This is a genomic window from Prosthecobacter sp. Pr1, assembly GCF_057652315.1.
In genome coordinates, this window is sequence record NZ_JBYFBS010000006.1 from 171,347 (window position 1) to 286,689 (window position 115,343).

Below are 115,343 nucleotides of genomic sequence, written 5' to 3' on the forward strand. Positions count from 1 at the left end.
CCACAAACCGGGGCTGCAGATCAATGGCATCAAAGATCTGGTGAATTTCCATCTGGCTGATGTCTCCGGGCTTGTCGATCTCGAAATAGACCAGGTCATGGCGGGCATCCACCTTGTAGCGGACCTTGGGAAAGTGGTCCATTTGGTTGCGGAGCTGCATCACATTGGACTCAGAACGGAGGCCGGGCGCGTAGATTTCGACTTCGATCATGGGTGGTATGCAGCGGTTCTACCGGAATTGCCCTCCGGAGCCAAGCAAAACCTGCCAGTTGTACACAGACAGGATTCCAGTTTGACAGGCGGGGGGTGTCGTCCTATTCTCGTCGCCCCTTTCCCCCGCTCCTTTTATGGCCAACATCCGCTCCGCAGAAAAAGACATCCGCAAAACGACGGTCCGCACCGCTCACAACCAGACGGTGAAGAGCCGCATCCGCACCCTGCGCAAGAAGGTGGTCGCCGCTATTGAGAAGAAGGACGCAGCCGCAGCCGCAGCCTCCCTCAGCGAATTCGCTTCCGCCGCCGACAAGGCCGCCAAGACCAACGTTCTCAAGAAGAACACCTCCTCCCGTCTGAAGAGCCGCCTCGCCGTCAAGGTCAGCGCCCTGACGAAGTAAGCGGTCCGTTTCAAAACCTGTTTCCAAACGGCATCTCGCAAGAGGTGCCGTTTTTTGTTTGTCCTACGAGGCAAGGCCAGCAAAGATCGCAACCCCATGATCACCCGCCACAAAATCGCCCCCAACGGCCCTGAGTTCTCACGCCTCGTTTACGGCACCTGGCGCATCCTCGATGAGGCCGACCCGGCCAATTGCACCCCGCAGGCGCTTCTTAGCCGCTTCAAGGCATGTGCAGACATGGGCATCACCACACTCGACACGGCAGAAATTTATGGCGTTTATAAGGTCGAGGAAGCCATCGGCGGCGCGCTCAAGCTCGACCCCGCTTTCCGCAGCAAGATCGAGATCGTCACCAAATGTGGCATCTACATCCCCTGCGAGTTTCATCCCGACCGCAAAGTCGCCCACTACAACGTCACGGCCGCCCGCATCATCAAAAGCGCTGAAAAATCGCTGCGCTTCATGGGCATTGATGAAATCGACCTGCTGCTCGTGCACCGCCCAGACTGGCTGACCAGCGCCGACGAAACCGCCGAGGGCCTGAACAAGCTGCTCAAAGACGGCAAAATCCGCAGCGCCGGCGTCTCGAATTACAATGTGCACCAGTTCGATCTGCTGAACTCGCGCATGGATCAGCCGCTGGTGACGAATCAGGTCGAGTTCAGCCTGCTGCACATGGACCCGATCTATGACGGCACTGCGGATCAATGCCAGCGCCACCGCATCCTGCCCATGGCCTGGTCCCCCCTGGCCAAAGGTGCCCTGATGGAGAAAACAGACCCTGCCGCCGTCCGTCTCCATGCCAAAGCCGCCGAGCTCTCCGCCAAATACGGCGGCGCCACGCTCGACCAACTCGCTTACGCCTGGATCATGGCTCATCCTTCCTGCCCGCTGCCGATCATCGGCACCAATAAGCTGGAACGTATCCAGGCCGTGGTGAAAGCGGCGGACATCAAGCTGGAGCGCGAAGACTGGTACGGCCTCTGGGAGGCTGCCAAAGGTCACGGCGTGCCGTGAGGCCCGCTCAGCGCGGTCATTCTTGCACTTGCGGGATTACGAGCTGGTTGTGGTGGATCAGGTTCACCTGCCAGTTCCATGGCCAGCGGCCGGGATTGCTCCAGTGAAAAGTCCACGGCTCAGTAAACTGGTTCACATACCCCACGATCATGTGGCTGTATCCCACGCCATTGCGTTCGAGGCGGATCATCGTGGTCACCATCCCCTGCCCTTTCGTCGCTTTGAGGGTGGTTTGCTCCGTCTTCAAGATCAGCGTGAAGAAGCCGCTCAGATATTTGCGCCCGTCCAGAATCGCCGTGTCGTGATTGTGGCCAAAGGCATCCGTGTAGTTGGGAGCCATCAACCTCTCCAGTTTCTTCCAGTCACGATCTTCAACCGCCTCGATCAAATTCGCCTGCGCGGCACGCACCTGCTCCTCCGGGGAACGCCCAAAAACCCACCATGCCAGCCAGAGGCCCTCGATCAAAAACAGAACCAGCAGGACGCGAAGGATGATCTTTTTCATGTCAAAAAAGGGCCAGTTGTCCGGTGGAATCCGATGAAGCCGCCACGCAAAAGCTCACACCGCTGCTGCGGCGGCGCACGACTTCGATGGTCGGCGTGGGCTTGTGGCGTTCGGCACACACCACCCGCGCCTCAGGGGCTCCGGCGGCATCCAGCGCCTGCCTGATGTACCGGGAGGCCGTGGCGGGGTCATTGCAGTCATCGCTCAAATGCCCCAGCACCACGTGACTCAGCCCCGGATGCGCGATTTCACGGACGAGTTCAGCGGCCTGATCGTTCGAAAGATGGCCATGGCGCGAGCTGATGCGCTGCTTCGTGGACCAAGGACGCTTGGTGTCATTTTCCAGCAGCTGGGTGTCGTAATTGGCCTCAATGAAGAGGCTGTCGGAATTCCTGAGGCGGTCCTTGATCAGATTCGTCACGAATCCCACGTCGCTGAGCACCCCCAGGCGGGATTCCTCATCGGAAATCACAAAACCGACCGGATCCACCGCATCATGCGGCACCGGAAAAGACTCGATCCGCAGGTCCTGAAACTCAAAAGCCGCCCCCGTCGTCATGAGCCGCCAGATGGGAGGTTTGCGAAATCCAAGGCTCCCAGCCAGGGTTTCCTGGGTCAGGGCGGTGCAAAACAGGGGAACCTGGCGCTTGCGGCTCAAAACCTCAATTCCCCCCGTGTGATCCTGGTGCTCATGCGTCAGCAGGATGCCGTCCAGCATGTCGAGGGAGAAGCCGCAGGCGTCCAGCCGCAAGCAGATTTGCTTGGCGCTCAATCCGGCATCGAGAAGCAAAGTGGTGCGTTCTGTCGAAATAACAGCGCAGTTCCCCGAACTGCCGCTGCCAAGAATTGTTAATCTCACCATGCTCTGTTTTTAGCGGCTGGCCTCGTCAGATGCAAGGCGGATGAGCCTCGCATGGAGGTGAAGCCCCCCCGGATTGCTTCGGAGATTTAAAATAGGTGCCATCTTGGCCGATAGAATGCTGGTTGATTTACTCCCTTGCATGGCCTAAATGCCGACCCCCTTTTGACGCAAAAATGAGAAACCACGGACTCCCCCCGAAACAAGGCCTATATGATCCGCAATTCGAGCACGACGCCTGCGGCGTCGGGTTCATTTGTCAGATGAAGGGAAAACGTTCTCACTCCATCGTACAGCAAGGGCTGACCATTCTGATCAACCTGGACCATCGCGGAGCGGTGGGCAGTGAAAAGAACACGGGAGACGGTGCCGGCATCCTGATGCAGGTGCCTGACAAATTCCTGCGCAAGGTGGCTGCCAAGGAGGGTTTCACCCTGCCGGCTGAAGGTCAATACGGCGTCGCCATGGCCTACTGCTCACCCGATGCAGCTGAGCGCGCCGCTGCGGCACGCGCCTTTGAAAAAGTGGCCGAGGAAGAAGGTCAGAAAGTGCTCGGCTGGCGCGATGTGCCGGTGGACAATTCCATGATCGGCCTCTCGGCGAAGGCCAGCGAGCCCTTCATGCGCATGGCCTTCGTGCAGCGCGGAGAAAACTGCCCGGATCAGCAGACCTTTGAGCGCAAGCTCTACATCATCCGCAAGCGCGCGGTGACCGCGATCCGCACCGCAGAGACTGACAGCTTCTGGTACTGCTCCAGCCTGTCCTCCCGCACTCTGGTGTACAAAGGCATGCTCATGCCCGAGCAGGTCGGAAAGTATTTCCTCGACCTGCAGGATCCGGACATGGAGTCCGCTCTGGCGCTGGTGCACTCCCGTTTCTCGACCAACACCTTTCCAAGCTGGGAGCGCTCGCATCCCTATCGCTACATCGCCCACAACGGCGAAATCAACACGCTGCGTGGCAACATCAGCTGGATGAAGGCACGTCAGTCCCTGCTGGCCAGCCCGCTGTTCCCGGACGTCAAAAAGCTCTTCCCCATCGTCAACGAAAGCGGCTCCGACTCCGCCATGTTCGACAACGTGCTCGAACTCCTCGTCATGGGCGGCCGCTCGTTGCCGCATGCCATGATGATGATGATTCCTGAGCCCTGGAGCGGCCATGAGTCCATGGATGACCAGCGCAAGGCCTTCTACGAATATCATTCCTGCTTGATGGAACCTTGGGACGGCCCGGCTTCCGTGGCATTCACGGATGGCACCATGATGGGCGCCACCCTGGACCGCAACGGCCTCCGCCCCTCCCGCTACTACGTCACCAAGGACGACCTCGTCATCATGGCTTCCGAAGCCGGTGTCCTGCCCATCGCTCCTGAAAATGTGAAGCTCAAAGGCCGTCTGCAGCCTGGCAAGATGTTCATCGTGAACATGGAAGAAGGCCGCATCGTCCCCGACGACGAAATCAAGGCAAAGATCGCCGCTGAGAAGCCCTACCGCGAGTGGCTGGACAAGCACCTCGTACACCTCGCTGACATCAAGGACGGTGAGCCAGTGGCCCCGCCTGATCACGAAACCATGCTGCAGCGCCAGCAGGCCTTCGGTTACAGCTTTGAAGACCTTCGCAAGCTCATGGTTCCCATGGGCAGAGAGGGCGTGGAAGCCATCGGCTCCATGGGCACCGACATCCCTCTGGCCGTGCTCTCGAACAAATCGAAGCTGCTCTACGATTACTTCAAACAGCTCTTCGCCCAGGTCACCAACCCGCCGATCGACTGTATCCGCGAGGAAATCGTCACTTCGCCGATCACCACCATCGGTGCGGAAGGCAATCTGCTCGATCCGACGCCTGAGAGCTGCCACCTGATTGAGCTCAAGACACCGATCCTCAGCAATGAAGATCTGGCCAAGCTCAAGAGCGTGGCCCAGGGCCAGTTCAAAGCCGCCACCATCAACATCCTGTTTGATCCCAAAGAGGGTGCTGTCGGTCTGGAGAAGGCCATGGCCAAAATCTGCGCCAAAGCAGATGAACTGGTCACCCAAGGGTGGAACATCCTCATCCTTTCCGATCGTGGCGTCTGTGCTGACAAGGCTGCCATCCCGGCACTCCTCGCCGTCGGCGGCCTGCATCATCACCTCATCCGCAAAGGCACCCGCACCCAGTGCGATCTCGTCTTGGAATCCGGCGAACCCCGCGAAGTTCACCACTTCTGCACGCTCATCGGGTACGGCTGCGGTGCCATCAATCCTTACCTCGCCTTCGAAACTCTCGATGACATGATCCGTCAGGGTCTCCTCGTCAAAGTGGACCACAAGACGGCGGTGTACAATTTCATCAAGGCCGCCACCAAGGGCGTCATCAAGGTCGCCTCGAAGATCGGCATCTCCACGATGCAGAGCTATCGCGGTGCGCAGATCTTTGAAGCCGTTGGTCTCAGCCAGAGCGTGGTCGATAAATACTTCACCTGGACCGCCACCCGCATTGAAGGCAGCGACATCAAGGTCATCGCGGAAGAAGCCGTCCAGCGCCATCTGCGCGGCTTCCCAGAGCGCGATTCCCAGGTCCACGCCCTCGACGTCGGTGGTGATTACCAGTGGCGCAAAGACGGCGAGGCGCATCTCTTCAATCCGCTCACCATCCACACCCTGCAGAAGGCTGTGCGCACCGGCAGCTACGAGACTTTCCAGCAGTACACCGCCCTGGTGAACACGCAGGTGAAGCAGTTCTACACCCTGCGCGGCCTGCTGGACTTCAAGCCACGCAAAGCGGTGCCGATCGAAGAAGTCGAATCCGTCGAGTCCATCATGAAGCGCTTCAAGACGGGCGCGATGAGCTACGGCTCCATCTCCAGCGAAGCGCACGAGGCGCTCGCCATCGCCATGAACCGTGTCGGCGGCAAGTCGAACACCGGCGAGGGCGGCGAAGATGAGGCACGTTACACCTGGACCAACGAGAAGGGTGACTCGAAGAACAGCGCCATCAAGCAGGTGGCTTCCGGTCGTTTCGGCGTCACCAGCCTCTACCTGTCCCAGGCACGCGAAATCCAGATCAAGATGGCCCAGGGCGCCAAGCCCGGTGAAGGCGGCCAGCTTCCTGGCTCGAAAGTCTATCCTTGGATCGCCAAGGTGCGTGGTTCCACTCCGGGTGTCGGCCTCATCTCGCCGCCTCCGCATCACGACATCTACTCCATCGAGGATCTGGCCCAGCTCATCCACGATTTGAAGAATGCGAACCGCGCAGCCCGCGTCAGCGTGAAGCTCGTCTCCGAAGTCGGCGTCGGCACCATCGCCGCCGGCGTGGCCAAGGCTCACTCCGACGTCGTTCTCATCTCCGGTTTCGACGGCGGCACCGGTGCCTCCCCGCAGACCTCCGTGAAACACGCCGGCCTGCCATGGGAACTCGGCCTCGCCGAAACCCATCAGACCCTCGTCCTCAACAATCTGCGCAGCCGCATCGTCGTCGAGGCGGATGGCCAGATGAAAACCGGTCGTGACGTCATCATCGCCGCACTGCTCGGCGCTGAGGAGTTCGGCTTCGCCACCGCTCCGCTCGTCACCCTGGGCTGCATCATGATGCGCGTCTGCCATCTGAACACCTGCCCTGTCGGTGTCGCCACCCAGGATCCGCAACTGCGTGCCAAGTTCAGCGGCGATCCCGAGCATGCCGCCAACTTCATGCGCTTCATCGCCATGGAAGTGCGTGAGCTTATGGCCAAGCTTGGCTTCCGCACGCTGCAGGAAATGGTGGGCCGCACGGAAGTGCTCGAAGCCCGCGACGCCATCGATCACTGGAAAGCTCGCGGCATCGACCTGTCCAACCTGCTTTATCAGCCGGACGTCGGCCCCGAAGTCGGACGCTTCTGCACCGAAGTGCAGGATCACGGCATCGACCGCTCGCTCGACATCACCACGCTTCTCGACCTGTGCAAACCGGCCATCGAGAAGGGTGAAAAAGTCACCGCCACCGTCGCCATCCGCAACGTCAACCGCACCGTCGGCACGATCCTCGGCAACGAGATCACCAAGCGCCACTGGCACGGTCTGCCGGACGACACCGTGCACATCAAGTTCAACGGTACCGCCGGTCAGAGCTTCGGCGCCTTTGTTCCCAAAGGTGTCACCCTCGAACTCGAAGGCGACGGCAACGACTACATCGGCAAGGGCCTCAGCGGCGGTCGCATCATCATCTATCCGCCGGAAGGTTCCGACTTTGCCGCCGAAGACAACATCATCGCCGGCAACACCGCGCTCTATGGCGCGACGAGCGGCGAGCTCTTCCTGCGTGGCAGGGCCGGTGAACGCTTCGCAGTGCGCAACTCGGGTGTCGATACTGTCGTCGAAGGCGTGGGTGACCACGGCTGCGAATACATGACCGGCGGTCGCGTGGTCGTGCTCGGCACCACCGGACGCAACTTCGCCGCAGGCATGAGCGGTGGCGAAGCCTACGTTCTCGATGAAGAGGGCGATTTCGCCACCCGCTGCAACACGCAGATGGCCGGCCTCGAAAAACTCGAGGACAAAGCCGAGATCGACAGCCTCTACGAACTCATCAAAAAGCACGCCGACCTCACCAAGAGCCAGAAAGCCTTCAAGGTTCTCGCACTCTGGGAGCAGATGGTGCCCAAGTTTGTCAAAGTGATGCCCAAGGATTACAAGCGGGTGCTCCAGGCCATCAAGAAGGCCAAGGACGACGGCCTCACTGGCGACGACGCCCTCAACGCCGCCTTTGAAGCCAACGCCCGCGACGTCGCCCGTATCGGCGGCAGCTAGCATCGACATCACGCGCCACAAACCAACAGACATCACCTTTTCACAGACAAGAGACCATGGGAAAACCAACCGGCTTCATCGAATTCGAACGCGAACTCCCCGCAGACCGCGACCCGCTTGAGCGTGTCAAAGATTGGAAGGAGTTCCACCTGCACCTGCCAGAGGAGCGCCTGAAGAATCAGGGCGCCCGCTGCATGGACTGCGGCATTCCGTTCTGCCACAGCGGCACCCTCATCAGCGGCATGGCCAGCGGCTGCCCGATCAACAACATCATCCCTGAATGGAACGATCTCGTTTTCCGCGGCCTGTGGAAAGAGGCGCTCGACCGCCTGCACAAGACGAACAACTTCCCGGAATTCACCGGCCGCGTCTGCCCCGCTCCTTGCGAAGGCTCCTGCGTGCTCGGCATTCACGAACCGCCGGTGACGATCAAGAACATCGAAGTCAGCATCATCGACAAAGGCTGGGAAGAAGGCTGGGTGAAACCCGATGTGCCAGACCAGCGCACCGGCAAGAAAGTCGCCATCATCGGCTCCGGTCCTGCCGGACTCAGCGCTGCTGCCCAGCTCAACCGGGCCGGCCATACCGTCACCGTTCTCGAACGTGCTGACCGCCCCGGCGGCCTGCTCATGTATGGCATCCCCAACATGAAGCTCGACAAGAACGAGGTCGTCCTCCGTCGTGTGAAGCTGCTCGAAGACAGCGGTGTCATCTTCAAGTGCAACGTCAACGTTGGCACCGACATCACCGCCGAGCAGCTCCTCAAGGATTTCGACGCCGTCGTCATCTGCACGGGTGCCACCAAACCACGCGATCTGCCGATCCCCGGCCGCGAACTGAAGGGCATCCACTTCGCCATGGACTTCCTCACGGCGAACACCAAGGCCGTGCTCGATCCCTCCGGCAAATACATCACCGCAGACGGCAAGGACGTCGTCATTATCGGTGGCGGTGACACCGGTACCGATTGCGTGGGCACCAGCGTGCGCCACGGCTGCACCACCGTCACCCAGCTCGAAATCATGGCCAAGCCGCCGCTCACCCGCGCTGCGAACAATCCATGGCCCGAATGGCCCAAGACCTACAAGATGGACTACGGTCAGGAAGAAGCCGCCGCCAAGTTCGGCGACGATCCCCGCGTCTATCTCACCACCGCCACCCACTTTGAAGGCGATGCCGATGGCAATGTCAAAGCCGTCCATGTCGTCAACGTCGAGTGGAAGAAGGACGAAAAGGGCAACTTCGGCCCGCAGAAGATCCCAGGAACCGAAAAAGTCCTCCCTGCGCAGCTCGTCCTGCTCGCCATGGGCTTCCTCGGGCCAGAACAGCCTCTTCTCGACGCCCTCAACATCGAGCGCGACGCCCGCAGCAACGTGAAAGCCGAGCACGAGAAATACACCACCAGCATCCCCGGCGTCTTTGCCGCCGGTGACTGCCGCCGTGGCCAGTCCCTTGTCGTCTGGGCCTTCAACGAAGGCCGTGGCGCCGCCCGCGAGTGCGATCGCTTCCTGATGGGTGAGACGGCTCTCCCGTAATCAGCAACCAAGACTGACTCTTTAAAACCCGGGGTTCCCTGAACTCCGGGTTTTTTTGTACCGTTCGGGATTTTTCGAGGAACCTGGGAAATACTTTCACTTCTGATGCCCAGGCAGCCATGTAGGACACCGGCTGACAACCTGTGGGAGCCATCGAACGCTCATTTTAGGTGGCAATTGAGCCAACTTCTGAGCATCCTTCCGGTTCGAGTGTCTCCCTTCCGATGCGTTTTGCCACCCTTCTGACCTTCCTCCTTTGCAGCAGCTCATTGCTGGGGCAGATCGTCGTGGGCGGAAAGCAGTTTGAGCGGTCCCTGACCGAGTCCGGCCCAAAGGGTGAATGGGTGGTGTATGAAAAAGGGGCGCCTCAAAACGATGGCACGCGGCGCTGGCTCACAAAACGCGTGCTGGTTGAGCTGGCTCCCGGTACGCCCGCTGCCTCGCTGGCCCAGGTGGCGGGTGTCACGCAAACCTCGGCGCGCGGCAAATACGCCGTCGTTGAATTCGCCGGGAATGCGGATGCAGCCATCAAGGGAGCTGCCAGCCTGCTTAAAGCACCCGGAGTGCGCTCAGCCGCACCCCTGCTCGCGCACCAGCTGTTTCACCGTTTCGTCCCCAATGACCCATACGTTGCCTACAACGCTGCGAATCCCGGCTACCAGTGGCATTTGAGCAACACCGGCCAGAACGGTGCCGTCGCCGGTTCCGATTTGAATGTGCTGAGCGTCTGGGACAGCTACAAAGGCACGGGGGTGCGCATCGCCATCGTCGATGATGGTCTGGAGGTCGGACACCCTGATCTCGCGCCGAACGTGGATCTCTCCCACAGCTTCGACTTCAACGACAATGATAGCGATCCCTCCCCAGGCGCGACGAACTTCCACGGCACCTCCTGCGCAGGGGTGGCGGCCGCGCGCGGCAACAACGGCATCGGCGGCTCCGGCGTGGCTCCCGAGGCAACGCTGGTGGGCCTGCGTCTGATCGCCGCTCCCACCAGCGACCAGCAGGAGGCGGATGCCTTCGCCTATCAAAAGGATCTCATCGCGGTGAAGAGCAACAGCTGGGGGCCCTATGACGGTGCATTCGGCTCCGGGGGCCCGGACGTCCTCAGCGCGCAGGCGCTGGAGGATGCGGCCACGACGGGTCGCAACGGCAAAGGCACCGTGTTCCTCTGGGCGGCAGGCAATGGCAACGGCAACGGAGACGATTCAAATTATGACGGCTGGGCCAATTCGATCCATGCCATCGCCGTCTCCGCCATGAACGACAAAGGCAGGTCGTCCTTTTACAGCGAACCCGGTGCCAACATTCTTGTCTGCGCTCCCTCCAATGGTGGCAAGGAAGGCATCACCACCACGGACCGAACCGGGACGCTGGGTTACAATGAAGATGGCGGCACGGTCGAGTACCCCGATTTCACCGACCCCAGCTACACCAACACTTTTGGCGGCACGTCGTCGGCCACGCCTGCCGTCGCAGGCGTCGTGGCGCTCATGCTGCAGGCGAATCCGAACCTTTCCACGCGGGATGTGCAGGAGATTCTCGTCCGCAGCGCCACTCAGAATGACGCATTCGATGGCGACTGGATCACCAATGGCGCGGGTTTCCACTTCAACATCAAATACGGCGCCGGTCTGGTGAACGCGCAGCAGGCCACAGCCCTGGCCTCCACCTGGACCAACGTCGCCCCGCGCCAGTCTCACACCTATGCGGCCGCAGCGCTGAACCTGCCCATACCGGACTACGACAAAAGCGGTGTCTCCAAAACCTTCACCGTTCCCCTCGCCGACAATCTGCGGCTGGAACACATCACCGTGCATGTCAAAGCCGCTCACCCAAATCGCGGCAACCTGGAGTGGCGTCTCGTTTCCCCCAGTGGCATCTCAGTGCGGTTGGCCCGCTCTCGCTTCAATGACAACGGGGCCGATCTCGACTGGACCTTCATGACCACGCATTGCTGGGGCGAGCGCTCTGTGGGCGACTGGAAGCTGCAGGCCATCGACCAGGTGGTGGGGGATGTCGGCACACTGACTGACGCCACCATCACCTTTTACGGCACGCCGACGGACAGCGCGCTGCCCCTGCCCGTCATCACCTCCAACTGGATCGTCGTAGGCCGTGAAGGCTGGGAGATGAATCAGCAGATGACCGCCTCCAATTTCACCACGAGTTTTGGTGCCGGAACCTATGCCACTGGCTCATTGCCTGCGGGTCTCACCCTCAATCCCACCACCGGGCTGATCACCGGCACACCGCAGGTGACCGGTGTGTTCGAAGGCTGGCAAAGCGCCACCAACGCCACTGGAACCACCTCAGACTTCGCCTACTTTTACATTCTTGCGGCCACGCCTGCCCTGTCGGGTGCGGTGGAGCAGCCGACCAGCCTCAAAATCGTGCCGTTTGGATTTGGTGATCCTTTTAGCCAGACCATCACGACCCATGATGGCATGGACGCGGTGCAGACCGCAACGGTCGATGACGAGGAATATTCAGGCATGGAATTTACCGTGAACGGCCCGGCGCGGTTGGAGTTCCAATGGAAGGTTTCATCCGAAAAGAACTACGATTATCTCGTGCTCACAGTGGACGGATATGTCCGGGACTACATCACGGGTGAAACCGATTGGAAATCCTCCATGACCGATGTCGGTCCGGGACCTCATAACATCGATATCTACTACACGAAGGATCAGGCGGTGGCCAAGGGACAGGATGCTGGCTGGGTGGACCAAATCGTCATCACCCCCACGACCTCGGCTCCAGTGATCACCACAACGACCTTGGACGCCTATGAGGGCGTCTATTTCCGGCAGGTCATCATGGCCTCCAACGCTCCATCGACCTACACAGCCGAGGGTCTGCCCCCCGGGCTCACACTGGATGCGACGACGGGTCTGCTCTACGGCAGCGTCACTGCACCCGGTACGTACCAGATCACGCTCCACGTCACCAACGCTTTCGGCACCACGACCCAGGTCATCACGCTTCAGGTGGGCACCATCGCACAAGGTCTGGCGGAGGCCTTGGACGCCCCAGCCCAAGCCATCACGTCTGCGGGCGATCTCACTTGGGTGCCGCAATGGTTGTACGCGCATGACGGCAATGACGCGGCCCGCAGCGGCCCCATTGGAGACCTCCAGCGCAGTGAAATGACCACCCAGGTCACCGGGCCGTGCAAAGTGACCTTCTACTGGGGCATTTCTTCTGAAGCTGACTACGATTTCATGCGCTTCTACATCGACGACGTGGAAAAGGAAGCCATCAGCGGGGAAGTGGGCTGGACACGCAAAGCCTTCCTGATTCCCTCCGGCTCCCACACGCTCAAATGGTCTTACATCAAGGATGACTTCACCGCTTCGGGCCTCGATTCCGGCCTGGTTGACCAGTTCGAAACTCATCTGGACAATGACGGTGACGGAGTGCATTCAGACCTCGAAACCTGGTTCGGCACCAGCGACGCCGATCCCCGCAGCTTCCCACAAACGGTTCTCGCCCGCAGCACGAGCACCACGCTGCAGTTTCCATCCGTGCCGGGCAATGACTACCTCATCGAATACAGCGATGACTTGAAGGAATGGACCCCTAACATTTTCACGGCGACCGGCACATCCACCACATGGACGGACTTGAATGCAGTAACCAAAACCCGCCGTTTCTACCGGGTGGGGATTCCTTGATTACTTCAAGCTGGCGAGGAAACGACGGAAAAAAGTCACCCCCTCCTCCAAGTCACTCACGGCAATGAATTCATCCTTCGTATGCGCCTGAGCAATCGAACCGGGACCGATGGCAATGGCCGGAGTGCCCGCGACTGCCAGAAAGGCAGCATCGCAGAACCACGGCGCGCCGGTCAGACCGGCCCCGGCGGCAATCAACTTCTGCACAAAGGCATTCTCGGGGTCGGTATCGAGGTGAAAAGCCTCGCTGGCGACGGTGACCCGGGCAGTTGAGTCAATACGCTGAACAAAATCTGTCAGAAGCGCCAGAGCCCCGCCTGCACGCTGCAAACCCGGCGTGGTGCGTATATCCAGGCGCAGTTTGCATGAATCTGCCACAATGTTGCTGCGTGTGCCGCCCTGAATCATGCCGAGGTTAATGGAACTGGCCCCGAGCCACTCGTCCTCGCCACTGGCTTCGGCCAAAGTCTTGCGGAAGTCCATATCGAGCGCAGTGACCAGCTTTGCCATTTTCACGATCGCATTTACACCCAGATGCGGCGTGGCGCCATGCACTGCCACACCTGTGGTGTGCACGTCAGCCCAGAGGCAGCCTTTATGTCGAAACACGGTCTTCAGGCTCGTGGGCTCCCCGATGATGGCGAGGTCATAACGCCCATGATGCTTCGTAAAGTGTTGAGAACCAAGCTGTGCGCTCTCCTCGGACATGAAGCCGACGAAGTGTACTTCGACCGGCAGAGAGGGGATTTCGTCGCGCATTTCGTAGAGGGCCCAGAGCATGGAGGCCATGGGGCCCTTGGTGTCAGAGGCTCCGCGCCCCCAGATTTTGCCGTCGCGGAGTTCGCCGCCGAAGGGTTCGATGGTCATGCCGCCGACGCTGACGGTATCGGTATGGGGGGCGAAGATGATGCGCGGTTTGGGGCTGCCATTTGCGCTGGGATGCGTGGGAAAGCGCCCGATGACATTTGGACGCGCAACCTCGACCTCTTCAAGCGTCACCTCAGCTCCGGCAGATCGTAGAAAATCTGCGACATACTGTGCGCATTGTTGCTCGCCGATGCCGTCGGTGCCGGGGTCGCCATCGGGATTGACCGAGGGGATGCGCACGAGTGCCTGGGTAAGTTCGATGACGTTCGATGCAAATGGAGGCATCTGGGAGAAAGGCACAGGCAGGGAGGGGGCGCAAGTGTGGGACAAAATTGTCCTTGGGTGTGTCGGATTTGGCAAAAACCGGGGGCGGGAGGCATTGTTGTAACCCGTGTGCAACTTACGGCGTTTTTTGACCCATGAAGTTCCACCACATCGCACTCATGCTCCTCGGCTGCATCGGAGCGGGACATGCCACCGAACCCGTCATCACAACGAAGGCCACGGATGGGAAAACGATCTTCCAGACTGTGTGCGCACAGTGCCACGGAACCTCTGGAGAGGGCAAGATTGAACTCAAATCTCCTTCCATCGCCGGGATGCCTGCGTGGTATGTGAACACGCAGTTTGCCAATCTGCGTGAAGGCCGGCGCGGACATGATGCGGCTGATCCGCAGTCGTTCATGATGGCGGCGATTGCCAAGGCGCTGCAGCCGGAGCAGATCAAGGCGGTGGTGGCCCATGTTGAGCAGATGCCCATCAAGGTGCCGGTGGGCAAGGACCGGGTGATGGCCAACACGAACCCCGAGGAGGGCATGCGGCTTTTTCAGGAACGATGCATGGAATGCCACCGGTACAATGCCAGCGGAGAGATGACCTTTGGCAGTCCGCCGTTGATTGGGCGTCAGGGCTGGTATCTGGAGGAGCAGCTCAAGAAATTCAAATCTGGCAAACGCGGGGCCATCAAGAATGATGTGAATGGCGCGAAGATGGTGCAGATCACGACCTCATTCATCGAAGACGAGCAGATGCTGCGGGACGTGGTGGCCTACATCATGACATTGAATCCCGACGCGGCAGCCTCCCCGGAGGAACAGAAAAAGCAGATCATCGAAGGCAGCCCGTTTGAGAGCGCGGGGCGGTGATCAAGCGTGGGCCTGCAGTTCTTTGACGGGTTCGCCTTTGCTGAGGGCCATGGGGCGGCCGACGGGGGTCATGACTTCTTTGCTGTAATCGATGCCGAGGAGGTTTTGTACGGTGGCGTGCAGGTCTTCGACGAGCATCGGTTTTTCGGGGGCTTGCTTCTCGCCCTGGGGATCGGTGGCACCGATGACGCGGCCACCGGCGAAGCCGCCGCCGGAGACGAGCATGCTGAAGCCGTGCGGCCAGTGGTCACGACCACCGACGTTGTTGATCTTGGGAGTGCGGCCGAACTCGCCGCCGCAGACGACGATGGTGCTTTCGAGGAGGCCGAGTTTTTTGAGGTCGCGGATGAGGGAGGCGTAGGCGGCGTCGAGGATTTTCACCTGAGAGGCCTGCCCTTCCAGATTGTTGGCGTGGGTGTCCCAGCCGTTGAGCGTGACTTCCACGCAGCGGACGCCTGCTTGAATGAGGCGCACGGCGGCGAAGCAGCCGCGCCCGAAGGGGGTGTCGCCATAAGCGTTGAGTTCTTTGGCCGGGGCATCGCTGACGTTGAAAGCTTTCAACTGCTCGGAGGACATCATGTTCCGCGCACGCTGCATGGAGATCTGGTGGAGCGTTTTGTTTTGATCCATGTCCGGCTCGCGTCCGCGTGCGAAGGCCTGCTCGACCACGGCCAGGCCTTCCATACGACGATCCAAGCGCTTGTCGTCCACGCGTGCTTTGACATCGGGCACGGGAAACTTGGGGTCGTACATTTGGAACGCGTCGTATTTGGCGCCAAAGAAGCCGCCGCGTGCGGGCCATTGATTGGGGAGGATGGAGACGTGTGTCGGGATTTCGATTTTGGATTCTGGTAGTTCGTGGCAGACAATGGCACCGATGCTGGGATGAATGAGCGTGGGATCGGGGCGGTAGCCGGTCTTGATGTTGTAGAAGGCGCGCTCGTGGTCCCCTTCCTTGCTGACCATGGAGCGGATAAGTGAGACGTCCTGCATGACGCTGGCGGTTTGTTCGAGACCGGCGGCAAAGTTGACGCCTTTGATGGCGGTGGGGATGGCTTTGACGCCGCCGCCGATTTTGGTTTCGGGGTGGGGGTCGAAGGTGTCGAGTTGGGAGGCGGCGCCGCCGAGCCAGAGGAGGATGACGGAACGTGCGGGTTTGCCTTTTTCAGCCTCTACGGCGAGAAGGTCGGCGAGTGGTGTGAGCCAGGAGACGCCTGCGACGCCGGTGCCGAGGAGGAGGGAGCGGCGGGTGAGATGGGAGGGGCTGTGGCAGGGGGAGGTGTTCATGGCATGAATCGTGGGCAGTGGGTGCTAAGGCGACGTTTCATCGCAGCGGAGGGACGTGGAGACGCTGCTGGTAAGCGCGGTTTGTGAAGTGAGCGCTGGGTTTGCTTCCCGGAATTTTGGGCCTAACCCAGGGTCGCCTCGCTGAGGCTCGGCTGACCCTGGGCTGAACTCCGCAGCCCCTTTGGGGCTGGGGAGCGAGAGTCTGAAGCCGGGATGGGCATTCCTGACCGAGTGGCATGTGTTCATGAATGCCGCTCGGTTAAAGGAATGTGCCGCAGCAATCGAACGCCGGAAACAGCGGCTCCCTTGGAGCGCAGGCTTCAGTCCGCGGCAGATCGCTTGCGCAGAGGAAGAAGTCATCGCCGCAGTGTGTGGTAAGCAGAATGGTGCGATGGAGATTGAAATGCTGAAGTGACTTGCGGAGTCAAGGATGCACGCGGAGTGCTGCGGACTGGAAGTCCGCGCTCCGAGACGCTTTGACATGCGGCGCTCAATTCCGCGATGGGCGTTCTTGACCGAAGGGCAAGCTTTCATGGCATTCAGTGGTTCCAGGAAAACTCGGTGGCGTTCATGAGGGTCCAGTAGAGGTCGGACATGGCGCTGCTGCGGGAGTTTCTGCTCTTGGAGGTGGCCAGCAGGCCGGTGAAGTGGGTGGCCTCGGCCGGAGTGGGACGACGTGTGAAAATGGAGAGGTAGGCGGCTTCCACCGCCGTGGCATTGTCAGGGGCCAGCATGCTGATGCGGGTGCTGGCGTTGATGAGCGGATTGTTGCCGGTGTTGGTGGTGATCATGTTGCCGTTCATGAGCAGGAGGCGCTGGGGAATGGTGCCGCCGGCATCGTCGAAATTGTCCTCGCCGGAGTCGCCGTAGCGCTTCACGAAATTGGCCACGTCGATGTCGCGTTTGATGCGGAAGAGCACGTGTGCTTCGGAGTCGATGGTGCTGAGGGAGGCGGCCTGGATGACGCTGCCGGCCATCTGCTCGGGGCGGAGGCGGGTGACGGGAAAAGCGGCCCAGGCGTTTTCCGCCGCAGTGGTGACGGGATGCGAAGGATCACTGGACTGACTCGACATCTGAAAGACTTGCGTGCCGACGATCACCCGGATCAGGCGCTGAATGTCGTAGCCGTGCGAGATGAAATCATCCGCCAGCAACTCCATGCCGGCAGGAAAAGGTCCGTCGAGCGGGATCTCATCCACAGGAGCGATCAAGGGGCGGTTGAATAGCAGGGCCCACATGCGGTTCACGAAAGCACGGGCAAATGCCTTGTTGTCTTTGGCCGTCACCCAGGAAGCCAGCTTGGCGCGCGGGGAACCTTTGGCAGGCAGGAGTTCTGGTTTCCAGGGCACCACGGGCTGGACTTTTTCCTCTTCTGTTTTGCCCAGGTAGCGGACTTGGTAGTTCTTTTTGGGATCATCGCGCAGGCCGTTCAAGTTGAAGTCCGCCTGACCAAAGAAGGCGGCGAGCTGATGGAAGTCGGTCTGCTTCCAGGTGCTGCCGAGCTTGCCGTCGTGGCACTGGACGCAGTCGATGCGGCCCCCGAGAAAAGCGCGGCTGACTTTGGCTGCCAGTTTGACCTCGTCCGGCCCCTTTTTGTTTTCGTTCGTCACGGTGACGAAGTTCACCTCGGGATTGGTGGTCCAGACCCCGTTGGAATCGATCAGAGAGCGGGCGATCTGGTCGTAGGGGCGGTTTTGCTGGATGGCATCGCTCAGCCAGTCCACCAGCCGCCGACGACGGTACATGAGGAAGGGGCCGTTTTCGATCCCGACATAGACGCGGGCCAGGCGCTCGGCCAAGTAGTCACTGGTGCGGCGGTCTGAGAGCAGGTGGGACAACCACCATTGTGATGTGTCCATGCCTTTGAGCGACTCCAGCAAGCGGAGCTCCTGCAAGGAGGGAATGCTGCCCGTCAGCGCGAGGGACAGGCGTCGAACGAGGGTGAGATCATCCGTTTTTCCCACGGGATTCAGTGCTTGCTGTGCCCAGGCCTTTTGGAAATCTGCGTCCACCGCCTGCGCTGCGCGTTGGATGTCCTCCAGCTGCGTTTTGGGCAACCGTGGGGCGCTTCCCGTGGCGGCCACCGGAGGGGTCAGCAGTTCCGCCACGCCCCAAAAGGCACCTGCTGACAGTGCAGCCAGGATGAGGGCATTGCGCAGCCAGAGAAGCCAGCTGGAGGAGGAAGGAGCGGAATTCATGACGGGAGGCTGCGTTCGAGCCTGTCTTGTAACACGCGAAGCCAACATTGGTTTCCTGAGGAACTTTGCAACAATTTGCCGGGAGCCGACTTTCATACGGCTTCCTGCATGTCCGAACCTCCGCTGCTGCCCACTGCCCTGCCCCCTCCCCTGCCTGTGGATGTGGAGGAAGCAGGGGTGCCGCCGACGCTGGCTGGCTCAGAGACAAACCGGAGCGGCCCGGACCGCCTCAAGGCGGAACTACAGTACGAACCTGGAGTGGGCGAAGAGGCGAGAGGTGGCGTGAGTCAGGGGGAGCCGGACCGCCTAAAGGCGGGACTACAATACGCGCTTTCAGTGGAGCCGCATTATAGCCCGAATCCCACTGTACTGGTGGTGGAGAAGCGGGGCTTTTTGCAGAAGGTGGGCTCGGGGCTGGACTGGCTTTTTGGGCTGGCTGCGCTGCTTGTTTTGGTGGCCGCTTGCTCGGTGGTTCCGGTGTTGAATTTTCTGAGTTTGGGCTACCTGCTGAATGTGAGCGGGACGATAGCGCGGACCGGGCGCTTTCGTGATGGTTTCATTGGTGTGAGGAAGGCTGCCGTTCTTGGCAGCATCGCGGCTGGGATCTGGCTGGTGGTGTGGCCGGCGCGGCTGCTGTCCACGATGTGGAAGGATGCTGAACTGATCGCTCCCGGAAGCGGGATTGCCAAAGGGTGGCATGCGGGGTTGATCGTCGTGATTGTCCTCACGCTGGCGCACATTGTGTGGGCCTGCGTGCGCGGCGGGAAGCTGCGGCATTTTTTGTGGCCGCAGCCGCTGCGCTTCAAACGCTGGCTGAGCACGCCGGGGAAGTTTGACAATCTTCAGGGCATGATCACCGGCTATATTATCGGGCTGCGGCTGCCGTTTTATTTCTGGCTGGGCCTGCGCGGGTTTGTGGGAGCGCTGGTGTGGCTGATTGTTCCGGTGGGCATCCTGCTGGGTGCCACGCGTCTGCCGGTGGGCGGCTCGGTACTGCTCTCGCTGCTGGGCGGGGTGCTGCTGCTGGTGGTGGCGATTCATCTGCCATTTTTGCAAGCGCATTTCGCGCAGACGGACCGGTTCAGCGCGCTGTTTGAGCTGCGTGAGGTGCGGCGGTTGTTTCTGCGGGCGCCGCTGGCGTTTTGGTTTGCGCTCCTCATCACGCTGCTGTTTGCGGTGCCGTTGTATTTGCTGAAGATTGAGCTGACGCCGCGTGAGCTGGCGTGGCTGCCGAGTCTGCTGTTTGTGATTTTCATCTTTCCGGCGCGGGTGCTGACGGGATGGGCGATGAGCCGGGCGACGAGGCGTGAGCAGCCAAGGCATTGGTTTCCGAGGTGGATGGCGCGGCTGGGGATTGTGCCGGTGGCGCTGGCTTACACGCTGGTGGTGTATTTCACACCGTATCTATCCTGGAACGGGGCGTGGAGTTTGCTGGAGCAGCATGCGTTTCTGGTGCCTGCGCCGTTGATGGCGCTATAGGGAGGGAGTTTGCAGTGGTTTACGGTTGTTGACGGTGGGTTACAATTGTTGGGGAATGGGAGAGATGGAGGTGAAGTGGAGATGCGGGGACGCAGTGACATTGTGGCGGTGCTGCGATGAGTACGCTGCTGGAGAACGCGGTGTGTGAAGGAGGCGCTGGGTTTGCTTCCCGGAGGTGGGGCGCGATAACCCAGGGAAGCACTCGCTAAAGCTCGGCATCCCTGGGCTTAATTACGGAAGGCCGTTGGCCTTCAAGGCGGGAGGTATGTTTCGAGGACTCTGTGCGGCTGATGGACAGTTGTACGCGCTGGGAACCGCACATGGAATGTGTGGACCACGCCACGCTGGGGCTGCAACTGTTTGTCGGAGTCTTGGAAAAGTGCTGAGACGTTGAATCTGGGCTTGTCGGTTATCCGGCATGGGGCATTCGTCCTGCCCCCATGACCTGGCTCACTGACCACACTCTTCTGCCCGCCGATGTGTGGTCGCTCGTGCTCGCGGCGCTGGGGGCGATGTGCATCGGGATGTCGAAGGCGGGGCTGGCGGGGACTTCGACGCTGAACGTGGTTTTGATGGCGCAGATCTTTGGCGCGAAGCAGTCGGTGGGGGTGATTCTGCCGATGCTGATCGCAGCGGATTTCATGGGCTACATCATCAACCGCAAGGGCGGGAGCTGGAGGCGCATTGTGCCGATGGTGCCGCCGGCGATTGCGGGGGTGGTGGTGGGGTGGTTCCTGCTTGGCCGATTTGACAATTCGATGGCCCGCATCGTGATCGGCTGGATCATCATTCTGCTGCTGGTCTTTAACTGGTTGTTGAACAAGAGGAGGCAGGACTTTCTGGCGCTGACCGAGCACAAGGTGTTCACGTGGTCGATGGGGTTTCTGGCCGGTGTAGTGACGATGCTGGCCAATGCGGCGGGGCCGGTGATGACGGTCTATCTTCTGGCGCAGCATTTGGAGAAGAAGGAGCACCTGGGGGTGTTCAGCCGATTCTTCCTGTTTATTAATTTGTTCAAGGTGCCGTTCAGCACGGATCTGGGGATCATCAATCCGAGGTCGCTGATGACAAACCTGACCTTGATGCCGTGTGTGGTGCTGGGGGTGGTGCTGGGGTGGTGGATTTTGAAACGGCTGCCGCAGAAGGTGTTTGAGAATGTTTTATTCTGGCTGACGGCGTTTGCGGCGGTGTGGTTGATCCGGGGGTGAGGTTAGAGAAATATTTGGCATTGATCGTGGGTGTTGGAGATAGCGGCACTCGAATGCTGCTGCGGAGCTCTTTGCAGACGCTGCTGGTAGAAGGTGGGTGAGACGGGGTGCTGGGTTTGCTTCCTGGTCGTTTGATTCTAACCCAGGGTCGCCTCGCCAAGGCTCGGCTGACCCTGGGCTGACTCCTCAGCCCCTTCAGGGCTGGTGAGCGGCGGAGCGGAGTGGTGGAAGATGGTGGCAGTCAGACAAGGCGGTTCAGCAAGGCGCCACGCTGGAGGTCGAGATGCTGGAGAGTCGTGCGGAGACACGGGTGCAAGCGGAGTGCTGCCTTCTAAGCCAAGGCTACGAAGCGCCTGAACTCAAGGCGGCTAGAATGTGGAAAGGTGGGTAACAATAGAGGTTATTCGGGAGGCGTGACGCTGTGGCCGTTCGTCCAGAACCGCCTGAAGGCGGAACTACAAAACTTAAGCTGGGTTTGCGATGTCGTGGTTCGAAGAAGAAGGCAATTTTCGCAGAGCACCTGAACTCAAGTCGGCTTGATGGTGGAAGGGAGGGTCACAGCGGAAGTTATTCGGGAGGCCAGAGACGAACTGGAAGTCCGCGCTCCGGGACGCTTTGGCCTGCGGCGGTCCATTCCGCGATGACGGTTCTTACCCGAGCGGCCCTTCACGCCCTTAATTTATTATTGGAGTATGTTGTCAGATTATCAGTTCGCAATACGCTTCGGTTCCCATGAAGCCTGTCCTGCTCGCCCTCGTTCTCACTTCGTTCGCATCCGCCGCTGATTTTCCGGCGCTTTACAACAGTGATCCGGGGAATCCGCAGCCGACGCCGGCGAAGGAGGCATTGAAGATGCTGAAGCTGCCGAAGGGATTTAAGGCGACGCTGTTTGCGGCGGAGCCGGATGTGCAGAATCCGATCGGACTGTCGTGGGATGCACGCGGGCGCATGTGGGTGGCGGAGAACTACACGTATGCGGAGCGGGTGAAGCGATTTGACCTGGGGCTGAAGGACCGGGTGATCATTCTCGAGGACAAGGACTGGGATGGAGTGGCTGAAACGCGCAAGGTCTTCACCGAGGATGTGCAGATGCTGACAAGCGTGGAGGTGGGCCGTGATGGGGTGTGGCTGATGTGCCCGCCGCAGGTGCTTTTTATTCCTGACCGCAACCATGATGACATCCCGGATGGTGAGCCGGAGGTGGTGATCGATGGCTTCACCGTGGCGAAGGACAACTACCACAATTTTGCCAATGGACTACGCTTTGGTCCTGATGGCTGGCTCTATGGCCGCTGCGGGCACTCGTGCCCCGGCAGGCTGGGCATTCCCGGCACGCCGGATGATCAGCGGGTGCCGATGAAGGGCGGGATCTGGCGCTACCATCCTGAGAAGAAGATTGTGGAAGTGCTGACGCATGGCACGACGAATCCGTGGGGGCATGACTGGGATGCGAACGGGGAGATGTTCTTCATCAACACGGTGACAGGTCATCTGTGGCATCTGATGCATGGGGCGCATCTCGTGGACTCCAGCAAGGAGAATCCCTTTGTGTATGAGAAGCTGGACACCATCGCGGATCATTATCACTACGACCGCAGTGGGAGCTGGACGGCGTCCCGTGATGGCAAGGCGAACAGCCTCGGTGGCGGACACGCGCACATCGGGATGATGATTTACCAGGCGGAGCAGTGGCCGGCGGAATATCGGAACAAGCTCTTCACGCTGAACATGCATGGGCGGCGTGCGAATGTGGAACGGCTGGAGCGCAATGGCAGCGGCTATGTGGGCAAGCATGAGCCGGATGTTTTTCTGAGCGATGATCCGTGGTTTCGTGGGATCGAGATCAGCACGGGCCCAGATGGCAGCGGTTTCATTCTGGACTGGAGTGATACCGGTGAATGTCATGACTCGACGGGTGTGCACCGCACCAGCGGGAGGATTTTCAGAGTCAGCTATGGGGAGGTGAAGAAGCCGGAGAAGCCTTTTGCGTGGCGCAAGGCGTGGCCGAAGGCGGATCTGAATTCGAGTGACGAGCACGCGCGTGCTTTGGCGATCCGTGAGCTGACGCAGTTCTCGCCGCTGGATGCGATCACCGGCCCGATGCCTCATGCGGTTTATCCGGAGCTGGGATTTGATGCGGTGAAACTCGCGAAGGAGGACAAGTCTTCTTTTGTGAGACTGACGCTGGCTTCCACGCTCCAGCGGCTGCCGGTGGCCAAGCGTGCGGCGATGGGTGCGGCGCTGCTGGCGCATGCGGAAGACGCGAATGATCCGTTTCTGCCTTATCTGGTGTGGTATGGCATCAGTCCGCTGGCGAAGGAAGATCCGCAGTCACTTGTGGCACTGGCGAAAGATTGCACGTGGTCGAAGACGCTGCGCTGGATGGCACGGAGTCTGGCGACACAGCCGGAGGCGCTGAATGCGCTGCTGGGGCAGGCGAAAGCCGGGCAGGTGGAAGATATTCTGGGTGGAATGGCGGATGCGTTCAAGGGCATCCGGAAGGCGGCGAAGCCGGAGGCGTGGGATGGGTTTGTAAAGCTGGCGGCAGGCTCACCAGAACCGGCTAAAGCCGGGACTACAATACACACAGCTGATCCGGAACGGGCTAAAGCCCGAACTACGTACATCCAGGAATTGAGCATTCTGTTTGGTGATGGGCGGGCGCTGGATGATGTGAAGAAGATGGCGCTGGATGAGAAGGCTGATCTTTCGGCGCGTGAGTCGGCGCTGAAGACGCTGATTGAAAACCGTCCGGATGATCTGCGGGCGATCTGCACGCAGTTGCTGGAGGTGCGCGGGCTCAACGTGATCGCGGTGCGCGGACTGGCCTTGTTTGATGATCCTGAGATCGGGCAGAAGCTGGCGGCGAGCTATCGCAAATTTGGACCGGCAGAACGGCCAACGGTGATCGACACGCTGGTTTCGCGGCCCAGCTTTGCCAAAGCGCTGCTGAAAGACATGGCGGCGGGAAAGATCCCGCGCGCTGATTTGACGGCCTTCCATGCCCGCCAGATCAACGCCTTCAAAGATGAAGCGCTGTCCAAGCAACTGGTGGAGGTGTGGGGCGAGCTGCGTGAGTCTGCGGCTGATAAAAAGGAGCTGATCGAAAAGGTGAAGAAGCAGCTGACGCCGGCAACGCTGGCGAAGGCGAACCTGAGCCAGGGGCGCATGCTTTTCACTGCCATCTGCGGCGCCTGCCACGCCATGTACGGGCAGGGCGGGAAGATCGGGCCGGATCTGACGGGCTCAGGCCGTGCGAACTTGGACTACCTGCTGGAAAACATCGCGGATCCGAGCGGGGTGGTGAGTGCGGACTTCCGCATGAGCCTGCTGACGCACAAGGATGGCCGGGTGCTGAGCGGTGTGGTGACGGAATCGAACGCACGCACGCTGACGCTGCGCACGATGACGGAAACCCTGACACTGGACCGTGCGGACATCGTGAAACAGGAGACCTCGCCACTCTCCATGATGCCTGAGGGATTGCTGCTGGCCTTCCAGCCGGAACAGGTGCGTGATCTGATTGCGTATTTGATGCATCCGGTGCAGGTTCCACTGCCTAAAGCGCCATGAGCACGCCAACTTCCAGTCGCAAATTCCAATTTGGCCCTGGTTGGCTGCTGTTTCTGGGCATGGTTGCTCTTCTGCTATTCAACAAGAACAGCCGGGACGTTTTGAAGACGCTGAAGGAGCGTGTGAATGGGCAAACGCAGCGGATGCGCACGGAAATGGACGGCTTGAAGGCGGCCATGGAACAGAAGCGGCAGGAGGAAAAGTAGCCTCGGGCCATTGGCTCAGGCTATTTTAAGACAATCTTTGTTTGGCAGCGGGCTCTACGGCTGCTGTATTTCCCGAATGTCACAAGGAACACTTCTCATCACTGGCGGCGCAGGATACATCGGCTCGCATACTGTTCGTCATTTGCTCGAACAAAACGAGCGGGTGGTAGTGCTGGACAACCTTGTCTTCGGGCATCGGGAGGCGCTGCCGATGGACCGGGTGGCTTTTGTGGAAGGGGACATGTCCGACGCGGCGCTGATGGAAAAGCTCTTCACCGAACACAAGCCGGAAGCGGTGCTGCATTTCGCGGCTTTTGCGTATGTCGGGGAGTCGGTGACGGATCCGCTCAAGTATTACCGGAACAATCTCGCCGCGCCGCTGACGCTGCTGGAAACGATGCAGCGCCATGGCTGCAAGCGCTTCATTTTTTCCTCCACCTGCGCGACCTATGGCGACCCGGTGCGCATCCCCATTGATGAATCTCATCCGCAGGCGCCGGTGAATCCCTACGGTGCGAGCAAATGGATGCTGGAGCGTGTGCTGCGAGACTGCGGCCATGCGTGGGGACTGAAGTCTGTCTTTCTGCGCTACTTCAATGCGAGCGGCTGCCACCCGAGTGGTGAAATCGGTGAAGACCACAATCCGGAGACCCACCTGATCCCGCGCATCCTGATGGCTGCCACGGGGGAGATCGAGAACATCACCGTGTTTGGCACGGACTACGCGACGCCGGATGGCACGTGCATCCGCGACTACATCCACGTGTGTGATCTGGCTTCGGCGCATGCGCTGGCATTGAATTATCTGCGCAAGGGTGGTGACACCGTCGCGGTGAATCTCGGCACGGGCCGTGGGTTCAGCGTCAAAGAAATCATCTCCACGGCGGAAGCGGTGACGGGGAAAAAAATTCCGGTCACTTATGGCCCGCGCCGCGCGGGTGACCCCTCAGAGCTCATCGCCGAGCCTAAAATGGCTAAAGAGATTCTTCAGTGGGAGGCTGCTCACAAAGACCCGCGGGAGCATATTGAGTCTGCCTGGAGATGGATGAGTGGCGAGCGGAAGGGGCGGTATTCGGCTTGATTTTCAAGGATTAAAGATTTCAGCCATCGTGGTTGATGAACTATTCTGACTGCCGACAAAAATGGGCGTTGAGCCTACCGCGCCTAAATAAACCCTTTAACTAGAGCGGATCTAATAGATCTGAGGGAGTGTATTGACTCATCAATTAGATGAGCGCATGAAGAATGTCACATGCGATATGTAGTTTGAACGGTCTTCACTTAAGACTGTCGCACTATAGATTCACTTGGTTTCACACTTTAAATGAGAGCAGTTGTTAATGGGTTGGTCGCCATCATCGCGTGCCTTAGCGGCACGCTGCTTCATGCTGTGGAATTGATCGGGGGACCGCAGGCAAGAACCACGGCCAACACCGCCACGATTCAATGGCGCACGGATGTGGAATGCGGCACGCGGCTGCAGTTTGGCCTGAATCCCGCAACGCTGGACCGCAAGGCCGAAGGTGCGGTGACGCGTGATCACACCCTGCAACTGGAATCGCTGACACCGGCCACGACGTATTATTTCAGTGTGGGCAGCGCGCGAGCCAAGCTTGCCTCAGGGAGCTTCACGACGGCCGGCGGAGCGCCTGCGGCGGCACCGCAGCCCTCGCTGATCCGGCGTGTGCTGAATGTCATCACTCCGGACAAGAAGGAGGCTCCTGCTGCAGTTTCTCAGCAGGCCCCGCCGACTCGACAGACCTGGGGGCACCTTGATTCACTGCAGGATCATTTTGAGCGACATGGCGGCGACTTCTCCAGCAAATCGCCCGATGACTACGCGGCAAAGGCCTGGGCCTTCCTGCAGCGCGCCCGCGCTGAAAACCTGCCGATGAAGCTGGACGACACGGACAGAACGCTTCGCGTCTTTGATCCCGCCACGCGCGTATTTGGTGCGTACAACGGCGCTGGCAAGACCAAGACCTTCTTCAAGCCGGACACCCCCAGCTACTGGCAGCGCCAGCCCGGGAGAACCGTGCAAGCGGCTGACCTCCGCTTTTCTCCGCGCTGAGAACGCCCCTTCCAAAAAACCAACCATGAAAAACAACCTCAATTTCTGCCCCGTATGTGGCTATGACAAGCTCGCTGAGCCGCCGAGAAACCGAACCGGAGGCGCATCGATGGAAATCTGCGCCTGCTGCGGCTTCCAGTTTGGCGTGACTGACGATGACAAAGGTGTGAGCTACGATGATTTTCGCCAGCAATGGATCACGGACGGAATGCCGTGGACCAGCACGGGGAAAAAGGCCCCCAAAGGGTGGAACCCGCAGACGCAGCTGGGCTCACTGGCCCTGCGTGCCACGCTGAGCCGGGTGAAGGGCCGCCCGCCGCGGATGGCAGTCATCTTTGCGTGAGCTCACGCCGCGCCTTTGAGCAAACTGAGCGCATGAACGCGCGCGCTGTCGGCGCTGCCGCCGAGCATGCGTGCGAGTTCATCGACGCGTTGTTCATCGCTCACAGCCTGAATCTGTGAGCGCGTGGTGTTGCCGGTGATCTCCTTTGTAACCACGAAGTGGCTCTTCGCCAGGGAGGCCACCTGTGGGAAGTGGGTGATGGCGATGACCTGATGAGTCGTGCCCAGTGCGGCCATTTTGCGGCCGACGGCTTCGGCGATGTTGCCGCCGACGTTGGCGTCGATTTCGTCGAAGACGAGGAGGGGCACGGCGTCCTGCTTTGCGAGGGCGCTTTTCACCGCGAGAAGGACGCGGGACATTTCGCCGCTGGAGGCGGTGAGGCGGAGAGGTTTGGAGGGCTCGCCGGGATTGGGTGCGAAGTGGAAGTCGACTTCTTCGAGGCCGTTGCGTTCGGGTGAAGGGAGGACGGCAAGCTGGGCCTCGAAGACGCTGCGTTTGAAGCCGAGATCGAGGAGGTGGGAGGCGACTTCTTTGGCGAGCTTAGGGGCGGCATCGTTGCGCTTTTTGGAGATTTGTTTGCCGAGTTTCAGCACGTCCGCCTCGCGTTCTTTGACGAGCTTTTGGAGCTTGGCGATTTCTTCGCCGCGGTTTTCCATCCGGGCGAGTTTGCGCTCGGTTTCGGCGAGGAACTCCAGGATTTCGGCGATGGTGCGGCCGTACTTGCGCTTGAGGGTCTGGATGGTGTGAATGCGGCTTTCGAGCTTGTCGAGTTCGGCGGCGTCGATCTCGAGATCATCGGCGTAATCCTGCACGCTGCTTTCGAGCTCGGTGAGTTCGATTTGGGCGGACTTGAAGCCTTCGAACATCGTGGCGGTGGCGGGATCGATCTTTTCCAGTTCGTGGATGCTGCGGCTGATCTCGCGCAGGCCATCGATCACACTGCCTTCACCTTCGCTGAGGCGGCCGGTGATGCTGCCGCAGAGTTCGGCGAGACGTGCGCCGTTGGCAGCGATGCGGTGACGGGATTCGATTTCCTCTTCCTCGCCCGGCTTCAAGTTTGCGGAAGCGATTTCGTTCGCCTGGAACTTGAGCATGTCGATCTGCTGGCTGCTGGCGCGCTCGGAGTTTTCGAGTTCATCGAGTTCGGTGACGGCGGCGCGCCAGAGCTTCCAGGTGTCCTGGTATTTGCCCAGCAACTCCTCAACGCTGGCATACTTGTCGAGCATCTCGAGCTGGCGGTCCTTGGAATTGAGGGACTGATGATCGTGGGGGCCGTGGAGATCGACGAGGAATTCGCCGAGGCTTTTGAGGACCTGAATGGTGACCGGGGAGCAGTTGACGAACTGTTTGTTGGCTCCGCTGGTGCTGATGGCGCGTTTGATGAGGAGTTCGCCGTCCTGGCAGGGCTCCAAGCCGGCTTCTTCCAGCACAGCATCGATGGCGCGGGTGTCTTTGAGGTGGAAACCGGCCTCCACGGTGCAGGCGTCCTGGCCATTGCGAATCAGGCTGCGGTCAGCTCTTTCTCCAAGGATCAGCTTCAAGGCACCGACGATGATGGATTTGCCAGCGCCCGTCTCCCCCGTCACGCCGATGAGACCAGCGGCCAGCTCCCAAGTCACGTCTTCAACGAGGGCCAGATTGCGGATTTTGAGGAAGGAAAGCATGGGTTGAATGAAATGGTGGACAAATGAACATGCATTGTTCTTTTCTCATTTCAACCACCGCGAGGCGATCTTCCACTCCATGCTTTAAAAGCGCGCGAAAAATGTGCGGCGGATTTGTAACCGAGCTCGGCGGCGACGCCTTTGACCAAGGCATCGGGCTGGCGGAGTTTGATGGCGGCCTGGGAGAGCTTGAGGCGGGTGAGGCAGGCGAGCGGGGTCTCGGTGTCGTAGCGCTGGAAGAGGCGGGTGAAGTAGGCGGCGGAGACGAAGCAGGCTTTGGCAGCCTGCTCGATGCTGCTGAGCACGGGATAATTGCGAAGGAGATGACCGCGGCAGCGCAGGTAGGTGGCGTACGCGGGGTCCATTTTGGCGGTGGCGGGCTGGCGGGAGTCCGCGCAGAGCACCAAGGCGTGCTCGAGCGTGGCACAGGCTGCGCGCAGGCCAAAGCGGCCGCCGCGCAGAGCGTGATCGATCACTTCCTCGAACAGTGAGTCAACGCGTGAGACGTCCGTGACGCGGAGGACACTGCCGGGAGAGAGATCAAGATCGTTCATCAGCCTCACCGCTCGTGCGCCGGTGAAATTGAAGAAGTACTTCACCATCGGCTCCTCCGCCGAGCTGCGGATGACCTGCGGGGTGGTGGAATCGAATACAAAGGCGTGTCCGGCTTCTATTTCATGCGTCTGATCCGCCAGCGTGACGCTGCCATGGCCCTTCGACACGAACTCGAAGGCGAGAAACGGGAATTTCTGCCGGTCCATGACGAAATCCGGGGCACACCATTCGCAGCCACCGCCTACAAGGCATAGCGTCGACGCATCGCTCTGCCGATCCTCCCATTCCGGGAGGAAGAAGCGGCGGGTGCGTACGACTTGCTTGGAAAAGTAGTCGGCCTGGTCGGTGGCTGGCATGGTGGGACAGGATGAAAGTTTCCAGCCGTGAGAATCTTGCGACAAAGGGTCAAGAATCGTCATTTCACCGGCAAACATTCGACGCACTGGCGGGTTGCTATTTGGCGGCCTCGGAAGTCACTTGTTAGGATATGTCCCAACCTCTTTCCGGCATCATCCCACCCCTCATCACTCCCTTGCGTGATCGCGACACGCTCGACTGCGCCGGTTTGGAGCGATTGATCGAGCACCTGATCGGTGGTGGAGTGTCCGGATTGTTCATTCTCGGCACCACGGGTGAAGGGCCCAGTCTGAGCTATCGGCTGAGGCGGGAACTGATTGAGCGCACCTGCAAGCAAACGGCGGGCCGTGTGCCGGTGCTGGTGGGAATTACGGATACGTCGTTCACTGAGAGCGTGAACCTGGCGAGGCATAGTGCCGAGGCAGGAGCCACGCATGTGGTCACAGCGCCGCCGTATTACTTCCCTGCCGCGCCGCCGGAACTGCAAGAATACATTCAGGATCTCGTGGCGGAGATGCCGCTGCCGATGTTTCTGTACAACATGCCCGGGCTGACGAAGGTGAGCTTTGAGATCGACCTGGTGCGCCGGGCGCTGGACATGCCCGGCATCTGCGGGGTCAAGGACAGCTCATGCGACATGATCTATTTCCACCGATTGATGGAAGTGGCGAAGCAGCGTGCCGACTGGAGTGTGCTGGTGGGGCCGGAGGAACTGACGGCTGAGGCTGTGCTGCTGGGTGGGCATGGAGGCATCAATGGCGGGGCGAATCTGCATCCGAAGCTTTATGTGGAGATGTATCGGGCCGCAGCGGCCCAGGATTTGAAGCTCACGCGGGAGCTGCATGCCAAGGTGATGCAGCTGGCGGGAAGTATTTATACGGTGGGGCGGCACAAGTCGGCGATCATCAAGGGCATCAAGTGCGGGCTCTCGCTGCTGGGCATCTGCGAAGACCACATGGCGGAGCCGTTTCACCGTTTCCGTGACCCGGAACGTGCGATCATTCGTGAAAGACTCGTGAACCTTGATTTGATCAAGGCATGATTTTAACCACGGAATACACAGAATACACGGAAACCAAACCGTTCTTTTCTTCAGTGTATTCTGTGTATTCCGTGGTTTTTGATTCTTATTTTCTGCCCATTCATGAACCCCAAGCTGATCTATCCTGAGGAAAGCTTTGCCATCCGTGGATGCCTTTTCGAAGTCTATAGGAACAAAGGCGCAGGATTCCTTGAACCCGTGTATCAAGAATGCTTGGAAATTGAGTTTCGGATGTCCAGTCTGCCCGCCACTGCGCAACCCAATTTAAAACTCGACTACAAAGGCATCCCGCTCAAAAGCACCTACATTCCAGATTTTATCTGCTATGACAAAATTGTAGTGGAGCTAAAGGCAGTCAAAGAGCTGACGGATGCTCATCGGGCTCAAGTCCAAAACTATCTCAAAGCGACCGACCTTAAACTCGCCTTTCTTGTCAACTTTTGCCACCACCCACTTATCGAAGTCGAACGCATTGTTCTCTGAAATCACACTCCATCCTATGAAATCCTTTTCGCTGCTTTGCTTTGCCGCCACCCTGCTGCTGACCTGCCATCTCCGCGCCCAAATTGCCGGAGGATTCAGTGCTGTTTCACCCACGGACAAGGAGGCGGTGGCAGCGGCGGAGTTTGCGGTGAAAGCTCATGATCCGAAGCTCAAGCTGCAGGGCATTGAGAGCGGGGAAAGACAGGTCGTGGCGGGGATGAATTATAAGCTGGTGCTCAATGTGACGGACGCAGACGCTGCACGTCAGGCGGCTGTGGTGGTGTGGCACAAGATTGATGACAGCCGTGAGCTGACCTCCTGGGAATGGCTGAAGGCCAAGGAGGCGCAGCCTGGTGTTATGAAATCCGAATTCATCTATGATACCGGGCCTTATCCCTCGGTCCATGCCACGACCATTGTCGAAACACCGACGGGGCTGGTTTCGGCGTGGTTTGGCGGCACGGCGGAAAAGAATCCGGATGTGTGCATCTGGGTGTCCAGACTGGTAGACGGGAAGTGGACGGAGAGCGTGGAGACGGCGAATGGCGTGCAGGCTGATGGCACGCGCCACCCGACATGGAATCCGGTGCTGTTTCAGCCACGCAACGCGCCGCTGATGCTGTTTTACAAGGTGGGGCCTTCGCCCAGCACGTGGTGGGGGGAACTCAAAACTTCCAAGGATGGCGGCAAGACGTGGTCGGCAGCGCAGAAACTGCCCGAGGGCATCTATGGGCCGATCAAAAACAAGCCGGTGCAACTGCCGAACGGGGACATTCTCTGCCCAACGAGCAATGAAACGGACAAGAAGCCGAGCGCGTGGGCCATCTACTTTGAGCGCACTTCGGATCTGGGCAAAACCTGGGAGCGCACGAAGCTGCTGCATGATGGCCTGGTGGTGAGCGCGATTCAGCCGAGCATACTTTTTCTGGGTGGTGACAAACTGCAGGCGGTGGGCCGGACGCGTCAGGGAAAGGTGTTTCAAATTTCCTCTGAGGATGCAGGGCGCACGTGGGGTGAGATTTCAATGACGGAACTTCCGAATCCTAACTCCGGCACGGATGCGGTGACACTGAAGGACGGGCGGCATCTGCTGATCTACAATCACACGGCCAAGGGGCGCAGCCCGCTGAACCTCGCGGTCAGCAAGGATGGCAAGGAATGGGAGGCGGCGCTGGTGCTGGAAGATGAGCCCAAGAGAGAATTCAGCTATCCGGCGATCATTCAGACGAGCGATGGACTCGTCCACATCACCTACACGTGGAAGCGCCAGAAGGCGAAGCACGTGGTCATTGATCCCGCCAAGCTTGTGCTGAAACCCATCGTGAACGGCCAGTGGCCGAAATGATTCACCGCTGACGACATGCAACAGCACCTGTTTCTTTTCTTCATCCTTGCGACGGTCGTTGCGATCCACGCACCCGCACAGGAACTGGCGTCATCGGCTGATGCGAAGGTCGCCAGCCAGATTGGCCAGGCCTGGGATGTGGCATGGAGCCGGTTTTATCTCTCCAAAGTGCAGACCTTTGGGGATTACTTGAGCAGCTACGATCCAGGCAAAGAGCAGGCGCATCTGCCGACTGCGGAAGAGGTCAAACGCCAGTACCCCAATCCCTGTGGCTACAGCACAGGCATGGAGGATGGCGCGATTCTGGGAGGTGCCATGCTCAGCGTGCTGTGTGATCGTTTTGCGGTGACTCACGATGAAACGCTGCGCGAGAAGGCGGCCGGTGTTTTCGCCGGGCTGAAGCGCTGCGCCACGGTGCATGGCGTGCGCGGATTTGTGGCACGCAATGTGTGCCCGGAAGATGGCAAGAGTGTTTACATCAACTCCTCCCGCGATCAGGTGACCCACTTCGCGCATGGCTTGTGGCAGTATTATCGGAGTCCTTTGCCGGATGAGGCGACGAAGAAGCAAGTTCGGGTGGTGCTTGCGGATGTGGCCGAGCGGATGATCAAGTTCGTCACGCCGGAGAACGACTTTGATTTCTGCCGCGCTGACGGTGAGCGCTGCCCGCTGGGCATCTGCCGGATGTGGAATGTGCAGCCGCATGAGGCGGCGCGACTGCCCATGATCTATGCGGCGGCGTGGGATGTGACGCGTGATGAGCGGTACCGCAAAGAGTGGCGGCGCTATGCGGCGGATGCCATCGCGCAATCGGCAAACCCCGGTGAGAACAAGCCGGCCTATGCGCTGCTGCAGATGCAGTGCTCGCTGGAGGTGCTGCATGAGCTGGAACCGGATGCCGAGCTGAAGGCGACGATCCATACGCGCATGACGCATGTGCGCGATCTCGCGGCGAAGCGCTTCACCAGCGTGCTCTCACAGATTGGCAAAAAGAGCCCGGAAGACATGCGCATGCTCGGGCCTGACTGGCGGCATGTCTCTGTGTGGAAGAACCAGAAGGGCTATCCCAATCCGCAATGGGGTCCGTATCGGGAAATATGGCACATTACGCGGGAGGCCGGCGAGTCGGCGTTGATTTTGCTGATGGTCGATCCGACTTCAGTCTCCGATGCCCAACAGACCGCTTTGGCAGGACTGATCCGGGGCTTCGACTACGAGCATAATTCCAGCTGCGGCATCATCTACCATCTGGCGGCCTACTGGAAGGCGCGCCGCAATCATCTGCTGGGGCCTTGATATGATTCCGCTTCGCATCAAAGCCTGCCTTTATGCCACCAGCCTCTCGTTATCAGCCTTGCTGCCGTGTGTTTGCATGGCGGACACCGGCGATGTGCGTGACGTGCGTGTGATCCGCACCGCCGAACAAGAACCCCGGGCCGCCCTGCTGGGGCAGCCGAGCCTGGCACTGTGGAAAGAGAAGCATCTCGTGGCGGCCTACCAGCTGGGCATCCCAGGAAAGATGGACATGGGCAGCATTGATGCCGTGGTCTCCACCGATGACGGTCAGAACTGGAGCATCCCAAGCACGATTTTTGACAGCACGGAGCGGCATGGTGCCATGCAGTTTGGCTACTGCAATGCGGTGCTGTACAAGCCGCCAGGGCAGGACGTGCTGTGGTGCTTTGCCATGCGCTGCCCGCTGAACTATGCGGACAGCGAGGACTCGCACCTGGCCGCGGCTTACAGTGGCGATGGAGGCCGATCCTGGAATCCTGTGGAGCTGGCCATGCACTACACCGGGCCGCTGGTCATTCTGGGCGAGATCCAGCGCATCGAGGAAAATGGTCATGCGGTGTATGTGATGCCTGCGCACCGCAACACGCGGCGGGCGGATCCGCATGGCACCCGCGAGCATTTTGTGCTGCGAAGCACCAGCCTGCTGAACTGGCGCCTGGGAGGCTATGTGCCGCTGCCTCCGGGGAACAGCACGTTCCTGCATGAGGGGCAGATCGTGGTGAGCAATGCGAAGAAGGGCAGGCTGAAGATGGTGATGCGAACCTCCACGGGAACACCGGAAGGAAAGCTGATGGACGGTGGCGCACTGAATCCGCCACGGGCGTGGTCCAGCACCAGTGAAGACGGCGGCATGACCTGGAGCGTGGCGCAGGAAGAGCCGGAGCTGTGGAACTCGGTTTCGGAGGCCTGGTTTGGCCGCAGTGATGACGGGCGGCTGCTGTATGTTTACAATGACGGGCCTGCCTTTGGCCGCATGGCGCTGCGTTACAAGGTATGCAGCGAAGCCGGTCAGTGGGGACCAGAGCAGACTTTCTTTGATGAGGGCGTGCACAACTCCTACCCGACACTCATCCAGGTGGCACCGGGTGAATTCCGTGCGGTGTGGGACAGCGGCGACGAAAAGCGGCACCGACGTGCCATCCGCTTTGGCAAGCTGAGCCTGCCTGCTTTGAAAGCTGCAGCTCCGTGATGCTGCGGCACTGCCGTGAGTTTCATCTTTTACCCCTATGATCAAACCTCGTTCCCTCATCCGTGCCCTGTTTGTGGCACCTCTTCTCACTCTGAACATCTTTGCAGCCGATGATGCCAAGCTGGAGATCACCGACGCCGCGAAGAAAAAGGCAGCAGCAGCCACCATTGCCCTGCCCGCAGATCAAAAGCAGAATGTCATCATTTACAAGGAGGCCGGGCGCTACGGTGGCTGGCCGGCAAATCATGGGCTGTGGCAGTGGGGTGATGAGCTGGTGGCAGGGTTTACCTCAACTTGGTACAAGCAGACGACGACGGACCACCGGATCGACCGGACGAAACCGAGCTATGAAATCCAGGCGCGCAGCATGGATGGTGGGAGGACGTGGAAGACGGAGGAGGATGTGCCCTTCAAAGATCCGAAGAATGAAGCGAAACCTACGCCGCTGACGGTGCCGCTGGATTTCACCTCGCCGGACTTTGCGCTGATGTTTCGCTTTGGAGGGCTGCATGCAGGGCCTTCGTGGTTTTACACGAGCCTGGACCGCTGCAAAACGTGGCAGGGGCCGTACACGTTTGCGGTGGAGGGTGTGGAACGCATCTGCACGCGAACGGATCTGATTGTTTTGGGCAAGCAGGACTGCCTGATGTTTGGGAGTTGTGCGAAGCAGAACGATGGGAAGGAGGGGCGTGTCTTCTGTGCGCGCACTACGGATGGTGGCGTGAGCTGGAAGCTTGTGTCGCTCATAGGCCCGGAGCCGATGGAGGGTGGGTATGCGATCATGCCGTCATCGCTGAGGCTGAAGGATGGGACGCTTTTGACGACGATCCGGCGTTCGGATCCGAAGGTGTCGGGCTTCATCGAAGCGTGGCGGAGCAGTGATCTGGGCAAGACGTGGATATTCACCGGCAAGGCGGCGACAGGCATTGGAGGAAATCCTCCGGCGCTGGTGCAGCTGCATGATGGGCGCGTGGCGGTGACGTATGGCTTTCGGCACAAGCCTTCGGGGATGCGGGCGAGCATCAGCGCGGATGGCGGCATGACGTGGGGGCCGCAGATTGTGCTGCGTGAGGATGGCTATGATGGCGACCTGGGTTATCCCCGCAGTCTGGTGCGGCCGGATGGCCGGGTGCTGACGGTTTACTATTTCAACGGGCCAAAGGAAGATGACCGGGCGATTGAGGGGACGTTTTGGACGGCGCCGCAGCTCTGAGCGCCACCTGCAATATCCGAATCATTTCGTTAGGAAGTCAGGCCGGGAGCGTTGACCAAAGCACATGAAATCCTGCCTTCTTTCCTATCTCTCGTTCCGGATCGTTTTCGCGGCATGCGCGGCTTTGCTTGCCTGTGCCCCTGCGTTTGGACAGGCCAAGTCTCCACAACTGCCGGCAGGCATCAAGATGGAGAAGGACATCGCCTATGTGCCGGATGGGGACGAGGCGCAGAAGCTGGATCTTTATCTTCCTGAGAAGGCGGCGGACAAACCGCTGCCGCTCGTGGTGCACATTCATGGCGGGGGCTGGATCGGAGGGAGCAAGTATCCGTGCGCGGTGGCTCCCATGGTGCTGCGGGGCTATGCGGTGGCAAGTGTGGAGTATCGCTTCAGCCAGAAGGCGAAATTCCCGGCGCAGATTCAGGACTGTCAGGCGGCGATCCGCTGGCTGCGTGCGCATGCCAAGGAGTATAACCTAGACGCCGAACATGTCGGAGTCGTGGGTGGCTCGGCGGGCGGGCATTTGTCCTCGCTCGTTGGCACGTCAGGCGGAAAGAATGTCTTTCCGAAGATTGGCGGCAATGAGGAGCAGTCTGATCGCGTGCAGGCTGTGTGCGACATCTTTGGCCCTTCTGACTTCAGCACTGTGGTGCAGCAAGCTGCGGACGACAAGAATGTGAAGAACATCTTCCAGTTTAACACGCCTGCTGATCCCTACTCTTCGCTCATCGGAACGAAGCTGGACGACAAAACGAAGGCTGATGCTGTGAGCCCGGTGCATTACGTTTCCAAAGACAATCCGCCGTTTGTGATTCTCCATGGGACGCATGACACGCTGGTGCCTTACGCACAGAGCGAGGAGTTTGCGGCGGTGCTGAAAGAGAAGGGTGTGGCAGTCTGGCTGCAGAAGCTCCCAGGCTCCGGCCATGGCGGGCCTGCGTTTAACAAACCCGCTGTGATCCAGCTCATGCAAAACTTTTTCGACAAGTACCTGAAGGGTGCGGACGTGCAAATCACGCTGGTGCCGGAGGCGGAAGTGACGGTGGTGCCGGTGAAGGCTGTGGTGAAGTAGGCAGGCAAAAGCAAGGCCGCCGAAAAAGCTGAAGCCACTGAAGATTGACGATTTTGGAGGGAATGAATGCGGTATGCTCCGCGTTTCATTCCCTCTTTTTCACTCCCCTCCCCCATGATGTCTCTTGCCACACTCCGCCGCTCTTTCCTGGCCGCAGCCATTGGATTTACCACACAACTTTCCGCAGAAGACTGGGGAGCCTATGTCATCGTGCCGGTAAGCGCGCCCGCGATGGTGCTGGAGGCGGTGGACGCGGGGACGGCGGAGGGAACGCGGGTGTCGATTGGCAATCCGGCGGGCAAGCCGAACCAGAAGTGGGTGATCGTGCCGAAGAGCGAGGGCTTTTATGCGATCAAGCCATCTTACAGCAGCACGCTGACACTGGCGGCGGACAAGGGCGGAGTGAAGAATGGGACGGGCATTGTGCTGGAGGCGGACAGTGGCAAGGACTGGCAGCTGTGGCAGATCAAGAAGAACGAGGCGGGATCTTACTCGATCATTCCGAAGCATGCACCGGCGCAGGGGATGGATGATCTGGGTGGAAAGAAGGAGCCGGGGGCGAAGATCGACCTGTGGCAGCACAATTCGAATGATCAGCATTTGCAGTGGCAGATCAAACCGCTGGCGGGGAGTGCGATCGCGGGGAATGGGGCTGCGGTGGCAGCGCCGACGTATGTGCCGCCGGTGATCAAGCCGGAGGAGATTCTGCCGGGGATGATCAAGCAGACGCAGTTTAACCAGAGCAAGGTTTTCCCAGGGACGGTGCGTGATGTGACGGTTTTTATCCCGGCGCAGTATGATGGCAGCAAGCCTGCGTGTGTGTATGTGAAGACGGATGGCTACAATGCGCGGGAGAAGACTTTCATGGAGACGCTGATCGCCACGAAGGAGATGCCGGTGACGATTGGGGTGTTTGTGAAGCCGGGCTCGCTGCCAGCGCCGATGAAGGGCACGATGGACCGGCGGAATCGCGATCTGGAGTATGATGGCGTGGGCGATGAGAATGTGCGCTTCCTCAATGATGAGCTGCTGCCGTTTGTGGCGAAGGAGTTTGATTTGAAGATGTCCACGGATGGCAATGACCGGTGCATCTCGGGTGGGAGCAGCGGGGGCATTGCGGCCTTCACGGCGGCGTGGCACCGGCCTGAGGCGTTCAGCCGTGTGTATGCGGCGAGCGGGAGCTGGGTGGCGTTTCGTGGCGGGCATGAGTTTCCGACGATGGTGCGCAAGTTTGAGGCGAAGCCGATCCGCGCGTATTTGACCACGGCGACGCATGACATGGAGAACTGCGCGGGTGACTGGTATCTGATTGATCTGGAAATGGACAAGGCGCTGAAATTTTCAGGCTATGACTATCAGTTCCGCAGCATTGAGGGCCGCCATGTGGCGGGGTATGCGGAGAACTATCTGGAGGCGATGGCGTTTCTATGGAAGGGCTGGCCGGAGCGCGTGAAGGCGGGGCCGAGTGCGCCGCGTGCGCAGGAGGTGATCATTCCCGGCGAAGGGTGGGAGCTGCTGGCGGAGGGCTTCAAGAGCACGCGCGGGCCGACGTGCAGTGAGAGCGGCGAGGTGTTTTTTGCGGACACGTCGAACAACAAGATTCACCGGATCGGGCTGGATGGGAAGGTGAGCGAATTTGTGAAGGATACGAATGCGCACTGCGTGACGATGGGTGCGGATGGGAAGCTTTACACGATCTCCGAGAAGTCGGGGAAGCTGATGAGCTTTGATGTGAGTGGTGCGGGCAGCGTGGTGATGGAGGGCATTCTGGGGCACTCCATTTTGGCGATGCCGAACGGCAGGCTGTATGTGACGACGAATGGTGACAAGCCGAGGGAGGAGGGCACGGTGTGGCTGATCAAGGACGGCAAGAAGACGCTGGTGGACAAGGGGATCAAGTTTGCCACAGGCATGGCGTATCGGCCGGACCAGTGGCTGCTGACTGTGGCGGAGGGGCACTCGAAGTGGGCCTATAGTTATCAGATTGACGAAGATGGCACGCTCAAAAATAAGGAGCGCTTTTTCCACCTGCATGTGGCGGACTGGGATGATGACGCGGGGCCTGAGTGTGTGTGCTATTCGATTGAGGGACGGCAGTTCATTGCGACGAAGAGCGGGGTGCAGATCAGCGCGGATGACGGGCCGACGCAGATCATTCTGCCGGTGCCGGATCGGAGCCGTGTGACGGCGGTGGTGATCGGAGGGAAGGACAAGGACACGCTGCATGCGTTTTGCATGAACAAGATCTGGAAGCGCAAGATTTTGCAGCATGCGATGGGGGCGTGGAGCCCGTGGACGAAGATGACGGGGTCGAAGCTGTGAAAGTCATGAACCGCCGACATTTTATGGCCGCTGCTTCCAGCCTTGCTCTTGCCACCCATGCCGTGGAACCTGCGCGCAAATGGCGCGTGGTCGTTCTGGGCAACAAGGGGAGCTATGGGCACAGCCTGGATACGATGTGGCTGAAGGTGCCGGGAACGGAGATCGTGGCTGCGGCTGATCCTGATGCGGCGAAGCTGGAGGCGACTTTGCAGGAGCTGAACATCACGCAGGGGTTTGCGGATTATCATGAGATCGCCAAGGCGAAGCCTGATCTGGTGGCGATTGGTCCGGCGATGGGAATGCACCGTGACATGGTGCTGGCAGCGGCGGCTTCCGGTGCACGGGGCATTTATTTGGAGAAGCCGTTTTGCCGCACGCTGGCGGAGGCGGATGAGATTATTGCTGCTTGTGAGAAGCATGGTGTGAAGCTGGCGCTGGCGCATCGGAACCGCTGGCATCCCACTCTGCCGGTGGTGAAGCGATTGGTTCAAGAGGGTGTGATTGGGCGATTGCTGGAACTGCGCGGGCGTGGCAAGGAAGACAGGCGTGGCGGGATGGAGGACCTGTGGGTGCTCGGATCACATGTGCTGAATCTGGGGGTGTTTCTCGCTGGCAAGCCGATGGCCTGCTCTGCTGCGATCATGCAGGACGGGAAGCCGATCACGCAGGCCGATGTGATCCGCACCAAAGTTGATTTTGGCCCGATTGCTGGGAATGAGGTGCATGCGCGATTTGATCTGGAATCGGGCGTGCCGTTTTACTTCGACTCGATCAAGGAGGCGGGAGATCCGAAGGTGGGTTTTGGGCTGCAGCTCATCGGGACGAAGGGCATCATGGACATTCGCGTGGATCAGACGCCGCTGGCGCATCTGTGTGCGGGAAGTCCGTTTCAGCCGATGAAGGAGCCACGCGCGTGGGTTCCGATCAGTGCGGCGGGTGTGGGCGAGGCGGAGCCTGTGGCCGATATTGGAAGGCAGGTGATGAGTCATGCCACGGGTGCGCTGGATCTGATCGCCTGCATTGAAGACAAAAGCCTGCAGCCGCTGTGCAGTGGTACAGACGGGCGCCTGACGGTGGAGATGATCACGGCGGTGATGGCCTCCCATGTACGGCAAGGTGAGCGTGTGAGCTTTCCTCTCGACACTCAGGAGAATCCGCTGGCAAGCTGGTGAGACGGTTCTTCCAATTTATCTCACCATGCACCTCTCATTAAAGACTTTAAGCATCGCACTGCTGCTGGCTTTGCCAGTGGTGTCCGCCGAACCCGAAAGCACGCGGGACAACATCGCTGCGCTGCAGAAGCGGAGCATCCTCAGTGAGCCGGATTACTGGCTGAAGCATGCTGTTCCAGAGGGCAAGTGTGACGGGGCCAAGGTGGCGGTGCTGCTGGTCGAGCTGGCGAAGGTGATGAAACCGGTGAAGACCACGGAGGAAGCCATTGGCGTCTTTATTGAGCGCGGGCTGATCGGGACGCCGGACTTCTGGAGGAAGAATGCGGTGCCGGGAGGTGTGTGCGGCGGCGGCAATGTGGCGATCGTGCTGGCCCGCGCTGCGGGAAGGCTGCCGGTGGAGCCACCGAAATCTGCGAGTGCCACGCCGCTGGAAGCTACGCCGCTGGAGAAGCTGAAGAACAGCTATGATGTGGTGATCGCAGGCGGTGGCACGGGTGGATGCGGAGCGGCGGTGCAGGCGGCGCGCATGGGATGCACGGTGCTGCTGCTGGAAGAGACGGACTGGATCGGCGGGCAGATGAATGCGGCGGCGGTGACCTCCATGGATGAGGGTGGCACGCTGGTGCGCAAGCGGGGGATTTACCGCGAATGGTGCGGGCTGGTGGCAGCGCATTATCAGGCGCTGGGCATCAACCACATGACGGCTTACTGGAACAGCCACACGTGCCTGGAACCGCGCGTGGGCCGGCATCTGCTGCACGTGCTGCTGGGCGATGCACGCGGGCAAGGTGTGCTGGATCTGGTGCTGCGTGCGCGAGTGACGAAGGTGATGAAGGAGAATGGCACCGTCACAGGCGTGGAAGTGGCGGGGGGCTCTGAAAAGAATGGGCAGCCGCGAACGATCCAATGCAGCATGCTGATTGATGCCACGGAGTGGGGGGATGTGATCCCGCTGACCGGCGCACGCTACCGCGTGGGCAACTGCATAAGCGATGGCATCGACCTGAAGCGCCGGGTGCAGGACAACACCTGGACGGCGGTGGTGAAGCAGTATCCGAAGGGAGTGCCTGAAGAGCTGCGCATCCTCCAACCGCCACCGGGGTATACGGAGAGGGTTCATGCGGCCTTCGCGAAGAGTCTGGTGGATGGCGACAAGATTGCCCCCCAGGGCAAGCCGTGGACGTGGGCCACCTTCATTGGCTACCGAGGCATGCCTGACAGCTCGCGCGCCGGTGATTCGCCGCCGATCACGCGCACGCATCTCAACTACAACAATGACTATGGAGCGACAGTGGCCGAGATCGAAGACCCGGCACGCCGCGAGGTGACCAACCGGGCGATGCGGCTGAAGACGCTGCACCTGCTTTATTTCATGCAGCACACGCTGGGAAAAACGGACTGGTCCGTGGCGAATGACGAAGGCTATGACACGCCATATAACCGTGCGGCCATTGATGCGTGGCTGGCCGAGAGACCTGAACTCGTGCCGTATCGCGCGATTTTTTATCATTTTTCCATCATGCCCTATGTGAGGGAAAGCCGGCGCATCGTGGGCCTGCACACGATGACGGCCCGAGAGATCGAACGCAAAAACGGCAGGCCGGTGCAGTTTCCGCACACGGTCGCGCTCGGGGATTATCCGGTGGACATGCACGGCTCGATGTCGAAGCCCTGGCTGGAGCTGGAGCTTGACCGCGAGTCCGACATTCCCGACAAGTTTGGTGGCAAGGGCTCGGGGCCCTTTGCGATCCCGTTTGAAAGCTTCATTCCGGAGAAGGTGGACGGATTTCTGCCAGCTGAGAAAAACATCTCGCAATCGCGCATGGTGAACGGAGCGACACGCCTGCAGCCGCATACGATGCTGATGGGACAGGCCGTCGGGGCCATCGCAGCGCTGGCGATTCAACACCATGTGCAGCCCCGTGCGCTGGATCCCACGCTTGTGCAGCGGGTGCTGCTGGAGGCAGGATGCGTGCTGAGCATCGATCCTGGCGGAAACGTGAGCACAACTTCAAAATCCAAATGAAACGGTTCACCACCCCAGCTGCCCTGCTGCTGACGCTGCTTTCTCTACAAGCGCCACCGATAGCGGCCGCCCCGCCGAACAGTCCGGCGACCTCTTTGGTTCCGGATGATTTCGGCGTGACCACGCGGACGCCGCCCGTGATCAAGGTGAACCCTGGGCCGAAGTACTGGCCGCGCATGCGCATGTGGCAGGGCATTCCCAGCATCGAGCGCACTGCGAAAGGCCGGCTGTGGGCCACGTGGTATGCGGGGCCGCTGAGCGAGGGGAGCAGCGGGAATCATGCGCTGCTGGTGACCAGCGATGATGATGGTGTGACTTGGTCCAATCCCGTGGCGGTTTACGATCCGACGACGTTTTTCGAAGGCAGCACGGGCGATCCGCATGTGTGGATTGATCCTCAAGGGCGACTCTGGTGGTTTGTGTTTCGCATTTTGAAGGTCAAACACGCCGATGGCATCCGCTCGGAGTGGGGGTTCTGCTGTGAGAACCCTGACGACCCGATGCCAAAATGGAATGCGCCGGTGCTGGCGGGCTTCGGGCTGGGGCTCAACAAACCCACCGTTCTTTCCAATGGCGACTGGCTGCGGCCGATCGACAACAATCAGGAGACGAAGCAAGGGACGCGGACGCAGTTTTATGTGTCGCACGATCAGGGGAAGAGTTTTGAGTTTCTATCGAAGTTCAGCATCAAGGATGTCTCGTTTGCGGAGCACATGGCGGTGGAGCGCAAGGACGGCAGCCTCATCATGATGGCACGAACGACGTATGGCATCGCGCAGGCGGAGTCGTTTGATCATGGGGTGACGTGGGTGAATGAAGGGCCGTTTACCAAAGAGCGAGGACTCAACACGCGCTTCTTTTTGCGCAAGCTGAAGTCCGGCGCGCTGCTGCTGGTGCTGAATAATGTGCCGCGAGGACGTGACCGCATGACGGCGATGCTTTCCGAGGACGATGGCAAAACGTGGCCGCACAAGCTGATGGTGGATGAACGGCAGCGTGTGAGCTACCCGGATGGCACCGAAGGAGAGAACGGTTTTATTTACGTGACCTATGACCGGGGGAGGTATGAGAAGGACGAACAGGAGATTCTTTTCGCCAAGTTCACCGAAGCGGACATCAAGGCGGGCAAGATCGTGAGCGAGGGCAGCAAGCTCAAGCAGATGATCAACCGGCTGGCTGACTCTGAGGGCGGGGTGCACAAGACGCGTGAGCCGCAGCTGATGGAGGAAGCTTTTGAAAAGAGCTGTGGCGCGCCGAAGCCGTGAAATGAATCCCCACTCACCCCCTAAAGAGACATGACTTTTCAAACATCCGCCTGCCTCGCTGCCGCCCTGCTGAGCGCCATCGGTGGCTTCGCCACCGAGTCCATCACCAACTCCATCGGCATGAAGTTCGTTCGCATCGAGCCGGGTTCGTTTACGATGGGGCAGGATGGACCGGCGGCGGATTACAAAATCACGAAGCATCCGGCGAAGTTTGATGATGCGGACTGGGATGAGAAACCTGCGCATCGGGTCACGATCACGCGGGCGTTTCATTTGGGTGTGACTGAAGTGACTCTGGGGCAGTATCGACAGTTCAAGCCGGTGTTTCGTCAGGGCAGTGGCAAGGATGACGATGCGCTGAGCGGAGTGAGCTGGGAGCAGGCACAGGAATTCTGTGAATGGCTGACCAAAAAGGAGGGGAAGACCTACCGACTGCCGACTGAAGCGGAATGGGAGTACGCCTGCCGTGCGGGCACGACGACGCTGTTTTACACGGGCGATGCGCTGCCTGAGGGCTTTCAACCATGGCCCGACAAGGCAGGAGTCCGTGCACGGTTCTTTGCCGATGCGCCGCTGCCGAAGGAGTACCGCGATGAGAAGAAACTCAATCTGCAGGTGGCGCAATCAGCACCGAACCCGTGGGGGCTGTACGACATGCACAGCAACGTGGCCGAGTGGTGCCAGGACTGGTATGGGCCGTATGAAGCCGGTGAGCAGGCCGATCCTCTGGGCCGAAGTAAGGGTGATTTCCGAGTGATTCGCGGCGGGCATCATTCGATGTTTGCACGACTGCTGCGCTCGGCGAACCGCACCTCATGGCTGCCGCAGACGAAGACAGACAAGGTGGGGTTTCGGGTGGTGCTGGGCGATCTGCCAGCTGGGAAAATGCTGCCTGCAGCCACTCCTCCTTTGAATGCGCAAAACGTGCAGCAGGGGGTGCTCAAGCATGACATGCCGGGCCCCAATGAGCCGCCGTTCTTTGCCGCACCGAGGCCGTATGTGAAGATTGCCCCGAATTCGTTTGGGCCTTTGTTTTCAGCGCACAACCACAGCCCGGGCATCGCCGAATGCCCCAATGGCGATCTGCTCGCGGTGTGGTATTCCTGCGTGGATGAAGGAGGCAGCGAGCTTTGCAACGTGGCGAGCCGTCTGCGCCGAGGTACGAACGAATGGGAGCCGGCATCGCCTTTTTGGGATGGTGCAGACGTGAATGATCATGGTCCGAAGATCTGGTGGGATGGGAAGTCAACGCTGTTTCACTTTGCTCGTGGCCGGGATGAGAATCTTGTGCGCACCTCCACTGATAATGGTGCGACTTGGAGCAAGGCGTTGATCATGCAGCCGGTGGGCGAGTTTGGGAATCAACCGATTCGTCTCGCGGATGGCACACTGGTCATCACCAATGACTCGCGGCAGTGCAGTCTTGTCTTCAGCCATGATGATGGCAAGACGTGGGCCTTCAATGACGTGAAACAAAGGCCGAGTGACTTTCGGCCAGGTGGCACAGGGTTTCGCCATCCGGGGATTCATGCGCCGATTGTGCAGCTTGGTGATGGCAGGATCATGGCTTTCAGCCGGAACGATCCGCCCGAGGATCAGGCGAAGTTTGATTTCAAAACGCCGATCAGCTACAGCAGCGATCTGGGCAAGACGTGGACTTACGCTGACAGTGAGTTTCCTGCGATCAGCAGTGTGCAGCGTGCTGCGATGATCCGGCTGAAAGAAGGCGGCATCCTGCTGTGCAGCTTCACCGATCAATGGAGAGACTGGAAAAACAGGAAGGGCATGAAATTTAAATCGAAGGCAGGCGACTTCACCGGCTATGGCCTGTTTGCCGCGGTGTCTTTTGATGAGGGCAAGACATGGCCGGTGCGGCGGCTTATCACGCCCGGGGGCAAGGAGCAGTCCATCAACATGATCGACCGCGGCATGTGTGTGCTGAGTGACACGATGGCGGAGCCGTGTGGCTATTTGTCCGCCACTCAAACGCGGGATGGGAAAGTGCAGCTCATCACCAGCAAGAATCATTATGTTTTCAATCTGGCGTGGCTGAAGGCTCTGCCGGATGTGCCGTAAACCGCTATTTGAGAGCAAATCAACTTGAGCGGCATTAGCCCGCGCATGAAAAGTCTGGAAAAGCACCATGCCAGCCTCTGACACACCCGCAGAACTTCTCATCCGCCTCGCGGATGCGCCGCAACATCCGTACCCTGAGAGCATCATCCAGGAGATGATCGACAGAATGGAGGAGATGACTCCCGCCCTGCTGGAAGTGCTGGCTGATGCTGCACGGCGGCCCAAACACTATGTGAAAGAAGGGAACTGGAAACAGGTGGTCTTTGCCTCCTACCTGCTGGCGCAGTTCCGGGTGACGGCAGCCTTTCAGCCTCTTTGCACTCTTCTTGAGGGGCCAGAAGAGGTGATTGATGAGATTTTCTCGGACTTGATCACGGAAGATCTGGGCAATATTCTGGCGAGCGTCTATGATGACGATGACAGACCCCTGCGTGCGCTGGCTGAAAACCGAAGGGCCTCTGATTATGTGCGCGGCAGCACCGTGATCCGATGTTACCTATGTCTGCTGGCGGAGGGTAAAACAACCCGCGAGGCTTTGGAAGCCTACGTCACTGAGTTGCTTGGCGGCAGACTGGAACGTGAGCCCGGCATCTTCTGGGACTGCTGGACCGGACTCTGCGCCGATCTTGGATTTGCCAGCACGCTGCCGCTGATTCAAAAGGCGATTGATGACGACCTGTGCGATCCTTGGTACTATGGTTTTGACAAAATCCTCCAAGCTGCTGGAAGCGGAGGCAATGAAGACTGGAAAAAGTCCACAGGACTGATCCGAGACACCCTCAAAGAGACGTCATGGTGGGCCACATGGGAGAAAGAAGATGAGCAGGCAAAGGAGGAAGATGACCAGGACGAAGAAGAGGATTGGGGATCTTATCTTTTGGATTCTCCCATGCCGGAGCCTGCCACTGTCGTCCGTGCCGCACCCAAGGTGGGGCGCAATGATCCCTGCCCGTGCGGCTCAGGGAAGAAATTCAAGAAGTGCTGCGGTGTGGTGTAGCTTCGACTGGCAAATGAAGCCGGACACTTCAAACTGACGGTGACTATGCCATGAGCCACGCCGACCTTGCCCCACTGCTGAAGCAGACCTTTGGCTACGACACCTTCCGCCCGCTGCAGCGGGAGATCATGGAAGCCACGCTGGCGGGGCGGGATGTGGTGGCGATCCTGCCGACGGGTGCGGGGAAGTCGCTGTGCTTTCAGCTGCCTGCGCTGGCGCGCGAGGGGATCACGCTGGTGATTTCACCGCTGATCGCGCTGATGAAGGACCAGGTGGATGCGCTGGTGGCGAGCGGGGTGGCGGCGACGTTTATCAATTCATCGATTCAGGGCAGCGAAGCGCAGAGGCGGCGCTCGGGACTGGAGGAAGGCCACTACAAGCTGCTGTATGTGGCACCGGAACGCGTGATGATGGCGGACTTCATCACTGATCTGAAGCGCTGGAATGTCACCGCCGTCGCGGTGGATGAAGCGCACTGCATCAGCCAATGGGGGCATGATTTCCGACCGGAGTATCGTGCGCTGGGGCAGCTGCGCGACGCGCTTCCGGGCGTGCCGTTTTTGGCGCTCACGGCCACGGCGACTGAGCAGGTGCGCGAGGACATCATCCGCCAGCTTCATCTGCAAGAGCCGGAGGTTTTTCTGGCGAGCTTCAACCGGCCGAATCTGAGCTACACGGTGCTGCCGAAGGCGAAGGCGACGATACAGATTTATGATTTTGTGCGGCAGCGACCGAATGAGGCGGGCATTGTGTATGTGCAGTCGCGCAAAAGTGCGGAGAGCCTGGCGGCGGCGCTTTCTGCGGAGGGTGTGAAGGCGGTGGCGTACCATGCCGGACTGCAGCCGGAGGAGAGGGCTGCGAATCAAGAGGCCTTCATCCGTGATGAGGCGCATGTGGTGTGTGCCACGATCGCGTTTGGCATGGGCATCAACAAACCGGACGTGCGCTATGTCATCCATGGTGATCTGCCGAAGAACATCGAGGGCTACTATCAGGAGACAGGCCGAGCCGGGCGCGACAGCCTGCCGAGCGAGTGCGTGCTGCTGTACTCGCGCGGTGATCTGGTGAGGAATCTGAAGTTCCTCGATGAAATGACGGATGCGCAGGCGGCGGAGGTTGCGGCGCAGCAGATGCGAATGATGGCTGATTTTGCCGAAGGCACAGAATGCCGACGTGTGGCGCTGCTGGACTACTTCGGTGAGCAGTGGCCGGGCGACAACTGCGGCGGATGCGACATCTGCCTGCAGCCGCGCGAGATATGGGATGCGACCACGCATGTGCAAAAGCTGCTGAGCTGCATCTTTCGCATCCGGCAGAAGAGCGGCTTTGGCACGGGGCTGAATCATGTCGTGGAAGTGCTCACCGGAGCGAACACGGAGAAGGTTCGCAAATGGTATCATGATCAGCTCAGCACGTACGGCATCGGCAAGGACATGCCGCGTGATGAATGGGCGGCGCTGGGACGGCAGCTCATTCGACTGGGCCACATCGAAGCGTCGGCGGATTCATTTCAGACGTTGAGCCTGTCAAAGAAGGGACTGGCCACGCTCATGAACCGCACGCCGGTCATGCTCACACGCGTGCACGGGGCGGTGAAGACTGGCACGAGCGCGGGGAAGGTCGCGAAAGCGGGCAGCATCGCCTGTGACGAGGCGCTGTTTGAGGAACTGCGCGCGCTGCGCAAACGGCTTGCCGATGAGCGCGGGGTGCCGCCGTATGTGGTCTTTGGGGATGCCAGTCTGCGGCACATGTGCCGTCAGTACCCGCAAACGGAACAGAGTTTTCTTGCCATCCCTGGCGTGGGAAGTCAGAAGCTCGCCGACTATGGAGCGGCGTTTATGGGTGCCATCACCCAATGGCTGCGGACGCATGAGGCGCAGATTTTTGCCGAAGAGGCACCGCCTCCGCCGCCGCCCAAGATGAAGAGCGAGGATGGACTCACCGGCACGGTGCTGGAAACCCTGCGGCTGCAACGCCAGGGCCACAGCGCGGAAAAGATCGCCTCGCTGCGCAGCCTTGTGATCAGCACCATCCACAATCATCTGGCCCAGGCGATTCAGCAGGGAGAGCTGAAGGCGGATCCGCGAGACTACTATACCGCCGCGGAAGAAGCTGAACTTCGCGCCGCAGCCGCCGAGCATGGGATGGAAAGCCTGGGCAAGCTGAAGGAAGCCCTCGGCAACCGCTTCGAATATCCCGTGCTGCATTACTTCCGGGCGTTTGAAACAAGGAAATAACAGGGAGCGCGAGCCCGATTCAATCATCCATCTCATGAACACCTGCTGCCTCCTCATTCTCACTGCCGGTCTGTCGGTATCCGCCATCGCTCAAGAAGTTCTGCCGAAAACGGCGGAGGTTTTTGAAGTCGACGGACACAAGGCTTTTCTATATGCGGCGCCCAAGCCTGCGGCAGGCAAGCCGTGGCTGTGGTATGCGCCTACTTTGGGAGGTGTCTCGCTCTTTGGCCGGAAGATGTATTTCGAGGCCTTCATGAAAGCAGGGATCAGCATTGCGGGCTACGATTTGGGGAAGGTGCGTGGAGCTCCAGGGAGCACGGCGAAGTTTACGCTGTTTTATGAGGAGATGCTGAACCGTTGTTATTCCACAAAGCCGATTTTGCTGGGACAGAGCCGTGGCGGCATGATGACGCTGGCGTGGGCGTTTCGGAACCCTGAGAAAGTGCGCGCATGGGTGGGGATCTATCCCGTGTGCAATCTCGCGAGCTGGCCGCTGAAGAATTCCAAGGCGCAGACACTGGCTGATTTTGGCATGCCTGAGAATGAGCTGGTGGCCAAGCTGAATGAGTTTAATCCGGTGGATAATCTGAAGGGTTTGCTGGAGAAGAAGGTGCCGATGTTTGTGGTGCATGGGGACTCCGATGTGGTGGTGCCCTATGAGCTGAACACTGGCCTGCTGAAGGAGCGGTATGAAGAGGGCGGTGGACAGATCAGCGTGAAGGTCATTCCTGGTGAAGGGCACAAGGTGGGGCCGTCTTTCTTTGAGTGTCAGGAACTGGTGGATTTTGTGTTGAAGCAGGCAGCACAATAACAACTGCCTCACCTTGCATCCTGCTCGCTGAAGATCAGCTTGTTGCAGAAGGGATCGGTGAGTGTCATGCAGATGCCGCCCCAGAAGGCGTCTTCAACACCGGGGCGGTTGTAGTTGTAGTGTTTGGCGAGAAGTTCCGCGTTCCATGCGCGCAGATTTTTGCAGCGGATGAAGACGTGGGTGCCGGGCGTGCCGTCGCCATGATGCTCGGAGAGATGCAGGGACATGCCCTGGAGGGTGACGCCCATGTAGAGTGGCGCCGTGGGCTCAAAGCGATGCTCGAAATCCACGGTGCAGCCGAGCCAGCCGCAGTAGAACTCCCTGGCTTTGGCCTCATCGAAAATGCGCAACACGGGAATGGTTTGCAGGGTTTCAATCATGAGTGCAGCTAACGCATGGCGAGCAGATGTTAAAGGGTGAAAAAGACTGACGAAAGAAGCCGGAGCCATTGCAGTTCTCTTCTCCCAACCTCTCTGGCCCCCATGCTCCGACTCATTTTTTTCACCGCTGCCATTTTTCTAGCATCCTTTGTCCCCAGGATTCAGGCGCAGCAGATCATCCTGCTGAAATTGGATGATGTCATCGCGCGGCGTGTGGGGGCGAAGCCGGTGTCGGATCGGTGGCTGAAGGTGCATGACTACCTGAAGGAGAAGAACATCAAAGGCTCCTTTGGCATCATCACGGAGTCGCTGGAGAAGGACAATGGGGTGTATTTTCAGTGGCTGAAGGATGTGCAGGCGGCCGGGTTGATTGAGTTCTGGATGCATGGGTATCACATGAAGACGGCCAGCGAACCGGGAGAGTTTGAGCATGGCACGGCGGAGGAGCAGCGGGCGATTTTGGCGAAGGGTGAAAAGCTGGCGAAGGAGAAGCTGGGCTTCTCGCTGCCAGCCTTTGGTCCGCACTGGAGCGGGACCACGGAGGCCACGGATGAAGCGATGGAAAAGGTGCCCGAGGTGACGATCTGGCTGTATGGCCCGGAGAAGCCGAAGTACTACAGCCGGCTGAGCATCCCGCGGGTGATGGCGCTGGAGAATCCGACGTTTGTGCCCGATCTGGAGAAGTTCAAAACGTTCTATGAAGCCAAGGCTGCGAAGCGTGAGGTGCTGGTGCTGCAGGGGCATCCTGATCAATGGGATGACAAACGCTGGGCGGGATTCACGGGCATCATCGACTTCCTCAAAACGAAGAACGTTGAGTTCATGACTCCCTCGGAGTATTTGAAAAGGACCCAGTCCAAACAGCCATGAGGTTTTTTTCACTGCTTGCCGCGTTTGCGCTGACTTCTGTTCATGGGGATGGGCCGTTTCCGGTGCTGATGTGGTATGGGGGCATTTGGAAAGCGTCCAAGCATGCGGTGGATGTGAACCGCTTCTTTCCGCATGGCATCGCGGTGATCGCCGTGGAGGTGAGGACGATGGAGGATGCGACGGCGGACAAGGTGAAGGAGCCGATCTCCTATGTGCTGGAGAATGCGCTGAGCGCGGTGAAGTTTGTGAGGGAAAACGCTGCCAAGTATAAGCTGGATCCAGCGAGTATCGCGCTGGGTGGAGGTTCACAGGGGGCGCTGCCGGCGCTGTATGTGGGCTGCACGGCGCCTGAGCTGGTGGCCTGCATCGCCGCGGACCGCTGCCAGCCTTCGATTGATCCGAAGCGGATGCAGGAGTGGGTGCCGGGTGTAAAGTGGGGAGCGCCTGCGCTGGGCTGCTCTTTTGAGGATTCTTTGAAGCGGCGTGATGAGCTGCTGCCAGTGATCAAGAAGTGGTCGCCTGACTGGCTGCTGCACAAGAATGCGGCACCGATGTACTTTGAGAACGAGTGGGGGATGATGAAGCCGGATGACATCACGCAGAACAACTACGATGTGCATTCCCCAGCATGGGCGGTGGGTTTTCAGAAGCTTGCGCTTGCAACGGGAGCCACCTGCCATGTGAAGTATCCCGGTCATCCCACCGAGGGCTATGACGACATCTGGAATTTTATTGTGAAACAACTGACCGCTAAAAAATCAAACCCATGAAAAAACTGCTCACCTCGCTGATCTGCCTTGTCACTATCATCTCGTTTGCCGAAGAGGCGCCGCTGGCTGCTGTAAAGACGGCGGATGATGCGCGTGTGACCGCGATGAAAGCGCCCGACCGTGACAAGCTGAGCGCGATCTTCTCCGATGAACTGCGCTATGCGCACTCCTCCGGTGTGGTGGACACCAAGGCCTCGTTTATTGAGGTGCTGCTCAAAGGGACGACGAAGTATCAGGCGGTGGACTATGTGGAGCGCAACTTCACTTTCCCGGCACCGGGCATCGCCCTGATGACCGGGAGCGCGAAGCTGAAGATCGGCACGGAGACAGGGACCATCGAGCCCACGCTGGCATTCCTTGCGGTCTGGCGTCTGGAAAAGGACCAGTGGCGCTTCCTGGCCTGGCAGTCGTGCAAGCTGACGCCGCCACCCGCGAAGTAATCTTTTTTGCATGAAGGCGAAGATCACTCTCGGCATTTTGCTCTTCGCTGCGGGTGGCTTTGCCATTGAGCCTCATCTGCCGCCGGGCACGAAGGCGCTGCCATCGGCGGCGGCGAATGGACGCGGACCGCTGGCGCTGGTGAATTTGAATCATCATGTGCTTGGTCATGCGCGAGTGTTTGGCGGCAAGGAAGACGACTTGTTTGTGGCGGGTTTCGGCGGCCCGCAGGCGGTGCATTTGTTTCGCTGGGTGGATACTGCGGAAACGGGCGTGCCCGTGTTTGCGCAGCCGGTGGAGGTGAAATGTGCCTTCAAGGACAAGGGCAGTGTGTTTCAGCAGAAGGATGGGAAAGTCGTGGGCCTGTGGATCGACAAGGATGAGCTGGTGACCACGGAGTTCACCGTTGAGAAGCTGGAGTTTCGTGAAACGAAGCGTGAGAAACTGCCGAAGGCGGTGAAGTCACCGGGCAGCCTTGGTGTGCTGGTGAATGATGACGGCAGTTACGATGCAGCGTTTGAAATGTCGAACGGTGGCAAGGGGGCGGAGGGGAGCCCGAACACTGAGGAGTGGCGGCCCTTCAACTCCTCCGGCATCGCGGTGGGAGAGATGCGCTACCGCTACCTCATGGGAGTCACGGCCAGAGGCGAGGCGAAGCAGATCACCCAGACGCGGAACGAGGTTTATTTTTCCATGCATGGCATCACGGGGGTGAACCTCGGAGCCGGTCATGAACGCGATCTGGTGACGGGATCGCGGCAGGGAAATCTCGTGTATTATCACAACAAGGCGGCGAGCGGCTTTGATCTTGAAGGGAAGCGTCTCATTGCGAGCGAGGATGGCAATGCGCTGCGGCATCCGAGCATCAACCCGAGCGTGTGTGCTTATGGGGATGGCTTGATCGCGTGCGGTGAGGGATCGCTCTACTTTTACCGTTTCACGGGGAAGTTCACGAAGGCAGGCGCGCCTGTTTGCAAGGAAGCGGTGTCCGTGTTGCAGGAGCATGCGGATCTTTACGCGGGCACGCTGCCAACGCCCACGACGGTGGATTGGGATGGTGATGGGGTGCTGGACATTCTGGCGGGAAATTCAGAGGGCTTTGTGCTGTTTTTCAAAAACAGCGGCAGCAATGACGAGCCGAAGTTTCTGCCAGCCACACGCGTGAAAGCAGGGGGCCGTGAGATTCAGGTGCAGGCGGGCTATGCCGGCAGCCTGCAGGGATTGCAGGAGGCGCGCTGGGGGTATCTCTCGCCGAATGTGATCGACTGGAACGGGGATGAGCTGCCGGATCTCATTACTGGCGACATCACGGGCAATTACCTCATCTATCTCAATCGCGGGACCAAGATGGAGGCGAAGCTGGATGCCGCGCATCCGATCTACTGCGACGGCCTAGACCTGCACGGCATGTGGCGCTGCCGTCCGGCGCTGGCGCAGATCGGCGGACGTGTGGTGCTGGCGATTGTGGATGGTGACGATCAGTTCCATCTCTACTGGCGCATTGATGACTACAATGTGGAGGACGGTGGCAAGCTGCGGCTGGATGATGGCCAACCGATTGGCGCGAGCGGCGGCGTAGGCGGCATGAGCGGGCGCTGCAAGCTGGACTTCTTTGACTGGAACCAGGATGGGAAGCTGGATTTCGTCATTGGCACCGGGCGGGTTTGTTCGATTCCAGATCGCACCACGGGCTACCCGATGGCGGCGCTGGGACAAAATCCGGTGGTGGGAGGATTGATCGGCCGGCTGGTGGATTCTGCGCTGCCGACCAAGCTGAAGAAGACCCTCGGCACCCCTCTGGTGATGATGAACACGGGCACGAATGCGAAGATGAAATTCGCGAGGCCGCTGACGTTTCAGGATGAGGACGGCAACGTTGTGCAACCTGGAGGTGCGCATGAAACGGGTGCGGTGGGAACGATGCTGGGCAGAGACGGGCCGAATTTGCTGATCTGCAATGAGGCCGGGCGCATGTTTCTGCTGCCGGGAAAAAAACTGCAGATTAAGCCGTGAGACACTGGTGAATTGAATTACCCGGGGGTGAGCGCGGCGGGGCGATGTATTCCAATATCTGGCTCTGGGTGACGCGCCCGGAACCTGCTGAAGCAGGTACTACAATACATGCGGGGTGGACTGCGGTGTGTATAACGCGTGCCATGCGCTGAGAGACGGGCGGGCTGTCGCCACACCCATCCACGTTTCACCTGGGGTCATGGGTTATTTTACGAAATCAGTGAAGCCGGCTTCGGTGCGTTTGAGTTCGGCTTTCATGGCGGTGCGGAGCTGGGTGATGTGGTCTGCGTGGGAGGCTTCGCCGATGAGGTTTTTCAATTCTTCGGGGTCGTTTTTTAGATCGTAGAGTTCTTCGCCGGACTTGCCATCGAGATAGTGGATGAGCTTGAACTGATCCTGCACGACGGCGCTGTACAAGGGCACGCCCTGATCATTCTTCTGTTCCGCGCCAGTGAGGATGGTCTGGCTGACTTTGGCGCCGTATTCGTTGCCCATGTGCTCGTAGTAGCAGGCGTGCGGCCATATGGTTTCAGGTTTTTCGAGCAGAGGAGTGAGGTCGCGGCCATGCGTCTGCCACGGCACTTTCACGCCGGTGATGGAAAGGAAGGTGGCGGCGAGGTCGGGGGCATTGACGGATGCGTTGCAGACTTTGCCGGTGGGGAAGCGTGAGGGCATGCTGATGATGAGCGGCGAGCGGTAGTTCGCGTCATAGGGCGCGAGCTTGGTGCGGAAGCCGTGCTCGCCCATGGAGAAGCCTTGATCGGCGGTGTAAATGATGAGGGTGTTTTCGTACTGACCGGACTCCTTGAGTGCGGCGATGAGCTGACCGACGCCTTCATCGATGGCGGGCACGCATTCGTTGACCTGGCGCACCCAGTCATCGAAGCGCTTGCCTTTCTTGCTCTCGCCAAAGGCTTCGCCTCCCTTCCCTGCCATGGGATGTCCGTCGGGGCCTTTCGTCCATGCCTGCTTTTTATTGAGGTAGTCGGGCTTGCCTGCACGGGGTGGGAAGATGTCGGCAGGAACGGGCACGGCGGCGTCTTTGTAGCTGCCTTTGTGGCGTTTGGCCGGGATGGATGGGCCGTGGACGCTGCCGTAGCAGACCCAGAGGTACCATGGCTTTGCTGCATCGCGGTTTTTACCACGGATGTAGTCGCGCGACCACTGGGTGTAGTTGTCGGCAGGGTAACCTTCGATGGTCTGCTCCTTGCCATCGACACTCATGATTTGAGTTTCGTAGTAGGCGCCGGCGTTTTCGGGATGAAGCGGGCGATTCCAGACGATCTGATGATCCCAGTCACGGCCCCAGCCGGTATCGGTGCCGGTGTGCCATTTGCCAATCTGCGCGGTGTGGTAGCCCTGCCTGCGCATTTCTGCGGGGATGAAGGGGCACTGCTTTGGATCATAGGTGCTGCCGGGGTATTTGCCCTCCATGGACATGGACTCGATGCCGTGAGGAAAGCGCCCGGTGAGCATGGTGGCGCGCGAGGGCATGCACCAGGAACCGAGATAGGGGGCATGGAAGCGCACGCCGTTTTTCGCCAGCGCATCAATGTTCGGGGTCTTCACCCAAGGCCAGGAGCCGGGGTAGCAGCCCACGGTTTTTGTGGACTGATCGTCGGCGTAGATGAAGAGGATGTTGGGGCGTTTTGCCTCCGCTGCAAAAAGCTGAAACGCGAAGGTGCCGAGCAGGAGGGTGACAAAGGCTTTCATGGTGCGCGATAAACGTCACGCACCATGGCTTTGTAGCCGCAAAGCTTTCGAATTTGATCAGGCGGCAGTGCCCTGCGAAGGGGGCGGCAGCTTGGCTGCGGGCGGGCGAGCCACTGCGGTGGGCGGCTTCATCATGGGCGGGGCCGGTGGTTTCGCGATGGGTTTCGAAATCGGTGGCGCAGGCGGCTTGGCGAGAGGCTTGGTCGCACCCGTATAGGAGGGTGGCGGTGGCGGCTTGGCACCTGGCATGACCGGTGGCTTGGCAACAGGGGCTGAGGGTGACACTGCAGCCGGTACCGCTGGTGCTGCCGCCACTGGCTGTGCTGGTGGCACTGCGGTGGGAACCGCTGGTGGTTTGACCACGGGCGCGGCCGACGGACGAATGATGGACGAGAGCACGGAAGACTGCGGAGGACCTGGCTGCACCTGCTTCGGCGCATGCCTCTTTTGAATCATGTCCCAGAACCTGAGCTCACGTAGCAACGGATGTGACCGCAAGGCGGCGAGCACGTTTTCCTTCGTTGCAGGCGGTTCGGTGGCGAACTGATCGTAGGAGCCTTCGCGCTGGGCGGCGAGCACGCTTCCGAGCGCGGCCAAGATGGCAGCTTCAGCTGCGGGAATGTGATGGAAGGTGTTTTTCGCCTTGAAGGCGTTGAGCAGTTCCATGGTGAGCTGGCCGGAAACAGGTGCGATGTCATTGCGCAGAAGCAATGTGTCGCCGGCGGCCTCCTTGATCCGCTCAAGCACGGCGATGAAGCTGCCGCGCATGGAATCGCTGGTTACGATGCGTACCCGGCTGCCGCCCCATTCGAACCAGCGATCGGAGCCGTCGAAGTTGTCGTAGGTCTTGCGAATGTCGCCTTCGCTGATCGTGACAGGCGGGGCCACCATGAGTTCAATCAGATCGCGCGTCCGCTCACCAAGATCGATGGCGCTGGGTGAAACGGTTTCCGCCGTGGCCGCCGCCACGGCCTGCTGAAGCAGTGCATCCACTTTTTCTGCGAGGCTTGTCTTGGAGACTGGCTGGACGGCGGCAGGGGGAGGCAAAGCTGCTGGCTGCGCGGCAGCCAGCACTGGTATGGCCGCGACTGCGGGAGACTCTTTGGTCTCCTCCACTACAGCAACGGCGACTGGGACCACTGGAGCAGCGACTGGCAGCGAAGGCACCGGAGGAGGCGCTGGCTGAGCTGCGACTGCCGCGACGATTTCAGGCGGAAGCGCCGACTGCGTGGTGCGCATGGCATAGATCTCGGCAGCAGCGGCCAGGAGATGACGCGGGAAGATAGCGCCACCGGCGGTGAGCCGGGCCACGTCTTCCTCCAGCAGCGGGTGAATGGCCGAGGTGATGCCGTCTTTTTGACGCTGCTCAATGAGCGCGGGAGTTTCGAGCCGGCAGTTGAGCAGGAGGCGCTTTTGCTCATTGGCGATCGGCAGCATGTCGACGACTGGCAGGCGGAAGCCCAATGGCGCATTCGAGTCGGGCACACCGACACGCCCGCGAAGGGCCTGAGAGAGTGCCACATCCCAGGCGGCGAAACGTTCCACCACGAGACCAATGAGCACGACCCAGTTTTCACTTTGATCGATCAGCGCAAAGAGCAGGCGCTGCATCTCATCGAGCTGGGGCTGTGTAACGACGAGGTCGAGCTGATCGAGGACCAAGACCACGGGTGAGCCCGCCTGCGCGGCCAGTTTGCCAAAAAGCTGGATGACGACAGCCATCTCCGAACGCGCCAGCGGCTCTGGAACACCGAGGTATTTGAGCTCGTTTTCTGTGAGGTAGGCAGCACCGGAAAGCCACTGCGCGGCGAGATGCTCCTTGTCATCGCGCAGCACATTGAGCAGGCAGCGCAGCACGCTGCGGGGAACCATCGGATGATCGGCCTCCAGAAGCTGCACGGCCTGATGGATCATCTCCTTGCGGGTATCGAGGCGGATCGTGGCCCAGGCTTCGTGCAATTCAGGAAAGGTGAAATCCTGTTCCACCACTGGTTTGAGCAATGCATAAGCAAGCAGGCGCAGCTGGCTGTAAGGTGCCTCTTTGCCCTCCTTGTTGCGTGCTGCATGACGCAGACTGCCGACGAAGCGAGTGAGGATGAAATTTTCCAATGCCTCCGGCTGCAGCGGCGGATTGGGCGCATAGGCATAAAAAATACTGTCTGCACATTCACGCCGAAGGCGCGCAAAGAGATGTGATTTGCCCGAGCCGCCAGCACCGCGCACAAAACGGACCTGGCTGCGGTGCTGAGCCCGCACCTGATCCACCGCGATGCGCAATGCGCCAAACGGCACGGAGTGAATGTAAGGCACGTCCAGAAAGGAGGCTGCATTCCACAGATCGTTTTCACCCACACTGGTGGACATGAAGGGATTCAGGTCAGCATAGGACGGCATGGTCGGGGGAGTGTGTTCAGGATTCGGGAGAAGAGTGGAACTGGATCAGGAAATCCAGCACCAGGAGTAACCGGGCGGGCCGAGGGACATTGGAACGAGCAGGGCACGTTCATGATCCGGGAGGTCTTGAGGCCTTTCGCAAGGTTCTAGCAGGAGGTGCCCATTGATGTAAAGCGTCTCAATCAAATTTCGTAAAACTTGACTATCAGCCACCCCTCCCCGCTCGGCCGCCCAGGCCTGATAGCGGGCAAAAGTCTGGGGTATTGGGATCATGACTGAGGAAGAGCGGATGCGGTCAAGATCATACCAAGCGCGCAGATCGGCCTCTTCTGGAGCGCTGATGGTTGCGACGGGTGGGACGGACGGCGCCGCATCCAGCCACGCGATCAGATCATCCAGGCCGACAGGTGGCGTGCGGACGGTGTTCACCGCTTGGAGAACTTTTTGCAAGGACCGTCGCAGCGGGGCATCCAACAGTTCCGAAGGCTGCGGTTTGTGCGCATATACCAGCGGTTTGGCCCCCGGGAGCACAAAGGCAGCGCCTGCGGAGACGAGGCTGTCCAAGGCCACCTCAAAAAAGGGCAGCAGCCCGGCCGGGAGTTTGGCTTTCAACTTCACGGCCTGCTGCTCTTTGCTGGCCGCATGCAGCCAGTGTTTCAAGAGCGCTGCGGCGGCCGTTTCAAGGCTGTGGGGCGTAAAGAGAGGCTGTGGCTTGCTGCGAGTGCCTGCGGCAATGCTGTTTAACGCGCCTGATGACGACAATGCTTCCAGGACTGCGGCCACGGCTTTGAGCGTGGCTGCCCGCCCGACCGCTGGCTTCACGAGCTTGACGATCTCCGCTGCTTTCAGCGGGAGTTCGCTGCGGCTCAAGGCCTCCTGGATGGCGTGTTCGAGTGTCATGGCAGTTCAGCGATGGATGGCGTTCACCTGGCGGTTCAACCAGTGTGTCACATCTTTCACCACCTCCTCATGCTGCACATCATGGAGCAGCAGATGGTAGGAACGCGTGTACCAGAGCAGTTTTTTGTCCCGGCTGCGGATCTGGGCAAACAGGGCCTGGATTTGGTCTGCTGATGACAGCACATCATTCGGGGATGCGACGAAGAGCACCGGCATTTTCAAACGATGGGCTGATTCAGTGTTTGCATCGAGCATACCGCCAATGGTTGAGAGGAGGCGCAGCGAGAAGGCGCTGACATGGTGGGGCGTGACCGCCATCTGACCGCCATGGGTGGAGTGTGAAGTGACTTTGATTTTCGATTCATCCACGCCTGCCAGCTCGCCAAGCGTGTATCGTGAGCGTGGAGTGAGCCTGGCTGCCGTGTCGAGCAGGAAGCGTTTGAAACCGCTCAAAGCCGTGCGCAGCCCGGCCACCGGTGATGCGAGGATAATCCCATCGGGATCAGACCAATTTCCGAGCAGATCCGCCGCTGTGTGCAAGGCGATGAGGCTGCCCAGGCTCTCTCCATACCAAAAGACCGGGGTCTTGGGATGCCTGCGCTTCACCAGCGCGTGAAACGTGGCCAGATCACGCTGCCAGGCGCTGGCGTTTGAAATGTCGCCACGCTCGGCCACCACGGGATCATTTCCCTGACCGCGCAAATCGTATGCATAGACCGCATAACCATGCAGTGGCAGTTGTTCGCCCAGATACCAGAAATCTGACTTTGCGCCGCTCAAGCCGTGAATCGTGATCACCACTCCGCGCGGTGTGACACCGGCAGGCACAGGCCATGATTTCCACGGCATGGTTTTGCCATCGTAACTCACCCAGTCTTCAGCGCAGAGCACACCGCGACCTGCGGCAATTTTTTTCACCGAGGCACATCCTGACAAGACGGTAATAACCGTCAGTACAAGCAGGCACTGGAGGAGAGTGGTGTTCATTGTTTAATCAAGAACGGCCAGTGCTGACTCCACGAACTTTACCTGCACCCGCACGCGCGTATCGAAATCAAACTCCGAAGGCGATTCAAACGTCAGCGTGACCGGACAGCCGCGCACATGCAGCTCAATGGCTTCTGGCATTCCGGGGAGGTGAGTCGGCAGCGTGCGGCGCCTGATCACACCCCGGTTGGCCCGCTGACCATCGATGTTCTTTCGCGAATCGGGTGCGATCACACGAGCGCAGCGCTCGATGATTTCATGACCCACCGTTTGTCGTGCGTGGTTGAGTTCATAGAGGTAGATTCCCTGTGCGTCGTAGTCCTCATGCAGGCAGAGCCCAAAACGCATCGCACGCCCAGTGATCCATTGCTGCCATGGGCCGCAGATCTCATCTGCAGCATCGTGAAAGCGACGATTGATGTCGAAACCACGATGATCCGCGCGAGTGTTGAGCGTGAGTCCCACCGGATTGAGACAGGGGGCGATCAAGAAGGATCCGCGTTTCAGTTCGTTCACGTGCTTCTCAGCCCAGGTGAGGAGGCCCCAGGCTGAACCCGCTTCATCGCCATGGACGCCAGTGGAAAGATAGACTGCAGGCTCTCCTGCCTGTGCTGAAGCAGATTCGAGCACGATCACGGGCATATCACCCACCTTGCACAAGGTCTTGACCCGGCAGCCAGCGGTACGTGCGAGCACGCGCCAGCGCTGGATGAGATGCTGTGCGTCATGCGCACGATGGTTAGGGAGCAGCTTCACAGCTTGAGAATGGCTGATCCTGCTCATTCGTCATTCTGAATTCGTCATTCATCCCTTTTTCTTCTTCCCTTTTCCTTGCTTCCCAGGTGGCATCTCTTTCGTACGGCCTTCGTTTCGCGCGACTTCTTCAGGCTCTGGAATCCGACCTTGATCGTGCGTCTGTTCGATCCATGCATTGAGCACCGAACTCAAGCGCTCGCGAGCGGCCAGGTGCTCTGGCTGATTGGACTTCGCGAGGTTGTTGATCTCAAAAGGGTCCGCCTGCAAATCGTAGAGCTCTTCCTCCGGCATAGTCGGGGCGGCCAGCACGGCCTGCGGGGGCGTCAGCTTGTCCTGCGCGGCGAGTTCTTTGATGAGGTTCCACACGGGATACTGTTTCTCCTTGTAGGCGTTGTGCTGGAGGAAGGGGCGATCGGGGGTGAAGTTCCGGATGTAGCGGTAGCGGGCATCGCGCACGGTGCGGAAGCGGAACACCGTCATGTCACAGCGGTCACGGGCGCCGAAGACGTACTCGCGGGGCGGCTCTGCGTTTGCGCCCATGAAAACCTGGCCCTGCATGCCCTGAGGTTTGGGAATGCCAGCCCATGTGAGGGTGGTGGCGGTGAGGTCGATGGACATGAGGAGGCGGTCGCTGACTTTTCCTGCCTCGTAGCCAGTGGGAGCAGTGATGCCCGAAGGCCAGCTCAGGATGAGCGGTGTATTTAGACCTTCCTCATAGCAGAACTGCTTGGCACGGACATGGGCAGCACCGTGATCTCCCAAGAAGCAGATCACGGTGTTCTCCATCAAGCCGTCGCGCTGAAGGAGTTCCATGACTTTGCCGATCTTGCGGTCCAGCTCGGTGGCGGCGTCGAGGTACTGCGCCATGTCTTTGCGCGTGACTTCGTGGTCGGGGTAGTAAGGCGGGATCTCCACCTTGGCGGGGTCGGCATGGGATGGCGCGTGGAAGGTGCGGTGGGTTTCCTGAAAATTGAGCTGCGCGTAGAAGGGCTGATGTTGCTTGAGGTCATCCCAGTTGGAGGAGTCGAAGGGCTTGGTGGGTTCTTGGAAATTCCAGTCGGTCTTACCGCTGCCTTTGAAGCCTGCCTCCGGGGGAAGATCCTTCACATTGGCGGTGAAGTAGCCGGCCTCGCGCATGCGCTCGCTGATGACTTTTACGCCTGCGGGTAGAGTGAAGCCGTCATCGCGGTGAGAGCGGTGATTGTGCGCGCCGATGGTGGTCTGATACATGCCGGTGTTGAAGGCGGAGCGGCTGGCGGAGCAGACGGGGGCGGTGGTGTAGTAGCGGGTGAAGCGCATGCCCTTTGCCGCCAGAGCATCGAGCACTGGTGAGGAGACTTCCTTGGTACCGTAGCAGCCGAGATGCGGGCCGAAATCTTCGGCGATGAGCCAGAGGATGTTGGGGCGCTTTCCCCCGGCATGGAGGGTGGCGACCAAGCAGAGGCTGAAAAGGCAAAGAAAACGGATCATGCGCAGAGCATGACGAAAAATGCCGCGCAGAAGCAAGAAAGTATTTGTAGCGAACGCCTGATCGTCGCCTGTCGAGGCGACCATTTATTGCATCATTTTCTGCGCCTTGGAGATGATGCGTTCCTCAAGTGTGTCCGCAAATTTGTCCGGATGCAGCGGGTTGGACCAGTACATGAGCGAACGAAAGGCCTCATAGCCACCCTCAAGCAGCACGCGTCGGCTCGGAATGTAGGCGAGGATGTCGTTGCTGTAGCCTGCGACCCACAAAGCTCCCGGCCCCTTGAACTCGTGCTTCAGGCGCAGCGAATAATCCACACAGGTCTCACCGCTGAGCGCCACGAAGGTCAAATCATGACCGAAGTGAACCACCTGAAGCGGGTAGTCGTAGTGGTCGCGCAGTCCGGTGTGCTTGATCGCATGCAATCGCTTTTCATCCCACTTGCGCTGATAGACCTCGTAGCTTTTTTCATAGCCTTCACCCGTGCTCAGCCGTTTTTCGATCTGGTCTGCCGTGGGAATCGACTGGTAGTCGAGCCGCGTCGTCTGCCAGTCAATGCGCAGCGGGCCATGGATCGGTTTCGGCTTTGCATCCAACGCGGCCTCCACTGCGGTGGCGAGGCTTTGACCGTGGCGGAGGCTGAAGACCGGACTGAAACGTGGATAGGCGTTCTGATCACCACCGCAGCCCATCATGAACAATGCGATGGTGCCCGGATGCGCCTCCTCGATCAGTTGCTGCGCATGACCTGCATAGTCACCGTGCCATTGCTTGATGCTCATTGATGTGTTGTGGCAGGCGTAGCCAAAGACGATGGCGCTCAGCTTGCCAGCCGCCGTTTGAACCGTGAGCACCGGCACATCATGATCCACCACGCCCTCGGGATTCGGGCTGTTTAAGTAGGGATCGCCCGCCGGCTTGTCGCTCTTGAGCCTGCGGTTCATGGCAAAACCGCAACGCGAGTGGCCATAACTGACCGTGGCCGGTTCCACCTGCTGCAAGGCCTCGCCGATGATGCCGATGATCTTGTCCTTCAGCCATGCGTTGTAGCGCAGGCAGCGCTCCTTGCGAAGAGGATCGGTGAAGCTCATGAATTCCAGCTCCGTGTAACGCAGTTCCGGCCCGCAATGCGTATGCGAGCAGTTCAGCAGCAGCGCCTTTTCAGGCAGACCAAACCTGGCCTTCACGGCCTCCGCCACTGCATCCCGGAGCTGAACCGTCACCTCCACCAGATCAAGCGTGACCATCACGAAGCGCTCTCCCTGCGCGTCCTGAAGCGCCAGAGCCTTCGCATGGAGTTCCATCGCTGTGCCCTCTGCAGGAACCTCACGGTTTGCGAAACCGGCGAGGTACATCGGCTCTGTGGGTGTGATGATCGTCTTGGCGGCTGCCGCTTTCCATTCTGGCGTCTGTGCCGAGGTCTGTAGAACGAATGCAAACGCGAAGGCCAGGATCGGGAAAACAAGATTCATGATCGGAGTCATACGCGCCGACGAGTGCGGATATGCCAATCAGAAGAATGACAGGAGGTTTGCGCAAGGCCGGGAAAAGGCGGGAAAAGGCGGGAAAAGGCGGGAATGCCCGGAAAACGGGGCTTTGGTGCTCACTTGGCTTACTTTGGCGGGTTTGCGCAGGTTCAGGGCTGAAACTGGCTTTGTGACAAAGGTTTGCGCAACTGGCAGGCTCCCGGAACTCGCGTTGCAGGCGGCCTGCACGGATTATGCACGGTACTTGGACGGCGGCAAGCTTTGCTCACTGCGTAGCTCTCACGGGGTTGCCCATGATGGGCGGGTGGGTTTCCCGGCCTTTCTGGCACGGATGACATCGAGGCGGGAACGCATGCGTTCGACGCGGGGGCGGACTTTGCGCAGGGCCTGGGCGAGCTTGGGGAGGGCGTGGGACTTGCCGTGGCGCAAGGCTTCATCTTCGGAAATGGAGAGCCGTTGTTCAGCGGCCTTTACGACTTCCTCCCATGCTTCAGTCTGGTTCATGGTTTTTCCTCCTGGTTCAAGGCGACCATGCAGCGGACATCGGTCGGGCGGATGAAGATCTCGGAGCCGTGAGCGCGTTTGTTCCACGCAATATCCGCCTGATCGTTAAGGTCCGAGGGGCCAGTGGCAAAACAGGCTTCGCATTGAATGAATGAATGCTCCGGGTCTTTGGGCGTTTTTGGATAGGTGACGATCGAGAGATTGATGCTGCCGCAGAAAGGGCATGGAAGGTTGCCTAGCATGGTAAGAGGGATCGTATCGACCAGGTCGGCAATGACGAGGTGAGTAGGTGAGCTCATGCCCTGGCTCCTCTCAATTTGGCGCGGAGATCGGCGAAGAATTCATCATTTTGGGCCACCTCGGCAGCGGTGGGAGGCGGGCGCATCAGGACATCTTGCATGTTCCAGCCTGCGTACCATTCGGCGCGGGACTGGGGAGACAGGCGGGCATCGGTGATCGTACAGGGCTTGCCAGCTTTGCGGGCGGCTTTGCCGTTGTGGAAGTGGCTTGAATTGGGCTGGCTCATGACTTCGGAGCCTCCCGGTCAATAGTGTAAGAGATCCCGGGCACCTGGGCGGCGATCTCTGGCGGGAGAGTGACATCAAAGATGCCGGGCAGGCCACGGCAGGGGTGGAAGGGCAGCTTAACGACGCGGTCAATCACATAGCCATAACGGCCCCTCCAAAAAGGGGAATCTGAAGACTGCACGCAATCGGTGATGTGCATCGCGCCGATGATGCCACCGCTTGGCAGGTTAGGACGGCGTACGATGACCTTGGCCGTCATGAGTGCGGAGAGGTCGAGTGGGGCGGTGAACTTCTTGGCCTGATCTGTGAGCCAGGGTAGAGCTGTTTCATCAAAGGTCTGCGCGGCATGAATGAGAACCCAGCCGCGAGTGTAGGTGCGGGAACATCGGTTTTCGATCGTCTTTGGGCCATCGAGAATGATCTGGGCCCATGGCTGGCGAATAGAGAGGGCTCTCATGGCTATGCCGCTCTCCTTTCTGTCAGAAGCAGCGGTTTAGGGGCGGGTTTGCTCTTGAAATAGGCCTTCATGGGATCGCCTCGGCCATAGTGAAAGCGCTTCTCGCGCATGGCGGTGGCGACATCGCACAGGAGGGTGGCTAGGGCTTTGGCGTCGAGTTCTGATTTGAGGGTGTCCCACTTGCCGAACACGTCGTCCTCATCACCGATTTGGCGGCCCAGATAGATGCAAAGATCTGTATTGGGCGCAGAAACGACGGCGTTGATCTCCAGATTTTCAGCGCCTTCGTATTCCTCCTCAAACTGGGGGCTGATGCCCTGAAAACAAACACTGACGTCGATGCGCTGCGCACAGCCAGGGTCTAACGAGCGCACCAGTCTGGCGTATTGCCACAGGCCGTCCAACCAAGTGGCGCAGGCTTCGATTTCCAGTGCCGTGCGCAGATGGGCCCAGCCAGAATATTCATCGTCGGATGAATGGCCAAGACACAGCCCTGTGCAGTCAGTGACCTGACCCCATACCCAGGTGGTTGGCAGCTCAAAACAGATCGGGCGGATGATCGCCCCGAATTGGATTTTTAGAGTGTTCATGTTACGCGGCCTCCTGGATGAGGATTTGAAGCTCACAGGCCACGGTCAATGCCTTCTCCTGCATCTCATCAAAGGAGGTGGTCCATGTGGGGACACGTTGAATGAGAACCTCCAGATAATTAGCCAGATCCATGGCTTCCTGCTGAGCGTGATTGAGCCAGTCAAGCTGGGTCAGATCATTTCGGGTGAGTTTGGTTCCATATTTGAGCTGCCCGACTTTGGAGCGTTCAGCGAGCTTGTGCGCCACTGCGGCGCAGATCGCGTCATCCTCAGCCGGTGCGCGCAGCTTGTGACGTACAGCATCGACGATGGGATCTCCACAGGAGGCGAGGGCAAGGGTATTCATAAAGTTAAGCGGCCTCCTGGATGAGTTGAGTTGATGCGAGACTGAAGGCTTCGGCGGGGTCGTTGACTTTGCCGCCCTCCAGCATGAGGCGGGCGAGCTTGGCGTGCATGACGACGGCACCGCAGGCACCGCTGTTTGGGGCGGTGATGATCTTGAGGGCCTGCTTCTTCACGCTGGCATTGCCGGTGGCCTCGGGGAGGTGGCGATTGAGGAGCAGCTGCACGGTGCGCTCGCTGGTGTTGAGGGCCGGATCTGGATCATGGAGATCCAAGGACACGTCACGCTTGAGGCCGACGACGCGCTTGTGCTGGTCGCACTTCGCCCACTGGTCGATGATCTCGGGATTGCCGACGAGTGCGATCGGTGTGCCGGTGAGATCCACGAAATCGCGCAGCCAGTCGCGGGCATGGCGTGTCATGCGCTGCGCGTTGTCGATGATGAGCATGGTCTCGCTGTCGCGCAGATGGCGGGCAAGGATGGTCTCGGGGGATTCGCCACGGCCCAGCTTGAGGCCTGCGGCCTTGAGCAGCTCACGCACGATGCAGCCCTGGCGGCGCGTCCAGGTGTAGAGGTGGATGTAGAGCGTATTTGCCTTGTTCTGCTTCACGTAGAGGCGGCAGGTGCAGGTTTTGGCCACACCACCGGGGGCATGGGCCACGCCGATATTGCCCGTCACGCGTACCTGATCGAGAAAGGCAAACATGGAGGGCTGAATAAAGCTGGCGGGGTCGTCGATGAGATCGCCACCACCTTCGATGCGCAGTTCGTTGGAGAGGTAGCTCTCAAGGCGGGTTTCGAATTTCTGCACGTCCCCTGCCCACTTGCCTGCGGTGGTGAAGCGATACACCTGCGTGCCGTCCTGATAGCCGAGGCGCTTGCCGATGATGGCGCGGTCCTTCATGGAGGCCGGATCAAGGCCGTTGTGCTGCATGTGGCGCAGCAGGCTGGCCACCAGCGTGGGATTGGGCTGCTGCTCAGCGGCAGCAGCCGGTTTAGAAGAGCTTGCGGGGGTTGATTTCATGGGGGGCGGTGGTGGTGTTGTTGTTGTCATTGCTGGTGCTGGCTGTGGGGAGCGAGGCATTGAGGGCGTCTGTGGCCTTGCGGGTTTTGGCGGATTCGGATGCTGCGGCCTGTTTGAGCACGGCGGCGTTGTGCTTGTGGCGGTCTCGGCGCTTGGCGATGTTGGGCAGCTGGCGCTTGATGAGCTTGCTCATCGTGGCGTTTTCCTCGCGGGCGTATTCACGCACGGCGGCGGTGACAGCGTCGTGGTCCAGGCGCTGGGCGCGTGGCTGGCGTTTGGCCTCGCCAAGGAACCGGCCTTTGGCATTGCGCACAAAAAGGCAGGCAGGATCGAAGGGGTTCACATAGACCTCATAGCGTTCGCCTTCGCGCAGTTCTTCGCGGGCGCCCTCGGGAGTGGTGACGCTGCCGAAGTAGTACAACTCCTCCGGTCCCACGGCTTCATCAGCGAAGCAGAAGGCGTGCGACTGTACTTTCACCTCCTTGGCAAATCCGGGGCCGAGGATGCGGCAGACAGTGCCGCCGTGGATGGGGATGAGATCAGCGCTGCCGCGATGCCAGACTTCGGAGCGGTTCATCTTCACGGGTTGAGGCACCAACAGGCCGCACTGCATGGCGACGAGCGCCTTTTGCTGCACGTCAGCGGGGCGCTGCTTGAGTTCGTCCAGGCTGATAAGGTGCCCGCCGATGTCGAGCATCTGCGCGATGTAGCCGCATTCGTTCCAGCCTTCCAAGTCGTGGTCCCGCTCGCAGGCAATCTGGTGATAGATCTCATCCAGTCGGCGGCGGAAGCTGTGGATCTCCATCAGCGGAAACTGAAGCATGTCGCGGAACTCCACGGGCAGCCAGGCCCATGACTCCAGAAGCTGAGCATTGTGGGTGAGCATGCCATGCAGCTGCTCGGGGCGCGTCTCCACATTGCGGCCGGTCTGGCCTTCCGTGGCGGCGAGCCAATTGTGATCGTTGTTGTTGCCGCTTTCAAGCGAGGCCTTCCAGCCGGGCTGTCCGCGCCAGCGGCCATGATAAAGGCCAGCATGGGAGGCGCGGCCATCGAAGCCGGATTCACTCACGGTGATGAGTCCCTGCGTGTCGTCATACAAAGCCCTGCTCACGTCCTCGGCAAAATTGGCGGTGCCGTGCTCGGCATAGTTCACGGTGCCAAGGGGGTGATAACCCCACTTCCAGTAATGACCAGCCACCACAAGGCGCATCATGTCACCCGTGAGCTTTTTCACATAGCCCTCTTCATCCTTGTACTTGGGCTTGAGGCCGTAGAAGGTCTTGAAGGCAGCGCTGTAATCATGGCCGTAAAGTTCGATGGGGCGTGCGGCCTGCTTGTGCTCAAAGGAGTTGATGAAGTAGTCATGCTCCTTGTCATCCCACATGAGTTGACGACCTGGGGCGGAGCCCACACGGGAGAGCTTGAGGGTGGGCAGGAACTTCTTGGCGGCGGCATGGCCTTGGATCTGCGCGATGCGCCGTGCCTTGCTGTCATCGAGCTTGCGGCGCAGGTTGCGAGTGCTCCAGCCGTCCGGGTAGGTGTTGCAGTGCTTGGGAAAGGGGCGGCCCGGCTTGGTGCGTGCCCAGTGAGTACGCCATGTACCATATCCCGGGATCTCCTTGCCCTTCACCCAGTCGGCGCGCAGCATCTTGAGGGCGGCGGCGATGCTGCGATGATTGGCGTCCACTCGCACCTGCACCTCGTCTATGAATTCCTGCGGCATGCTAGCGAAAGGTTTGATCTCCAGCGCCTGATCAATGAGGACGCGCCAGTCGTGCTTGGAATCACGCCATGCAGCATACTGACGCCGCAGGCTGTCCGGCGAGGTGCCACGCAAGGTGCCACAGGCTGCGCTGCCGCGCTGGTAACCTTCACTGAGGGTGGGAGCCGTGCGGATCACATCCATGACTCCCAGGAGCAGGCGCACGCGCTCCTGGTTGCGCTCCTGCAGGCGGAAGAACTCGGGCAGGTCGCGTGACTTCACGTGGAGTGAGAACAGCGAGCCGGTGTGCTCGGAGGTGATGAGGGCGGGAGATGATTCGTCGCGGTCCATAGGATTGGAAAGTGGGTGCGTGGGTGCGGTTTACAGGACGGCGCTGCTGTGCTGCTTGAGGTGGCTGCGTGCGGCCTTCATGGCTTCTTCCAGGAAGGAATCGGGGACGAGCTTGTGGTGATGAAAGCCGACGGCGCTTTTGAGGCGGATGTAGAGTTTGGACGGCAGCTCACGGATGCAGGGGCGGCAGAATTCGAAGCCGCGTGGCATGGGTGTTTTGCAATGAGGGCAAGGCACGTCGCCGCGATCATCCAGGGAGGCCAGCTTGATGCGCATGTCACGCACGGTGCCTTCCACGCGTTTGATCTGATGCTCCACCATCTGCCGCTGCTGTGGCTGCAGATCACGTGCCTGAGCGTAGAGTTTGGCGATGCTCTTTTCGGCATCGCTGATCTCTTTGCGGAGCTTGTCGGCTTCGGCGCTCACAGGTGGGCATCCTCCGCTTGTGGGGTGGCGACTGGGATAGGCTCCAGCTGATTGAGAGAGACCAGGAGCACGCCGCCTTTGAGACCGGCATGAGACACCAGGGCGTAATCTCCACGCAGCTCGTCAATGCGCACACGATCACCTCTGAGCAGGCGCATGGTGCCGGACTGGTGCTGACACTCCAGGGGCTGTCCCAGGCTGCTGACGGGGAAGCAGGGCAGCGTTTCACGGTCGCGGCTGACAGGATGGAAGGTCACCAGTTCGTTGCGCTTCATGCCTTCCCTTTCTTCTTGGAGGTGTTAAGCGAGTCCTTGAGTTCCAGCAGCGCCTGCTCCCAGTCGGTGGCGAGGGTTTCACGGGAGGCCTTGGGCAGGCGCATGTATTCCTTGCGTGTGAGGCGGCGGCCAAAGTCCGTGATCCAGAACTTGATGAGCTTGTCCTTGTTGTTGGCTGGCTCGGGATCGGTGTCATCCTCATCAGAGCCCGCGTCTTTGACGGGCAGCTCAAAGAGTTCATGCAGACCCAGATCATCGGCCTCCAGGAGCAGCTCCTGCACGTCCTCTGCAAAGCTCTTGCTCGGCTGGTGCAGAGTGAGGGCCAGAGGCTGGGCGGCTTTGCCCTTCCCTGCCTTCTTGGGCGCTTCGAGCTGGAGTGTCTGCAGGTGATTCGTCCAGGCCAGATTCAGCGCCTTGACGGCCTTCTCATGCTTGGTGCTGACGGTGCAGTTTTCCCAGAATGACACATAGCGGCGGCATGTGCGGTAGGTCACTCCGAGCGCGTCTTGAAGAAAGGTTTCAAGGGTCGCTGAGGAAAAAGTGACATCGCTGTCAGTTTTTCCCTGTCTGCCCCGGGTTTCGCCGTTTTCGAGGCGGAAGTGCTCGGTCAATTCGTTGACCAGCAGACCGGCGTAAAACATCTTCAGTTTCATGGCCAGGGCATCGGCCTTGATGCCGTTTTGCAGGGCGTTGAAGGTGTTGATCAGCTCAATCTTGGGCAGGATGGGAGCGAGGGTTGTATCCGGTTCCACCGTGACAGCCACGGGCTTGCATTTGTGCGACCGCAGACCGGCTGCGGTGAATTTGGTTCGCCCGCAGCTCGGGCAGTCGTGGAGTGTTTCAGGGGTGCTCATGCTTGTGTCTTCCTGCGTTCTTTCAGGTTGGCTTTGAGATTGATGATCACGCCCTTGAGCTGGTGGGGCTTGAGGCTTTGGGCGTAGGTCTCGGGATTGGAGACGTTGAGCTGTTTGCACAGGCCCGTGATGACGTGGCGCTGCTGGCGTTCCTCATTCGTTTGGCCGGTGAGCTGGGCATAGGCTCCGCTGGTGTCTCCACCGAGGGCCTTGAAATGAGCCTCAATGTCGTTGTGCAGTCTCTTGGGGGCAGCGCTGAGACGGTGGCCGAATTTGGTCTCGCACTCGCGGTGCCTCCAGGCGTCGAAGGTTTCTTCGACCACGCCCAGATTGGAAAGCTTCTCCCACACGGGGCGTGCCACCATGGCTGTGATGCGCTGCACGTTGGTGAGCTTGGATTTCCCCTTCTTCATGCGGCCTCCTGTTCTTCCGCCTGCTCGGTGGTGTTGAGTTTGGGGGCCTTCTTCTGCTTGGCCTTGGCGACGCGTGGAGGCGGGGCTTTCTTGAGGCTGGCGCTTTCCTTCTCCACCACACGCAGACCGTGCTTTTCAAAGAACTCGGTGAAGTCGTCGAATTGATCCTTCACATAGGTGCGATTGATCTTCGTGGTGACGTTCAGGCAGGCGTTGAGAGCCAGGCGGGTGTTGCGGCTGTTGTCGTCATCGCCATTGCCGACTGCGGCCAGGGCGCGGCGGATGCGGGCGCAGGCTGCTTCTTCGCCGCCGTCGATCTCGACTTCATCGGTGGCTGTGAGGGCGAGCTTGTAGCCGTTCTCAGTGAGGCTGCGTTTGTCACCGAAGATATCGGGGCCGTGAGCCAGGGCGAGTTCCTTGGCCTCCTGTTCAAGGTTGGCCAGCTCCAGGAGAAAGGGTGCAGCTGCTTGATTGAGCGCGGCGGTGAGTGTGGTGATCTTGGCGCGGGTCTCAGCGGTGGCTGATTCCAGGTTGGCGGTTTTGCTGGCGAAGTCATTGACGAGCTTGGAGGCGCGTTCGCGGGGAGTGAGGGGCGTTGGCTGTGTTTGCATAGAAGTTATTGGTTCCTTGTTCTTGTTTCGTGGTTGTTTACCAGCGGGGCGGCTCGCAGCCGAAGACGGCGCAGGTGATGGCGTAGCCGATGGCCAGGAAGGCATGAGCACCAAAGATCCCGGTGATGCAGAAGAGGAAGAAGGGCTGGGTGTAGCCGTCGTCACGGTAGGCCTCGCCAAGCTGGCGCTCCTGGATGCGGCGATGGCGGCGGATGAGCTGCTCATTGCGCCCGGGAGGTGCATCCTTCTTGAGATGAGCCAGCAGGCAGGCGAGAACGATCAGGCCGATCATGCAGAGCACGGTTTCTGCGACGGATGGGATGTAGGTGCTCATGGTGCTTCCTCCGTGGTGGGTTTCTTGATCGAGAGCCGATCAGCGAGCCAGCAGGCAGCGGCGGTGAAGCAGCACTGGATGGAGAGGAAGGCCAGGCTGCATGCGAGAGTGAGCAGCGGGCTGTTGGTGGCATAGGCCACGCAGATGCCAGCAGCGCAGCTCAGTAGTGTGGCCAGCAGAGCGAAGTTAAAGCAGGCACTGAGTAGTGGGCGCTTGCAGCGGTAGGCAGAGGCGGGTGGGGCGTAGGGGTTCATGATCAGGTTCCGGGTTCGTTGGTTGCTGCCCAAAGAGAACCTGCCAGCTCCCAGGCCTCGTTAATGGTGCGGTTGACGCAGAGCTTGATTGTGACGCCTTCGCATGTGGCGCTGCGTGGCTCGTAGATCATCACAGTGGCCGTCTCATGCCTGACAAGGCGGCACTCCATGTTGTCGACCATCGCTTCATTGATTGTCTCAATTTCGGCGTCGGTGAGAGCACAGATAGGTGTGGATGGTGAGGTCATCTTATGCAGCCTCCTTTTCGATCTTGTAGCGGTTGCGGACATGAATGACGCGTGTGACCACAGGGCCGTCGATTCCATCAGCAGCGAAGCGGACGCGCCAGAGTTCGTAGCCGCCATCGCGGCCCATCTGCTTGGAGATCAAGATGCAGTCGCCTTCAATGCACTCCTGGCGGATCGGATCTTCGAAACACTGCACGACATCACCAACGGCCAGAGGCGGCACGTTCGCGGGTGGAGACTGCAACCGGGACGGTTGCTCTACGGGCGTAGCGGTCACACGGAAGGTCTTAGACTGCGCAGCGGCTTTGCGCAGCAGGGGTGCGTGGGAGGGCTCGACGTTGAGGGTGTGCGTTTCCTGATTCACCTTGAGGAAGGCGAGGCGCTGCAGGCCATCGACGGTGCGCGTGAGGATCTCATGCGCATTGCGCGGCGGGCGTTTGTTGGTGCTGTGCTGCGGGTGGTGTGTTGTCATGGGCTTGGGCTTGGCGTGTTGTTGTTGGGATGTTGCTGTGTTGTTTCAGTCGGCGGTGGGCGTTCTGAAAAAGTCGGGGTGGCCTGCGAAGGGATCGGGCTGCACGCGGGCGGCACGCGTTGTGCGGGGCTGGCTGCTGCTGCTGATCCAGCTGGGGGGCTGGGGCGGTGCGGAGCTTTCAGCGGCGACTTGCAGAGCCAGCTCATGCAGCTTCGGATGGAGCAGCTCCTTGATGGCATGCATGAGGGTGAAGCGATCGCCTCCCGTGTTGCGCACGATGTAGGTGAGCAGGGCCTCGCGGCTGATGATGTAACGGAGGTTGGCACCGGTGCCGCGCCCGCTGTCACCACGATGCTCCAGCTTCTTTTTGCTGATGGCGCGGACGATGAAATCGCGGCCACGATCCAGCACATAGCCAGCCTGCTCGGCGGTCATCTCGCGGGGCATGTCTTTGAGGCGTTCAATGGCTTGTGACATGGGGGCAGGCGGGGAGGTTGACGGTTGAAGGTAGTGATCGGTCAGAGGCTCTTGAGCAGGCGCTCACGCACGCGGCGGGTGATGGCGCTGGGCAGGCTGTGCAGATCCGTGCGGAGGTAGCGCGCAGCGCGGCGGAGGGCTGCGGGTGTGGCGTTGGCCACTTCACTGCGGGCGGCTTCGACGGAGGCGCATTGGTCAATGAGGATGATCAGCGGTGCGCGGTCATCACACTGGCCGTCACAGTTGATGTCTCCGCAGGCATCGCCATGGTGGGCGGATGACTGCTGAAGAGATGATACCGATGTGGGATGCGGAACTGGCGCGGCTGAGCCTGCCGGAGCCGCGTGTGGCGCTGCCGGTGATGCTGGGCATCCTGAAGGGGCCAGGGTCAGCAGAGGCAGATGCGGCTTGTAGCCTTTTTGCTGATAGACAATCCTGGCCGCAGCTAACAGATCCAGTGAGGCTAGAGGTTCTGTTTCGCCTCTGCTGCGCAAGATGGTATTGCACCGCCCATCCAGCGCAAGACTGGGACCCGGATGAGACGCTGCAAACATTCGCAGAGTCCTTACTTGTAGAGTACTGGCAATGCGGAGGGCGCGTGGACTGGGTGACAGAAGGTCTGTGGGGCTGGCCTCCGCCTGAGGGCGCAGTGGGAGAGGCTGCGCCTGAGTCTCACTGGCTTCATTAGCATCCCATCCTTCAAGCGTGTGGTCGGGACCACCTTCGGAGAGGGACTGTTGCAGCTGCGCCGTGGCTGGAGTGACGGGTGTGTTGCGGGCGAGGTAGTCATTGACCACCATCAGCGCCTCAGGGTGCAGCTGGCAGATCTGATAGATCAGGTGCTCCAAGCTGCCGCAGGCAGCGGCGTAGCTGTTATGGGCCACGGCATCAATGCTGCTGTGCAGGGCCGCAGTGCCAACGGCCCGCGTAAAGTCCCTCATGGAGTGTTGAGTGGTGAGTTTCATGATTAAGCGGCCTTTCTTGGTGGAGTGGTGAAGCCCATGATCTTGTTGAGCTTGGTGATGCAGCGGGGCTGCTGGACATTTTGCCGGACGGCTGGGCAGGAGCTCAGCGGGAGAGGCGGAGGAATGCGGAGGCGGAACCTGATCTTGCTTGGCAGCAGGGCCGTCAGTGCGGCGACGAAGTGGTTGTGATCTTCGCGAGTCTTGACCTCTCCCCTCCGAATGAATGGAATGGCTGCGAGCTGCACGCTGAACGGTGCGTGGCGAAGCATGAACATGAAGGCGAGTCCAAACTCGGCCACAGCGGAAGGATGCTCTGCCTGCTGTTCAGAGATGAAGAGTTCCCAGTGCTCTTTGATGTCTTGGGGAAGGCTCATCACGCGGCCCTCCGTTCATTTTTGATGAGCGCTTTATAACGCGAAGCCAATTTAGGCAGCTCCCATTCACCCGTGAGAACGCGGTAGAGAGTGCAGCGGTTCACGCCAAGCTCTTTGGCATGGCGGCAGATGCCGGGGAATTTAGTGTCGCCGCGTGCTTTGCGTTTGTGCGTTTGTTTATGTTGTGGCATCTTTTGTTGCGTTGGTATTCGCGTTTTAAGCGATAACGCGAATTTGCGCAAATGAATATTAGCGTTCCAGAGAAAATATTTTCGCGTTTGCAGTCTGCTTGCGAGCAGCAGGGAAAAGCATTGCCTAATCTCGCGGCAGAGGCTGGGATCGCACTTAGCTCCATCTACCGCTGGCGCTCAGGTTCGAAACCGAGACGCAAAAACATTGATGAACTCGCTTTGCGTTTGGGGGTAAACGCTAATTGGTTAGAGACCGGCGATGGTCAGATGATCTCAATTAAACGCGAGTCATTCAGCAACGCTCGAATACTTGGACCTGTTGACGAAATTTTCGTCGGGACAGTGCCAGTCGTTTCTTGGGCGCACGCTGGATCTGCCACCAGTTACGAGGAGCTACCGGCTCATTGGCAGGAGCGTATTCCAACCTTGTGCAGGGGAAAGAGGGCATTCGGACTAATTGTCGAAGGTGACAGCATGGAGCCTAAATGTGAGCCCAATGATATTGTAATAGTTGATCCTGATGAGGAACTAAGAAATGGCTGCCTGGTCGTGGCAAAACTGAAAAATGACGGTGTCGTTCTTCGGAGGTTTACACGACTGGAAGGTGAGCGCATCAAGCTCATCCCCTACAACGCAATTTATCCATCTGTTGAATATTCCTTGAAGGAGTTTCATTGGATTTATCCAGTGCACTCATCTTTTCGAAGAGAACTCATGTAGTTGACCGAAAATGATAACACTCACTCCAAGGCCATTGACGGAATTATCTGAGTGGCGTGATGAGCATAAGGAAAGATTGCGCCGTGAGCGTCAGTCCCTTGAGGCCAGAAGTCCTGGAAAATTACGTGAGCTTGCACTCAGGCTCCATGATATAGAAGCTAGAGATGGCCCAATGAGTTTGGAGAAAATTTTCACAGACGCTGGTGCTGGTGCGAATGCGGAATATAAGAGGCAGACAGAACAGCGCCGTTGGGATCGCCATGTGAAAGAGTGGAAGCGGCGTGGCGGGACTGGCGATCCACCTCCTATGCAACCATTACCTGGGGCGAAACTGGCCCCAACAAAAGAATACCCAGAAGCACAATCACTCGGATTTGATTGGATGCCATTTCACGGTCATAGCAGGCATTCGCTGGATGGTCGTTGGCGCATTGTCTGGGGAGACAAGAGTTCTGGCCAAGCGAGACGTGTGGCATTGTTTTATTATGACGAACTGCGCCTCTGGCTTGAGCCTAGCGAACGAATCGCTGAAGCATGGGTGGCGAACAACGGTTTCTTTGTTTTAAAGGATGCTGCAGACACGGATGATGTGAGTTTTCTTTTCTCTGACGATGCCGGAATTCCCTTTCATTCATGGGTACGTGAATGGCGTTTCCTCACCTTTTTGAGATTTGATGCTGACGGCATGGGCTTCTCTTATCATGATGACCAAGGTTCTCATGAAGTGAAATTTAAAGCGTGAAAATAAAGCTGGTGGCCACCAAAAAAGATCAGAATAAAATATGAAAACAATACTCTCCTGCGCCCTCTCTCTACTCATTGGCATTCTTGGGACATGGTTTTTTCTGAAGCCAGAATTCGGAGAGGGGGAGCGAAAGTTTTATGACCAGATTGTGTACTACCATGCGCAGGTGGTCGCCGAGGGGCATTATGGATCGAGTGCATCAACCGCTTTGGCCTGTCAGGATTTGGACAAGTTATTGATTGAGGTGAAGAATCCGGTTTTCATCAAAAGGGCACGGGGATTGGTCTTCACCTTCAGGCAGGCACATGAGGAAACTGCGGCGAAAGAATTTAAAGCGGAGGCGGAAAACTTCTTCGCAATCTATGCATCCCAAATGCAATAAGACCTTGATTCAATATCCTCAAAGCCGCGCATTCCTGCGCGGCTTTTTTATGTCCTGATGTCGCGCCTACTGGTTGCGCACTCGTCCCACTGGGCGCGGTGAATGCAGGCGGGCTGCACGCACTGTGCAGGCCGCTACCCGTGTCATGGCTCGTTGTTGGGCCTTTGCATGCTGGTGGGCGGTCTCTGGCTGGCCTTGGGGGGTTCAGCCGGGGGCCGCTCATCGCGGCGGGTGGTTTCAGTCCTCACCTCACCACCGCCCATCATGAAACTGCTCCTGCTCTCTCTACTGTGCCTTGCCGCCGTTCCCTGTGCTTTTGCGCAGGACATTGATCCTGCTATTCAGGAGGCCGTGACCAAGGCTTTGCCGCCTGCTTATGAACGATACGGCTTGTGGATCATCCTCCTGCTCGCTGGCATCCTGCGCTTCACCACAGCCAAAGGCAACGGCCTCAACAACTGGCAGGCGCTGGGGGCCGTCTTCAAAGGCACGAACATTCCCAAGAGCCCGCTGCTGCTGATTGGCTGCGTGGGCATGCTGTCCCTGAGTTCGTGTGCGCCTTTTGCCGCCTTCATGGCTTCCAATGCAGGGCAGGCCACTGTGGCGCTTGCGGATCTCGGGCTTAATCTGGCAGCTGCCAAAGGCAAGATCACCCCGGGGGACAACGTCGCCATTCAGCGCGGACTGGCCATCGTGACAAATCCGGCAGACCCCACAAGCCTGAAAGTCTTCAGCCTGGCTGAGCTGGGTCTGCAAACCGCCGTGAACAAAGGTGTGATCAAGCAGGGCGATGCGCTGCTCATCCAGGAGGCCGGGGTTATCATCAAGAGCGCCTTCCTTGCACCGCAGCTGCCGAGTGCGAAGCAGCCGGTGAAGGTGCTGCCAACAGCCGCCGTGAAGCCGCGCCAGAACCGCATCAAGCCGGAACTGCCATACGATGATGGCCCGGGCTGCATGCAGCTGGCCGACCGCATCCCCATCTGCGGTGAACGCGTGGCCTTCATGCTGAGCACCGTCAACATCAGGAACTGAGCGTCATGAAATCCCTCGCTGAAAACTATGCGGCGCAGTTTGCCGCCTGCGTCATCAAGCCCGAGCATGAGGCGGAAGTGCGTGCGCAAGTGCAGCGCATCCTTGGCAGCAAGGGACGCTATCAGGAACTGGCCGCCTTCTTCAAGGGCATGCCCTGGTGGGTGGTGGCCGTGCTGCATTCCATGGAATGCGGGCTGAGTTTTTCACAGCATCTGCACAACGGGGATTCATTGAAAGCACGCACGGTGCAGGTTCCCAAAGGCAGGCCCAAGACAGGCGGACCGCCCTTCACCTGGGAGCAGTCCGCACGGGATGCCATCATCTGCGACGGGCTGCATCTGGTCACTGACTGGAGTATCGGCAATGCGCTGGTGGTTTTGGAGAACTACAACGGCACCGGCTACCGCAGGCGCGGCGTTCCCTCTCCCTACCTGTGGAGCTTCACCGATCAATACCGCTGCGGCAAATACGCCAGTGATGGCAGATACGACGCACGGCTGGTGAGCAAGCAAAGCGGCTGTGCGGCGCTCATGAAGGCACTCCAAAAACTCAACGAACTGTCCAAGGATTGATCATGATCACCCTTGCCTCTCCAGACATCGGCGGCGTGCCGGCCGATTTCGTGAAGTACTTCGTCATGATGTGCATGGCGGGCGCGGGCATGTGGTATGCGCACAAGCGCGGCAAGCAGGCCAGCGGCACGAAGTCAGACCCGGTGAGCATCGCGCAGCCGCTGGATGTGCGCCCGGTGCCTGAGCATGCGATCAAGGGCGACACGCGGGACGAACTCAAGAGCCTGGACGACAAGATCACGGCCAGCGCCCGGGAGAACCTGCGGCAGCACAACGCCACGGCGGAGCGCATCCATGAAATCATCAAGGCGGGCGAGGACCGCGCTGCAACGATCCTTGGCGCACTGCATGCCATGGAGACGCGCATGACGACGGCCACACTCAAGGAGATCAAGGACATCCATGAGCGGCTCAACCCTGTGGCTGAGAAGGTGCAGGGCCATCACGAATCCATCAAGCATCTCAATACCCGCGTCGCTGAACTCTGGACGTGGATCTGCAAAATTTTAGATCAACTCCCGCTCCTGAAAAAATCCAAGTAAAGCCCCCCCCCACTATGACCACCGCCTCCATTGCCCTTCGCCCCGTCATCCGGGATGTCATGAAGATGGCCCCCACCCGCCAGTGGAGCGAGGCGGGGCTTCTTATGCAGCTGCGCACGCTGGCACCGGAAGCCAAGGCCGTGGATCTCCTCGCCGCCATCGTCTGGAATCAAGGCAAGGACTACGTGAAGGCGGGCCGGAATGAGGAGCTTGAGTGCGATGTGTGGACACTCACGGAGAAAGGACTCGCAGCAGCGTGAATGAAAAAAAGAAACCCACAGTTGGAAGCCTCTTCGCAGGCATCGGCGGGCTCGACCTCGGCTTTGAACAAGCCGGATTTGAAACCCGGTGGCAGGTTGAAATCAACCCGCTCAACCGGTCTGTGCTTGCCGACAGATTTCCCAACGCGCAAAGGTTTGCTGACATCCGCACGGTCGGGAAGGAAGCGCTTGGATATGTGGATTGCGTCCTTGCCGGGTTCCCGTGTCAGGACATCAGCAACTCCGGCGCAGTCAGACGGGAAGGACGAACGGGGCTCAGGGGCCCACGCAGCGGCCTATTCTACGAAGTCCTACGTATCCTCGATGAGCTACGGCCTGAATGGGTGGTGCTTGAGAACGTCGCGGCACTGCTCCATTCCAATGATAGCCGCGACTTTGCAACGGTCATCCAGGAGCTTGCTGTGCAATGCTCACATTGGATCGCGCAAAAAATCATCAGCGAAATAAACCGAGCATGAACCGCAAGCCCATGCCATCCGCCGTGCTCAAGCACATGGAGCCTGAAGATCAGGCGGCGCTCTTTGAGTTTTTGCGCAGCAAAGGCCCGGACGGCAAAGGCCGTACGCTGGACGATGGCGTGAAATGGGTTTTTTCCAACAACGGCGTGCGCACCAATGACAGCAGCCTCAGCGAGTGGCGCGGCTGGTATGAGATGCAGCAGCGGATTGGCGCATGGAATGCAGACGTGGAGGATTTGAAGCGGATGCTTCGCACGGAGACTGCGATAGATCCGAACCTGATTCCCAAGATCGGTGAAGCTGTGTTCATCAGCAAAGCGGCTCAAGAGGGCGATGCTAAAACCTTCGCAGCCGTCGCCAGCATCATCCAGCGACACAAGGAGCTTGAGAACAATCAGACCGTGCATGCTGAGAAGATGCAGCTGGAAGACAAGAAACTGAAGCGCAAGGACCGCAGCCTTGATCAGGCGGAGAAGAAGCTGGTGCAGGCGGAGCGGAAGATCGCTGCGCTGGAAGCTCAAGCGGAGCAGGCCAAGCTCGCAGCGCAGCGCGCCAAGGATGTGCTCAAGACTGGCGGCATGGATGAGAACATGCGCAAGCAGCTCATCGCGGAAATGGATCATCTCCTTCTCGGCAGGCCGAAACCTCAAAAGGAGGTGAAGTGATGCACCTCGTCACCGGGCCGCAGTTTGATACGGATGCAGGCCTGAGCCGTTACCTGCTCAAGACTCAAGCAGAGATCGTGCTCGATGAATGGCGTTATCAATTCTACCGGAAGGCAAACCGCACCGGGATCTCGTGGACGATGGCGCTCAAGGATGTGCGCAAGCGCATCATGTGCCCGGGGCGTGACTGCCTGTTCACCACGCAAAACTGGAACGGTGCGCTGGAGTTCGGGCGGTACATTGAATTCTGGATCGACCTGTACAAGCTTGGCCGGTTTGTGATCTCCCGGAATGAGGAATGGATCACGGTGCACCGCGATGATGGCAAAGGTGGAACCATCGCCACACAGGAGAAGGTGGGCATCTACAAGTTTGACGGCGGGGCACGCATCATTCTGTTTTCGTCCTCGCCCTGGGCCATCCAGACCTTTGAAGGTGATGTACGCTGGGATGAGTGCGAATTCCATGAACGGCAGGAGCAGATGCATACGGCGCTCTCCACGCGCATTCAATTTGGCTATGACTACATCGCATGGTCTGCGTGCAATGGCGTCAATACCTGGGTGAATCAGGTGCTCTTCAAACTGGCCAGCCAGCCGGACTCAGGCTGGAAGGTGCGCATCTACACCATTCATGATGCCATTGCGGAGGGGCTGGTGGAAAAGATCAATGAGCGCAGCGGCATGAAGATGACGCGTGAAGAGTTTCTGGAGGATGCGCGGCGGCGTGCGCTCACGCCTGCGATTTTTGCGGAACGCTTTGAGTGCAACCCCTCCGACACCGGCAGCAGCATTGTGCCCTGGTCGGTGATTGAACGCTGCCGTGATCAGTTCATCTACCGGCATCATCTGCATGATCATCAGATCAAGGAGTTGTTCGGCCTGCCAGACACGAGCGCGGAATACCGCATGAAGAAGATGCATGCATGGATGGCCGCGCAGTTCGGGGCGCTCAATGGCAAGGAGAAGATGCGCATTGGGTTTGACGTGGCGGCCTCCGGTGATGGAGACCTTGCCGCCATGTGGATTGACGCCAAGACGCCGCGTGGCCTTGAGCAGCGCGCCTTGCTCACCACGCAAACGGAGGATTGGGATTTCTTGACGACGGCGCTCATGTGGTTCATGGAGCTTCCGGATGCGCGGGGCTGCGGGGATGCCACCGGCCTGGGGCGTCAAATCACCTGGACGGCGGAGCAGCGCACCGGAGGGCGATTTGTCGGCGTGCCCTTCACTCGCAACAGCAAGAGCGAGATGGGATCACGCCTGATGAACTCGCTCACCAGTGGCGAGTGCCGCCTTGCCACCGGCAATGATGATGTTGCCATGGACATTTACAGCACGCAGAAGGCGATCACAAATGGCGTGCTGACCTTTGATTTCGGCACCAACCCACTCAATGCAGCCAGCCATGGTGACATGTGCGCCGCGAAGATGCTGGCCAATCATACCGAAGCGACTGGCAACGGTGCGGAGTTCGGCTTTAGCCGGGTGGCGAAGGACAATGGACAGCATGGACTCAACAGCCCTCAAGAGGCTGGTTTGAGAGCCAGATTGAAGAGAATTATCGGGCTTTGAGCCGAGGCCGCGAAATTCGCCTCAGACCCCCATTTTCGCTGTCATCACCCCGGAATAGGGGTGTGGAGGGCCAGAAAACCTTGCAGGACGCTTGCAGGGCCGTTCTGGCGGTGGGTCGGGAGGCCGGTTTTGGCGGTGAGGGGAAAGGTGGGGCGGGCGGTGGTTTGGGGTGGGAGGGGCTTGCGGGCGGGCGTTTCCGGGTTTCGCAGGGGGCCTGCATGGGGTGTGCAGCCGCCTTTCTTGATGCTCACTCGTCCCACTGGGCGCGGTGATGAGATGCGCCGGGGCATGCAGTCTAGCCGGACTTGAAACCAGGCACCTCCATCTTCAGTCGTGAAATGCTCCGCTATGTGCGGGAGATCCGCACGGCCATGTTTCGCGGCCTGAGCGGCGAGACGCTTGCTTGTGCGCTTGACGGCTTTGACCGGGGAGATCTGCGGCAGGCGGCCACGATGTGGCAGCCCATGGCGCGGCGGGATGACATGATCAGCATTGTGAAGCCCAAGCGGGAGAAGAGTGTCTCCCGGCGTGAATGGCAGGTGCTGACGGTGGATGACTCCAGCGCCGCCAAGGAGCAAAAGGCGGTGCTCACGGATTTCTGGAACAACGTGCGTGCCGTGAACGCCTTTGATCTCAATCAAAAGGGCGGCTTCGCGCTGCTGGTGCGGCAGATGATGGAGGGCGTGAGTTTTCAGTACGCGAATCATCACCTCATCTGGAAGCCCTCACGCAACAGGCTGGACTGCATCTTTGAGTACGTGCCGCTGCAATTCTTTGAGAACCGCACCGGACTGCTGCGCTTCTGCCCGACCGGGTTTGAAACGGAGGGACAGACGCTGGAAGAAACCGAATGGATGACCACGGTGGGAGACGGCCTCATGGTTGCGGGTTCCATTGGCTACTTCTGCAAGCGAAATGCGCTGGCTGACTTCCTGGCCTTCTCTGACAAGTTCGGCACGCCCGGGATCTTGGGGCGCACGAAGCATGGCAAAGACACTGAGGGCGGCATGGCCCTGGCTGAAGCGGTGGAGGCCTTCGGGCAGGACTGGGCCGCTGTGCTCTATGGTGACGATGGCCAGGTGAAAGACCCCATCCAGCTCATCCGCGCCGAGGGTGGCACCGGTTCTCTGCCCATGCCTGCGATCATCGACCGCGTGGACAAACGCTTCACCGCACTGTGGCGCGGTGCGGATCTGAGCACGATGAGCGCCAAGGATAGTGCGGGCGCATCCCTGCAAGGCGGCGAGACGGATCTCATCGAGCAAGACGATGCCCTCACGATCTCCGAGAAGCTCAACGAGACTGAGCGCATCGTGCTGGAGTTCCACTTTGGTGCGGCCGCCGCCGCATCGCCCAAGGCTTACATCCGTCTCATCGTGCCGCAGAGCGAGGATTTGAAGCTGCTGCTGCAAGTCATCCAGGCGCTGGTGCCGCTGGGTGCGCCGATTGCCATCAATGACACGCTGGAACGCTTTGGCATGGCGCAGCCCAAGCAAGGCGAGGCCCTGCTCACATTGGCGCGTGCCGCTGCTGCGCCCGCTGATCCTGCCGCAGCGGAGGATGCCGCAAGACTCAATGCGGATGCTGCGGAAGAAAAGTTTCTGGCCGGTGCCGCAAGGCTGCTGGCCAAGGCGGGCCGCGAAGATCGCGCCGAACTTGTCGAGGAGATGAAAGCCGTGCTCAACGCACCGGAGGCCACGCGGCTCAATGCCCTGGCCGGATTTGTGGAGCGGCTCCCTGAACGCATCGGCGACGACTCCGCGCAGCAAGAGGCATGGGGAGACCTTCTGGCCACCGCCCTGGTCAATGGCTGGGCATCCAACTCAAACCCATCATGAAAACCAACCTGCATCAATTCTTTGGCAAGATTGCCGTCGTTCGCCTCAATGCGGAGCTGCAACGCATCTTTGCCAGCGGCCTGAGAACTCAGATCAATGCCGAACTGCCGGAATGGATCCAACTGGCACCGTATGGCGAATGGCCCACCAGTGAGCGCAAGGATGACGGCACGCCCGAGGCGGTGCAGATCTTCGCTCAAGCGGATGGCGAGGCATTGGTGAAACGCTTCAATGCGTGGCACCGCAGAGTTGCGCGTTTGGCGCGCTTGAACTCCTGCAAGGTCTACGTGGGACATCCTGACTTTGCTCCTGACATCTGGCCGCAGCGCATCGAGCTGGGGGATGTGGTGGAAGTGAGCGCGGATGCTCATGGTCTGAATGGCCGCATTCGTTGGAATGATGATGCGGGCGAGCAGCTCAAGAAACACGGCTTCCCATCGGTGGCCTGGGATACCGACGAACAGGAGCCCGGCAAAGAGCGCCCCGTGATGCTGTGGAGCGTGGGGATGACCAGCCGCCCGAACATCAAAGGCGTGAAGAGCGCCATCAATGCCCATCCAGAAACCGAACCACCCACAACCGAAGACAAGCCCATGAACCTGCTCGAACAAATCAAAGCCCTGCTCATCAAGAGCGGCCTGCTCAAGGAAACCGACACTGACGAGGCCGTGCTCAGCGGCATCAGCTCCATGATCTCCAGCGTGGCATGGCAGCGCACGCAGGAGAAAGAAAGCACGGAGATTGCCGATGCGATCAAGACCGCCCTCAACTCCGCCGATGCCAACAAGCCCGTGCGTGAGCTGGTGGGCATGCTCATCACGGAACGTGCAGGCCTGATCTCCGCCAATGCGGAGCGTGAAACCCGCATCAATGCCGCCACAACGGCATCTGCGGCGCATGCACAGCGCATCAGTGAATTGACCGCTGAACGTGATGCGGCGAAAACGGCCCGCATCAATGCCGAGCTGAGCCGCCTCGTTGAAACGGGACGTCTGACAAAAGCCGAAGCTGATGCCGAGGGCGCAGAGAGTGTGCGTGCACGACTCAATGCCAACGTGGACAAGACTCTTGAGGAGCTGAACGCGGTGCCTTCACGTCTCAACACGAAGGGGCTCAACATTGGCGGGCAGAAGCCTGCCATGATGGACGCCCGCGACCGCATGACGCGCATCAACGCCTGGACTGACAAGTACATGGCTGAAAAGAGCGTGGGCTATGACGAGGCCTACAAGGCCGCTGAAGACTCCACGGAACTCAAGCCTCTGTTTGAGGCGATGAAGGCCGCTGCACCTGCCGCATGATTTTTTTAACCGCGTTCAACGCACATCCAACACCACCCGCCACCACACACCACCATGGCCACTAAAACGAAAGAACAGCTGGAGCAGGAGCTTGAAGAAGCTCTGAAGAAAATCGGCACCCTCGAAGCCGACAACGCCAAATTCGGAGCCGACAACGAGGCGCTCACGATCAAGGTCGCCGATCTTGAAAAGGCACTCGCGGCCAGCGGCAAGGAAAAGCCGCCCGCCTCTGAAAGCGCGGATGAAAGAGAAATCCGGCGCCGCATGACTGGCGGCATCACACGCAAGCAGGCTGAGGAAGCCCACGCCGCCCAAAAAGCCCACGATCAAAAACTCAAGGACCAAGCCGAGTCCAAATAACCCTTTGCCTCACGGCATGCGCTTTGAGGCAGCTCACAACAAACCGAAACCAAGTAAGACATAACCAATGAAAATCGAACTCGTTATGGGCTGCCTCATTCTCGCAGCCTTTCTCCTCGCGGTCATTATCCCCATGTGGAAGATGGCCTTCAGTCAAGACACCCGCCGCCGTGTGCGCTACAATGCGCTTGGGGATGGGACGCATCACACGCTCAGCCTCCGGGCTGATGCCTCCATCGCCGCCAAGTTCCTGCTGGTGAAACGTGGCAGCGATGCCAAACACGCTGCGGTCTGCGCGGCTGCATCTGATGAACCTCTCGGCGTCTGCACTGATGAAGCAACTGATGCTGAAGATCCCATCGCCGTCCAGCTGCTGGGAGTCGTCAAGTCCACGGTGCTCATGGTTGCTCAAGGCACCATCGGCGCGGATGTGGATGTGTATTCCTATGGGGATGGCACCATCACCACGACACCCGCAACGGCTGGCACCTTCTGGAAGGTGGGCAAGTCACGCACTGCTGGATCTGCTGGTCTGGAAATGGAGGTTGAGCCCTGCCTGCCAGTCCTGACCAAAGTCGTGGCCAATGCCGCCAACCTCGCCACCACCCAGGCCGCCATGGTCAACGGTGCCGTCGTCATCGTCCTCGGCGCATAACCTCCATTCATCAACCACCTCAATCATTCAATTTAACTCACACCTTTTATGATCAAACGCACCACACGCCTCAATGCGCAGAAGCGCTTCGAGGCCATGACAACCGCTGTCGCCGCCATCATGGCGATGAACACCGACCCGGACTTCACCGGGAAGAAAGAGGAGATCAGCCGCATGAATGCTTCCAGCATCATCCAGGGCAGCTTTTCTGAAAAGCTCACCATCTACGCCACCGGCTGGAAAGACGATGGCGAACTGCAAGACGAACTCGATTTCTTCGCGCCCTCCGTGCCGGTGACGCGGCGTTTTGAGTATGCCGAAAACATCAACTGGGAGTCGTTCCTCTCTGACGCGGATGAAGATCTGCGTGCCAGCGGTGCCGACTTCAAGAGCGTCAAATACAACACCACCAAGACGCTTGGCAAAACGGCCAACCGTGGCCTGCAGATCGTGGTTGATCTCGATGATGTGAAAGAAGAGATCGACTGGGAAAAGAAGCGCGTGGCCAAAATCAAGCGCCGCCTGATGATGAACAAGCTGCGTCGTGCGATCGCACTTTACACCGCCGCCGATGTTAACACCGGCAAGACGTGGGACACCACCGCTGGCAAAGATCCTGACATGGATGTGATCAGCGAACTGGTGACGGCGGCTGACCTTCTGGGGCAGAAGCCTCTGCGGGTCGGTTATGGTGACACCGCCTGGAGCAAGCGCGCCATTGCTCACCGCGCCCAAAACTCTGCGGGTGGCTTCTCCTCTGCGGGGATGACACCGGAGATGCTGGCCGGACTGCTCGGAGTCGAAAAAGTGCGGCACAGCAATTCCCGCTATGCCTCCACCAAAACGGCCAAGTCTCAGGTGCTCGGCCAGCTGGTGCTGATGTTCACCGCGCTGCAAAACGCGGATGAGGAAGATCCTTCCAACGTGAAGGACTTCTGGAGCCCCACAGACCAGGGCACGCAGTATGCTGTTCACAGCATCCCTCATGGCGTCAAACAGTGGATCATCGCCGTGGAGCATTACGAAGATCTGCGTCTGACCAGCAATCTGGCGATCCGCAGCTTCACCATCAGCTAAGCGCCGCCTCAAACCCTGCGCACCGCTGACGCGGTGCGCAGTCTTGAGGCTGCAACACAGCAATCCCCATCATGGCCTGGAACACGATCACCATCGACGATGTCAAAGGCATCGTCAGCGCTGCTGAGTACAGCAGCATCACCACGGCCTCACTGCCGGATGGCAAGACGGGCACTGAGCTGGTTGAGGAGGTGATCAGCAACGCGATCGCGGAAGCTCGCGGCTACATCGCGGCGGAAGCCTCCAATGTGCTGGGCATCGAAGGCACCGTGCCGGATGAGCTGCGCGCCACACTGCTGGTGATCGTGCGTTACCGCATCTTCACACGCCTGCCGAAGATGAAGGCGCTGCTGGATGACCTGCGCGTCAAAGAATATGACGAGGCGATGCGCAAGCTGCGTGATGTCTCGGCGGGCAATTTCAAGCTCGTGCAACCCGTGACGCTGGCGGAGCCTGCCCAGCAGGCGGGTGGTGGCAGTGTCGGACTGGTGAGCAAGGGCAGGAAACGCATGAGACGGGAGAACACGGGAGGGCTGTTCTGATGCCCCGGCCACCTCCTGAGTTTGGCGACATAGAACGCGCCGAGTGGGAGGGCGCGCATTCAATCATTCACCGCTAGACATCATGTCCCTGCTCATCCCCAACCCCTACGGCAGCACGCTCAGCGCGGCGTTCAAGCTGGCGCGTGAGCGCGGGATCTATCCCACCTGGATGGGGACGGCGGAGATCCGCGAACTGACCAAGGCGATCAAGGAGCGCGCCGTGTTCAGCGCACGCACGACGAATGGGGTGTACCTCGATGAACTCAAGCAGCGCATTGAGCGCTTCGTTGCCAATGGCTATGATGGAGACCAGGGGAAGCTGAGGCTGGAGTTGAAAGACATCCTCCTGCGGTTGCAATACGATCCGGTGACAGGGTTCCCTGGGGACGAGGAGCTTGGCATCCCTCCGGCGCGTGCAGGCTCCCTGCAAGATCTCAGCAGTGACAAGCGCATCAACCTCATCCTCGACACGCAGCTCAAGCTTCTGGCTGGCAAGGGGCAGGAACAGCAGGGCTTGAGCTTCGCCGCATTGGATCTGTTCCCCGCATATGAACTCGTGCGCATCGAGTCACGCCGTGTGCCGCGTGAATGGCTGCGTGATTGGGAGATCGCTGCGGACAACATCAACTGGGAAGGCGTCTCCAAAGAAGCCTTCAAACAGGGGCGCATGATCGCGCTGAAGATCTCGCCCATCTGGGCCGCCGTGGGAAGCAGTGCGCTGTTTCCTGATGCGCTGGATGTGAGTCATCCTCCCTTCCGTTTCAACAGCGGCATGGGCTGGGAAGTGAAGGACCGTGCCGAGGCGGAAGCGTTCGGCCTCAGCCTGCAAAAGTTCAGCGAAGACGCGGACTTGCAGAAGCGGAAGCCCAACACCATCGCGCTGGCTTTTGCAACGGCGCTCTCCAAGCAGAAGGCAGATCCTGCCTTGGCTAAGACCATGGCCAAGATGGCGCGTGATATGACGCTACCGCTGCCGCTTGCGACGGTGAGCACCAACGGCCTGAGCGCGGCCACGCTGGCGCGGCTGAAGAAGACGATGGACAATGCCGAGGCCAAGAATGGCAAGCTCACGCTCAAGAGTGTCTTTGGCAATGCACCGCCGCCGCCACGCAAGCAGCGCATGAATGCAGCCAGCCTGTGCGATGGCCTGGACTGCCTGCTGCTGATTGATGATGCGATCAGGATCAACATGGGCAACCGTGCAGGTGCGCTCAAAGGCTGGGAGACCAGACGCCGGAAAAAACAGGCGAGACTCGGCGCGGATGCTCTGAAGAAAGTCATCCTCAATCAAGAAGACAAGCCCGGGGCCATGGAGGTGAAGGGACTGGGCGGCATTGATTTTCTGTGGGGGGCACGCGGTGCCAAGGCGGAGAATGAACAAGGTGCCACGCATGCGGGCGGATGGGGAATTCATCACATCCACTCAAAGCGGGGCATGACTGCCATCAGGCGTCTGCCTGTGGTTCTGGCACACGGCAAGGTTGGCAAACATGAAGAGGCGGACAAACGTTACATCCGGCATGCAGGATGGACGGCAGTGGTCAAACGCTCAAGGCCCGGGCATTGGAGTGTGACGACGCTGATTCATGATGACATCCGGGGCCGGAAAAAACCACGCTCATGAGCAGACATGAAAAAGCCCGGCTTCCCTTGCGGTCAACCGGGCCTACGACTCAGGTGAGAACAGGGCTGGAGTTCCCTGGCTCTACACATTCACGCCAACTGTTTGCCGAGGCGCGAAAGGGTGCTGTGAAGGATTCCACTCTAACCGCATGACTCCATTTATCAATGTCGAAATCGTGGTGGATGACAACACGCCCGTGTTGCAGGAGCTGCACAAGGAACTGGAGGATCTCACCCCGCTCAATGAGTACATCGGCGCGGCGGCGGCGGCAGGCACGCGGATGCACATTCGAACGAAAGCCTCTGACACGCATGATACTGCGAACAGACTGGGTGCCACTCCCACAGGCTACCTGACCAAGCGTGCCGAACTGGTGAGCTACACGGCGAGCAGCGCAGGCGTGGAGCTGGCTGTTACGGGCGCGATCTTCCGCCGTGTGTTTGGACCGGTGACCATCAAGCCTGTGGCTGGCAAGATGCTGACGATCCCATGGCGTGCCGAGGCCTATGGCAGGCGGGCGCGTGAGTTCGGAGATCTGTTTGTGTATGTGAGCAAGCGCGGCAAGGGGCTGGCCTTTTTGGCGCGGCGTGAAGGCAAGACGCTCCAGCTGTACTACCTGCTCAAGAGCATGGTCGTGCTGCAACAGGACACCGGCCTGCTGCCGACTGAGGAGCAGTACGCACAAGGTGCTGAGATCGGAGCACGCGGTTATTTGAGCAAGCTGCGGCGGAGCTGACGATCTCGATACTGTAAACCGTTACAGCATCCCCATGCTCCCTGTTGCGCACTCGTCCCACCGGGCGCGGTGATGAGGTGCCATGTGGCATGCAGGATGGCGGCTGTGATTGATGATTTCATCCAGCAGCTGCATGACGATGTTTACGGCGCTCTTTCGAGCGATGCCGGACTCGCGTATGTGCCGGTGTACCAATCCCGCACGGCGCTGACACTCGACAACGAGGGCAATCCAATCATGGGACAGAGCCAGCAGATTGAGGAAATGATCAAGAGCGCGCTGGCTGGCATGGAAAAGAAAAACGGCAAGGCAGGCCTGGCCTGCGTGGTGATGCTGCCGGACGTGAAGGGTGAGAGCGTGAACAGCGCGGCCCCGGCCATGCAGCTCCTCATCAAGGTGCGCATCATCGAGAACCGGCTCACGAATGAAGGTGTGGATGGCACTGGCATCACAGCCAGCAAGCTGGCGCTGCATGTGGTGCAGGTGCTCAACCGCCGCGCCTTCCGTGGTGGCAATGCGCTGTACTGCGACCTCAAGGCCATGGTGCAGGAAGTGCCGCTGCCGGATGACGAAAAAGCGCATGAGTGCGCCTTCATCCAAAACATCACGCCGGATGCACTGCCCAAGGTGGCAACGCCAACCATCAGCGCCGCAGGAACCCTCATCACACTGGCCTGCACAACAGCAGGCGCGGCCATCTACTACACGCTGGATGGCGGCTATCCGGGCAGCGGCAATGCAGCCGTGCTGACTTATGCCGAACCCTTCACCCTTGCAGCTGGTGACCACCGGCTGCGCACCGCCGCCGAGCATGCAGGCATGCAGGCCAGCAACGATCTCAGCGCAGAAATCACCCTCGACTAACACGCCATGTCCAACAATCGCACACTCATCCTCCGTGAACCAGGCCACATCATCCTTGATGCAGCCGGAACGCCCGCCACGTTTTACTCTGAAGCCCCCTGGACGGTGGAGATGATGGAGGAAGTCGTCTCTCTGCCATCCTCCATGTTTGGTGATCTGGACCGCATCCCGGTGGGGCGGCTGGTGAAGATCAAAGGCATCGTGCAGCAGTTCAGTGATGGCGCTGTGGCCAAGCTGTATCCGTTTGCGGCCAAGGCACGCGGTGCCTCCATCCTTGCCAGCACAGACAAGCCGCTGGACATTCACACGACGAGCGGCAAACGCTGCCGCATCCCCAACGGCTTTGTGTACAAGGAGCCTGACATCCGGGGTGATGTGCGCAAGACGCCGCTGGGTGAAGTGGAGTTCTGGGGTATCGTGCCGCTGAGTGGCGACGGCAACACGCTGGCGAACTTCTTCAATGAAACGAGCGTGAGCTACCCGGGGGACTCGCTCTTTGACACGAGCGCCATCATCACGCCCGCGTGGAGCGTTTCTTTGGGTGCCACGGCTGTTGATCTGGCAGACAGCGGCTTCACCCTCAAAACAACGCCCAAGCTCGTTGAGGACAAGATCAATGGCGTTGGCACTTACAATGTGGCCATCGTTGACTACGGCGTTGAAATCGAGTTGGAGCCCATGAACCTGACCCGCGCCGCCGTCATGGCGATGGCGGGATGGGGGACTGCCCTGGGCGGCCGCAAGAGCGCATCTGGCATGGAGATCGTGTGTCAGGGGACGGGCATCTATGTGGCCGTGCGTGGCGCGGCTTTGGTGCCGGGGGCCAACTTCTCCTTTGGCGCTGAACCCCGCGCCGTGGGCAAGCTGAAGTTTCAGAGCACGCGCTCATTCGATACCGGCGTGGAAGTGGCGCAGCTCTACGTGGGCGAAGCCGAGCCTGCCTGATCTTTGATTCACACCCCCACGACTCCACACCTCATCCTTCACTTATGGAAACGCTCGTCACACCCATCACAGAAACAGCCGCGCCATCCGCCGCGCCCCCCATCAGCATGGAAGCCTGCACCAAGCTCAAGGGCTGTTTTGATGCTCCCCGCTGGGCGAAGATCGAAGCACAGGCAGTCAAGCAGTCTGAGAACCTGCCTGCACTCTGCACGCGCCTTGCAGCGACCAGTGCGGCGCGCTACCCGGACAATGAACTGGCGGCGAGCTACAGCGCGGCCAACCGTCTGCTGATCTCGCTGGGCAGCACGCTGAAGAAACAGGACGTGGAGCGTTTTGAAGCTGCGCTCAATCCTAACGCGGTGGCTAGCATTGCCATTGTCGATGGTGAGGCCTCCACCGCTCTCACAGCAGAAGGAGTCCCTCCCGTGGTGAAAAAAGTACGCGGCGGCAAAGCCGAAGCTGTGCCGCCTCCCGTGAGCTAACACCTGCCGACCACCGCCGCCATGGGTGACAATGAAAGCCAGGTCAAAATCAAAATCGTCACCACCGCTGATTCAAGCGGTGTCGATCAGGCGCGCAGTCAGTATGATGAGCTGTTTGAAGATCTGAAGCAAGGCGTGGCCAACGCTCTCAAAGGTGAGGGCGTTGACAGCAAGTTCATCACCCACGTCACGGATGAGTTTGACCGGCTCAATACGGAGCTGAAAGAAACCGGGGCGAGCGGTGACGAGGTGGCGCAGAAGATCGCGAAGCTGGAGCAGAATCTGCAAGCGGCCGCTGCTGCGGAGTCCAAGCGCATTGCACAGCTCAAAACCAACTTTGAGATGGCCCTTCACGAGAAAGACGTGAAGGAAGAAGAGGCGGCCAACCAGCGCCGCCGCCGTCAGGAAGATCAGCTCTACATGGAGGCCGAAGGCCGCAGGCTCCAAGCGAATACTGAGAAGCTGGAGCAGGAGATCATGGTGCGGCTCAAGAATGAGCGTGTGGCACGTGAGGCCACTGAGAACACGAAGCAGCTCGGTGCCGCGATGCAGGGCACGCGTCGCGATATCGGAAGCGCGCTGCTGGTCGGAGCTCAGTTCGCGGATGACATGCAGTATGGCTTGCGTGGCGTGATGAACCAGATCCCACAGCTGGCCGCGGCTCTGGGTCTGGGTGCTGGCTTGGCTGGTGTCGTCGGTATTGCCGCCGTAGCGGTGAATCTGCTGTGGGACAAGTTTGGCGGAGCAGATGAAGCCAAGGAAAAAACGAACGAGGTCAATGAATCTCTTGAGCAGCTGCGTGAGAGTCTTGCGCGTGCGGGCGAAGCTTCCAACAAAGCCTTCCAACTGGAACTGGACAAGTACCTTGCCGATGTGGAGCGCGCCTCCACGGCATGGAGCACGATGGGGGCTGAAATTAAAAAGGTGCTGGGCTACCACAACGAGGTGGCCAAGGTGCAAACAGAGATCGCCAACTCTCAACTGGAGATCGCCCGCCAGACTGCGCTTACTGGTGCTAAAACCGATGATGAAAAGAAGGCCGTCAATGCCGAGTATGATGCACGAAAAGCGGCGCTGAATGACGCCAGCGCCATCGAGCAGGCAAAGCGCAACCTTGAAGCTGAGAAGGCACAGGCCGAAATGCTGCGCCGCCAGTTTTCCAACGTCCACAATCAGAAGGATGAAGCCGAGGGGAAAGTAGGAGAGGCAAACAACGCACAGAAATCCTACGGTGAAAAATTCGGCGGGCTCAGTGATCAGGCGCAGCAGGTGAAGGCTTATGAAGAAGCCGCCAAGCAGCGTGATGAGGCTCTTGAGCGCATGAAGCAGCTGAATGCTCCCGGTGCCACCATGGAGAGCACTGGATCGTATGAAGGCGAGTATGAGGAACTTCAGGCCAAGCTGGAAGAACTGCACAACACGATCGCCAGAGAAGCGGCGGGCCTCGATCAGGCGCGCAAAGATCTCGAATCTGGCAAGGGGCTTTCCTTTGACCGGCTCAAAGGCCAGGCTGAGAAGGCCAAGGATTCCAAGGATGATGAGGAGCGGCGTGGAGCGCAGTCTCTCGCGCAAGCTTTGCAGGAAGCCGCTGATCAGCAGAAAAAAATAGATGCTGAATTAAAGACCGCTAATGAAGCTCTGAAAACGGCAACCGAAGCCGTGGCTAATATCCGGCAAGCTGAAGCGGACAACGAGAAGCAGCTCGCCCTCAAAAAGCTGCAATTGCAGGCTTCTGAGGCCAAAGACTCTGAGGACTTCGTGAAGGCTGGAACCGCAAAGGCGCAGGCCGAACGCGAGGCGGCTGAAAAGCAGCGCAAGCAGCAGCTTGAAGAGCAGGCGCGCAAACTCGAAAACGATGCCAAGGACGCAGAGATGCGCGGCGATACGAAGGGCGCGGAAAACCTGCGGAAGAAAGCCGAGCGCGCCAAGCTGCCGGACAATGCCACCGAGGAGCAGCGCCGCGCCCTGGAGCTGGAGCAGCGGCAGCGTGCAAAGAACGCCACCAAGGGCGGGCCTGAGGCCGTGGTGGATGCGAGCAGCATCACGGGGCCGCTGGACAACCTGGCGAAGAATCTAGGACCGGCTGGCAGTGAGCTGGCCAAGGCTGTGCAGCAGTTGCGCGACGGCGGCGCTACGGCCAAGGAAATGCAGCTGGTAGTACAACATGTGCAGGCGCTGACACCAATCATTACCAAGCGCTTTGGTGATCAGGCAAGACAGATCGCCGCGCTGGAAAAGGCCGTGGCAAACCTAAACGCCAAACTGAGGACTTCCCAGCAATGACAATTGATCTGCATGATGGAGGCACTGACTTTGCGATCGCCAACGGCGATGACCGCACGCTGCAAGTGCTGGGTGATGAGAGCGTGGACATGCAACAGCAGACGCAGGTGACGACGCTGAGCCGAGATGATGCACCCACGGCCTTCCCTGAGCATGCGGTGCGCAGCGTCTCCTTGAGTTATGCCGTGGCATTCCCGGCATGTGCCAGCCTGGAAGATGCGCTGATGCAGTCGCGCTTGATCCAAGCGCAATGCCCCAAGGGCGGTGTGCTCAAGGAATACCATGCCGGTGTGCGCATCACATACGCGCAGGCATGGATCAACCGCATCTCCACTGACCGCACTGGTGTGAGCAACCGTTTTACTTTTTCTCTGACCGCAGTGCGCCCAACCGCTGAGGAGCTGGTGCTGGACAGCGACGGCGAGATTTTCACCGACGGCGAAGACGACGAAGAATTCACTTACTGAACCCCTTTTTTTATGAGCAAGAAACTGCAAGACCAGGCCACGACCACCACCACACCCACGAACTGGTTTGTGAACATCGCAGGCGGTGTGAGGCAGCTGACTGCCGCTGCTTTCAATTCATTGATCGGTTCATTGCTGGGAACACAGACCCATGCGGCGACCGCCAAGACGACGCTGGTGGACGCGGATGAGCTGCCGCTCTCCGACAGCGCGGCGAGCAATCAGACGAAGAAAATCACATGGGCCAATCTCTGGCTGGCCATCAAGGCCAAGGCAGATCTGGTGTACGCTGCCGTGGCGCACAGTCACAGCGCAGCGGATCTCACCAGCGGCACGCTCCCAGATGCACGCTTCCCCAGCACACTGCCTGCGCTCAACGGCAGCGCATTGACCAACCTCAACGCGGACGCGCTGACAACAGGCACCATCGACGTGGCGCGTATCCCGCTCCTTTACAGCGGCATCCAGGTGGTGAGCAGCGGCGGGATCGCGGATCTCACCAGCCCGCAGCAGGCGACGGTGACTGGCGGTGCCATCGTGACGACGACCGACGGGCGGCGCTGGATCTACACCGGCAGCGGCGGCAAGACGACCGAGGCGAGCTACATCGAGATGGCGGATGTGACCCCTGATTGGAGCATCATCGCGAACAAGCCGAGCACGTTTGCGCCATCAGCGCACGCTGCCGCGCACAAGTCTGGCGGCGCCGATGCGATCAAGCTCGATGAGCTGGCCGCGCCCACGGATGTCACCACGCTCAATGCCACCACCTCCGCGCATGGCCTGCTGCCCAAGCTGGGCGGCGGCACGACTAATTTTCTACGTGCCGATGGCACATGGGCCGCGCCTGCGGGTGGTGGCGGCGGGGCTGGCATGACTGATCCTTTCGTCGCCTATCTGAGCAGCGATGGTGATGACACCACGGGCGACGGGTCGCCTGGTGCGCCGTTTCTCACGGCGCAGGCTGCGGTGGATGCAGGCTACTTCGTCCTGCGCGGCGGAGTGGGCAGCTTCGGCAACATCTCCATTTCGACGCCATCCACGACCCTTTGGCTGTTGGGGGTCGGAAGGGATCAAACGATCTTTGGCGAGGTCAACATGACCACCGGGAGTGTCATCGGCAACGGGGTCTGGATGTTGAAAATATCAAGGATCACATTCACTGCCGCCACTGGCGCTGCTGGTGCAACGGGAAGCACCTACGGCGGCACGGGCGGCACTGGTGACATGGGTCCGGCCGGATCAGGGGCTGTGAGCGGATGTTATGTGGTCAATGAGATCACTGTGAATGGCGGATCGGGGGGGGCGGGCGGCGCGGGGGGAGATGGTGATGGCAGCGCCACCATGTCTGGGAATGGAGGTAATGGCGGCGATGGATCGAATGCCTCGTTGATCATTGATGACTGCGATTATAATGCAGCCTATTGTCGTGGAGGAAACGGGGGCAACGGCGGCAACTCACCTTACGATGCCGCTGGTCAAGGCAACGGCGGCAACGGAGGGGCTGCCGGCCAAGGCGGCAACATCAGCATACGCAGATCCATTGAGAGGAGCTCGCATGACACTGCACCGGGGGCGTATGGGGCTGCTGGCGTGGGCAGCACGAATGGCTCTGACGGGAGTTCCAGCAGTAATGGGCTGACTACCATCGGCCCGTTTTCACAAGCGAATACAGGTGCGAACACCTCGGACACTGTTCTTGCTTCCATCTATAACGGTACATTCACAGCCTAGCCGCCATGGCCGTCTGGACGCTCACCTTTGAAGATGACACCCGCACTCTGAAAGACTGGGGGATGACTCATTGCGTGATCACTGAGCAGTCGCTGACAGCGGGGATGTTCACGGCGCAGATCCCGGGCAACATGCTGGCGACGCTGCCGTGGGCGTATGAGGACGTGATCACGCTGAAGCTGGATGGGGTGACCAAATTCAAGGGGGTGGCGCTTGATCCTGAACATGATGAAACCGGCTTCAGCCAGAACATCGTGGTGCGGTTTGCGGATCTGTGGTGGTACCTGACCCAGGGCACCTATGAGCAGCCGTGGCACCACCACGGGGGTGGGGGTGCGCAGAATTCCGCCAGGGTGGCCATGTTTGCGAACGTCAGCGCTGGCTCGGGCTGGTCGAAGAGGCCGATCTCCATGGAGATCCCGGCGATCATCGCGGCGTGCAACAACTACTTCGGCGGTGGAGTGATGCAGATGGGTGAGATGCTGGGCAGTGGCTTTACCGCGAACCCCATCCCGCAGCGGATCATCAATGCGACGTTTGAAACGGTGCTGCGCCAGGCGCTGGGGTGGGTGCCTGATGCGATACAGCAATGGGACTACTCCACGACACCGCCGACGCTTTCCTTTGTGCAGCGCAGCGAGGCCACGGCGCGCACGTATTCATATGCTGGCAACGGTGTGATCGTAGCGCGCAAATTCAAGCGGCGTAGTGACCTGGTGGTGCGGGGGATCGCGATCACATATGCGGGGCTGTATCCTTCGGGCCGATCCTTCCGCATCGCGGATCAGGCCGGGGAGACCACGGGCACGCGGCTGCTCAAGGCGGTGATCGACTGCGGTGGCAATGCGCGTGGTGCTGCTGCGACGAATGCGACAACGATCCCGGCTGTGACGCGCAAGTACACGGTGGTGAGTGAAGCCATCGAGATGACCAAGGAATGGTTTTTCAAGTACGCCGACACCGGTGCGGCGACTGCGGCTGACATTGTGGTGGGGGACGGATCGAATATTGAGTTTGCCCCGGATGCCCCAGAGAACGCCGGGAAAGATGGTCTGGGGGGATGTGAACTGCAGTGGCTGGAAGGTGGCATGCCGAAATCACGGCTCAGCGCCAACACACGAGTGGCACTGGTGACAGGCTACCTCACCATACGCACCACCAAGACGGAAACCCCTGATGCAGCGCCGATCACCACCACGGAGACCCAAGAGCGGCGCACGGTGAAGATGCTGGTGCCTGTGACGAAGCTGAGCGGCGAGTATGAGCAGCGCATCCAGGAGGAGTCGACCATCATCAGCGGTGCGATCCCGCAGATCATGACGGGGGCGTATATCACCACGGGGCTGGCGGATGAGCTGCTGGCGGCGTGGAGTGTGGCGCAGTATGATGGCACGCTGAAACTGGTGAAAAGCGAGTGCGATGAACCTGTGGCACTGGGCGATGTGATCAATATGACGGGCGGCCTGAGTGAGTGGACTGAGATGCGCACGCAGGTGCATTCTTTGACGCGTGAGATCGACACGGGCACGACCACCATCCAAACGGGGGCGGCGGAGCATCTAGGCATCGAAGAATATGCCAGCCTGCTGCCCATGGTGCGGCAGCGCACGGTGGTGGCCGCAGATCTGGACCAGCAGGCGCTGGGTGAGGTGCCTGCCACGGAACCTGAAGACGATGAGCTGGATGATCTGGTGGGGCCGGGAGCGATCAAATCGAGCGTCTCGTATGGCGAGCAGAAGATCAAGATAACGACATCCACGGCGGTGCACCTGACTGACATGACGGCTGAGGCTGGCCCGACGACCAGCAACAAAAACACGGGCAGTGGTGACGAGGTGGTGACGACGCCGGGGAATCTTAAGGTGAGGAATGAGGCGGCAGGAAAGACCGTGAAGGTGACGCCTGACGAGCTGAAGCTGGAAGCTGAAGACGGATCATTCATCTCCCACCAGACGGAAAACAACCGCACCCTCTATCAAGACGCCGAGGGCAATACCTGCGAGGTGAAGCCCACGAAGATCGAGGTGCTCGACTCTGCCGGTGATGGTGTGACTTTGACTCGAACCGGACTCGTCATCCGCGAAGGAAGTGAGGAGACCTCGCTGACGCTCGGGCAGCTGCGCATGATCGCCGCAAGCCTTGAGACGACCATTCAGCCTGGCAGCGTCGTGGTGACCAATGGCACCGGCACCAGCACGCTGGAAGCCGCGCACATGCTGCTGGACGGCGGCAGCGGCAAGACGAACTCTGTGACTGATGAGCAGATCGTGATGGCTACCAGCAGCCGCACAGCCATCTATGATGCGGGCAGTGTCACTTATACATGGGGCAGTGGCAGTCTCGAAATGGACATCGCTCATGGCTTGACGATCACTGCGGACGGCGATGAAATAAACGTGGGAGCCAATGCTGGTATCGGCCAGACTAAAGCCGGGGGAGGCTTCCTAATCCTGGACTACCATCAATTGACCATGAATGACGGTGCAGGTGGCTCTGTCTCAGCGGCCATTCAGCCGGGTGAGTCCATCAGCTTCCAGGACACGGAAGGCTGCGATGTGGATGGAGCGGGAGAACCGATCACCACCACCAGCCATGTGCTGCGGGGGGCGGCAACTCCGGCATGAGGCTGGGGAAGTGCATGAACCTGACGGTGCTGACGCCGAACATCGTGCAAGGCGGTGGGGCTACATCCACCTGGACTGCGGCCTCTGCCACTCATGGCACCTGGGAAGTGCATTTCCCACCGGGCCGCTACTGCCCTGGCGGAGATCCCGGCGCGGAGATTGACCCCTATGCTTCATGCACGCTGAAGTTCCTTGGCTGCGGGACGATCCATCTCACGGCGGCAGGGACCAGCGGCGCGGTGGCCAGCATACCGTATGCTTTCTCGCAGCTGCTGCTGCGGGGCGGGGCTGGAGTGTCCATTCAGCCTGCCATCTCCATGGTGGGAGGGACCGGGGGAGTGAGCTGCGATAGCGCGGGACTCACAGGTGATGATGATGTGACCTTCAAGGTGATATGCGGCATGGAGCTCAAGCTTGAATTCAATGGCACTGGCGCGACCACGGCCCCTGCTTGTGACATTCTCTTCAATGTAGAGGTGGTGGCATGACGGCAATCTCTGACATGGATCTGGCGCGGCTGTGGCTGAGGCAGTGGAGGCCCGCGACTGGCATCTATGCCGCCCCCGCTGCCACAGCCGTATGGGATGGCACCGCCCTCATCTGCGAGGCAGGCCCTGAGGATCTGGACCCCGCCGCTGCGCTCCTTTGCCCTGCTCTGGCTTCGCGCCTGGCTGATCTGAAGCGCTGCAAGGCTGCCGCCATCCCTGAACCCACCATCGCCGCCCTGGAGGCCGATTACGGACCTGCCACGGCCCCTCTCAATGCCGGTGGCGCGGTGGTGAGTGAGCCTGCCTTCCGCGCCCGCCTGGCTGCATGCCGGGGCTGTAGGCTATGGGATGAGCGCGCACGTGATGGCCGTGGCCGCTGCGACTGCGTGCGCTGCCGATGCACGCACCCTTTTCTCTGGCTGGCCGCACAGCAGTGCCCGGAGGGCAGGTGGCCTGCATGAGGCCTGCAAGGCCGGTGCAAGATGGCGGCGAAAACAGGCTATTTGCGCAAACCTTTGTCATTTTTGCGCAAACTTGATGTCGCGGCTATCAATCCGGTTTTAGAATGACATTGATTCACTGCTGATGAAGCTCCGGGGGGGGCCTTACTGAGCCACTACTCCCGCTTGCTCAGCAGATATTTGAGCAGCTCCAGGGACTTGCGCTCGGGCATGGATTCGAGGAGGCCGGGGGGCATGAGGGAGACGGGCATCTTCTGGCGGTCTTTGAGATCGGCTTTGGAGATGATGACGGATTCTGTGACGGTGCGCGCGGTGATGGAGGTGGCTGTTTCCTGCTCGATGACACCGGAAATGACCGTGCCGTCTTTTTTGGTGAGGACGTGGAGCTGGAAGTTGTCACCGACGACGGCGTTGGGATCGATGATGTTTTCGAGGAAGTAGTCGAGGCCATTGCGCCAGGAGCCGGCGAGATCGGGGCCGAGCTTGCCGCCGACGCCGCCCATGGCATGGCAGACGGCGCAGACCTGCTTGAAAGTTTCCTCACCTGCTTTGCCGTTGAAGGCCCAGAGAGGGGCTGATTGATAGGCTTTTTTGAGTTTGGCGATGCTGGCTTTGGCGGCTTCGCTGGAGTCGTTTACTTTGCCCCAGGCGGCGTCGAGGAGAGTGTTGACCTCGGTGTTGTTCAGGCTGCGCATCTGGCGGATTTGCAGGGAGCTGAGGTGTTTCTTTTCGAAGATGCCTGCTTTGATTGCGGCGAGCAGTGGCAGGGCCAGTTCTGCGCGGCTGGTGAGGGTGCCGAGTGCGGCGCTGCGGTCGGTGTCATTGAGCTTGGTGAAGAGAGTCATGAGCGCTGTCGCGGTGGCGGGGTCGCTGGAGCGTGAGAGCAGCGGGATGACGGTGCTGGTGAAGTCTGGCTGATCGAGAAGCTTGGCGAAGATGGGTGTGGCCTCGGGATCGCTGACGCGCTTTAAAAGATCAAAGGCGCTGCGGCGTTGGGGAAGAGGCTGTGTGGCATCGGCAAGGAGGTCGCGCATTTTGGCGAGCACTGCTTTGTCACCAAAGAGGGCGGAGAGCTGATCTGCGGTTGTACCGGGAAACTTGGCCTGCAGTTGGGGCCATGTTTTGGGCATGGCGGCTTTGGCTTCGTCCTTCATGCCGAAGGCGAGGATTTTTAAATCGCGCTCGGTTTGGATCGTGGGGACCAGAGCTTCGCGGCCTGCGGGGGTCGTGGCGGCAAACCAGCGGATGGAATCGGCGAGGGATGGCAGAGGTGTTTTCGCTGCGAGTGCGAGGCCGCGGGGCCAGTCTTCTGCGATGACGCGGGCGAGGCCGAACCAGATCATCTTAGGCAGGAAGCGGTCGTCTTTGTCCTCGGCATGCATGGCGAGAGCGGAGGAGACTTCCCAAACGGTTTTGGTGTCCAGTTTTGGCAAGGCTGAGGCCAAGGCGAGGCGGACGGTGGGTGAGGGGTCGGTTTGAGCGAGCTTGAGGAGGGTGGCGGAGGTGAGCTTGGGTTTGCCTGTTTCTTCGGTGGCGAGTTGGATGGACCAGGAACGGACGATGTCGCTGTCTTGCGCAATCAATGTGGTCAATTGACGCTGATCTAGGGCTTTAGCAGAATGAAGAAGCCACATGAGTCTCAATGTCAGCTCAGGTTTGTTGTCGGCCTGTGATATCATTGTCACTCCATTGGCAACCGCATCAAACGGTGCAGGACGTTCTTGAATGAGCTTTCTGGCTGTTCTTGCATGCCAGTCACTGGTGCTCGCTTGCAGTTTGAGAAGCTGATCATCACTCATCTTGCCCAAGTCCACCTTCACCGGCTTGTAGGTCTCCTTCCAGGAGATGCGGTAGATGCGGCCGTTGGTGCGGTCCCATTTTTCGTCTTCGGGATTGTGGCAGTGCTGGGTGTCGGTCCAGTCGATGACATAGACGGCGCCGTCTGGGCCGGTTTGGAGATCGACGGGGATGTAGTCGGGGGCGGGGCTGTAGAGGAGATCGTAGCCGGCGTGGAAGGTCTCGTAGCCGCTGCCGGTGCGGACCATGTGCTGCTGATTGATCTGATGGCCGTGGAGATTGTGGGTGAAGAGGTGGTCGCGATAAATCGCAGGCCAGTTGTCGCCGTTGTAGATGAGGGTGCCGACGTGTGAGTGGCCGCCATACACGGCGGTGGTGCCTGGTTTGCCGGCGCCGCCTTCACCGCTGTCGTAACGGGCGGAGGCAGGGAGATAGTTTTGGAGTTCGGGCGCGAAGTCTGGAGCGGTGGCGGAGATGAAGGGGGCATATTTGCTGTTGGCCTGATTCCAGAAGTGACCATTACGGATGGCATTCGTGGTGCCGCCTTTGCCCCAGAAGCTACGACAATGGGTCATGAAGAAGTGGCCGTTGCTGTTGTAGTCGAGGCCCCACTGATTGCTGCCGCCGTGGGAGTAGACTTCGAATTCGTGACGCACGGGATGGTAGCGCCAGACGCCTGCGTTCAAGGTGGTGCGCTGGTCATCGGGGGTGCCGGGTTTGCCGATGTGGGACTGGGTGAAGACGCCTTGATTGCCGTAGAGCCAGCCGTCCGGGCCCCAGATGAAGCTGTTGAGGGTTTCGTGGGTGTCTTGATAGCCCCAGCCGTCGAGGAGGATCTGCGGCTTGCCGGCTGCGTCGTTCGCATCTTTCGGAATGAACAACAAATAGGGTGCAGCGCCGACCCACACGCCGCCGGAGCCGACTTCGATGCCGCTGACGAGATTGAGACCTTCGCAGAAGACTTTTTTGGTTTCGAACGAGCCGTCGCCATTTGTGTCTTCGAAGATGCTGATGCGATCCTTCCCCTGCCCTTCGGGCTGGCGGTTCGGATAACTGAAGGCCTCGGCCACCCACATGCGGCCACGTTCATCGAAGCAGAAGGCGATGGGCTGGCGAACGTCCGGCTCGGCGGCGATGAGCTCGACCTGGAAACCATCCTGCAATTTCATACCAGCGACGAGTTTTTGTGCGGCGTCGTTTTTGACGCTGGTGGGTTTGGCGGGATTGGGCAGGAGGTGCCAGAGGACGGGGCTTTCATCGCCACGCTTGGTGCGGTCTGCGCTGACGCTGAAGGAAGCCACGGCGAAGGCTGGCTTTTGATCGTGGAAGACGAAGTCGTCGAAGTTCACGTGGCCCCATCCGATCTTGGACTGGTCGATGATGCGGATGAAGATGCGTTTGCCAGCGACGGCTTCCAGATTCACGGCCACACGCTTCATGTTTTCCTGCTGGGCGGCGCTGCTGCTCTGGATGATTTTGCCGGTGGCTTCTTCGACGATTTCGACGCGCTCGTTTTTCGCATCTGGTGCGGCACCGAGCAGGAAGCTGGCCCAGGGATGGGTGGCGATGAAACTCGTGGAGGTGAGGGTGCCGGTGCCTTTGTCTCCACTGCGCTCGTAGCCGCCGAGCCAGAATTTGCCAACGTGCTGGGAGTTGCCACGCTTGCGGATCGCGACGGTGTCGCCTTCGACGGGTTGTTTTTCCCAGGCATCGCCTTCGGCTTTCCAGCCTGCGAGAGTGCCGGTTTCGAAGCCGAGGTTGAGTTCGGCGGGTGGTGGGATGGAGGGGACGTCGGTGGTGCTGACATTGCGAGCAGGAGTGCCCGCATCACTGCGCTGAGGCATATCGGTTTTGCCGAGATGGGTGAGCTGGATGTTGCGAAATTGAACTTTCGCAGGGCCTTGGCCGCTGTGAAGCTGGAAGGCGATCTTGCCGCTCCACTCGGCGGTTTTAGCCTCGTGGTCATCAAGCACGCTCATGAGGATGTCATTCACGCGCACCTCCACATGGGATGCGGTGGCGGTGATCTGGTATTTGTTCCAGTCGTTGGACTTGATGACGGTGGCCAGGCTTTTTGGTTCGGCGAAAACGTCGGCCCAACGGCGGCCATCTGGGGCGATGCTGACGCGAGAGCCGCGCTCCACGAGCAGCGCTCGACCGTGTTCATCATAGATGCGGCCGAGCCAGACTGCGCCTTGATCGAGATCGGCCTGATAGCCGCTGGCGTGGCCGTCCGGACTTTGCTGGCAGCGATACTGGATGCCGGAGTTTGCGCTGGGGCCGCCGGTGATGCGGAATTCGACGGTGAGATCGAAGTCATGCGCCTCGCCGTCCCAGAAGATCCACTCGTTGCCTTTAAGCTGCTGATTGGCGGGAATTTCGCCGGTGATCGCTCCGTCTTCCACGCGCCAGTGCTCCGTCTTGCCGGACCAATGGGCGAGTGTCTTGCCATCGAAAATCGATTCAGCGCAAAGCGGCAGCGTGGCGAACAGGAGGGCGCAGAGAAGTTTCATGGTGGTTGGAGCGGGTTGGCGACCCTGCTTATACAACCACCGGCCTCAGCATGATGCAGACATGATTTTGGCTGAATCGGTCATTTCTTCAGGATTCCTGACACGAAGGAATCCAAGGCTTTCGTGGCCGGGTCATCGGGAAGACCGAGGTCGTTATTGAGCTTCACGTGGCTGGTGTCTTTGGCACCGAAGACGGTGGTCGGGACTCCGGCCTCTTTCAGAGCATTGCCGAGGCGTGCCGCCTGGGCGCTTGTGTCTGGATGGGCGGCCACATGCAGGATCAGGAATGGCGGAATGCCTTTGCCTTTGGCCACATGGGTGACAGCGGAGAAGTCGATGTGCTTTTCCGGTGTGCCGCCAAATTTTTCGCGATGGCCATTCACGCGCTGCGGCAGGTGGTGGAGACGGAGGCGCGTCTCGGCGGTCTCGATGATGGCTGGCACATCGTAGGTGTCGCCGTCCACAGGGACGCAGCCGATGAGGCAGTCGAACGTGGCGCCTTCGGCCTTCAAGTAGCGATCGTCGGTGCAGATGAGTGCGGCGAGTTGGGCTCCGGCAGAGTGACCGCCCACGAGCACGCGTTTGGGATCGCCACCGTATTCAGCGATGTGTTTCTCCATCCAGCCAAAGGCCTTGGCGACATCGCGAATGAGCGTGCCCATGTCCACTTCGGGCAGCAGGCGGTAATTGGTGGAGACAAAGACAAAGCCTTTGTCCATGAACCATTGCGGCTTGAGCTTCACGTCCGTTTTGTCGCCCTGCGTCCAGCCGCCGCCGTGAATCCAGAACACGACGGGCAGATTCTTCGCGTTGGCAGGTGCGTAGATGTCGAGCACGTGGCGTGCGTGACCGTTTTCGACGTAGGGAATGTTGGACTTCACGCTCTGGGCGAACGCGTTGGCAGCAAAAGCGAGAGTGGCGAGCAGGATGAGTTTCATGGTCGGTGATCAATACGCCGCCACTCCGTCTTATTTCCGAGCTGGCAGATACTTTGCCAGATCGCGCATGGCGATGACCTTGCAGCCTTCGTCTTTGAGATGCTGCATGTAACTTTCGAACTTGGCCGGGTCTGTGTTGACCCAGGGGTGCTGGATGTCGGGCACGCCGTGAAAGGTCATGACGGCGATCTTGCCATCCTTTGCCTGAGCCACGGCGGCCTTGAACTGATCCTGGGTGCTGTCTGGTTTGCCATCGAAGGCCTGGGGCATGGTGAGAAGATCATCCTTTTCGGGATCAAAGGCCTGGGCACCGCCTGCGCGTGCAAACTGGTAGCCGCGCTCGCGCAGCAGCTTCACGGCCGCCTCGCTGGTCTGATAACCGGGATAGCAAAAGCTGACGGGTTTGGGGATGCCGTATTTCGCGCACTGCTGCTCGATGAACTCGACATCCGCCGCCAGCTGTTCCGGTTTTTGTTTGGACACACCGGCGTGTTTGCGAGTGTGGTTGCCGATTTCGAAGCCATCTGCATTCAGCGTCTGGATCTGCTCCCAAGTCATGTAGTGTTCCTTATCCACGAGGAATTCGAAGCCTTCGGTGATGAAGAACGTGGCACCGAAGCCGTGCTTTTTGAGCAGAGGTGCCACGAAGGTGGCGTGGCTGGCCACGGAATCATCAAAGGTGAGAACTACCAGACGCGCTGCGGCGGGTTCGACGGCGATGGAGCGCCAGGCGAAGGTGACGGTGAGAAGGAGGGCGGCGATGGCAATGTGGACGGGCTTCATCGGGGATCACTTCACTTTCCAAATTTTCACATCGTCGATCCATACGGTGTTCGGCACCAGGAAGCTGAACCAGCGTTTCATCGGATGGGCGTAGCCTTCCGAGTGATGACTGGCGAGCACTTTGCCATCGAGGCTGAGGCGCATTCCGCTGCCTTCGGTGACGAGGACGAGTTCGTGCCATTCAGTGTCGGCTTTCCATGGGACGACCACCTTCTTGGAGTTTAGCAGGGCTTCGAAGTCAGCAGGCAGTTTTTCTTTGCGTGCCAGAAAGTCATCGCGCTTCTTTTTGACCTCCAGGTTCATGGTGCCGGTTTTGTGGTCGATCAGCGTGATGCTGCTCTGGCTGAGAATGCCGTAGCAGAGGTGTCCGGCGTGAACGCCTTTCAATTCGCGGTCCACATAGCCGAGCTGAAGTGATTCACCTGGGTTTAGGCCGGGAAAGCGGAAGCGGACCACTGCGCCGCCATCGGTGAATCCGGCCTCGTGATGAATGTGCGCGGCATGCCCTGCTTCTTTCGAGGCGCTGGCGATTTTCAGGATGCCGTCGTCGAGATCTGCCATCTTGATCTGCGGCACGCGATCTGCCGTGGCGCTGTTCCAGCCATTGCCGATGGCTTTGGCGAGATTTCCATTCTCCTCACGCTCGAAGGCGTCATGAAAGATCATCTGCCCCTTTTCGCGCAGCCATGCGGCATCATCGCGGGGTGCGGCAGTATCGGCGGCTTGAAAGGCTGACAGAGGAGCCAGCAGCAGGGTGGTAAAAAGAAATGCCTTCATGCTTACTTCGGTGCCTTCACGCCTTTGGCCTTGTCCGCTGCTTCCTTGGCTTTCTTTTCGGCAGCAGCTTTGGCTTTTGCCTCAGCGGCTTTTTGCGCCGCCATGATGCTGGCGGCTTCGAGCGGCGGCCAGGAGGCCTTGGCTTTGTCGAGTTCGGCCGCATTGAGACCGAGAGCCTGCAGCACGCCGACGGCCATGAGCTTGTTGCCTTCGACATTCATGTGGACGCCATCGCTGGTGAGCACTTTCACGCTGGGCTTGTTCTCGGCCTTGATGCGCTCCTGAAACATTGCGTTCAGATCGGCGAGCGGGATTTTCTTTTCCTTCGCGAGTTCACGCAGGAAGGCATTGTAGGGCGCGAGCAGGCCGTTCTCTTTGCTGTCGAGATTTTCCTGAATCACGGTCGCGGTGAGCATGACGGGCTTCACGCCTGCGGCCTGCGCCTGATCGATGATCGCCGTGATGTTTTTCTTGTAGGTGCCGCGGGTGGAAACCTTGTCATCGTAAGTGCCGCTCTTTGCCATGGCATCATCGAGAGGCACGCCACGTGGTCCGTGCCAGACATCGTTCACGCCGCAACTCAGCGTCATCCACTGGGGTTTCTTGCTCAGCACGTCATTGTCCAAACGTGCGAGCATCTGATCGGATTTATGACCGCCGACACCTGCTGGAATTGCCTCAGCTTTGACGCCATTGGCTTCCAAACCGGAGATCACAAGCCGCACGTAGCCTGCGGGGTTGCCCCAGCCGCCTGCGGTGATAGAGTCACCGAGGAAGGCGATTTTCTCGCCGCTTTTCACGGCGATTTCTGCTTTGCCAAGATTGGGAACGAGAAGGGCGGCCGCGAGGACGGGAAGAAGATGGATATGAGTGTGACGCATGGCGGTTGGGAGTTGGCTTGCTGAATACAACAAGCTAACGCAACGCTACCAGCGTCCTTTCTTCCGGCTTCACTCCATGCTCAGATTGAGACTCAGGGCTTGAAGACAGCGATTTCCTTCGCTGTGGCGACATCCCAAGCGCGAACAAATCCATCTTGATCACCGCCCAGCACGACATCTCCGGACTTGGTGGTGGCGAGTGATTGAAGGAAGCCTGTGCTACCAGCCAGCTTTTTCACCTCGCCTCCGTCACTGGTGATGAGGCGGAGTTTGGTATCACCAGCGCTGGTGGCGATCTGATCTGCGGCACCGAGATAGTGAATGCCAGTGACTTCCTTGTCCCAGCCATCAACGCTCTTGCGGCGGTCACCGGTGGTCCAGTCCCAGACTTTGACGACGTTGTCGGCACCGCTGCTGGCCAGCACGCGGCCATCGGCACGCCATGAAAGGCCGAGCACGTGGTGCGTGTGACCTTCAAACACTTTCACGACTTTGCCGGTGCTCAGATCAGTGATGCGCACGGCTTTGTCTGCGCCGCCGGAGGCGAGAAGCTTGCCATCGGGTGAGAAGTCGAGCGCGAAGATGCTGTCGAGATGGCGTTCGGCATAGTTCGTGGTGAGCTTTCCAGTCGCCACGTCCCAGAGTGTGATGTCGCCACTGCGGGAGGGCTCGCCGCTGCCGATGGCCAGCGTTTTGCCGTCGGGGCTGAAAGCGAGACTGTTGGCGCGGTCGGTGATTTGGGAATTGCCGTCGCCTGTGCCGAAGGTGCGCTCGAGGGTCCAAGTCGCACTCGTGCTGCCCGGCGCGATGGGTTTGCCATTCACGGTGCTCCAGGCAAGCGGCGGGCCGCTGTCCTGTTCGGCGATGAGTTCGAGACCATTGGCAGAGAACTGCAGTGACTTGGCTTTCTTGAGGCTCGTGGTGAGTGTTTTGGCAATCAGGTCACGCTCAGCGTTCGCGTTCACCGCCTCTTTTTTCACGACTTCCAGGCGAGCCTTCTCATCAATGACGGCCTGCTTCGCCTTCTTTTCATTTTCGGTGACGAGTTTGATTTCGTTCGCTGTATCGGTGATCGCGGCTTCGGCACGGGTGAAGGCTTCCTGCGCGAGCTTGAGATCTGCGGCGGCCTTCGTGGCCTTTTCCTGAGCATCGGTGTTCTTTTTGGCCAACGCTTCGTCGGGTTTGCCTTTGGGAGTCTTGGCGATTTGATCCGCGATTTCCTTCGCTGATTTCTCTGCCGCGGCTTTGGCATCCTCCTTGGGCTTTAGGGTCTTCCGTTTTTCTTCGAGGCCTGTCTTCGCGAGTTCCACGAGCTCGGTCAAAGCTGCGGCCTTTTTTGCATCGCTGGTGGCCGCAAGTTTGATTTCAGCAGCAGCAGTTGCCATGGCTGCTTCGGCGCGTTGGAGAGCGGCCTGAGCCTGAGCGAGGTCGGTTGCGGTTTTGGCAAGACTGGCCTGTGCTGCAGCCTGCTTTTGGGCCAAGGCTTCATCTGGTTTGCCAGCGCTGGCTTTAGCCACTTCATCCGCGATTTCCTTGGCCGCTTTATCGGCTGCGACCTTGGCGTCCTCCTTGGGCTTGATGTCCTTCTTCTTGTCTTCGAGGGCCTTCTTGGCGAGTTCGGCGAGTTCGTTGGCTTTCTTCAGGCGATCGGTCTGCTCGGTGACAGCTCTTTCAGCCGTCCTAATGGCTGCACCCTGATACGTCTCTTCCAGCGCAGCGCGCACGGCGGTGAGCGTGCGCTGAGCAAGGGCCTGCTCGGTGGCGAGATCGGATTTGATGTGGGCGATGAGCTTGCCGCCGACGGTTTCGGTCAGCTTGATGGAATTGTCCGCTTCCTGCGTTGCGGTGAATTTGGCCGAAGGGGCGAAGGCGGGAGCTGCGGGGGCGCTGCGTTTCCACAGCTTCACCTCACGAAAGCTGCCGGTGGCAAGGCGTGTGCCGTCGGGGCTGAAAGCCACAGACTGCACAAGATCGCGATGGGCGACACCGGGCTGTTTGTAGAGACCGGTTTTGAGCAAGGTTTCATCCGTGAGCTTGGTGACGAGGCTCTGGGTGGGCAGATGGTAGATGCTGATCTGGTTTGCCCGAGCTGCCGCAGCAAAATCCCCCAAGGGCGCAACGGCGATGGCATAAATGGGCTGCAAGCCCGCCGGAAGCGGCTCCCATGCGATGATCTGCACCTTTTTGGGTGAGGCTTTGGCGCCTTGATCAATCCACGCTTTGAAGAGTGCGAGTTGCTCGGGGGTGAGATTCACTGCGCCGACCTTGTTGCCCTTCGGTGGCATCTCGGAATCCCAGGTGTGAGCCGCTGCTTGATACATGACGCTCTCCGCGCCTTTGCCGGGAATGATGCCTTTGTCACTTTCGCCGCCCTTGGCCATGAGCTCCGGGGTCTCCATGTTGAGGCCGCCCTTGGTGGTGGTCTTGTTATGGCAGGCGATGCAGTTGTCCTTCAAGAACGGACGGATCTGCTGGTCGTAGTCGATGGGCGCGGGAGCCGCGGCCATGACAAAAGACGAATTGAGGATGATGAACGGGAGGATGATTCTCATTTTTTGGCGACCTCCTTCACACGAATGCGGATGGGATTGGAATAGACAATGAAAGTGGCGTCTTTGGCTGCAGACTTCGCGGTGAGGTCTTTGACGAGCTTGTCAGCGGCGGCCTTGGTGGTGTCCGCCGTCTTGAGGGCGGCGGTGGCGGTTTTGACGAGCTCGGCCTTTTTCGGCGTTGCGTCCGCATTCGCGGCGTCGAGCTGCTTTTTGGCTGCAGCCTGCGCTTCGGTGGCTTTTTTGGCGTCGGCTTCGGCAGCGTTGAGTTCTTCGACGCCACGGCGGAATTTCATTTTTGCCGGGCCTTGGAGGATGAAGCCGTAATCTCCGGGTGCGAGTTTGAGAGCCTTCACATCGAGCGTGAATTTGCCAGCCGCAGCTTTGGCGGGGATGTCGGCTTCAGGAGCTTTGGTGACATCCATGAGACCGAGAACCTTCAGTTTGAGCGCATCGGCAAAGTCGGCATGACGGGTGACTTTGAGGGCGATATCGAGTTTGGCGTCGGCAGCGACTTCGAGGATGTCCGTTTTTTCCGTCTGCACGAAAGCAGGAGCAGTTTGTGCGCTGACGCCAAGCGCAGGTGCGCCGGCGGTGCGATAGAGGACGTTGTCCCGGGCGGCGTCAGCCACCGCATAACACACGAAGCGACTCTGAGGAATGCCACTGAGGAGGCTGGCTCCAGCCGGGGCATCGGCGCTTGCTTGAAATGCTATGTAGCCCAGAGACTGGCCTTTGCCGATGAAGCCGCCGAGGCAGGTGACGCCTGCAGGGAGCTTGTCGGCCTTGAGTTCAAGGGGCTCGCTCAGGGCATTGCGATTGGGAGCGATGATTTCCAACGCGGCGATGCCACCACGCGGGACATTGGCGCTGCCAATTTCTCCACCTTTGGTCTTGGCTCCGGGCAGGATGGGATTGAGGGCGATGAGATCTTCGAACTTCGGCGCTTCCTTGAGAATGCGCAGCTCATAGGGCTGAGTGGTGGCGAAGTTGTCGCTGAGGGTGATGCGGAAGGCGCCGTCCGCCTTTGCTTCATAGGCATACGAGGGATCGCGGCTCGGAAGGTTGATGCTGGGTGCGGGCACGATGGCCGGTGCATCAGCAACTTCCGCCTGCGGTTTGAGCGTTTCTTTGCCTGCCGGATCTTTGGCCAGATTTTCAATGACCAGATGCGGATCGGTGGCATGGCCGAGCTGATGGGAGCGCACCGCAATGATGAATTTTTCGCCCGCCTTGAAGGGCAGATCGAAGACCTGTGGCAGACCTTGGGGCGGGAAGGAGTCCCGCACAGTCTGGCCGATCTGGATGAGGCGAACGTCCTCAAGCTTGACGGTCCTTGGAGCCGGAAGGGCGGCAGACGAAAGAGTGATGCGGTAGCCGTAATCATCCCCCGTGCGAAACATGAGTTCGTTGATGCGCAGGAGATAGGTGGCATCGGCCGTGGCGGTGAAGGCGAGGGCTCCGGCACGCATGTGGGCCAGTTCGCGCCCGGTGGGTGAAAGCAGCGCACCAAGCAACTCGGTGCGTGTGTCAAAACGTCGTCCGTCAAAGGTGGCGGTGAGATGCTGCCCCTTTTTCAAATCCACGCTGAACCATTGGGGCGAATTGGATTTGAAGCAGCCTTCAACCACAGAATTGAGGCTGACTTTGAGCGCTTTGTCAGGTTTGGCGTTTGTCCCGGAGGAGTCGATGGAATCAAGCGTGGTGATCTCGAAGACACGTGGGTTGGAGACACCGTAGCGTCCGACGAAGCGGCAATCGTAGAGGGCAGGCTTCAGGTCTGCGGGCAGCGTGATGCTGAAGACGTTTGGCTTGACGCTCTTGAGCGGAATGGTGCGCTCATTGAGCAGGACCGACTGCGGTCCTTCGAGATCCGCACCCCGCAGGGAGAGTTCCAGCGTGGCGCCGGCTTTGGCACCGAGAGGAGCAACCGAGGTCAGCGTCGGTGATGGAAAGGTGGCCTGAGAGAACGCTGGGGCAGAGAAAGCCAGCAGGACTGAAAATTGTAAACTGAGAACTGAGAACTGAAAATTGGAGCGGGGCATGGCATGAACGCTTAGTGATTGAAGAGGAACTCTTTCGTGTTCAGCAGCGCCCAGAGGATGTCCTCATAGGCTTCCTTTTTTCCTTTGAAGGCTTCATCGCCGGTTTTGCCCGCGGTCTTCTTGTCGAGGTGGGCGTGGGCAAATTTGATTTCGGCGGCGTTGGGATCGCGGCTGAGGGCGATGTGGTAGAGGTCGGAGATCTTGTCGTCATCAGGGCGCGTGTCCTTCGTGAGGGTATCGGCGCGACCATTGCCACGGGAAAGCTGGGTCTGGATTTCGGCGGCATTCAGAAGATGGAGGCTCTGCGCGAGGCTGGCCTCCTGGGTGCGTTCGCATTCGCAGGCGCTGGAGGAGTCGGGACGGCCAAAGACGCTGAGGAAGTAGGTGCTCTGGTTGTAGCTGTTGTCAGGCAGAGAGACGGCGCGCGTGCCGGGGGCCTGGCCGGCGAAATTCGTTTGTACATCGAGCAGCGTGTTGACGGAATCGAAGAGGACTTCGGCATTGAGACGCTTTGGATAGTAGCGGCTGAAGTTCTGACGGTCCTTGGCGTTGTAAGTGTTTGGAACAGCGCTGAGCTGGTAGGTGGTGGAGTTGGTGATGGTGCGGATGAGCTGCTTCAAATTGTAGCCGCTCTTCACGAAGTCCGCCGCGAGGGCGCTGAGCAGCTCGGGATTCACCGGCGGGTTGGTCTCGCGCATGTCGTCCTCGGGCTCGACGAGGCCGCGGTTGAAGAAATGCTTCCAGTAACGATTCACCAGCGTGTGGGCAAAGAACGCATTGTCCTTCTGGCTCATCCATTCGGCGAGCGCACGGCGTGGATCTTGTTCAGGCTTCAGTTTCAAAGTTGGGCCGCCAAGACTGGTGGGGGTGACGGCCTCCTTGGTGCGAATGTTCGTGGTCTGGGCCACACCGCGCTTGTTGAAGATCATTTCTTCACCGGCAAAAGTCGAGGGCTTGCGGCTGACGTTGCTGAAGAAGGCAGCGAAGCCATAGTAGTCCTGCTGGCTCCACTTCTCAAAAGGATGATGATGGCACTGCGCGCACTGCATGCGTGTGCCGAGGAAGAGCTGCGCCACGTCCTCCATTTGCTGCTTCATTTCCTTGACCTGACGATACCAGGCGACAGGGGGATTTTGATCGAGATCACCGGAGGCAGCGACGACCTCGCGCACGAACTGATCGTAAGGTTTGTTGTCGGCGATGCTATCGCGGATCCATGAATAGAAGAGGTAGCTGCCGCGTGCAAAATTGGGCTGGGTGCGCTGGTTGCGCAGGAGGGCGCTCCACTTGTTGGCGAAGTACTCGGCGTATTCAGGGCTGTCGAGCAGGCGGTCGATGAGGATGCTGCGCTTTGCCGCATCTTTGGAGGCCATGAAGTCTTTCATCTCTGCGGCGGTGGGGAGACGACCGGCGATGTCGAGGGTGACGCGGCGGATGAAGGTGCCGTCGTCAGCAATTTCGGAAGGAGGCATGCCGATGGTCTTCAACTTCGCGAAGACGAGATCATCCACAAAACCACGGGAGGCTGGCAGTTTTTCCACCGGGGCGCCGAGGGGTACGGTGGCGCGGAA

At 59.6% G+C, this 115,343-nt stretch carries 103 protein-coding genes (2 of these 103 running past the window's edge); 59 read left to right on the top strand and 44 right to left on the bottom strand.

Translation table 11 applies throughout. The features are described 5' to 3' along the window. Positions 1 to 211, bottom strand: partial view of a hypothetical protein gene (locus AC24GY_RS12445; RefSeq protein WP_294395960.1) — the 5' portion only. Its footprint begins 50 nt before the window's first position; 211 of the gene's 261 nt are visible here — the first part of the coding sequence; it begins with the start codon at positions 209 to 211; the stop codon falls past the left edge of the window. A 136-nt stretch (positions 212 to 347) separates the two neighbouring features. Here AC24GY_RS12445 and rpsT point away from each other — a divergent pair, with 136 nt between their 5' ends. Continuing rightward, entirely contained in the window at positions 348 to 614 is a 267-nt protein-coding gene (rpsT, locus tag AC24GY_RS12450; protein ID WP_422314598.1) for a 30S ribosomal protein S20, read from the top strand. 96 nt (positions 615 to 710) lie between these two features. Continuing rightward, positions 711 to 1,631: an aldo/keto reductase gene (locus AC24GY_RS12455; protein ID WP_487683265.1), complete on the top strand. Its 921-nt coding sequence runs from the start codon at positions 711 to 713 to the stop codon at positions 1,629 to 1,631. A gap of 16 nt (positions 1,632 to 1,647) precedes the next feature. Here AC24GY_RS12455 and AC24GY_RS12460 read toward each other — a convergent pair whose 3' ends face one another. Beyond that, entirely contained in the window at positions 1,648 to 2,136 is a 489-nt protein-coding gene (locus tag AC24GY_RS12460; protein ID WP_487683267.1) for a hypothetical protein, read from the bottom strand. A gap of 1 nt (position 2,137) precedes the next feature. Further along, positions 2,138 to 2,998 carry an MBL fold metallo-hydrolase gene (locus AC24GY_RS12465; protein WP_461524303.1) on the bottom strand — a complete coding sequence of 287 codons (861 nt, stop codon included), beginning with the start codon at positions 2,996 to 2,998 and terminating at the stop codon, positions 2,138 to 2,140. Between the two features lie 173 nt (positions 2,999 to 3,171). Here AC24GY_RS12465 and gltB point away from each other — a divergent pair, with 173 nt between their 5' ends. The 3 genes from gltB to AC24GY_RS12480 all read left to right on the top strand — a co-directional run bounded on the left by gltB (position 3,172) and on the right by AC24GY_RS12480 (position 12,970). After that, positions 3,172 to 7,758, top strand: a complete 4,587-nt coding sequence (gene gltB / locus AC24GY_RS12470; RefSeq protein ID WP_487683269.1) for a glutamate synthase large subunit — start codon at positions 3,172 to 3,174, stop codon at positions 7,756 to 7,758. A gap of 56 nt (positions 7,759 to 7,814) precedes the next feature. Next, the gene (locus tag AC24GY_RS12475; protein WP_487683271.1) at positions 7,815 to 9,293 is read left to right on the top strand and encodes a glutamate synthase subunit beta; all 1,479 of its coding nucleotides are present in this window, start codon (positions 7,815 to 7,817) and stop codon (positions 9,291 to 9,293) included. Positions 9,294 to 9,517: 224 nt separating this feature from the next. Then, positions 9,518 to 12,970: a S8 family serine peptidase gene (locus AC24GY_RS12480; RefSeq protein ID WP_487683273.1), complete on the top strand. Its 3,453-nt coding sequence runs from the start codon at positions 9,518 to 9,520 to the stop codon at positions 12,968 to 12,970. Here AC24GY_RS12480 and AC24GY_RS12485 read toward each other — a convergent pair whose 3' ends face one another. Beyond that, complete coding sequence (locus AC24GY_RS12485; RefSeq protein WP_487683275.1) at positions 12,971 to 14,122, bottom strand: M20 family metallopeptidase; 1,152 nt, start codon at positions 14,120 to 14,122, stop codon at positions 12,971 to 12,973. A gap of 134 nt (positions 14,123 to 14,256) precedes the next feature. Between AC24GY_RS12485 and AC24GY_RS12490 the strand changes: the two genes are divergently transcribed. Then, positions 14,257 to 14,982: a c-type cytochrome gene (locus tag AC24GY_RS12490; protein WP_487683277.1), complete on the top strand. Its 726-nt coding sequence runs from the start codon at positions 14,257 to 14,259 to the stop codon at positions 14,980 to 14,982. On the opposite strand, the gene AC24GY_RS12495 is transcribed toward AC24GY_RS12490, so the two are convergent. Then, the gene (locus tag AC24GY_RS12495) at positions 14,983 to 16,269 is read right to left on the bottom strand and encodes a DUF1501 domain-containing protein (protein ID WP_487683279.1); all 1,287 of its coding nucleotides are present in this window, start codon (positions 16,267 to 16,269) and stop codon (positions 14,983 to 14,985) included. It lies immediately after the preceding gene. 539 nt (positions 16,270 to 16,808) lie between these two features. Further along, positions 16,809 to 18,467, bottom strand: a complete 1,659-nt coding sequence (locus AC24GY_RS12500) for a DUF1553 domain-containing protein (protein WP_487683281.1) — start codon at positions 18,465 to 18,467, stop codon at positions 16,809 to 16,811. A gap of 108 nt (positions 18,468 to 18,575) precedes the next feature. Between AC24GY_RS12500 and AC24GY_RS12505 the strand changes: the two genes are divergently transcribed. From AC24GY_RS12505 to AC24GY_RS12535, 7 genes are all read left to right on the top strand, one after another. Further along, on the top strand, positions 18,576 to 19,946 hold the full coding sequence (locus AC24GY_RS12505; protein WP_487683283.1) for a DUF4013 domain-containing protein: 1,371 nt from the start codon (positions 18,576 to 18,578) through the stop codon (positions 19,944 to 19,946). A 491-nt stretch (positions 19,947 to 20,437) separates the two neighbouring features. Next, entirely contained in the window at positions 20,438 to 21,154 is a 717-nt protein-coding gene (locus AC24GY_RS12510; RefSeq protein WP_487683285.1) for a sulfite exporter TauE/SafE family protein, read from the top strand. Between the two features lie 732 nt (positions 21,155 to 21,886). Continuing rightward, entirely contained in the window at positions 21,887 to 24,727 is a 2,841-nt protein-coding gene (locus AC24GY_RS12515; RefSeq protein ID WP_487683287.1) for a PVC-type heme-binding CxxCH protein, read from the top strand. Further along, a complete protein-coding gene (locus AC24GY_RS12520) occupies positions 24,724 to 24,933 on the top strand; it encodes a hypothetical protein (RefSeq protein ID WP_487683289.1) in 210 nt (69 codons plus the stop codon). Before AC24GY_RS12515 ends, AC24GY_RS12520 begins: the two co-directional genes overlap by 4 nt. A 76-nt stretch (positions 24,934 to 25,009) precedes the next feature. After that, positions 25,010 to 26,014 (top strand): UDP-glucose 4-epimerase GalE, encoded by a 1,005-nt coding sequence (gene galE, locus AC24GY_RS12525; protein ID WP_487683291.1) that lies wholly within the window; start codon positions 25,010 to 25,012, stop codon positions 26,012 to 26,014. Positions 26,015 to 26,257: 243 nt separating this feature from the next. Then, entirely contained in the window at positions 26,258 to 27,004 is a 747-nt protein-coding gene (locus AC24GY_RS12530) for a fibronectin type III domain-containing protein (protein ID WP_487683293.1), read from the top strand. 25 nt (positions 27,005 to 27,029) lie between these two features. Further along, complete coding sequence (locus tag AC24GY_RS12535) at positions 27,030 to 27,347, top strand: hypothetical protein (RefSeq protein ID WP_422314564.1); 318 nt, start codon at positions 27,030 to 27,032, stop codon at positions 27,345 to 27,347. Positions 27,348 to 27,349: 2 nt separating this feature from the next. Here AC24GY_RS12535 and recN read toward each other — a convergent pair whose 3' ends face one another. Continuing rightward, positions 27,350 to 29,011 carry a DNA repair protein RecN gene (recN, locus tag AC24GY_RS12540; RefSeq protein WP_487683295.1) on the bottom strand — a complete coding sequence of 554 codons (1,662 nt, stop codon included), beginning with the start codon at positions 29,009 to 29,011 and terminating at the stop codon, positions 27,350 to 27,352. A gap of 50 nt (positions 29,012 to 29,061) precedes the next feature. Beyond that, positions 29,062 to 29,922, bottom strand: a complete 861-nt coding sequence (locus AC24GY_RS12545) for a helix-turn-helix transcriptional regulator (RefSeq protein ID WP_487683297.1) — start codon at positions 29,920 to 29,922, stop codon at positions 29,062 to 29,064. A 131-nt stretch (positions 29,923 to 30,053) separates the two neighbouring features. Here AC24GY_RS12545 and AC24GY_RS12550 point away from each other — a divergent pair, with 131 nt between their 5' ends. From AC24GY_RS12550 to AC24GY_RS12620, 15 genes are all read left to right on the top strand, one after another. Next, positions 30,054 to 30,965 carry a dihydrodipicolinate synthase family protein gene (locus AC24GY_RS12550; protein WP_487683299.1) on the top strand — a complete coding sequence of 304 codons (912 nt, stop codon included), beginning with the start codon at positions 30,054 to 30,056 and terminating at the stop codon, positions 30,963 to 30,965. Between the two features lie 102 nt (positions 30,966 to 31,067). Continuing rightward, positions 31,068 to 31,448: a GxxExxY protein gene (locus AC24GY_RS12555; protein WP_487683301.1), complete on the top strand. Its 381-nt coding sequence runs from the start codon at positions 31,068 to 31,070 to the stop codon at positions 31,446 to 31,448. A gap of 16 nt (positions 31,449 to 31,464) precedes the next feature. Further along, entirely contained in the window at positions 31,465 to 32,793 is a 1,329-nt protein-coding gene (locus AC24GY_RS12560; RefSeq protein WP_487683303.1) for an exo-alpha-sialidase, read from the top strand. A gap of 168 nt (positions 32,794 to 32,961) precedes the next feature. Beyond that, on the top strand, positions 32,962 to 34,089 hold the full coding sequence (locus AC24GY_RS12565; RefSeq protein WP_487683644.1) for a hypothetical protein: 1,128 nt from the start codon (positions 32,962 to 32,964) through the stop codon (positions 34,087 to 34,089). 1 nt (position 34,090) lies between these two features. Beyond that, positions 34,091 to 35,278, top strand: coding sequence for a sialidase family protein (locus AC24GY_RS12570; RefSeq protein ID WP_487683305.1), 1,188 nt, complete (start codon positions 34,091 to 34,093; stop codon positions 35,276 to 35,278). Positions 35,279 to 35,315: 37 nt separating this feature from the next. Continuing rightward, positions 35,316 to 36,491 carry a sialidase family protein gene (locus AC24GY_RS12575; protein WP_487683307.1) on the top strand — a complete coding sequence of 392 codons (1,176 nt, stop codon included), beginning with the start codon at positions 35,316 to 35,318 and terminating at the stop codon, positions 36,489 to 36,491. A 64-nt stretch (positions 36,492 to 36,555) separates the two neighbouring features. Beyond that, positions 36,556 to 37,563: an alpha/beta hydrolase fold domain-containing protein gene (locus tag AC24GY_RS12580; RefSeq protein WP_487683309.1), complete on the top strand. Its 1,008-nt coding sequence runs from the start codon at positions 36,556 to 36,558 to the stop codon at positions 37,561 to 37,563. A gap of 114 nt (positions 37,564 to 37,677) precedes the next feature. Then, complete coding sequence (locus AC24GY_RS12585) at positions 37,678 to 39,885, top strand: RICIN domain-containing protein (RefSeq protein ID WP_487683311.1); 2,208 nt, start codon at positions 37,678 to 37,680, stop codon at positions 39,883 to 39,885. A gap of 5 nt (positions 39,886 to 39,890) precedes the next feature. Continuing rightward, a complete protein-coding gene (locus AC24GY_RS12590; RefSeq protein ID WP_487683313.1) occupies positions 39,891 to 41,057 on the top strand; it encodes a Gfo/Idh/MocA family protein in 1,167 nt (388 codons plus the stop codon). Between the two features lie 25 nt (positions 41,058 to 41,082). Continuing rightward, the gene (locus AC24GY_RS12595; protein ID WP_487683315.1) at positions 41,083 to 43,083 is read left to right on the top strand and encodes an FAD-dependent oxidoreductase; all 2,001 of its coding nucleotides are present in this window, start codon (positions 41,083 to 41,085) and stop codon (positions 43,081 to 43,083) included. Next, the gene (locus tag AC24GY_RS12600) at positions 43,080 to 44,348 is read left to right on the top strand and encodes a sialidase family protein (protein ID WP_487683317.1); all 1,269 of its coding nucleotides are present in this window, start codon (positions 43,080 to 43,082) and stop codon (positions 44,346 to 44,348) included. Before AC24GY_RS12595 ends, AC24GY_RS12600 begins: the two co-directional genes overlap by 4 nt. Before the next feature lie 30 nt (positions 44,349 to 44,378). Beyond that, on the top strand, positions 44,379 to 46,424 hold the full coding sequence (locus AC24GY_RS12605) for an SUMF1/EgtB/PvdO family nonheme iron enzyme (RefSeq protein ID WP_487683319.1): 2,046 nt from the start codon (positions 44,379 to 44,381) through the stop codon (positions 46,422 to 46,424). 67 nt (positions 46,425 to 46,491) lie between these two features. Next, a complete protein-coding gene (locus AC24GY_RS12610) occupies positions 46,492 to 47,421 on the top strand; it encodes a DUF1186 domain-containing protein (RefSeq protein WP_487683321.1) in 930 nt (309 codons plus the stop codon). Positions 47,422 to 47,471: 50 nt separating this feature from the next. Then, complete coding sequence (gene recQ / locus AC24GY_RS12615; protein WP_487683323.1) at positions 47,472 to 49,658, top strand: DNA helicase RecQ; 2,187 nt, start codon at positions 47,472 to 47,474, stop codon at positions 49,656 to 49,658. Between the two features lie 34 nt (positions 49,659 to 49,692). Next, the gene (locus tag AC24GY_RS12620; protein ID WP_487683325.1) at positions 49,693 to 50,469 is read left to right on the top strand and encodes an alpha/beta hydrolase family protein; all 777 of its coding nucleotides are present in this window, start codon (positions 49,693 to 49,695) and stop codon (positions 50,467 to 50,469) included. A gap of 8 nt (positions 50,470 to 50,477) precedes the next feature. On the opposite strand, the gene AC24GY_RS12625 is transcribed toward AC24GY_RS12620, so the two are convergent. Beyond that, positions 50,478 to 50,849: a glyoxalase superfamily protein gene (locus AC24GY_RS12625; RefSeq protein ID WP_487683327.1), complete on the bottom strand. Its 372-nt coding sequence runs from the start codon at positions 50,847 to 50,849 to the stop codon at positions 50,478 to 50,480. Between the two features lie 102 nt (positions 50,850 to 50,951). Between AC24GY_RS12625 and AC24GY_RS12630 the strand changes: the two genes are divergently transcribed. The 4 genes from AC24GY_RS12630 to AC24GY_RS12645 are packed head-to-tail and all read left to right on the top strand — an operon-like array spanning position 50,952 to position 54,940. Next, positions 50,952 to 51,719, top strand: coding sequence for a DUF2334 domain-containing protein (locus AC24GY_RS12630; RefSeq protein WP_487683329.1), 768 nt, complete (start codon positions 50,952 to 50,954; stop codon positions 51,717 to 51,719). After that, on the top strand, positions 51,716 to 52,489 hold the full coding sequence (locus AC24GY_RS12635) for a hypothetical protein (RefSeq protein ID WP_487683331.1): 774 nt from the start codon (positions 51,716 to 51,718) through the stop codon (positions 52,487 to 52,489). Before AC24GY_RS12630 ends, AC24GY_RS12635 begins: the two co-directional genes overlap by 4 nt. Further along, positions 52,486 to 52,929 carry a nuclear transport factor 2 family protein gene (locus tag AC24GY_RS12640; protein ID WP_487683333.1) on the top strand — a complete coding sequence of 148 codons (444 nt, stop codon included), beginning with the start codon at positions 52,486 to 52,488 and terminating at the stop codon, positions 52,927 to 52,929. The genes AC24GY_RS12635 and AC24GY_RS12640 overlap by 4 nt, the downstream gene beginning before the upstream one ends. Positions 52,930 to 52,939: 10 nt before the next feature. Continuing rightward, positions 52,940 to 54,940, top strand: a complete 2,001-nt coding sequence (locus AC24GY_RS12645; RefSeq protein ID WP_487683335.1) for an FG-GAP repeat domain-containing protein — start codon at positions 52,940 to 52,942, stop codon at positions 54,938 to 54,940. A gap of 204 nt (positions 54,941 to 55,144) precedes the next feature. Here the strand turns inward: AC24GY_RS12645 and AC24GY_RS12650 are convergent, their stop codons facing one another. From AC24GY_RS12650 to AC24GY_RS12780, 27 genes are all read right to left on the bottom strand, one after another. Further along, complete coding sequence (locus AC24GY_RS12650) at positions 55,145 to 56,653, bottom strand: sulfatase-like hydrolase/transferase (RefSeq protein WP_487683337.1); 1,509 nt, start codon at positions 56,651 to 56,653, stop codon at positions 55,145 to 55,147. Positions 56,654 to 56,710: 57 nt separating this feature from the next. Next, complete coding sequence (locus AC24GY_RS12655; RefSeq protein ID WP_487683339.1) at positions 56,711 to 59,047, bottom strand: hypothetical protein; 2,337 nt, start codon at positions 59,045 to 59,047, stop codon at positions 56,711 to 56,713. 45 nt (positions 59,048 to 59,092) lie between these two features. Next, positions 59,093 to 59,947 carry a hypothetical protein gene (locus AC24GY_RS12660; RefSeq protein WP_487683341.1) on the bottom strand — a complete coding sequence of 285 codons (855 nt, stop codon included), beginning with the start codon at positions 59,945 to 59,947 and terminating at the stop codon, positions 59,093 to 59,095. A gap of 6 nt (positions 59,948 to 59,953) precedes the next feature. Next, positions 59,954 to 60,934 (bottom strand): alpha/beta fold hydrolase, encoded by a 981-nt coding sequence (locus AC24GY_RS12665; protein ID WP_487683343.1) that lies wholly within the window; start codon positions 60,932 to 60,934, stop codon positions 59,954 to 59,956. A 3-nt stretch (positions 60,935 to 60,937) separates the two neighbouring features. After that, on the bottom strand, positions 60,938 to 61,690 hold the full coding sequence (locus AC24GY_RS12670; protein WP_422314513.1) for a M14 family metallopeptidase: 753 nt from the start codon (positions 61,688 to 61,690) through the stop codon (positions 60,938 to 60,940). A gap of 48 nt (positions 61,691 to 61,738) precedes the next feature. Next, positions 61,739 to 63,160: a sulfatase family protein gene (locus AC24GY_RS12675; RefSeq protein WP_487683345.1), complete on the bottom strand. Its 1,422-nt coding sequence runs from the start codon at positions 63,158 to 63,160 to the stop codon at positions 61,739 to 61,741. An 84-nt stretch (positions 63,161 to 63,244) separates the two neighbouring features. Next, entirely contained in the window at positions 63,245 to 64,630 is a 1,386-nt protein-coding gene (locus tag AC24GY_RS12680) for a neutral/alkaline non-lysosomal ceramidase N-terminal domain-containing protein (protein ID WP_487683347.1), read from the bottom strand. A 294-nt stretch (positions 64,631 to 64,924) separates the two neighbouring features. Further along, on the bottom strand, positions 64,925 to 65,149 hold the full coding sequence (locus tag AC24GY_RS12685) for a hypothetical protein (protein WP_487683349.1): 225 nt from the start codon (positions 65,147 to 65,149) through the stop codon (positions 64,925 to 64,927). Then, positions 65,146 to 65,448, bottom strand: a complete 303-nt coding sequence (locus tag AC24GY_RS12690) for a hypothetical protein (protein ID WP_487683351.1) — start codon at positions 65,446 to 65,448, stop codon at positions 65,146 to 65,148. Before AC24GY_RS12690 ends, AC24GY_RS12685 begins: the two co-directional genes overlap by 4 nt. Next, positions 65,445 to 65,675, bottom strand: a complete 231-nt coding sequence (locus AC24GY_RS12695; RefSeq protein WP_487683353.1) for a hypothetical protein — start codon at positions 65,673 to 65,675, stop codon at positions 65,445 to 65,447. Before AC24GY_RS12695 ends, AC24GY_RS12690 begins: the two co-directional genes overlap by 4 nt. Further along, entirely contained in the window at positions 65,672 to 66,133 is a 462-nt protein-coding gene (locus AC24GY_RS12700; RefSeq protein ID WP_487683355.1) for an ASCH domain-containing protein, read from the bottom strand. The genes AC24GY_RS12695 and AC24GY_RS12700 overlap by 4 nt, the downstream gene beginning before the upstream one ends. Before the next feature lie 2 nt (positions 66,134 to 66,135). Next, positions 66,136 to 66,723 (bottom strand): hypothetical protein, encoded by a 588-nt coding sequence (locus AC24GY_RS12705; protein WP_487683357.1) that lies wholly within the window; start codon positions 66,721 to 66,723, stop codon positions 66,136 to 66,138. A gap of 1 nt (position 66,724) precedes the next feature. Beyond that, positions 66,725 to 67,069: a hypothetical protein gene (locus tag AC24GY_RS12710; protein WP_487683359.1), complete on the bottom strand. Its 345-nt coding sequence runs from the start codon at positions 67,067 to 67,069 to the stop codon at positions 66,725 to 66,727. A 4-nt stretch (positions 67,070 to 67,073) separates the two neighbouring features. Next, entirely contained in the window at positions 67,074 to 68,090 is a 1,017-nt protein-coding gene (locus tag AC24GY_RS12715; RefSeq protein ID WP_487683361.1) for an AAA family ATPase, read from the bottom strand. Then, on the bottom strand, positions 68,062 to 70,143 hold the full coding sequence (locus AC24GY_RS12720) for a hypothetical protein (RefSeq protein WP_487683363.1): 2,082 nt from the start codon (positions 70,141 to 70,143) through the stop codon (positions 68,062 to 68,064). Before AC24GY_RS12720 ends, AC24GY_RS12715 begins: the two co-directional genes overlap by 29 nt. A 30-nt stretch (positions 70,144 to 70,173) precedes the next feature. Beyond that, positions 70,174 to 70,569: a hypothetical protein gene (locus AC24GY_RS12725; RefSeq protein ID WP_487683365.1), complete on the bottom strand. Its 396-nt coding sequence runs from the start codon at positions 70,567 to 70,569 to the stop codon at positions 70,174 to 70,176. After that, positions 70,566 to 70,844 carry a hypothetical protein gene (locus AC24GY_RS12730; RefSeq protein WP_487683367.1) on the bottom strand — a complete coding sequence of 93 codons (279 nt, stop codon included), beginning with the start codon at positions 70,842 to 70,844 and terminating at the stop codon, positions 70,566 to 70,568. Before AC24GY_RS12730 ends, AC24GY_RS12725 begins: the two co-directional genes overlap by 4 nt. Further along, complete coding sequence (locus tag AC24GY_RS12735; protein ID WP_487683369.1) at positions 70,841 to 71,698, bottom strand: hypothetical protein; 858 nt, start codon at positions 71,696 to 71,698, stop codon at positions 70,841 to 70,843. Before AC24GY_RS12735 ends, AC24GY_RS12730 begins: the two co-directional genes overlap by 4 nt. Next, complete coding sequence (locus AC24GY_RS12740) at positions 71,695 to 72,111, bottom strand: hypothetical protein (protein ID WP_487683371.1); 417 nt, start codon at positions 72,109 to 72,111, stop codon at positions 71,695 to 71,697. Before AC24GY_RS12740 ends, AC24GY_RS12735 begins: the two co-directional genes overlap by 4 nt. Continuing rightward, positions 72,108 to 72,722: a hypothetical protein gene (locus AC24GY_RS12745; RefSeq protein ID WP_487683373.1), complete on the bottom strand. Its 615-nt coding sequence runs from the start codon at positions 72,720 to 72,722 to the stop codon at positions 72,108 to 72,110. Before AC24GY_RS12745 ends, AC24GY_RS12740 begins: the two co-directional genes overlap by 4 nt. 37 nt (positions 72,723 to 72,759) lie before the next feature. Further along, positions 72,760 to 73,056: a hypothetical protein gene (locus tag AC24GY_RS12750; protein ID WP_487683375.1), complete on the bottom strand. Its 297-nt coding sequence runs from the start codon at positions 73,054 to 73,056 to the stop codon at positions 72,760 to 72,762. After that, positions 73,053 to 73,310: a hypothetical protein gene (locus AC24GY_RS12755; RefSeq protein WP_487683377.1), complete on the bottom strand. Its 258-nt coding sequence runs from the start codon at positions 73,308 to 73,310 to the stop codon at positions 73,053 to 73,055. Before AC24GY_RS12755 ends, AC24GY_RS12750 begins: the two co-directional genes overlap by 4 nt. Positions 73,311 to 73,312: 2 nt before the next feature. Beyond that, complete coding sequence (locus tag AC24GY_RS12760) at positions 73,313 to 73,558, bottom strand: hypothetical protein (RefSeq protein WP_487683379.1); 246 nt, start codon at positions 73,556 to 73,558, stop codon at positions 73,313 to 73,315. 1 nt (position 73,559) lies between these two features. After that, positions 73,560 to 74,030 (bottom strand): hypothetical protein, encoded by a 471-nt coding sequence (locus tag AC24GY_RS12765; protein ID WP_487683381.1) that lies wholly within the window; start codon positions 74,028 to 74,030, stop codon positions 73,560 to 73,562. A 45-nt stretch (positions 74,031 to 74,075) separates the two neighbouring features. Next, positions 74,076 to 74,507 (bottom strand): hypothetical protein, encoded by a 432-nt coding sequence (locus AC24GY_RS12770; protein WP_487683382.1) that lies wholly within the window; start codon positions 74,505 to 74,507, stop codon positions 74,076 to 74,078. Between the two features lie 41 nt (positions 74,508 to 74,548). After that, entirely contained in the window at positions 74,549 to 75,472 is a 924-nt protein-coding gene (locus AC24GY_RS12775) for a hypothetical protein (protein ID WP_487683384.1), read from the bottom strand. Between the two features lie 2 nt (positions 75,473 to 75,474). Next, entirely contained in the window at positions 75,475 to 75,846 is a 372-nt protein-coding gene (locus AC24GY_RS12780; protein WP_487683386.1) for a hypothetical protein, read from the bottom strand. Positions 75,847 to 76,088: 242 nt separating this feature from the next. Here AC24GY_RS12780 and AC24GY_RS12785 point away from each other — a divergent pair, with 242 nt between their 5' ends. From AC24GY_RS12785 to AC24GY_RS12915, 27 genes are all read left to right on the top strand, one after another. After that, the gene (locus tag AC24GY_RS12785) at positions 76,089 to 76,757 is read left to right on the top strand and encodes an XRE family transcriptional regulator (protein WP_487683388.1); all 669 of its coding nucleotides are present in this window, start codon (positions 76,089 to 76,091) and stop codon (positions 76,755 to 76,757) included. A 10-nt stretch (positions 76,758 to 76,767) separates the two neighbouring features. Beyond that, complete coding sequence (locus tag AC24GY_RS12790) at positions 76,768 to 77,499, top strand: hypothetical protein (protein WP_487683390.1); 732 nt, start codon at positions 76,768 to 76,770, stop codon at positions 77,497 to 77,499. 40 nt (positions 77,500 to 77,539) lie between these two features. Then, positions 77,540 to 77,884, top strand: a complete 345-nt coding sequence (locus AC24GY_RS12795; RefSeq protein WP_487683392.1) for a hypothetical protein — start codon at positions 77,540 to 77,542, stop codon at positions 77,882 to 77,884. 264 nt (positions 77,885 to 78,148) lie between these two features. After that, entirely contained in the window at positions 78,149 to 78,916 is a 768-nt protein-coding gene (locus AC24GY_RS12800) for a hypothetical protein (protein WP_487683394.1), read from the top strand. A gap of 5 nt (positions 78,917 to 78,921) precedes the next feature. After that, a complete protein-coding gene (locus AC24GY_RS12805) occupies positions 78,922 to 79,488 on the top strand; it encodes a peptidoglycan-binding protein (RefSeq protein WP_487683396.1) in 567 nt (188 codons plus the stop codon). A 2-nt stretch (positions 79,489 to 79,490) separates the two neighbouring features. Then, the gene (locus AC24GY_RS12810; protein WP_487683398.1) at positions 79,491 to 80,030 is read left to right on the top strand and encodes a hypothetical protein; all 540 of its coding nucleotides are present in this window, start codon (positions 79,491 to 79,493) and stop codon (positions 80,028 to 80,030) included. Positions 80,031 to 80,044: 14 nt separating this feature from the next. Then, positions 80,045 to 80,290, top strand: a complete 246-nt coding sequence (locus tag AC24GY_RS12815; protein WP_487683400.1) for a hypothetical protein — start codon at positions 80,045 to 80,047, stop codon at positions 80,288 to 80,290. Then, positions 80,287 to 80,769 (top strand): DNA cytosine methyltransferase, encoded by a 483-nt coding sequence (locus tag AC24GY_RS12820; RefSeq protein ID WP_487683402.1) that lies wholly within the window; start codon positions 80,287 to 80,289, stop codon positions 80,767 to 80,769. Before AC24GY_RS12815 ends, AC24GY_RS12820 begins: the two co-directional genes overlap by 4 nt. Then, complete coding sequence (locus tag AC24GY_RS12825) at positions 80,766 to 81,434, top strand: hypothetical protein (protein ID WP_487683403.1); 669 nt, start codon at positions 80,766 to 80,768, stop codon at positions 81,432 to 81,434. Before AC24GY_RS12820 ends, AC24GY_RS12825 begins: the two co-directional genes overlap by 4 nt. Beyond that, the gene (locus AC24GY_RS12830; RefSeq protein WP_487683405.1) at positions 81,434 to 83,008 is read left to right on the top strand and encodes a hypothetical protein; all 1,575 of its coding nucleotides are present in this window, start codon (positions 81,434 to 81,436) and stop codon (positions 83,006 to 83,008) included. The genes AC24GY_RS12825 and AC24GY_RS12830 overlap by 1 nt, the downstream gene beginning before the upstream one ends. Before the next feature lie 305 nt (positions 83,009 to 83,313). After that, positions 83,314 to 84,846 carry a phage portal protein family protein gene (locus AC24GY_RS12835; RefSeq protein ID WP_487683407.1) on the top strand — a complete coding sequence of 511 codons (1,533 nt, stop codon included), beginning with the start codon at positions 83,314 to 83,316 and terminating at the stop codon, positions 84,844 to 84,846. Beyond that, positions 84,843 to 86,147 (top strand): hypothetical protein, encoded by a 1,305-nt coding sequence (locus tag AC24GY_RS12840; RefSeq protein WP_487683409.1) that lies wholly within the window; start codon positions 84,843 to 84,845, stop codon positions 86,145 to 86,147. The genes AC24GY_RS12835 and AC24GY_RS12840 overlap by 4 nt, the downstream gene beginning before the upstream one ends. Before the next feature lie 54 nt (positions 86,148 to 86,201). Beyond that, positions 86,202 to 86,507 (top strand): hypothetical protein, encoded by a 306-nt coding sequence (locus tag AC24GY_RS12845; RefSeq protein WP_487683411.1) that lies wholly within the window; start codon positions 86,202 to 86,204, stop codon positions 86,505 to 86,507. Between the two features lie 67 nt (positions 86,508 to 86,574). Further along, positions 86,575 to 87,162 (top strand): hypothetical protein, encoded by a 588-nt coding sequence (locus AC24GY_RS12850; protein WP_487683412.1) that lies wholly within the window; start codon positions 86,575 to 86,577, stop codon positions 87,160 to 87,162. A gap of 48 nt (positions 87,163 to 87,210) precedes the next feature. Continuing rightward, entirely contained in the window at positions 87,211 to 88,239 is a 1,029-nt protein-coding gene (locus AC24GY_RS12855) for a hypothetical protein (protein ID WP_487683413.1), read from the top strand. A gap of 71 nt (positions 88,240 to 88,310) precedes the next feature. Beyond that, complete coding sequence (locus tag AC24GY_RS12860; RefSeq protein WP_487683415.1) at positions 88,311 to 88,781, top strand: phage protein Gp36 family protein; 471 nt, start codon at positions 88,311 to 88,313, stop codon at positions 88,779 to 88,781. Positions 88,782 to 88,863: 82 nt separating this feature from the next. Next, the gene (locus tag AC24GY_RS12865; protein WP_487683417.1) at positions 88,864 to 90,405 is read left to right on the top strand and encodes a hypothetical protein; all 1,542 of its coding nucleotides are present in this window, start codon (positions 88,864 to 88,866) and stop codon (positions 90,403 to 90,405) included. A 148-nt stretch (positions 90,406 to 90,553) separates the two neighbouring features. Then, complete coding sequence (locus AC24GY_RS12870; RefSeq protein ID WP_487683419.1) at positions 90,554 to 91,141, top strand: hypothetical protein; 588 nt, start codon at positions 90,554 to 90,556, stop codon at positions 91,139 to 91,141. Between the two features lie 96 nt (positions 91,142 to 91,237). Continuing rightward, positions 91,238 to 92,005 (top strand): chitobiase/beta-hexosaminidase C-terminal domain-containing protein, encoded by a 768-nt coding sequence (locus AC24GY_RS12875; protein WP_487683420.1) that lies wholly within the window; start codon positions 91,238 to 91,240, stop codon positions 92,003 to 92,005. 6 nt (positions 92,006 to 92,011) lie between these two features. Then, positions 92,012 to 92,950, top strand: coding sequence for a hypothetical protein (locus AC24GY_RS12880; protein WP_487683422.1), 939 nt, complete (start codon positions 92,012 to 92,014; stop codon positions 92,948 to 92,950). 44 nt (positions 92,951 to 92,994) lie between these two features. Then, the gene (locus AC24GY_RS12885) at positions 92,995 to 93,432 is read left to right on the top strand and encodes a hypothetical protein (protein WP_487683423.1); all 438 of its coding nucleotides are present in this window, start codon (positions 92,995 to 92,997) and stop codon (positions 93,430 to 93,432) included. Positions 93,433 to 93,453: 21 nt separating this feature from the next. Further along, entirely contained in the window at positions 93,454 to 95,715 is a 2,262-nt protein-coding gene (locus AC24GY_RS12890) for a hypothetical protein (protein ID WP_487683425.1), read from the top strand. Beyond that, positions 95,712 to 96,182 (top strand): hypothetical protein, encoded by a 471-nt coding sequence (locus tag AC24GY_RS12895; protein ID WP_487683427.1) that lies wholly within the window; start codon positions 95,712 to 95,714, stop codon positions 96,180 to 96,182. Before AC24GY_RS12890 ends, AC24GY_RS12895 begins: the two co-directional genes overlap by 4 nt. A 12-nt stretch (positions 96,183 to 96,194) precedes the next feature. Then, positions 96,195 to 97,916: a hypothetical protein gene (locus AC24GY_RS12900; protein WP_487683429.1), complete on the top strand. Its 1,722-nt coding sequence runs from the start codon at positions 96,195 to 96,197 to the stop codon at positions 97,914 to 97,916. Between the two features lie 5 nt (positions 97,917 to 97,921). Then, the gene (locus AC24GY_RS12905) at positions 97,922 to 100,540 is read left to right on the top strand and encodes a hypothetical protein (protein WP_487683431.1); all 2,619 of its coding nucleotides are present in this window, start codon (positions 97,922 to 97,924) and stop codon (positions 100,538 to 100,540) included. Between the two features lie 14 nt (positions 100,541 to 100,554). Then, entirely contained in the window at positions 100,555 to 101,028 is a 474-nt protein-coding gene (locus AC24GY_RS12910) for a hypothetical protein (protein ID WP_487683435.1), read from the top strand. Further along, on the top strand, positions 101,025 to 101,489 hold the full coding sequence (locus AC24GY_RS12915) for a hypothetical protein (protein ID WP_487683438.1): 465 nt from the start codon (positions 101,025 to 101,027) through the stop codon (positions 101,487 to 101,489). The genes AC24GY_RS12910 and AC24GY_RS12915 overlap by 4 nt, the downstream gene beginning before the upstream one ends. A 155-nt stretch (positions 101,490 to 101,644) precedes the next feature. Here the strand turns inward: AC24GY_RS12915 and AC24GY_RS12920 are convergent, their stop codons facing one another. The 8 genes from AC24GY_RS12920 to AC24GY_RS12955 all read right to left on the bottom strand — a co-directional run. Continuing rightward, positions 101,645 to 105,799, bottom strand: a complete 4,155-nt coding sequence (locus tag AC24GY_RS12920; protein ID WP_487683441.1) for a PVC-type heme-binding CxxCH protein — start codon at positions 105,797 to 105,799, stop codon at positions 101,645 to 101,647. 80 nt (positions 105,800 to 105,879) lie between these two features. Then, positions 105,880 to 106,737, bottom strand: coding sequence for an alpha/beta hydrolase (locus AC24GY_RS12925; protein WP_487683444.1), 858 nt, complete (start codon positions 106,735 to 106,737; stop codon positions 105,880 to 105,882). Between the two features lie 30 nt (positions 106,738 to 106,767). Further along, complete coding sequence (locus AC24GY_RS12930; protein ID WP_422318123.1) at positions 106,768 to 107,520, bottom strand: polysaccharide deacetylase family protein; 753 nt, start codon at positions 107,518 to 107,520, stop codon at positions 106,768 to 106,770. 6 nt (positions 107,521 to 107,526) lie between these two features. Then, positions 107,527 to 108,297 (bottom strand): family 16 glycoside hydrolase, encoded by a 771-nt coding sequence (locus tag AC24GY_RS12935; RefSeq protein ID WP_487683448.1) that lies wholly within the window; start codon positions 108,295 to 108,297, stop codon positions 107,527 to 107,529. A gap of 2 nt (positions 108,298 to 108,299) precedes the next feature. Then, positions 108,300 to 109,178: an SGNH/GDSL hydrolase family protein gene (locus AC24GY_RS12940; protein WP_487683451.1), complete on the bottom strand. Its 879-nt coding sequence runs from the start codon at positions 109,176 to 109,178 to the stop codon at positions 108,300 to 108,302. 92 nt (positions 109,179 to 109,270) lie between these two features. Beyond that, positions 109,271 to 111,730, bottom strand: coding sequence for a WD40 domain-containing protein (locus AC24GY_RS12945; protein WP_487683454.1), 2,460 nt, complete (start codon positions 111,728 to 111,730; stop codon positions 109,271 to 109,273). Then, positions 111,727 to 113,772: a hypothetical protein gene (locus AC24GY_RS12950; protein ID WP_487683457.1), complete on the bottom strand. Its 2,046-nt coding sequence runs from the start codon at positions 113,770 to 113,772 to the stop codon at positions 111,727 to 111,729. The genes AC24GY_RS12945 and AC24GY_RS12950 overlap by 4 nt, the downstream gene beginning before the upstream one ends. An 11-nt stretch (positions 113,773 to 113,783) precedes the next feature. After that, positions 113,784 to 115,343: the 3' portion of a DUF1549 domain-containing protein gene (locus AC24GY_RS12955; RefSeq protein WP_487683460.1), read on the bottom strand. The gene runs 639 nt beyond the window's last position; the window shows 1,560 of its 2,199 coding nt (coding positions 640-2,199); its start codon lies off the right edge, out of view — the gene reads right to left on this strand; the stop codon is at positions 113,784 to 113,786.

Excerpts from the sequence above, each read along its gene's own strand:
- AC24GY_RS12605 (WP_487683319.1), top strand. The coding sequence starts at position 44,379 with ATGACTTTTCAAACATCCGCCTGCCTCGCTGCCGCCCTGCTGAGCGCC.
- AC24GY_RS12770 (WP_487683382.1), bottom strand. The coding sequence starts at position 74,507 with ATGTCACAAGCCATTGAACGCCTCAAAGACATGCCCCGCGAGATGACC.
- AC24GY_RS12580 (WP_487683309.1), top strand. The coding sequence starts at position 36,556 with ATGAAATCCTGCCTTCTTTCCTATCTCTCGTTCCGGATCGTTTTCGCG.
- AC24GY_RS12485 (WP_487683275.1), bottom strand. The coding sequence starts at position 14,122 with ATGCCTCCATTTGCATCGAACGTCATCGAACTTACCCAGGCACTCGTG.
- AC24GY_RS12500 (WP_487683281.1), bottom strand. The coding sequence starts at position 18,467 with ATGAATTCCGCTCCTTCCTCCTCCAGCTGGCTTCTCTGGCTGCGCAAT.
- AC24GY_RS12620 (WP_487683325.1), top strand. The coding sequence starts at position 49,693 with ATGAACACCTGCTGCCTCCTCATTCTCACTGCCGGTCTGTCGGTATCC.
- AC24GY_RS12855 (WP_487683413.1), top strand. The coding sequence starts at position 87,211 with ATGATCAAACGCACCACACGCCTCAATGCGCAGAAGCGCTTCGAGGCC.
- AC24GY_RS12765 (WP_487683381.1), bottom strand. The coding sequence starts at position 74,030 with ATGACAACACACCACCCGCAGCACAGCACCAACAAACGCCCGCCGCGC.
- AC24GY_RS12635 (WP_487683331.1), top strand. The coding sequence starts at position 51,716 with ATGAGGTTTTTTTCACTGCTTGCCGCGTTTGCGCTGACTTCTGTTCAT.
- AC24GY_RS12945 (WP_487683454.1), bottom strand. The coding sequence starts at position 111,730 with ATGAGAATCATCCTCCCGTTCATCATCCTCAATTCGTCTTTTGTCATG.
- AC24GY_RS12595 (WP_487683315.1), top strand. The coding sequence starts at position 41,083 with ATGCACCTCTCATTAAAGACTTTAAGCATCGCACTGCTGCTGGCTTTG.
- AC24GY_RS12730 (WP_487683367.1), bottom strand. The coding sequence starts at position 70,844 with ATGAAGCGCAACGAACTGGTGACCTTCCATCCTGTCAGCCGCGACCGT.
- AC24GY_RS12830 (WP_487683405.1), top strand. The coding sequence starts at position 81,434 with ATGCACCTCGTCACCGGGCCGCAGTTTGATACGGATGCAGGCCTGAGC.
- AC24GY_RS12910 (WP_487683435.1), top strand. The coding sequence starts at position 100,555 with ATGAACCTGACGGTGCTGACGCCGAACATCGTGCAAGGCGGTGGGGCT.
- AC24GY_RS12780 (WP_487683386.1), bottom strand. The coding sequence starts at position 75,846 with ATGAGCCTTCCCCAAGACATCAAAGAGCACTGGGAACTCTTCATCTCT.
- AC24GY_RS12750 (WP_487683375.1), bottom strand. The coding sequence starts at position 73,056 with ATGAGCACCTACATCCCATCCGTCGCAGAAACCGTGCTCTGCATGATC.
- AC24GY_RS12755 (WP_487683377.1), bottom strand. The coding sequence starts at position 73,310 with ATGAACCCCTACGCCCCACCCGCCTCTGCCTACCGCTGCAAGCGCCCA.
- AC24GY_RS12640 (WP_487683333.1), top strand. The coding sequence starts at position 52,486 with ATGAAAAAACTGCTCACCTCGCTGATCTGCCTTGTCACTATCATCTCG.
- AC24GY_RS12935 (WP_487683448.1), bottom strand. The coding sequence starts at position 108,297 with ATGAAGGCATTTCTTTTTACCACCCTGCTGCTGGCTCCTCTGTCAGCC.
- AC24GY_RS12690 (WP_487683351.1), bottom strand. The coding sequence starts at position 65,448 with ATGAGCTCACCTACTCACCTCGTCATTGCCGACCTGGTCGATACGATC.
- AC24GY_RS12585 (WP_487683311.1), top strand. The coding sequence starts at position 37,678 with ATGATGTCTCTTGCCACACTCCGCCGCTCTTTCCTGGCCGCAGCCATT.
- AC24GY_RS12515 (WP_487683287.1), top strand. The coding sequence starts at position 21,887 with ATGAAGCCTGTCCTGCTCGCCCTCGTTCTCACTTCGTTCGCATCCGCC.
- AC24GY_RS12845 (WP_487683411.1), top strand. The coding sequence starts at position 86,202 with ATGGCCACTAAAACGAAAGAACAGCTGGAGCAGGAGCTTGAAGAAGCT.
- AC24GY_RS12860 (WP_487683415.1), top strand. The coding sequence starts at position 88,311 with ATGGCCTGGAACACGATCACCATCGACGATGTCAAAGGCATCGTCAGC.
- AC24GY_RS12745 (WP_487683373.1), bottom strand. The coding sequence starts at position 72,722 with ATGCAAACACAGCCAACGCCCCTCACTCCCCGCGAACGCGCCTCCAAG.
- AC24GY_RS12805 (WP_487683396.1), top strand. The coding sequence starts at position 78,922 with ATGAAATCCCTCGCTGAAAACTATGCGGCGCAGTTTGCCGCCTGCGTC.
- AC24GY_RS12655 (WP_487683339.1), bottom strand. The coding sequence starts at position 59,047 with ATGCCGTCCTATGCTGACCTGAATCCCTTCATGTCCACCAGTGTGGGT.
- AC24GY_RS12790 (WP_487683390.1), top strand. The coding sequence starts at position 76,768 with ATGATAACACTCACTCCAAGGCCATTGACGGAATTATCTGAGTGGCGT.
- AC24GY_RS12550 (WP_487683299.1), top strand. The coding sequence starts at position 30,054 with ATGTCCCAACCTCTTTCCGGCATCATCCCACCCCTCATCACTCCCTTG.
- AC24GY_RS12875 (WP_487683420.1), top strand. The coding sequence starts at position 91,238 with ATGGCGGCTGTGATTGATGATTTCATCCAGCAGCTGCATGACGATGTT.
- AC24GY_RS12785 (WP_487683388.1), top strand. The coding sequence starts at position 76,089 with ATGAATATTAGCGTTCCAGAGAAAATATTTTCGCGTTTGCAGTCTGCT.
- AC24GY_RS12505 (WP_487683283.1), top strand. The coding sequence starts at position 18,576 with ATGTCCGAACCTCCGCTGCTGCCCACTGCCCTGCCCCCTCCCCTGCCT.
- AC24GY_RS12895 (WP_487683427.1), top strand. The coding sequence starts at position 95,712 with ATGACAATTGATCTGCATGATGGAGGCACTGACTTTGCGATCGCCAAC.
- AC24GY_RS12795 (WP_487683392.1), top strand. The coding sequence starts at position 77,540 with ATGAAAACAATACTCTCCTGCGCCCTCTCTCTACTCATTGGCATTCTT.
- AC24GY_RS12490 (WP_487683277.1), top strand. The coding sequence starts at position 14,257 with ATGAAGTTCCACCACATCGCACTCATGCTCCTCGGCTGCATCGGAGCG.
- AC24GY_RS12570 (WP_487683305.1), top strand. The coding sequence starts at position 34,091 with ATGATTCCGCTTCGCATCAAAGCCTGCCTTTATGCCACCAGCCTCTCG.
- AC24GY_RS12865 (WP_487683417.1), top strand. The coding sequence starts at position 88,864 with ATGTCCCTGCTCATCCCCAACCCCTACGGCAGCACGCTCAGCGCGGCG.
- AC24GY_RS12555 (WP_487683301.1), top strand. The coding sequence starts at position 31,068 with ATGAACCCCAAGCTGATCTATCCTGAGGAAAGCTTTGCCATCCGTGGA.
- AC24GY_RS12530 (WP_487683293.1), top strand. The coding sequence starts at position 26,258 with ATGAGAGCAGTTGTTAATGGGTTGGTCGCCATCATCGCGTGCCTTAGC.
- AC24GY_RS12740 (WP_487683371.1), bottom strand. The coding sequence starts at position 72,111 with ATGAAGAAGGGGAAATCCAAGCTCACCAACGTGCAGCGCATCACAGCC.
- AC24GY_RS12495 (WP_487683279.1), bottom strand. The coding sequence starts at position 16,269 with ATGAACACCTCCCCCTGCCACAGCCCCTCCCATCTCACCCGCCGCTCC.
- AC24GY_RS12520 (WP_487683289.1), top strand. The coding sequence starts at position 24,724 with ATGAGCACGCCAACTTCCAGTCGCAAATTCCAATTTGGCCCTGGTTGG.
- AC24GY_RS12665 (WP_487683343.1), bottom strand. The coding sequence starts at position 60,934 with ATGAACACCACTCTCCTCCAGTGCCTGCTTGTACTGACGGTTATTACC.
- AC24GY_RS12700 (WP_487683355.1), bottom strand. The coding sequence starts at position 66,133 with ATGAGAGCCCTCTCTATTCGCCAGCCATGGGCCCAGATCATTCTCGAT.
- gltB (WP_487683269.1), top strand. The coding sequence starts at position 3,172 with ATGAGAAACCACGGACTCCCCCCGAAACAAGGCCTATATGATCCGCAA.
- AC24GY_RS12650 (WP_487683337.1), bottom strand. The coding sequence starts at position 56,653 with ATGAAAGCCTTTGTCACCCTCCTGCTCGGCACCTTCGCGTTTCAGCTT.
- rpsT (WP_422314598.1), top strand. The coding sequence starts at position 348 with ATGGCCAACATCCGCTCCGCAGAAAAAGACATCCGCAAAACGACGGTC.
- AC24GY_RS12775 (WP_487683384.1), bottom strand. The coding sequence starts at position 75,472 with ATGAAACTCACCACTCAACACTCCATGAGGGACTTTACGCGGGCCGTT.
- AC24GY_RS12720 (WP_487683363.1), bottom strand. The coding sequence starts at position 70,143 with ATGGACCGCGACGAATCATCTCCCGCCCTCATCACCTCCGAGCACACC.
- AC24GY_RS12885 (WP_487683423.1), top strand. The coding sequence starts at position 92,995 with ATGGAAACGCTCGTCACACCCATCACAGAAACAGCCGCGCCATCCGCC.
- recQ (WP_487683323.1), top strand. The coding sequence starts at position 47,472 with ATGAGCCACGCCGACCTTGCCCCACTGCTGAAGCAGACCTTTGGCTAC.
- AC24GY_RS12560 (WP_487683303.1), top strand. The coding sequence starts at position 31,465 with ATGAAATCCTTTTCGCTGCTTTGCTTTGCCGCCACCCTGCTGCTGACC.
- recN (WP_487683295.1), bottom strand. The coding sequence starts at position 29,011 with ATGCTTTCCTTCCTCAAAATCCGCAATCTGGCCCTCGTTGAAGACGTG.
- AC24GY_RS12840 (WP_487683409.1), top strand. The coding sequence starts at position 84,843 with ATGAAAACCAACCTGCATCAATTCTTTGGCAAGATTGCCGTCGTTCGC.
- AC24GY_RS12475 (WP_487683271.1), top strand. The coding sequence starts at position 7,815 with ATGGGAAAACCAACCGGCTTCATCGAATTCGAACGCGAACTCCCCGCA.
- AC24GY_RS12630 (WP_487683329.1), top strand. The coding sequence starts at position 50,952 with ATGCTCCGACTCATTTTTTTCACCGCTGCCATTTTTCTAGCATCCTTT.
- AC24GY_RS12825 (WP_487683403.1), top strand. The coding sequence starts at position 80,766 with ATGAACCGCAAGCCCATGCCATCCGCCGTGCTCAAGCACATGGAGCCT.
- AC24GY_RS12920 (WP_487683441.1), bottom strand. The coding sequence starts at position 105,799 with ATGAAACTTCTCTGCGCCCTCCTGTTCGCCACGCTGCCGCTTTGCGCT.
- AC24GY_RS12460 (WP_487683267.1), bottom strand. The coding sequence starts at position 2,136 with ATGAAAAAGATCATCCTTCGCGTCCTGCTGGTTCTGTTTTTGATCGAG.
- AC24GY_RS12930 (WP_422318123.1), bottom strand. The coding sequence starts at position 107,520 with ATGAAGCCCGTCCACATTGCCATCGCCGCCCTCCTTCTCACCGTCACC.
- AC24GY_RS12915 (WP_487683438.1), top strand. The coding sequence starts at position 101,025 with ATGACGGCAATCTCTGACATGGATCTGGCGCGGCTGTGGCTGAGGCAG.
- AC24GY_RS12455 (WP_487683265.1), top strand. The coding sequence starts at position 711 with ATGATCACCCGCCACAAAATCGCCCCCAACGGCCCTGAGTTCTCACGC.
- AC24GY_RS12675 (WP_487683345.1), bottom strand. The coding sequence starts at position 63,160 with ATGATCCGTTTTCTTTGCCTTTTCAGCCTCTGCTTGGTCGCCACCCTC.
- AC24GY_RS12870 (WP_487683419.1), top strand. The coding sequence starts at position 90,554 with ATGACTCCATTTATCAATGTCGAAATCGTGGTGGATGACAACACGCCC.
- AC24GY_RS12710 (WP_487683359.1), bottom strand. The coding sequence starts at position 67,069 with ATGAATACCCTTGCCCTCGCCTCCTGTGGAGATCCCATCGTCGATGCT.
- AC24GY_RS12590 (WP_487683313.1), top strand. The coding sequence starts at position 39,891 with ATGAACCGCCGACATTTTATGGCCGCTGCTTCCAGCCTTGCTCTTGCC.
- AC24GY_RS12535 (WP_422314564.1), top strand. The coding sequence starts at position 27,030 with ATGAAAAACAACCTCAATTTCTGCCCCGTATGTGGCTATGACAAGCTC.
- AC24GY_RS12685 (WP_487683349.1), bottom strand. The coding sequence starts at position 65,149 with ATGAACCAGACTGAAGCATGGGAGGAAGTCGTAAAGGCCGCTGAACAA.
- AC24GY_RS12900 (WP_487683429.1), top strand. The coding sequence starts at position 96,195 with ATGAGCAAGAAACTGCAAGACCAGGCCACGACCACCACCACACCCACG.
- AC24GY_RS12800 (WP_487683394.1), top strand. The coding sequence starts at position 78,149 with ATGAAACTGCTCCTGCTCTCTCTACTGTGCCTTGCCGCCGTTCCCTGT.
- AC24GY_RS12695 (WP_487683353.1), bottom strand. The coding sequence starts at position 65,675 with ATGAGCCAGCCCAATTCAAGCCACTTCCACAACGGCAAAGCCGCCCGC.
- AC24GY_RS12810 (WP_487683398.1), top strand. The coding sequence starts at position 79,491 with ATGATCACCCTTGCCTCTCCAGACATCGGCGGCGTGCCGGCCGATTTC.
- AC24GY_RS12715 (WP_487683361.1), bottom strand. The coding sequence starts at position 68,090 with ATGAAATCAACCCCCGCAAGCTCTTCTAAACCGGCTGCTGCCGCTGAG.
- galE (WP_487683291.1), top strand. The coding sequence starts at position 25,010 with ATGTCACAAGGAACACTTCTCATCACTGGCGGCGCAGGATACATCGGC.
- AC24GY_RS12545 (WP_487683297.1), bottom strand. The coding sequence starts at position 29,922 with ATGCCAGCCACCGACCAGGCCGACTACTTTTCCAAGCAAGTCGTACGC.
- AC24GY_RS12950 (WP_487683457.1), bottom strand. The coding sequence starts at position 113,772 with ATGCCCCGCTCCAATTTTCAGTTCTCAGTTCTCAGTTTACAATTTTCA.
- AC24GY_RS12940 (WP_487683451.1), bottom strand. The coding sequence starts at position 109,178 with ATGCGTCACACTCATATCCATCTTCTTCCCGTCCTCGCGGCCGCCCTT.
- AC24GY_RS12645 (WP_487683335.1), top strand. The coding sequence starts at position 52,940 with ATGAAGGCGAAGATCACTCTCGGCATTTTGCTCTTCGCTGCGGGTGGC.
- AC24GY_RS12680 (WP_487683347.1), bottom strand. The coding sequence starts at position 64,630 with ATGAATCTTGTTTTCCCGATCCTGGCCTTCGCGTTTGCATTCGTTCTA.
- AC24GY_RS12760 (WP_487683379.1), bottom strand. The coding sequence starts at position 73,558 with ATGACCTCACCATCCACACCTATCTGTGCTCTCACCGACGCCGAAATT.
- AC24GY_RS12600 (WP_487683317.1), top strand. The coding sequence starts at position 43,080 with ATGAAACGGTTCACCACCCCAGCTGCCCTGCTGCTGACGCTGCTTTCT.
- AC24GY_RS12880 (WP_487683422.1), top strand. The coding sequence starts at position 92,012 with ATGTCCAACAATCGCACACTCATCCTCCGTGAACCAGGCCACATCATC.
- AC24GY_RS12850 (WP_487683412.1), top strand. The coding sequence starts at position 86,575 with ATGAAAATCGAACTCGTTATGGGCTGCCTCATTCTCGCAGCCTTTCTC.
- AC24GY_RS12815 (WP_487683400.1), top strand. The coding sequence starts at position 80,045 with ATGACCACCGCCTCCATTGCCCTTCGCCCCGTCATCCGGGATGTCATG.
- AC24GY_RS12480 (WP_487683273.1), top strand. The coding sequence starts at position 9,518 with ATGCGTTTTGCCACCCTTCTGACCTTCCTCCTTTGCAGCAGCTCATTG.
- AC24GY_RS12890 (WP_487683425.1), top strand. The coding sequence starts at position 93,454 with ATGGGTGACAATGAAAGCCAGGTCAAAATCAAAATCGTCACCACCGCT.
- AC24GY_RS12625 (WP_487683327.1), bottom strand. The coding sequence starts at position 50,849 with ATGATTGAAACCCTGCAAACCATTCCCGTGTTGCGCATTTTCGATGAG.
- AC24GY_RS12610 (WP_487683321.1), top strand. The coding sequence starts at position 46,492 with ATGCCAGCCTCTGACACACCCGCAGAACTTCTCATCCGCCTCGCGGAT.
- AC24GY_RS12575 (WP_487683307.1), top strand. The coding sequence starts at position 35,316 with ATGATCAAACCTCGTTCCCTCATCCGTGCCCTGTTTGTGGCACCTCTT.
- AC24GY_RS12660 (WP_487683341.1), bottom strand. The coding sequence starts at position 59,947 with ATGACACTCGAACACGCCATCCAGGAGGCCTTGAGCCGCAGCGAACTC.
- AC24GY_RS12905 (WP_487683431.1), top strand. The coding sequence starts at position 97,922 with ATGGCCGTCTGGACGCTCACCTTTGAAGATGACACCCGCACTCTGAAA.
- AC24GY_RS12705 (WP_487683357.1), bottom strand. The coding sequence starts at position 66,723 with ATGAACACTCTAAAAATCCAATTCGGGGCGATCATCCGCCCGATCTGT.
- AC24GY_RS12465 (WP_461524303.1), bottom strand. The coding sequence starts at position 2,998 with ATGGTGAGATTAACAATTCTTGGCAGCGGCAGTTCGGGGAACTGCGCT.
- AC24GY_RS12735 (WP_487683369.1), bottom strand. The coding sequence starts at position 71,698 with ATGAGCACCCCTGAAACACTCCACGACTGCCCGAGCTGCGGGCGAACC.
- AC24GY_RS12925 (WP_487683444.1), bottom strand. The coding sequence starts at position 106,737 with ATGAAACTCATCCTGCTCGCCACTCTCGCTTTTGCTGCCAACGCGTTC.